This is a genomic window from Bartonella sp. SL317 (assembly GCF_059687655.1).
Window position 1 is genome coordinate 1470757 of record NZ_CM185144.1, and the last position, 115343, is coordinate 1586099.

At 38.2% G+C, this 115343-nt stretch carries 69 protein-coding genes and 6 pseudogenes (2 of these 75 only partly in view); 42 read left to right on the forward strand and 33 right to left on the reverse strand.

Features of this window, described 5'->3' with window-relative positions:
* On the forward strand, nucleotides 1-66 hold the 3' end of the coding sequence (locus tag AC6ER9_RS06145; RefSeq protein ID WP_497073912.1) for an outer membrane protein. Its footprint begins 765 nt before the window's first position; 66 of the gene's 831 nt are visible here — the last part of the coding sequence; its start codon lies off the left edge, out of view; it ends in the stop codon at nucleotides 64-66.
* A gap of 1439 nt (nucleotides 67-1505) precedes the next feature.
* Here the strand turns inward: AC6ER9_RS06145 and AC6ER9_RS06150 are convergent.
* From AC6ER9_RS06150 to AC6ER9_RS06170, 5 genes are all read right to left on the reverse strand, one after another.
* Entirely contained in the window at nucleotides 1506-2396 is an 891-nt protein-coding gene (locus tag AC6ER9_RS06150; RefSeq protein WP_497073913.1) for a metallophosphoesterase family protein, read from the reverse strand.
* Nucleotides 2397-3303: 907 nt separating this feature from the next.
* Complete coding sequence (locus AC6ER9_RS06155) at nucleotides 3304-5400, reverse strand: glutamine amidotransferase (RefSeq protein ID WP_497073914.1); 2097 nt, start codon at nucleotides 5398-5400, stop codon at nucleotides 3304-3306.
* Entirely contained in the window at nucleotides 5397-8195 is a 2799-nt protein-coding gene (locus AC6ER9_RS06160) for a DUF4159 domain-containing protein (RefSeq protein WP_497073915.1), read from the reverse strand. Before AC6ER9_RS06160 ends, AC6ER9_RS06155 begins: the two co-directional genes overlap by 4 nt.
* On the reverse strand, nucleotides 8192-9103 hold the full coding sequence (locus AC6ER9_RS06165; protein WP_497073916.1) for a DUF58 domain-containing protein: 912 nt from the start codon (nucleotides 9101-9103) through the stop codon (nucleotides 8192-8194). Before AC6ER9_RS06165 ends, AC6ER9_RS06160 begins: the two co-directional genes overlap by 4 nt.
* Nucleotides 9104-10135: an AAA family ATPase gene (locus AC6ER9_RS06170; protein ID WP_497073917.1), complete on the reverse strand. Its 1032-nt coding sequence runs from the start codon at nucleotides 10133-10135 to the stop codon at nucleotides 9104-9106.
* A gap of 247 nt (nucleotides 10136-10382) precedes the next feature.
* On the opposite strand from AC6ER9_RS06170, the gene AC6ER9_RS06175 reads away from it, so the two are divergent.
* Nucleotides 10383-11633, forward strand: coding sequence for a CCA tRNA nucleotidyltransferase (locus AC6ER9_RS06175; RefSeq protein WP_497073918.1), 1251 nt, complete (start codon nucleotides 10383-10385; stop codon nucleotides 11631-11633).
* Nucleotides 11634-12358: 725 nt separating this feature from the next.
* Here the strand turns inward: AC6ER9_RS06175 and AC6ER9_RS06180 are convergent.
* The gene (locus tag AC6ER9_RS06180) at nucleotides 12359-12835 is read right to left on the reverse strand and encodes a tRNA (cytidine(34)-2'-O)-methyltransferase (protein WP_497073919.1); all 477 of its coding nucleotides are present in this window, start codon (nucleotides 12833-12835) and stop codon (nucleotides 12359-12361) included.
* 768 nt (nucleotides 12836-13603) lie between these two features.
* Here AC6ER9_RS06180 and petA point away from each other — a divergent pair.
* The 4 genes from petA (at nucleotide 13604) to AC6ER9_RS06200 (ending at nucleotide 16863) form a co-directional block, all read left to right on the forward strand.
* A complete protein-coding gene (gene petA, locus AC6ER9_RS06185; protein WP_497073920.1) occupies nucleotides 13604-14152 on the forward strand; it encodes a ubiquinol-cytochrome c reductase iron-sulfur subunit in 549 nt (182 codons plus the stop codon).
* A 4-nt stretch (nucleotides 14153-14156) separates the two neighbouring features.
* Nucleotides 14157-15413 carry a cytochrome b gene (locus AC6ER9_RS06190; protein ID WP_497073921.1) on the forward strand — a complete coding sequence of 419 codons (1257 nt, stop codon included), beginning with the start codon at nucleotides 14157-14159 and terminating at the stop codon, nucleotides 15411-15413.
* Entirely contained in the window at nucleotides 15407-16312 is a 906-nt protein-coding gene (locus AC6ER9_RS06195) for a cytochrome c1 (protein WP_497073922.1), read from the forward strand. Before AC6ER9_RS06190 ends, AC6ER9_RS06195 begins: the two co-directional genes overlap by 7 nt.
* A gap of 110 nt (nucleotides 16313-16422) precedes the next feature.
* Nucleotides 16423-16863 (forward strand): PRC-barrel domain-containing protein, encoded by a 441-nt coding sequence (locus AC6ER9_RS06200; protein WP_497073923.1) that lies wholly within the window; start codon nucleotides 16423-16425, stop codon nucleotides 16861-16863.
* 157 nt (nucleotides 16864-17020) lie between these two features.
* Here the strand turns inward: AC6ER9_RS06200 and ychF are convergent, their stop codons facing one another.
* On the reverse strand, nucleotides 17021-18124 hold the full coding sequence (gene ychF, locus AC6ER9_RS06205; RefSeq protein ID WP_497073924.1) for a redox-regulated ATPase YchF: 1104 nt from the start codon (nucleotides 18122-18124) through the stop codon (nucleotides 17021-17023).
* A gap of 256 nt (nucleotides 18125-18380) precedes the next feature.
* Between ychF and AC6ER9_RS06210 the strand changes: the two genes are divergently transcribed.
* Nucleotides 18381-19124 carry a L,D-transpeptidase gene (locus AC6ER9_RS06210; RefSeq protein ID WP_497073925.1) on the forward strand — a complete coding sequence of 248 codons (744 nt, stop codon included), beginning with the start codon at nucleotides 18381-18383 and terminating at the stop codon, nucleotides 19122-19124.
* Nucleotides 19125-19521: 397 nt separating this feature from the next.
* Here the strand turns inward: AC6ER9_RS06210 and pth are convergent, their stop codons facing one another.
* Entirely contained in the window at nucleotides 19522-20103 is a 582-nt protein-coding gene (pth, locus tag AC6ER9_RS06215; protein ID WP_497073926.1) for an aminoacyl-tRNA hydrolase, read from the reverse strand.
* A gap of 76 nt (nucleotides 20104-20179) precedes the next feature.
* Complete coding sequence (locus tag AC6ER9_RS06220) at nucleotides 20180-20809, reverse strand: 50S ribosomal protein L25/general stress protein Ctc (protein WP_497073927.1); 630 nt, start codon at nucleotides 20807-20809, stop codon at nucleotides 20180-20182.
* Between the two features lie 287 nt (nucleotides 20810-21096).
* Here AC6ER9_RS06220 and AC6ER9_RS06225 point away from each other — a divergent pair, with 287 nt between their 5' ends.
* Nucleotides 21097-22602, forward strand: coding sequence for a helicase HerA domain-containing protein (locus tag AC6ER9_RS06225; RefSeq protein WP_497073928.1), 1506 nt, complete (start codon nucleotides 21097-21099; stop codon nucleotides 22600-22602).
* Here the strand turns inward: AC6ER9_RS06225 and AC6ER9_RS06230 are convergent.
* The 4 genes from AC6ER9_RS06230 to lgt all read right to left on the reverse strand — a co-directional run bounded on the left by AC6ER9_RS06230 (nucleotide 22599) and on the right by lgt (nucleotide 26967).
* Nucleotides 22599-23531 (reverse strand): ribose-phosphate pyrophosphokinase, encoded by a 933-nt coding sequence (locus AC6ER9_RS06230; RefSeq protein ID WP_497073929.1) that lies wholly within the window; start codon nucleotides 23529-23531, stop codon nucleotides 22599-22601. The genes AC6ER9_RS06225 and AC6ER9_RS06230 overlap by 4 nt on opposite strands.
* 616 nt (nucleotides 23532-24147) lie before the next feature.
* Entirely contained in the window at nucleotides 24148-24930 is a 783-nt protein-coding gene (gene pgeF / locus AC6ER9_RS06235) for a peptidoglycan editing factor PgeF (RefSeq protein ID WP_497073930.1), read from the reverse strand.
* Between the two features lie 104 nt (nucleotides 24931-25034).
* The gene (locus AC6ER9_RS06240; protein ID WP_497073931.1) at nucleotides 25035-26114 is read right to left on the reverse strand and encodes a class I SAM-dependent methyltransferase; all 1080 of its coding nucleotides are present in this window, start codon (nucleotides 26112-26114) and stop codon (nucleotides 25035-25037) included.
* Entirely contained in the window at nucleotides 26089-26967 is an 879-nt protein-coding gene (gene lgt, locus AC6ER9_RS06245; protein WP_497073932.1) for a prolipoprotein diacylglyceryl transferase, read from the reverse strand. Before lgt ends, AC6ER9_RS06240 begins: the two co-directional genes overlap by 26 nt.
* A 295-nt stretch (nucleotides 26968-27262) precedes the next feature.
* Here lgt and AC6ER9_RS06250 point away from each other — a divergent pair, with 295 nt between their 5' ends.
* Nucleotides 27263-27535 carry an accessory factor UbiK family protein gene (locus tag AC6ER9_RS06250; protein ID WP_497073933.1) on the forward strand — a complete coding sequence of 91 codons (273 nt, stop codon included), beginning with the start codon at nucleotides 27263-27265 and terminating at the stop codon, nucleotides 27533-27535.
* Nucleotides 27536-27918: 383 nt separating this feature from the next.
* Complete coding sequence (locus AC6ER9_RS06255; protein WP_497075293.1) at nucleotides 27919-28419, forward strand: type III secretion system chaperone family protein; 501 nt, start codon at nucleotides 27919-27921, stop codon at nucleotides 28417-28419.
* Between the two features lie 46 nt (nucleotides 28420-28465).
* On the opposite strand, the gene AC6ER9_RS06260 is transcribed toward AC6ER9_RS06255, so the two are convergent.
* Both AC6ER9_RS06260 and AC6ER9_RS06265 read right to left on the reverse strand, forming a co-directional pair.
* Nucleotides 28466-29806 carry an ATP-binding protein gene (locus tag AC6ER9_RS06260; RefSeq protein ID WP_497073934.1) on the reverse strand — a complete coding sequence of 447 codons (1341 nt, stop codon included), beginning with the start codon at nucleotides 29804-29806 and terminating at the stop codon, nucleotides 28466-28468.
* Nucleotides 29807-29814: 8 nt separating this feature from the next.
* Nucleotides 29815-30519, reverse strand: coding sequence for a response regulator (locus AC6ER9_RS06265; RefSeq protein ID WP_497073935.1), 705 nt, complete (start codon nucleotides 30517-30519; stop codon nucleotides 29815-29817).
* Between the two features lie 127 nt (nucleotides 30520-30646).
* On the opposite strand from AC6ER9_RS06265, the gene AC6ER9_RS06270 reads away from it, so the two are divergent.
* Nucleotides 30647-31297, forward strand: a complete 651-nt coding sequence (locus AC6ER9_RS06270) for an MBL fold metallo-hydrolase (protein WP_497073936.1) — start codon at nucleotides 30647-30649, stop codon at nucleotides 31295-31297.
* A 60-nt stretch (nucleotides 31298-31357) separates the two neighbouring features.
* Here the strand turns inward: AC6ER9_RS06270 and AC6ER9_RS06275 are convergent, their stop codons facing one another.
* The 3 genes from AC6ER9_RS06275 to AC6ER9_RS06285 all read right to left on the reverse strand — a co-directional run bounded on the left by AC6ER9_RS06275 (nucleotide 31358) and on the right by AC6ER9_RS06285 (nucleotide 35911).
* The gene (locus AC6ER9_RS06275) at nucleotides 31358-32077 is read right to left on the reverse strand and encodes a BA14K family protein (protein WP_497073937.1); all 720 of its coding nucleotides are present in this window, start codon (nucleotides 32075-32077) and stop codon (nucleotides 31358-31360) included.
* A gap of 1128 nt (nucleotides 32078-33205) precedes the next feature.
* A complete protein-coding gene (gene uvrB / locus AC6ER9_RS06280) occupies nucleotides 33206-35341 on the reverse strand; it encodes an excinuclease ABC subunit UvrB (RefSeq protein ID WP_497073938.1) in 2136 nt (711 codons plus the stop codon).
* A 276-nt stretch (nucleotides 35342-35617) separates the two neighbouring features.
* Nucleotides 35618-35911 carry an SH3 domain-containing protein gene (locus AC6ER9_RS06285; protein WP_497073939.1) on the reverse strand — a complete coding sequence of 98 codons (294 nt, stop codon included), beginning with the start codon at nucleotides 35909-35911 and terminating at the stop codon, nucleotides 35618-35620.
* A 334-nt stretch (nucleotides 35912-36245) separates the two neighbouring features.
* On the opposite strand from AC6ER9_RS06285, the gene greA reads away from it, so the two are divergent.
* Nucleotides 36246-36719: a transcription elongation factor GreA gene (greA, locus tag AC6ER9_RS06290; protein ID WP_007347010.1), complete on the forward strand. Its 474-nt coding sequence runs from the start codon at nucleotides 36246-36248 to the stop codon at nucleotides 36717-36719.
* A gap of 6 nt (nucleotides 36720-36725) precedes the next feature.
* The gene (locus tag AC6ER9_RS06295; protein ID WP_497073940.1) at nucleotides 36726-37784 is read left to right on the forward strand and encodes a glycosyltransferase family 4 protein; all 1059 of its coding nucleotides are present in this window, start codon (nucleotides 36726-36728) and stop codon (nucleotides 37782-37784) included.
* A 1226-nt stretch (nucleotides 37785-39010) separates the two neighbouring features.
* Here AC6ER9_RS06295 and AC6ER9_RS06300 read toward each other — a convergent pair.
* Entirely contained in the window at nucleotides 39011-40399 is a 1389-nt protein-coding gene (locus tag AC6ER9_RS06300; RefSeq protein ID WP_497073941.1) for a TrkH family potassium uptake protein, read from the reverse strand.
* A 312-nt stretch (nucleotides 40400-40711) separates the two neighbouring features.
* On the opposite strand from AC6ER9_RS06300, the gene trxB reads away from it, so the two are divergent.
* On the forward strand, nucleotides 40712-41671 hold the full coding sequence (gene trxB / locus AC6ER9_RS06305) for a thioredoxin-disulfide reductase (RefSeq protein ID WP_497073942.1): 960 nt from the start codon (nucleotides 40712-40714) through the stop codon (nucleotides 41669-41671).
* A gap of 39 nt (nucleotides 41672-41710) precedes the next feature.
* On the forward strand, nucleotides 41711-42616 hold the full coding sequence (locus AC6ER9_RS06310) for a LysR family transcriptional regulator (protein WP_497073943.1): 906 nt from the start codon (nucleotides 41711-41713) through the stop codon (nucleotides 42614-42616).
* Between the two features lie 440 nt (nucleotides 42617-43056).
* Here the strand turns inward: AC6ER9_RS06310 and AC6ER9_RS06315 are convergent.
* Together AC6ER9_RS06315 and AC6ER9_RS06320 are read right to left on the reverse strand one after the other, a co-directional pair.
* A pseudogene (locus tag AC6ER9_RS06315) lies at nucleotides 43057-44210 on the reverse strand (damage-inducible protein); the annotation flags it as partial.
* A gap of 44 nt (nucleotides 44211-44254) precedes the next feature.
* A complete protein-coding gene (locus tag AC6ER9_RS06320; RefSeq protein ID WP_497073944.1) occupies nucleotides 44255-44503 on the reverse strand; it encodes a restriction endonuclease in 249 nt (82 codons plus the stop codon).
* 1017 nt (nucleotides 44504-45520) lie between these two features.
* On the opposite strand from AC6ER9_RS06320, the gene AC6ER9_RS06325 reads away from it, so the two are divergent.
* From AC6ER9_RS06325 to ilvC, 12 genes are all read left to right on the forward strand, one after another.
* The gene (locus AC6ER9_RS06325; protein ID WP_497073945.1) at nucleotides 45521-47323 is read left to right on the forward strand and encodes a ShlB/FhaC/HecB family hemolysin secretion/activation protein; all 1803 of its coding nucleotides are present in this window, start codon (nucleotides 45521-45523) and stop codon (nucleotides 47321-47323) included.
* 39 nt (nucleotides 47324-47362) lie between these two features.
* Nucleotides 47363-55381: a hemagglutinin repeat-containing protein gene (locus AC6ER9_RS06330; protein ID WP_497073946.1), complete on the forward strand. Its 8019-nt coding sequence runs from the start codon at nucleotides 47363-47365 to the stop codon at nucleotides 55379-55381.
* On the forward strand, nucleotides 55378-55779 hold the full coding sequence (locus AC6ER9_RS06335) for a hypothetical protein (protein WP_497073947.1): 402 nt from the start codon (nucleotides 55378-55380) through the stop codon (nucleotides 55777-55779). Before AC6ER9_RS06330 ends, AC6ER9_RS06335 begins: the two co-directional genes overlap by 4 nt.
* 9 nt (nucleotides 55780-55788) lie before the next feature.
* Nucleotides 55789-56556 (forward strand): filamentous hemagglutinin, encoded by a 768-nt coding sequence (locus AC6ER9_RS06340; protein WP_497073948.1) that lies wholly within the window; start codon nucleotides 55789-55791, stop codon nucleotides 56554-56556.
* Entirely contained in the window at nucleotides 56553-56960 is a 408-nt protein-coding gene (locus AC6ER9_RS06345) for a hypothetical protein (RefSeq protein WP_497073949.1), read from the forward strand. The genes AC6ER9_RS06340 and AC6ER9_RS06345 overlap by 4 nt, the downstream gene beginning before the upstream one ends.
* Before the next feature lie 12 nt (nucleotides 56961-56972).
* The gene (locus tag AC6ER9_RS06350; protein WP_497073950.1) at nucleotides 56973-57737 is read left to right on the forward strand and encodes a filamentous hemagglutinin; all 765 of its coding nucleotides are present in this window, start codon (nucleotides 56973-56975) and stop codon (nucleotides 57735-57737) included.
* Nucleotides 57734-58138 carry a hypothetical protein gene (locus AC6ER9_RS06355; RefSeq protein ID WP_497073951.1) on the forward strand — a complete coding sequence of 135 codons (405 nt, stop codon included), beginning with the start codon at nucleotides 57734-57736 and terminating at the stop codon, nucleotides 58136-58138. The genes AC6ER9_RS06350 and AC6ER9_RS06355 overlap by 4 nt, the downstream gene beginning before the upstream one ends.
* 12 nt (nucleotides 58139-58150) lie before the next feature.
* Nucleotides 58151-58942, forward strand: a complete 792-nt coding sequence (locus AC6ER9_RS06360) for a hypothetical protein (protein WP_497073952.1) — start codon at nucleotides 58151-58153, stop codon at nucleotides 58940-58942.
* Nucleotides 58939-59346, forward strand: a complete 408-nt coding sequence (locus AC6ER9_RS06365; protein WP_497073953.1) for a hypothetical protein — start codon at nucleotides 58939-58941, stop codon at nucleotides 59344-59346. The genes AC6ER9_RS06360 and AC6ER9_RS06365 overlap by 4 nt, the downstream gene beginning before the upstream one ends.
* Before the next feature lie 171 nt (nucleotides 59347-59517).
* Nucleotides 59518-61716, forward strand: coding sequence for a hemagglutinin repeat-containing protein (locus AC6ER9_RS06370; RefSeq protein ID WP_497073954.1), 2199 nt, complete (start codon nucleotides 59518-59520; stop codon nucleotides 61714-61716).
* 15 nt (nucleotides 61717-61731) lie between these two features.
* Nucleotides 61732-62133, forward strand: a complete 402-nt coding sequence (locus AC6ER9_RS06375) for a hypothetical protein (RefSeq protein ID WP_497073955.1) — start codon at nucleotides 61732-61734, stop codon at nucleotides 62131-62133.
* Nucleotides 62134-62592: 459 nt separating this feature from the next.
* The gene (gene ilvC, locus AC6ER9_RS06380; protein WP_497073956.1) at nucleotides 62593-63612 is read left to right on the forward strand and encodes a ketol-acid reductoisomerase; all 1020 of its coding nucleotides are present in this window, start codon (nucleotides 62593-62595) and stop codon (nucleotides 63610-63612) included.
* A gap of 129 nt (nucleotides 63613-63741) precedes the next feature.
* On the opposite strand, the gene AC6ER9_RS06385 is transcribed toward ilvC, so the two are convergent.
* From AC6ER9_RS06385 to AC6ER9_RS06405, 5 genes and pseudogenes are all read right to left on the reverse strand, one after another.
* Nucleotides 63742-65133 (reverse strand): amino acid permease, encoded by a 1392-nt coding sequence (locus AC6ER9_RS06385; protein WP_497073957.1) that lies wholly within the window; start codon nucleotides 65131-65133, stop codon nucleotides 63742-63744.
* Nucleotides 65134-65909: 776 nt separating this feature from the next.
* A complete protein-coding gene (locus AC6ER9_RS06390) occupies nucleotides 65910-67310 on the reverse strand; it encodes an amino acid permease (protein ID WP_497073958.1) in 1401 nt (466 codons plus the stop codon).
* 1271 nt (nucleotides 67311-68581) lie between these two features.
* Nucleotides 68582-69190, reverse strand: coding sequence for a fumarylacetoacetate hydrolase family protein (locus AC6ER9_RS06395; RefSeq protein ID WP_497073959.1), 609 nt, complete (start codon nucleotides 69188-69190; stop codon nucleotides 68582-68584).
* A 3525-nt stretch (nucleotides 69191-72715) separates the two neighbouring features.
* Nucleotides 72716-77583, reverse strand: a pseudogene (locus tag AC6ER9_RS06400) (type ISP restriction/modification enzyme).
* Between the two features lie 453 nt (nucleotides 77584-78036).
* Nucleotides 78037-79163, reverse strand: a pseudogene (locus tag AC6ER9_RS06405) (DUF3987 domain-containing protein); the annotation flags it as partial.
* A 448-nt stretch (nucleotides 79164-79611) separates the two neighbouring features.
* Between AC6ER9_RS06405 and AC6ER9_RS06410 the strand changes: the two are divergent.
* The 4 genes from AC6ER9_RS06410 to AC6ER9_RS06425 are packed head-to-tail and all read left to right on the forward strand — an operon-like array spanning nucleotide 79612 to nucleotide 83675.
* Nucleotides 79612-79905: an NAD(P)H-dependent flavin oxidoreductase gene (locus tag AC6ER9_RS06410; RefSeq protein WP_497073960.1), complete on the forward strand. Its 294-nt coding sequence runs from the start codon at nucleotides 79612-79614 to the stop codon at nucleotides 79903-79905.
* Nucleotides 79902-80675 carry an NAD(P)H-dependent flavin oxidoreductase gene (locus AC6ER9_RS06415; protein ID WP_497073961.1) on the forward strand — a complete coding sequence of 258 codons (774 nt, stop codon included), beginning with the start codon at nucleotides 79902-79904 and terminating at the stop codon, nucleotides 80673-80675. The genes AC6ER9_RS06410 and AC6ER9_RS06415 overlap by 4 nt, the downstream gene beginning before the upstream one ends.
* A gap of 29 nt (nucleotides 80676-80704) precedes the next feature.
* Nucleotides 80705-81868: a YbfB/YjiJ family MFS transporter gene (locus AC6ER9_RS06420; protein ID WP_497073962.1), complete on the forward strand. Its 1164-nt coding sequence runs from the start codon at nucleotides 80705-80707 to the stop codon at nucleotides 81866-81868.
* Nucleotides 81840-83675 (forward strand): FAD/NAD(P)-binding protein, encoded by a 1836-nt coding sequence (locus tag AC6ER9_RS06425; RefSeq protein WP_497073963.1) that lies wholly within the window; start codon nucleotides 81840-81842, stop codon nucleotides 83673-83675. Before AC6ER9_RS06420 ends, AC6ER9_RS06425 begins: the two co-directional genes overlap by 29 nt.
* A gap of 666 nt (nucleotides 83676-84341) precedes the next feature.
* Here the strand turns inward: AC6ER9_RS06425 and AC6ER9_RS06430 are convergent.
* Nucleotides 84342-84761 (reverse strand): annotated as a pseudogene (locus tag AC6ER9_RS06430) (DUF3987 domain-containing protein); the annotation flags it as partial.
* Between the two features lie 332 nt (nucleotides 84762-85093).
* Nucleotides 85094-85518 (reverse strand): annotated as a pseudogene (locus AC6ER9_RS06435) (restriction endonuclease); the annotation flags it as partial.
* A gap of 899 nt (nucleotides 85519-86417) precedes the next feature.
* Here AC6ER9_RS06435 and AC6ER9_RS06440 point away from each other — a divergent pair.
* From AC6ER9_RS06440 to AC6ER9_RS06485, 10 genes and pseudogenes are all read left to right on the forward strand, one after another.
* Nucleotides 86418-88220 (forward strand): ShlB/FhaC/HecB family hemolysin secretion/activation protein, encoded by a 1803-nt coding sequence (locus AC6ER9_RS06440; RefSeq protein ID WP_497073945.1) that lies wholly within the window; start codon nucleotides 86418-86420, stop codon nucleotides 88218-88220.
* A 39-nt stretch (nucleotides 88221-88259) separates the two neighbouring features.
* On the forward strand, nucleotides 88260-96278 hold the full coding sequence (locus AC6ER9_RS06445; protein WP_497073964.1) for a hemagglutinin repeat-containing protein: 8019 nt from the start codon (nucleotides 88260-88262) through the stop codon (nucleotides 96276-96278).
* Nucleotides 96275-96675, forward strand: a pseudogene (locus AC6ER9_RS06450) (hypothetical protein). Before AC6ER9_RS06445 ends, AC6ER9_RS06450 begins: the two are co-directional and overlap by 4 nt.
* 12 nt (nucleotides 96676-96687) lie before the next feature.
* Nucleotides 96688-97452 (forward strand): filamentous hemagglutinin, encoded by a 765-nt coding sequence (locus AC6ER9_RS06455; RefSeq protein WP_497073965.1) that lies wholly within the window; start codon nucleotides 96688-96690, stop codon nucleotides 97450-97452.
* On the forward strand, nucleotides 97449-97856 hold the full coding sequence (locus tag AC6ER9_RS06460) for a hypothetical protein (RefSeq protein WP_497073966.1): 408 nt from the start codon (nucleotides 97449-97451) through the stop codon (nucleotides 97854-97856). Before AC6ER9_RS06455 ends, AC6ER9_RS06460 begins: the two co-directional genes overlap by 4 nt.
* Nucleotides 97857-97988: 132 nt before the next feature.
* Entirely contained in the window at nucleotides 97989-98633 is a 645-nt protein-coding gene (locus tag AC6ER9_RS06465) for a filamentous hemagglutinin (protein WP_497073967.1), read from the forward strand.
* A complete protein-coding gene (locus tag AC6ER9_RS06470) occupies nucleotides 98630-99034 on the forward strand; it encodes a hypothetical protein (RefSeq protein WP_497073968.1) in 405 nt (134 codons plus the stop codon). Before AC6ER9_RS06465 ends, AC6ER9_RS06470 begins: the two co-directional genes overlap by 4 nt.
* Before the next feature lie 12 nt (nucleotides 99035-99046).
* On the forward strand, nucleotides 99047-99811 hold the full coding sequence (locus AC6ER9_RS06475) for a filamentous hemagglutinin (protein WP_497073969.1): 765 nt from the start codon (nucleotides 99047-99049) through the stop codon (nucleotides 99809-99811).
* On the forward strand, nucleotides 99808-100221 hold the full coding sequence (locus tag AC6ER9_RS06480) for a hypothetical protein (RefSeq protein ID WP_497073970.1): 414 nt from the start codon (nucleotides 99808-99810) through the stop codon (nucleotides 100219-100221). Before AC6ER9_RS06475 ends, AC6ER9_RS06480 begins: the two co-directional genes overlap by 4 nt.
* Nucleotides 100222-100233: 12 nt before the next feature.
* Complete coding sequence (locus tag AC6ER9_RS06485) at nucleotides 100234-101025, forward strand: filamentous hemagglutinin (RefSeq protein WP_497073971.1); 792 nt, start codon at nucleotides 100234-100236, stop codon at nucleotides 101023-101025.
* A gap of 2292 nt (nucleotides 101026-103317) precedes the next feature.
* Here AC6ER9_RS06485 and AC6ER9_RS06490 read toward each other — a convergent pair.
* The 3 genes from AC6ER9_RS06490 to carB all read right to left on the reverse strand — a co-directional run bounded on the left by AC6ER9_RS06490 (nucleotide 103318) and on the right by carB (nucleotide 108790).
* A complete protein-coding gene (locus AC6ER9_RS06490; protein WP_497073972.1) occupies nucleotides 103318-104520 on the reverse strand; it encodes a pyridoxal phosphate-dependent aminotransferase in 1203 nt (400 codons plus the stop codon).
* A gap of 321 nt (nucleotides 104521-104841) precedes the next feature.
* The gene (locus AC6ER9_RS06495) at nucleotides 104842-105051 is read right to left on the reverse strand and encodes a cold-shock protein (RefSeq protein WP_100128310.1); all 210 of its coding nucleotides are present in this window, start codon (nucleotides 105049-105051) and stop codon (nucleotides 104842-104844) included.
* A 253-nt stretch (nucleotides 105052-105304) separates the two neighbouring features.
* Nucleotides 105305-108790, reverse strand: coding sequence for a carbamoyl-phosphate synthase large subunit (gene carB, locus AC6ER9_RS06500; RefSeq protein WP_497073973.1), 3486 nt, complete (start codon nucleotides 108788-108790; stop codon nucleotides 105305-105307).
* 1153 nt (nucleotides 108791-109943) lie between these two features.
* Between carB and AC6ER9_RS06505 the strand changes: the two genes are divergently transcribed.
* Nucleotides 109944-110486: a methylated-DNA--[protein]-cysteine S-methyltransferase gene (locus AC6ER9_RS06505; protein WP_497073974.1), complete on the forward strand. Its 543-nt coding sequence runs from the start codon at nucleotides 109944-109946 to the stop codon at nucleotides 110484-110486.
* Here AC6ER9_RS06505 and AC6ER9_RS06510 read toward each other — a convergent pair.
* Nucleotides 110473-112794 (reverse strand): sensor histidine kinase, encoded by a 2322-nt coding sequence (locus AC6ER9_RS06510; protein ID WP_497073975.1) that lies wholly within the window; start codon nucleotides 112792-112794, stop codon nucleotides 110473-110475. The two genes, AC6ER9_RS06505 and AC6ER9_RS06510, sit on opposite strands and share 14 nt — an antisense overlap.
* A 286-nt stretch (nucleotides 112795-113080) precedes the next feature.
* Nucleotides 113081-115343 carry the 3' portion of an aminopeptidase N gene (pepN, locus tag AC6ER9_RS06515; RefSeq protein ID WP_497073976.1) on the reverse strand. It continues 365 nt past the right edge of the window, so 2263 of the gene's 2628 nt are visible here — the last part of the coding sequence; its start codon lies off the right edge, out of view; it ends in the stop codon at nucleotides 113081-113083.

Consider the following 115343-nt stretch of genomic DNA (forward strand, 5'->3'; position numbering starts at 1 on the left):
CATGATAAATTTGAAATGGACTACAAGACAAACGATTTTCGCGTGGGTGTCGCTTATAAATTTTAATTTTTTGCAAAATTAAACAATTTAAAAGTCTTATTTTCAAATAAGGCTTTTATTTTTCAAATAGGTGTTAAAAAATATTATTTTACTTAAAAGAGATACTGTTTTATTCGAGCAATAGTTGGATTTATAAAGATAATTCACTGTTTTGCATGTGAAATGAGAATTCCGAATATCGTGGAATTTCTTCATTTCAGACCTATCCCAAGTTGAATCAATTAAAATGATTTTCTTGTAAATTACAGGCGGGGGGCGCGTGAGTATTATAAAAACATTAAAGAAAAAATAAAAATGCTTCTTGCGAACTATTCTAAATGCCAAAGGCAATTGGTCACATTAGGGATTGGCAAAGTGTATAATGATACTGATTTGCTTTTTCATAAACGTAAAAATACGATGTTCTATAGATTTTATCATTAAATCATTCATGGGAGCCGCCATGAAATGGGTTTGGGTAGCAAAGATGCTTTTTAAAAACAAACGTGTGAATTGGCAATCTAATGGTATTCTGTTTTATTTGAAAGACTTCTCATACAATTAACTTTTTCATTTTATGTTATCATAAAGTATTTCATTTAATAACAACAAAATTTGCAAAAAAAAAATTAAAAAGCACATAAAAATACACCCACACCATAACGCGATAATAACAAAAAAATATAATATAACTTTTTATTATTATTGGATATTTTATGCTCTATTATAGCTAAAAAATTATCGCAATATAATAATTATAAAGAATATTATAAAGTAATTTATAGGAAAAAATAGATAGAAAACTAGGAACTTATTAAGATATAAAAAACATTATTATCTATGCCTATTATTGAAATAGAAACTGTTATTTTTCAAATATGATATAATAACTATCGAGTGATAGAGGAGGATTATTTTACCTCTATTTAACATAAATTAATCAACATCATTTGTTTATGAGTTACAAGGAGAGGTAGTTATTGAAATTATATGTTTTAGTTTTCATTAGGTTTTTTATCGTCATTGATATTTAGGTATAGAAACTGAATGAGCTTCTCTATATGTTCTGTAAAATATCGTTACGATAGGGGTATAAGGATTTTACACAAGAGATGCTTTGAGGGGGGAGCCGATGAAATGCAAAGCAAGATTTGTAGAATTTTATCAAATAAATTACAGGCGTAATCGGCAGGTGGAATCTGTACAAAAAGAATCCAGATTATTTATAGATCAAATAGGGTAGAAATCTTCATCCTTAAGAATGAGAAGGCAGTAAACCAATGAATTTGTAAAGTTAGTCACATAATTAGGGTTAGCCAATGGAGCTTTCTGAGAGAAATTTATTGATCAACAAAGAAAGTACAATTTTGTTTTGTTAAGAAGAAGAGAGAAATAAAATTATGACTGAAAGGGATATGAAGTGAAAATATTGTTTGGGGGGAGAAACTTTAGATGTGTCTAAGCATTTAAAGATTAATTGTTTCAGTACAGGCAATCTCATTTTGAGGGTTAATAATGCTATAACGTTGTAATTGGCAGTGCCATTGATTTTGTAAGTGTTCAATAGAAAATAAGTTAAAGCCTGCGGGTGGTTTTTTATCACCAAAAGCTTGTGATGCGGAAGGAACACCAACAACAGGAATTTTCTTCATTGGTCCTTCAATGTACTTCAATGTAGGTAAATGAGTATGTCCATGAAGAATAAGTTCACAACCGTGATGCTTGATAACGTCTAGAAAGCGCTTTGTATCCCGTAATTTTTTATACCAAGAAGTTGCTTTGGGAAAGGGGGGATGGTGGATCATGACGACACGAAAAAGGTTGCGCTGTGCTGCTTCATTCAAAAGATGTGGTAACGTTTGCGCTTGCATTTTACCAAAATAACCAGAAGCTTGAAAAGGAGGGGTGGCGATGGCTGAAGAAGCTGCTATGATGGCAATATCTTTGCGAATGCGCATATAAGGAAAAGGAAAGGCGCTGGCTTGAGGCACGTCCCCTGTGATCCAAGGTTTAAAGAGAGTACATGCTTTTTGCAGGGCTCCACGGACATAAGCATCATGATTTCCAAATGTCAAAGAAATATCTTGAGGGTGTCCTAAAGTAAGGAGCCAACGATGCGCTTGTTCAAATTCCTTATCGAGAGCAAGGTTTACAAGATCGCCAGAGATCACCAGATGATCAGGTTTTGTTGTGTTCAAGGCATCTATTAAAGTTTCGAGGACATTTGTTGCCATTTGGTTCTTACGTTTTTTTTGCCAATTTAAGTAACCAGTAAGGCGTTTTCCAGAAAGTTCTAAAAGAGAAGGTTTTGGGAGAGGGGAAAGATGAATATCCGATATATGGGCAAGATAAAACATAAAAGCTCGCAGAATATTAAAAATATTTTAAAGGATAAACATAAGATAAGTTGCTGCTTAAAGGCAAGAAGGATTGTAAAATGAAAAATAGCTTGTTAAAAGTATGAGAAAATTCTTTGGAAAATTGATGCTGAATTGTATTCTTTATAAAAAAGGATAGCGTAATACACCAGATCATTCTTGGCAATCGATATATCTTTTGTATGATGGGATGAACCGTAAAACGATGATCATAAAGTTTTAAAACTTTTAAAACAGCTTTTATACGACCTATATTATCATAAAAAATCTAATCACTCAGTGAAAATGCAAAAGGATCTATTGTATTTATCAGAAGTTTTTACAATTTTGCGCTGTCATATATTGCTTTTAATGAGTGAATGTTTTTCATGCAAAACGGAACGCCTTAAGCGGAATATTTCAAATAAAATATCCCAAATAAAATATCATTGCGTTGTACATTCACATATTTGTTTTAAAGAAATATTTTTCAGTGCGCTTGATTTCATTTCACGAAAATTCTTCATTGCTATGAAAAGTTTCGTTTATAAGACTTATTTATGCACCACCACCTTTACACTTAACAAGGTGCTCACCAAAACCATTATACTATCCCATCTCAATCTTATAAAATTCTCGCTTTAAGAGGATTCATAAGAGATATTTCATTGTCTTCTTCAATGGTTTTTATCCATAGAGCTCCCCTTTCTCATGATATGTAAGGGAGCGATTTTTATTGATTTAATAGGGAAAAGATCTGAAATAAGAAAAACTTATTGTATGTGCAGTTATTATTCAATATAAAAACTATCATTTAAAATCAAATGGTTCTTTAATTAAAAAAACAAATAAACACACAAAAAGATAAGCTTAATTTTAAAATTACGCGACAAAATCTCAAGACTTTTTAACGGCCTTCACGATACCACATGCTGCTCAACAATAATAGGCAAGCAAGAAGTGCAAAAAAACCAGAAAATATCGAAAAATAAAAGCTATTGATTAAACGCGTTTCTGTTGCTTCTTTCAAAACAATTGAATGCGCTGGAGAAGATAAAGGTTTTGTTTGTGATTGAATGAGTTTGAGTGGAGGAAGATAAATGTTTTCTTTTCCCTCAAGGTGTAAACGTCCAATGTAACCACCGGTGTGTTTAACAATGGAGGCTAGTTTTTCCTGTGTTGAAATTAAGTCAAACAATTCAAGATTATCCAACATCCCGACAGAAGAAAGAGTTGTTAGATGCCCATTTTTAATAGTAAAAATCCCTGTTTCATCCGTGGCTACAGTTGCACTGAAGAGCCCTTCTTGCTCTTTAGTAAGAACGATCCTTTGTTTTTTTCCAGAAGGAAAAGTTATTTCAGCAGGTTCTGGATGGTCTTTGAGGGTTTGACGGCGAATTGTTAAATGATGATGGCTGCTGGTCGCGCTTAATTTTTCTTCCTCAAGTTCTGGTTCCTTCATGAGCCAATGGGCAATTCGGCGATAAAGAGCTGCATAAGGACCACCACCTTCAAAACCTCGTGCCCAAAGCCAACTTTCATCGGAAAGCAACATGCCTACACGGCCTTTATCAACATGGGAGAGAAGTAAAAGCGGTTGTTCATCGGCTCCTTTCATGAGGGCGATCCCGTTGTTTATGTTTTGAATAGCAATTTGTCGCAGCCATCGACCCCACTGAGAAGCTGGATAAGCAGGGGTTGCAAGATCCCTTGTAACAGGATGGCGTTCACCTTCTTTGGTTAATGCGGGGCGAAAAGGTTTTTCAATAATAGTTCCATTAGGCAATGCCGGTAGAATGCTTATTAAAGGTGTTTTCGCAAGTGAGTTTTTTTGAGTAAATTCAGGTCCTGTTACCATCAATAACGCACCACCCTTTTGTACATATTGGGCAATATAATCATAATAGATTAAGGGCAGAACATCAGAGTGTTGGTAGCCATCAAGAATAATGAGATCAAAGTTATTAATCTCTTCAACAAAGAGCTTTCTTGTGGGAAAGACCACCAGTGATAATTGGCTTAAGGGCGTATTATCTGCTTTGGTGGGGGGACGCAAAATAGTAAAATGAACAAGATCAATATTGGAGTCACCTTTCAAAAGATCACGCCATGTCCGTTCTCCATTATAAGGGGCGCCTGAAATAAGAAGAACGCGTAAATTTTCTCTGACTCCCTCAATCGTTGTTATGGCGCGGTTATTTTCAAAGCTTAGTTCACCTTTGTAAGGTTTAGTGGTCGCTTGGATAATATTTTTTTCAGCATGAGGCAGAGTAATTTCAGTTTGAAAAATAATGCCAGAAGTTACAGAATAATGGCCAACTTCTTGTCCATTAACACTGAGTATAATATTGGCTTTTTGTGGTATCGTTTTTTGAGAGGCTCCTTTATCTTCTACCAAAATGGAGAGCCTTTGTGGTTTATTGACAAGAGCAAAGCGTGGAGGAGAAATAAACTTGATTTGACGATCAAATTCATCTGAGCGTCCTGTGATCAGAGCATTGAGAGGTGCTTCATGATGAAGCTCTGATAGGTTAGGAATGTCATGCACTTGCCCATCAGTGACAAAAATGGTGCCTGCATAACGAGAGGGTGGGATATCAGAGAGTGCTTGTGTTAAAGCATCAAACAAATTTGTTGAGGGGGCATATTGATTATCAGCTAGTTTTCCAGCTTCAATAAAACGTGGTTCAAATTGTGGATAATGTGCCAATGCTTCGGTTAATTGTGCACGCGCTTCATCCGTATCCTTTGTGCGTGTTCCCAATGTTTGACTTTTGCTGTGGTCAATGACAATCCCTACCGTGCTTTTCAGCGGTTCGCGCTGTTCTTTTATAATCATTGGATTGAGCAAAGCAAGAATAAGGCAACTCAATGCCATTAGACGCAATAAAGATCCTTGACGCTTTGTAACAAGACCAACAACGACAAAAAGAATGGATATTCCGCTTAACAGCAGAATCCAAAAGAGGGGTAAAAAAGGCTGAAAAGTTAAAAATGGTATCATTGCCTTCTTTCTCTTTTAAAGCGTTCCAAGAGCGCTGGAACATGAACTTGGTCCGCTTTATAGTTTCCAGTAAGGATGTAAAGGACAATATTTAAGCCTGCACGAAATGCCCATAGACGTTGCATCGGATCATTGGGAACGAGGGGATATTTCCATGTTCCTTTTTCATCAAGCGCCCAAGCCCCAGCAAAGTTATTTGCGGTGATGAGCAGGGAACTTACATTATCGCCAGAGCTAAGAGAATTTTTATTTTTTTTGTTCGTTGATGAGGATTCAACCCATAAAGGTGAACCACGGTAGAGACCAGGAAAATCAGGCATAATATAAAAAGAACGTGCAACAACATGATCTTTTGAAGCTGGCTCAATGGAGGGAATGTTTAACCCTTTTAAGATGGTTCGTAATCTTTGCGTTTCTGGAGTGGTATCTCCTTCAAGATTAAGATTGCTATTCATTTGATCGCGCGTATCAAATAAAATTGTTCCTCCATGTTTCATAAAGTTATTTATTTTTTCAAGGGCTTTAGGGGTTGGTATAGGACTCTTAGCATCAATTGGCCAGTAAATAAGAGGATAAAAGGAAAGTTCATCTTTATCGAGATCAAGAGCTGTAACAGAGCCAGGGGTAAGCATTGTACGTTCTGCGATAAATTGGCTTAAAGCTTCCAGACCACTTTTACTCGTTGTATCAATTTCATGATTGTTGGTTATAACGTAGGCAAGGTGTGTTGCACCAGCGGCTTGCACACTATCATGATGATTTTCTGTCGTTTGTGCATGCAAAGTCGGGTCATATGAAAACAAGACAATAAAAATGATGAGAGGGAGGAGAAACATATTACGCCGTTTATTAAAAGAAAAAATACCTCCCATCCATAAAATGAGAAAATTATCAAAGGCGAATAATAAGAGAGCTAATCCTAAAAGAGGACCGATAAGATTTTTTTCTTTTGTATCGTAAGATAAAGGGCTTTTGTTAAGAGAAGTTGGCAATGATGATTGTTTCATCAAGCGCGATGAATAATTTAAGAGATTAAGCGCATAAAAATTGTTTTTGATACCATAAAGTCCTGGGGGCGTATGATAAGAAGGGTGGGGCGGATTTTGAGCATCAAGGACCAGAGGAATAACATCAGAGGGCGGTACTTGTAATTGTCCGTCAGACGCTATGGTTCGCCAAGGGTTTTGTACCATTGTACTTTTTTCTCGATATGCTGAATTTGTGTTTTCAAAAGACCCTAATGTGATCAGTTTTGGCAACATTTGTGCAAAAAAGCCAGAAAGAGGAAGATTAGACCATGTAGGATCAGGAGCAACATGAATGAGAATGAGGGTTCCTTTACCACGCTTTGCTGCGGTAATAAGAGGGGTTCCATCTGAAAGGCTAAGCCATGTTTTTTCAAAAAGATCTGGGGTTGGTTCTGCGAGGATTTGGCGCGAAACAGTAACTTCTTCTGGAAAAGGAAGATCAAAGAAAAAACTATTTTTTGTAAAAGGTGCAAGTTTTTGCGGCTTTGTCCAAGACATAATACTTCCAAGGGAACGTTGACCTTGACGCAGTGGTACTGGAAGAAGGCTATCGTAATGTTCTGCGCTACTGAGTTTTTCTCCTGCAAAGCGGATGAGTGTCCCTCCTTTATTCACAAAATCAGAAAGCTTTTTTTCTGCTTTTTCAGGGATATTAACCATGTCACCCATAATGAAAACAGATGGATTTTGTTTAAGCAAATGATCAATATCCGTTGAAAGCTCTCTTCCACCGGCTGTAATAAGCTGTGTATGACCTTGTAAGGCTTTGATAATATAATAAAATGGCGCCAGTAAAGGTTGTGCCATTTCATTGGTATCGGGGGAGAGAAGAGCAACACGGCTTATTCTGCTATGACTGTCTACTAAAAAGGTTGCAGCAGCATGGTTTTGGTTATTGATTTTTATCCAAGCAATATCATTGCGCAGTTCAAGGGGAACATCAAAAGGAACAAGTGCTGTTGTTTCACCTTCAGAGAAATTTTTCGTGAATTGACCGAGCAGTTGATTATTTGAATCGTAAAGGCTGAGTGTCGCGGGCGTTGTACCACGTGTTGTTGAGCGGATAATACGCGCGACCATATTTCCATCGTTATTTTCTATGGATGTTATGCCAACTAAATCAGAAATATCAGCCAAATACCATAAAAACTTTCCAAGTTTTAATTCTTCAAGAAGTGCAAAAGCTTGCTCATCTTCATTTGTTTGTAATCCATCACTTAAATAAACAATATCAAGAGGTTGTCCGTTAGTTGTTTCCTTGAGTTTTTGTAAGGCATGCAAACGGTTGACAGGCCAAGGACGTGGCTGCAAATGCATTAAATGCTTCTTTATAATCTTTGCTGGTTGAGGCTCCACATTGGAGATATCATTTTCAGCTGTAGCAACAAGATAAATATTTTTTTGCTGTTTTTCTGCCTGAGCAAGGATCGTTTCAGCGATAGAGATGCGTTTTTTCCATTCTTTTACAGATGCCCAACCATTATCAATAATAAGTGCAAGGGATTGAGATTCAGAAAAGCTTATTGGTTTTTGATTCAAAGTGGGGCGGGCCAAAGCTATGATAACAAATGCCGCTATGATTAAACGCAACAAAAGTAACCACCAAGGCGTATGTTTTGCTGTTTCCTGCTGATGTGTTGATTTAGGTAAGAACCGTAGAGGAGGGAAAAGCTCTTTACGCGCAGATGGAGGGGTTATCCGCAACAGCCACCAAATGACCGGTAGAACCAAGAGTCCTAATAACAGAAAAGGAGCAGCAAAACTCAAAGTGCTCTCCTTTTTTGCAAGGGAAAGTTACCCATTGTATTTGCAAGATGCAAAATGGTTTCTGTTAAAGGTTGATCTGTTCTGCTAACGTGATAAGACCAGCCTTGACGTGCGCAAAAATTTGCTAATTCTTGTCGCCGTGCTTGATAGAGCTTACAATAGTTTTTACGAAGATTTTCTGCTTTTCCACAAATGAGTTTTTCTTTCGTTTCAGGATCAAAAAACTCTGTACGACCTGCGTAGGGAAAGTTTTCTTCTGCGGGATCAGCAATTTCAATTAAATGAGCTGTCACTTGTTTTGTCGATAAAGCCGTTAAATGTTGGATGATTTTTTCAGGATGGTCGAGAAAATCACTCATTATAATGGTATGTGAAAAGCGCGTAATCGTTGAAAAATCAGGAAATGAATTTTCATCTGAATGATTTTCTAAAGCAAAAGCTATTCGCTCTACAACATTAGATGTCATTGTGGGGGGCATTAAATTGGGAATAGCAATATGTTCGCCACTGCGTGCAAGAAGTGATGCTAAGGCAAGGGTCAGAATAATGGCATGATTACCTTTAGAGATTTTAGAAAAACGCGAACAGTAATGCATTGATGGGCTCTGATCGGGCCAAAGCCAAATAGTTTGTGTCACTTGCCATTCGTGTTCACGCAGATACGTATTTTCATCACGGGCTGAGCGACGCCAATCAATACGGGTAATGGATTCTCCTTCCATATAAGGACGAAATTGCCAAAAATTTTCCCCATTACCACGTTTACGTTGACCATGCCATCCGGTTATCAGTGTATTGGCGATATGACGCGCTTGTAACAAGAAATATGGCATTTTGCCAATATCCTTATGCAGCTTTTTTGCCAGCGACAATGGAGGTTTTTGTAAAACTTTTTTGCCAATAGCCATTTAAAGAGCATCTTTCACAAGCTTATTGATAATATCTTTGACAGTTATATCTTCAGCACGGGCAGAAAAATTAAGCGCCATACGGTGTTGTAAGACAGGATAGGCCAGTGCTTCAACATCATCAAGTGAGGGGGCTAAACGCCCATAATAAAGAGCACGGGCACGAACACAAAGTGAAAGGGCTTGTGATGCGCGTGGACCAGGCCCCCAAGAAACATAAGTACTGGCAAGACTATTGTCTTTATGAGGACGGGCTGAGCGGACAATTTTTAAAATAGCTTCGACCACATTTTCTGAAATAGGCATTTTACGAACGATATTTTGAATCTTTTGCAATTTTTTGGCGGATAAAATTGCTTTTGCATTTGATTTTTTTTCTTTTGTTGTTTCTAAAATGATCCGCCGCTCTGTTGTAAGGTCAGGATAGTCAATATCAATTTGCATCAAAAAGCGATCGAGTTGTGCTTCAGGAAGTGGGTAGGTTCCTTCCTGCTCAAGAGGATTTTGCGTTGCAAGAACATGAAACGGTTGAGGCAAGTCATAACGGGTTCCTGCAACGGTTACATGATATTCTTGCATAGCTTGTAAAAGAGCCGACTGGGTGCGTGGAGAAGCACGATTGATTTCATCAGCCATGAGAAGTTGCGTAAAAATAGGACCTTGAACGTAGCGAAAAGAACGTTTTCCTTCTTTATCGGAATCCATAATTTCAGAACCAATAATGTCGGATGGCATTAAGTCGGGGGTAAATTGGATCCGTTTTTCATCAAGCCCTAAGACGGTTCCCAATGTTTCAACAAGACGTGTTTTAGCAAGTCCTGGAGCCCCAACAAGAAGAGCATGACCACCAGCAAAAATAGCGATTAAGGCATATTCGATGACATGACTTTGTCCAAAAATAACTTTGTCAATTTCTTGTTGTAGGATATCTAATTCTTTGTGTGCTGTATCAATATCTCCAATAATGACTTGGGCATCATGATTGGTATTGACCTTTTTTACAGAATTAGATGACGGATCACGGTGACTCATATTTCTTCCTTAAGGCGTTTGGCGCAAAAATGGTAATTTTCTCTGTATGATAATGGATATTTTATTGTTTGTAACAGAAAATAAGAAGAAAAGAAGCATCATATGTCGTTTTTTTTCATATTTGTCTATAAAGGGAAAAGTTTCTTTGGAGAAAATAGGCGCGTTTTATAAGGGGTGTCTTAAAAATTTTATTTTATGAAGAGAGTTTTTTAAGACAAGGTAAACAACTTTTTTGAAAGGTTAAAGGGTGAATATAAGGCAGAACTTCAAACAGGTTGCGTGGTTACAAAAAAATGATATCCAAACACTTCTTCGTATCTTATCTTTAGAGGGGGAAGAGGCGCGTATTGTAGGGGGAGCGGTACGCAATCAACTGCTAGGTCAGCCTATTAGTGATATTGATATTGCGACAACCTGCTTGCCGCAACAAGTTATAACGCGTGTAGAAAACGCAGGATTTAAAGCTATTCCTACAGGGATTGCTTTTGGTACCATAACAGTAGTTACGCATTCATGTTCTTATGAGGTCACAACGCTTCGCAGCGATATTGAGACGGATGGTCGTCATGCAAAAGTAGCTTTTGGTCGTGATTGGAAAAAAGATGCTGAACGGCGGGATTTTACGATAAACGCGCTTTATTGTGATGCGGATGGCAACCTTTATGATGACGTGGGAGGTTTGAATGATATTGCGAGCCGAACAGTTCGTTTTATCGGTGTTGCAGAAAATCGTATTAGCGAAGATTATTTGCGTATTCTACGGTTTTTTCGCTTTTTTGCGTGGTATGGAGCAGGGCGACCTGATGGGCAAGGATTGAAGGCATGTGTTCGTTTAAAACACGGTTTAAAAAAACTTTCTTCTGAGCGTATTTGGGCAGAAATGAAAAAGCTTCTTTTGGCTTGTGATCCAACACGTGCTCTTTTATGGATGCGACAAAGCAGAATTTTGTCACTCATTTTTCCTGAAACAGAAAAATGGGGCATTGATGCAATTCACGCATTGGTAAAAACAGAACAGATGCTTGGTTGGAAAGTTGATCCACTTTTACGACTAGAAAGTCTTCTTCCTCCTGACTCTATACGTCTTCATGACATGGCACAGCGCTTGCGTTTTTCCCATAAAGAAACAACGCGGTTAAAGGAATGGGTAGAATTAGAAATAATAAGCCCAAACTGTTCTGATCATTTTGTACAAAAACTGCTTTATTTTCATGGGAAACAGCCGGTTTTAGATCAATTATCTTTGTCTGTTGCTGCATCACATGTCTATACTCTAGAAAAAAAGGATGTTGTGCAAAAAAGAGAAGATTATCTCAAGCTTTATCAACTGGCTCAAAAATGGCAAATTCCAACTTTTCCCATTAATGGTAATGATTTAATAAAAAAGGGTTTTTCAAAAGGTGTCCTTTTAGGAAAAAAGCTTAAAGAGCTAGAAATGATATGGGTTGAAAGCGGATTTTTAATGGATCGCCATACATTATTAGAAAAAATTGATTGATAATATTGTTTGTTTATAAATGCATGAGTTTTTACCTGTTAAGTTAACATATTCATTGATAATAATTTGTCATTATTCACATGAAATAAGAGTGCCGAATATCAGGTTATCTTATAGTCTGTTCATATTAAATTAATCACAATGACAGTCTTAATGTGTCATAAGCGGGGAAGTCGTGTGAAAAAAACGATTATAGGGAGGAAAAATGCCTCTTATGACTCAACTCAAAATAGGGGAAAAACTTTTGAGCGATCACAGATTGTGAAGAAGCTGACTTGCATATTTATTAAGTATGAGAGAGGAGGATGCTCAACGGGTTTTTGACTATGCACGAGGGATATTTATATCATTGATAGGCGTGGTACGAAATGGATGTGATGGATCTAAGAAAAGTTTATTTTAACAAGTGTATGAATGAGCAATACAATGGCGTTTTGTACTTTGTGATAAAGTGACTTTAGTTAAGTTTTTTTCTTATTTTTGAGCATTATAAGCTTATCGCTGTTTATTTTTCAGCACTTGATTATTGGAAAATAGCAGATATTATATGCTTTAACTGTTATTTATATGATAGCTTGTAGGCTTTATTCCAAGAATATTATTGAAAAGTATGTGCTTTTAAGATTTATAAAATTCTTGAAAGGTGAATTTTTTCTACTTATTTGAAAACCAGAGTTCATGCATTTTGATCATTCTATTCAAGCTTTGATAGAATGATTATGTTTTTACAGATGACAGTTTCCTTCATAATAACCAATTTGGCGCAGTGCTTCTCCTGTTGTTATGGCTACGCTCATAGCAAGATTGAGAGAGCGTGCCTGTGGTTGCATGGGAATTTTCAATGTGTAATCGGCAGATTCATGAACATAGTCGGGGACTCCAGCTGATTCACGACCAAAAAGTAAAACATCATTTTTCTGGTAGCTTATCTGCGTATAGCATGTTTTTGCTTTTGTACTTAAAAGCAAAATACGGCGGTTAAAGTGTTTCATGGAGCTTAAAAAATGTTGCCAATCAATATGTCGTTCTAAGGAAGCATATTCGAGATAATCCAATCCTGCACGTTTGAGATTACGATCCGACAGATTAAAGCCTGCGGGTTCAATAATGTGTACATGTAAACCAAAACAAGCACTAAGACGCAAAATCGTTCCGGTATTACCAGCAATATCAGGTTGGAAAAGAGCAATATGAAGTGTCATGTTCTCTGTAGTACGATTTTTTTTTCGACTTTGTAAAGAAGCACTATAATTTATTCGAAAAAATATAGTTGAGAAATATATAGCTTTCGCATTTAGCTTTTATGCACGTTTTAAATTTCAGGAAAAAAGTTACGGTCAAAGATTTTTTTGAGATGAGAGAGAAGCTTCTATTATGAACTTCCTTTGATTGAGCGATCCATAAAATAGATTAGCTCACTATAGTGAAAAGTACGATATTCAATTTATGGTAAAAAGTAGGATATTTAATAGAATATTTAAAGAGGTTGGATCATTCGTTCTAGTTAAAATCGACAAAAGATGCTGTTTATGTATCAAGAGGAAACAGAAAAAGTACTCATGCTACAACGAGTTGAGTTTGGGAGATGGAGAGATAGTATCAGTTTATTAAAGAGTTAGCCAATAAATTTAAACTTATTGGTTGAGATTTGATGATAACAAGACAAATTTTTGAAGAGTGTTTGTTTACACACTCTTTCCATTTTTATCACATCAGAGAAGGGGGATGATTGATTGAATATGAATAGGTTTGAAATAAAAGAAAATAAAGGTATTTAGGGATTATACTTGTTCTTTAAAATGAAAAATTATCATTATAAATCAGTTTCTTTTATAACTCGTATAAATGGTACGTTTGTTTGACGGAGATATTTTCATGGGGGAAGGCAACGAAGTAATCTAAGCATTGTACAATAGAAGAGGGTATGATAAAAAAATAGTTTAGCAAAGTATCTCTTTAAAGTTAAGGCAATGGGTGAGCAGACGAGACGGGATTTTCTGTTTTTGGTAACGGCTGTTGCAGGAGCCGTTGGGATGGGGGTGGTTGCGTGGCCTTTTATTCGTCAGTTGCGTCCAGATGAAGCTGTTCTGGCATCCTCTTCCGTTGAGGTTGATCTTTCAGGTATTGAAGAGGGGATGTCGGTGACGGTAAAATGGCGAGGACAGCCTGTTGTTATTCGAAACCGTACGGCAAAAGAAATTGCTGATGCACGTGCTACGAATTTAAATCTTCTAAAAGATCGTCAAGCCCGCAATCCTAATCTTGGAGGAGAAAAAGAAGCGACAGATTTTGCACGTTCAGCAGGTAAAGGGCGTGAAAATTGGCTTATTGTCATTAATCTTTGTACGCATCTAGGTTGTGTAACACTTGGGAAATCGGGTAAATTTGGAGGGTGGTTGTGCCCGTGTCACGGGTCTGTTTATGATACCGCCGGAAGAGTGCGATCAGGTCCAGCAAACTATAATTTAGCTATACCACCTTACCAATTTCTTTCTGATACTTTGCTCAAAATAGGATAAGGTTATGACAAGGTTTCCTCCCTATTGTCCTAAAAATGCTCTTTCCCGTTGGTTGGATAAGCGTTTGCCTCTTCCCCGTTTTTTTTATAATGCATTTGTGATTTTCCCTATTCCGCGTAATCTTAATTACTTTTATACATTTGGCGGTATTTTGACCATTATGCTTTTATCACAGCTTTTGACTGGTCTTGTCCTGTCATTGCATTATGTTCCAGATATTCATTTGGCTTTTGAAACGGGTGAACGATTTCGACGTGAAGGGCAGTTTGGTTGGCTTTTTCGTCCATGGCATAGTGTAGGCTCTTCGTTTTTTTTTATTGCCGTTTATATCCATTTGGCACGCGGACTTTATTATGGTTCTTATAAAAATATGCGAGAAATGGTGTGGGTCACAGGAATTTTTATTTATATCATCATGATGGCAATCGCATTTTTTGGTTATGTGCTTGTTTGGGGGATGATGTCTATTTCAGCAGCTTCGGTGATGGCAGGGCTCTTAAAAACAATCCCTTTGGTGGGGACATGGTTGCATGAAATACTCCTTGGTGGTTATGGTGTAGGACAACCAACATTGAATCGTTTTTATGTTTTCCATTATGTTTTATCCTTTGTTTTGCTTCTTTTTGTGGGGCTTCATATTTGGGCAATCCACTGTGTTGGGCAAGGAAATCCAACGGGTCTTGCTGTGCAATCAGATAAAGAAACAGTTCCGTTTTCACCCTATGCGCTTATCAAAGATATTTTTGCCATTACTGTTTTTTTGATCTTTTTTGCTTGGTTTTTGTTTTATATGCCCGATTATATGGGACAGGCTGAAAATTATAATGTGGCCGATCCTTTAAAGGCACCGCTTCGTGTGGTCCCAGAATGGTATTTCTTGCCTTTTTATGCAATACTGCGTGCTATAACTTTTGATATTGGTATTTTTTCTTCAACTTTTGTAGGTTTTGTTCTCTTCATCAGTTCGATTTGTGTTTTAATTTTTGTTCCATGGTTAGATCGCTCTAAAATATGTTCAGCAAGGTATCGGCCTGTTTATAAAATTTTCTTTTGGGCGTTGGTTTTTGATGTTGTTTTTCTTGGTTGGCTGGGGTCAAGAGAAATAAGTGACGCAATTCTTTTATGGACGCAATTGGCTACGGTTTATTATTTTATATTCTTTTTGGTTATTCTGCCGACTTTGCCAGCATTTGAAAAAAGTCCTCCTCTTCCATCGTCAATTATGCAAGATCTAAAACAGAAAAAAAAGAGACTATGGTAAATGTTTTTGTAGGATTGATTGTTATTATTGCTATGAACTTTTCTGTTCAGAGTTTAGCGAGTGATGTCTCTGATCGATCCGATCAAGAAGAGGAATTTATTTCTTTTCCTCTACAGATTCCTAAAAAACAAGAATGGAGTTTTTCAGGTCCATTTGGATTCTATGATAAGGCGCAATTGCGACGTGGATTAAAGGTTTATAAACAAGTTTGCTCCAGCTGCCATGGGCTAAAATATGTGTCTTTTCGTCATTTAAAGGCTCTTGGCTATGATCAAGAACAGATTAAAGCTTTGGCGGCACAATATGAAGTGCGCGATGGTCCTAATCGAGAAGGAAAATTTTTTAAACGTCCTGGGGGTGCAACGGATTATTTTCCTTCTCCCTTTTTGCGTGAAGAAGAAGCAAGATTTGCTTTAAATGGTGCTTATCCTCCAGATTTATCATTGATGGCACGTGCACGAGGCATATCTTTGCCATTTCCTGCTTTAATTACCGATGTATTGACTCATTATGATACGGCTGGTCCAGATTATATTACAGCTCTTTTAACAGGATATCAGGAGGCGCCAAAGAATATAAAAATTGCGGATGGTTATTGGTATAATCCTTATTTTATTGCCAGTAACGCTTTAACTATGGCACCTCCTTTAAGTGATGGTGAGGTTGCTTATGAAGATGGAACCCCAGAAACTGTTGAACATTACGCGCGCGATGTTTCTGCTTTTTTGATGTGGGCTGCTGATCCTCATATGGAAATTCGTAAAAAAACCGGTTTTCGTGTTATTTTATTTTTAATCATTTTTGCAGGGCTCGTTTATAGCTTAAAAAATCGTATTTGGTGTGATTTAGAGGAAGAGTTTGAGAAAAAAACAAAAGACGGAATAGAGAAAAAAGGATAAAGTGACTGTTCTTGAAAGATGAGAGAGTATGAAGGGTATAAGGAACAAATCTATTTATGATGCATTGAGCTTTTGTAAAGTAAAAGCAAAGTAAAAACGGAGATGTTAAAATGAAAAAAACTGTATGTACTACTCTTATGTCAATTTTGATGGTTTCTAGTACTTATGCTCAGTCTTTTGAAATGCCTTCTAAACCTGAAGTGATTTCTTCGACGGGTATTGTGCAGGTGGCGATCGATAAGTCTGTACGTTATGTGACACCATTAGCAACGGATTTTGTTGCTTCCAGCCTTATAGGTGCCGAGGTTTATAATATAGAAGATGAAAATATTGGTGAAGTAAAAGATATTATTTTACGTGAAAATAATATTGCGGGGTTTGTGATTGCTGTTGGCGGTTTCCTTGGCATAGGGAAGAGTTATGTGGTTGTTTCTCCAGAAACAATACAGATGACAAATGATTATGGTAAGTGGAAACTTATTACAAACGCAACAAAGGATTCCCTAAAGAATGCTCCAACATTTAAATACGAAGGTCGTTGGGCACGCTAACCTTATCTTTCTATTTTTTAATGAATAAAGAGGTTGCTATCATCATAATATGATAGCAACTATTCTTTGTTCACGAGCAGTTTAGGAGTTCTTACAACAATTGTCTATCGACTTACGACAAAATCTTCAAGATAAAATATTCAGGAAGAGTGAAGATTTAAGTATTATGTTTAAATAACATGATATCGCCATCTTGCACAATGTATTCTTTTCCTTCATCACGGGCTTTGCCTGCCTCTTTTGCGCCGCTTTCTCCCCCTAGAGTAATATAATCATTGTAGCTGATGGTTTGGGCACGAATGAAGCCGCGCTCAAAATCTGAGTGAATAACGCCGGCGGCTTGGGGAGCTTTTGTGCCACGTGTAATTGTCCAAGCTCGTGTTTCTTTAGGTCCACAGGTGAAGTAAGTGATAAGATCAAGCAAATGATAACCAGCGCGAATGAGGCGATTTAAACTTGGTTCAAAGAGTCCTAGAGCATCGAGATATTCTGATGCTTCAGCTTCACTCAATTGTGTGATTTCCGCTTCGATAGAAGCAGAAATGATAATGCTTTGCGCATTTTGCTTTGTTGCCATTTTTTCAACGGTTTGGGTAAAGTTATTTCCATGAGCAGCATCATTTTCGCTTACATTGCAAACATAAAGCACAGGCTTGGAGGTTAAAAGATTTAAACTCTTCAGAATGTGGTGTTCATCTAAAGAGATATCTTTGAGTAATAACCGGACAGGATTTCCCTTTTGCAAGATATTTAATGCTTTTTCCATAACGGGTAAAATTGTAAGAGCTTCTTTGTCTTTTCCAGTTGCTCGTTTACGGATTTGTACGATTCGTCTCTCTAGACTTTCCAGATCTGCCAGCATGAGTTCAGTTTCAACCGTTGTGGCATCAGAAATAGGATCAATACGTCCTTCCACATGGGTAATATCGTCATCTTGAAAACAGCGCAAAACGTGGATAATGGCATCGACTTCGCGAATATTGGCTAAAAATTTGTTCCCTAAACCTTCACCTTTTGAAGCACCTCTTACAAGCCCTGCAATATCAACAAAGTTAATACGTGTAGGAATCAATTCTTTCGAACCAGCAATTGATGCAATTTTTTCCATTCGCACATCTGGAACAGCAACTTCACCGGTATTCGGTTCAATAGTACAAAAAGGATAATTAGCAGCCTGTGCAGTGGCTGTTTTTGTTAATGCATTAAAAAGAGTTGATTTCCCAACATTAGGTAATCCGACAATACCGCATTTAAAGCCCATGAGAGTCTTTCTTTTCTGTTGATTTTATGGACGAAAATAAAACTTCGTTTTTATAGCATATTTTCAAAAGAGTTATAGTCTTGTATTACGATAAGTGAGAAAAAAGTCTACAGCAATGAATAATCTGCTTTTTTAACTTTTAAAGTTTTTCTTAATCTTAGATAATTTAAGAAAACTTCGAGTTAATGTTAATAGTGTGCTAAGTTTTTCATGGTAGGCAAATTTGCATAAACAATGAATCGGAGAAAATAGAAGAGTGTTATCTCGTTGTGCCTTTTTAATTGCAGCACTTTTAGCTTTGTCTGGATGTGCTACACATCAATTAGATCTGTCATCGGCTTCTGTTCAACAAGCTCGATACATTCCACCAGAAATACAGGCTTTGTACGGTCCTGTGACCAATGAAACTTATCCGTTACCTGCTATTGATCTTGCGACAATTGATCCAAAGTTTTGGCGACAAGAAGTGATTTATTATACATCTTATCCCCCTGGAACATTGGTTATTGATACACAAGAATGTTTTCTTTACCTTATTGGTGAAAATGGAAAAGCTTTACGCTATGGGATTGGAGTGGGTAAAGAAGGTTTAGCATTTGAAGGAGAGGGGGTTGTACAGCGCAAGCGTCAGTGGCCAAGTTGGGTTCCTACTGCAGCCATGATGGCTCGAGAGCCAGAACGTTATGGTCATTTGGGGAAAGGAATGCCACCAGGACCTGATAATCCATTGGGTGCGCGAGCACTTTATCTTTTCAAAAATGGAAAAGACACACTTTTCCGTATTCATGGTTCACACGAATCTTGGTCCATTGGGCAAGCTATTTCAAGCGGATGTATTCGTTTGCTTAATCAAGATATTATCGATCTTTATGATCGTGTTCCCATTGGTTCGCGTGTTGTAGTCTTGCAAAAAAATGAGAGGACGCCTAGAGTTTACAGTCAACAATCAAAAGGGTACGATCCGCTGCAGTCAACCATTCAACCAAATGATTTTTATTAACTTTAGAGAGAAGATTGGAGCAAGCCACTTGAATGCTTTGGTTTGCTGTTCAATCTTCTTTTTCTTCCAAAAGAGAGAATAAACCTCTCTTTTTTAAAAATGTATACAAGTATCATTATTCCATTTATCAGCTTCCCATGTTGTCAAAAGCTTTTTCCTTTGAGAAGATTCATTAAGAGATGTTTTCTTTCTCTTTTCGAGAGTTTTTATCAATGATGTCTTCCAACTTGTAAGGTGTAAATCAAAGGGCTTGATTTTTCTATGATTAATAGATTTGTATAAATCTTATGATATTCGATTTTTTATTCAATTTATAAAAATAGTGTTTATAAATCAATACATTATATAAATTCTATAGAAAAGAGCTTATTTTCTACCGATGAGAGAAAATAAGCGATTAGGGTAAATTCTTGTTTTTTATTATTTGTAAAATTTCATGCATAAAGAAGGATTGATCACCTTTTATGAGAAGAGCAATATTTTTTGCAATTGCTTCTAAGAGAGGGGACAACCATTCTTGATCGGATTTGGTAAAATTTCCTAAAACATGTTGATGAACGAGTTCTTTTCTTCTCGGATGACCAATTCCTATACGTAGACGACAATAATCAGTGCCACAATGGGCATCAATAGACTTAATACCATTATGTCCATTACTTCCACCTCCGATTTTTACACGAACTTTTCCCGGAGACAGATCTAATTCGTCATAAATAACGATTAAATTTTTCAAATCTAATTTATAAAATCGCAAAGCTTCACCAATAGCTTGACCAGAAAGATTCATGAAAGTTTGCGGTTTTATAAGAAAAACTTTCTCATTATTTATGAAACCATTGGAGATCTCTGCTTGAAACTTCTTTGACCATTGAGAAAAAGGAAAAGACTGATAAATGGCATCGACAGCCATAAAACCGATATTATGGCGGTTATTTTGATATTGTAAACTAGGATTGCCAAGACCAGCAATAAGCCACATGTGTACCTTTATTCAAAGTATGAGGGAGGGAAATATCTCATAAATAAAGGCGGGAAATATTCCCGCCTGTTGATTTTTATGAAGTTTGTGTATCGTCTTCATCATTTTCTTGTTCAGGAGTTTCATCACTGATCTCCAAGGTAGCAGGAGCTGCAATGGTTGCAATGGTAAAATCTCGATCTTGAATGATAGGCGTCACATCTTTTGGTAGTTGTACGGCTGAAATGTGAATAGAATCACCAATAGAGTAGCTGGAGAGATCAATTTCAATGGCTTCAGGAATAGCATTTGCTGGAGCTGTACATTCAATTTCGTGCCGAACAATATTGAGGACACCACCCTTTTTAATTCCAGGTGCTGTATCTTCATTGAGGAAGTGTACAGGAATATTGACTTCCACAACCGATTTTGCTGAAATGCGCAAGAAATCGACATGGAGGGGAAAGTCACGCACAGGGTCTAATTGATAATCTTTTGGCAAGACCATAATTTTTTGCTTATCTAGGATAATTGTTGCAACAGTAGTACGAAAACCACCGGCGTGAATTTTATAAAAAATTTCCTTATAGGGAACTGTTATTGCCAAAGGAGGTTGTTTTTCACCATAAATGACAGCAGGAATAAGACCGTTGCGGCGAAGTTCACGGGAGGACCCCTTACCAACCCGCTCGCGTTTTTCGGCCTTAAGAGTGTAGCTTTTACTCATAATTTAAGTCCTTATTTACATGATTGGAGATCCTTCAAAAACAATAACAGTTTTTGCATGGATATGAAGATATTTACTGATAAACAGCAATTGCTCCATTCTGCGTTGCCTCCAAGGGTGTCTACGCAGAAGTCTGTTCTATAATTCAAACTATTCATAGATGCAAGAGTTGTGGGAAAAATCGATGATTTCTACCGTTAAAAAGGAGGAAATGTTACAAATTGCGGTGCGGATGGAGAATCAACCAATAGGCGCTGATATGTTTAAAATTAAACACTGGAGATGTTATGAAGGTTGATATTGCCTTGGGTGAGATGTCAGAAAGTCGTGCTTTGCATAAATCGATGCCAGCACTTCTTGATCTGGAAGAATTATTGGCGACACGTCTTCTTGTACAAGGAAATTCCGGTTCAGGAAAATCACATCTTTTACGCCGTCTTTTAGAGCAAAGTGCTCAGTGGGTACAGCATTGTGTGATTGATCCAGAAGGCGATTTTGTAACTTTGGCAGATAAGTTTGGTCATGTTATTGTAGAGGCTCAACGCAGCGAATTAGAGTTAACGCGTATTGCACATCGCATTCGACAACATCGGGTTTCGGTGGTGTTTAATCTTGAAGGGTTGGATACTGAACAACAGATGCGTGCTGTGGGGGCTTTTCTTGGAGCACTTTTTGATGTGGAACGTGATTATTGGTATCCTATGCTTGTTGTTGTTGATGAAGCACAATTGTTTGCTCCAACTGCGGCAGGAGAAGTTTCTGATGAAGCACGTAAAATTTCTCTGAGTGCTATGACCAATCTTATGTGTCGAGGACGGAAACGGGGGCTTGCTGGTGTTATTGCAACACAACGTTTAGCTAAGCTTGCCAAAAATGTTGCTGCTGAAGCTTCAAATTTTTTAATAGGGCGGACTTTTCTAGATATCGACATGGTGCGTGCCGCTGATCTTTTGGGAATGGAGCGTCGTCAAGCGGAAATATTTAGAGACCTTGAGCGGGGACATTTTATTGCTTTAGGCCCTGCTTTATCACGGCGCCCCTTACCAATTATCATTGGTTCGGTTGAAACTTTGGCACGCTCTTCTAGTCCTAAATTAATGCCACTTCCAACAGAGCGGGATGATATAGATGTACAAGAACTCGTTTTTACGGCTTCACCAGAGGAAATTTTAACGCCATTTAAACAAACACGAGAGCCGGTGAGAGAAAAATCAATGCACGAGATGTTAGAAGAAGTCGTGCATAAAAAACAAGAAATATTGGAAGAAAACCCAAGCTTATTTCCTGAACTTTCTGATGTTGAGCGTGACAGTCAAGCAGAACAAGTTATTCGGGAAATTCTGGAGGATCCTGAGGCTTTTTATCGTTCAACAGCGGTACTTTATCAAGATTTTTCAGTTCGTTGCCGTATCCATGGTATGTCAAAGGTTCCTTTTAATCTTTCACAATTTCGGCGTAAATTGGCTATTGCGCAAGCTTTTGTTGATGAACAAACCGCTGTCAGTGAACATTGGAAACATATTTTGCAGATATCAGAAAGCTTGGAAGATGATGTTCAAGGAGTTTTCTTGAATGTGGCACAGGCTGCATTAGGCGGAAAGCCGTGCCCATCCGATGCATTTTTGGCCCGTCTTTATGGGACACATTCTTTAAGCCGTGCACGTCGACTTTTAACCTATTTCGAAGAGCGTGGACTCATTGTTATTCATACGCATTTTAGTGGACAACGTATTGTTGCATTTCCCAACCTTGGTGTCGAAACAGCACCGGGAGATCCTAAGGAACCACTTTAACCAAATAAGCTGGAAACGGATTGCTCTGCTGCTGTTCTGGCGATTGCTTCTCCAATGAGATCAGCAATGGGCAAAACGCGAATATTATGGGCTTTCTCAATGGCCCCTGTTGGCATAATTGAATCTGTAATAACCAGTTCTTTCATTTCTGAATGGGTAATGCGCTCAATAGCATTACCAGAAAGAACACCGTGGGTGATATAGGCTGTAACACTATTGGCACCATGTTTAAGCAAAGCACTTGCTGCATTGCATAAAGTTCCCCCTGAATCAACAATATCATCCAGCAAAAGACAATCTTTTCCCGATACATCTCCAATAATATTCATAACTTCTGATTCACCAGGGCGTTCGCGACGTTTATCAACAATAGCAAGTAAACTGTTCAAGCGCTTAGCGAGCGCGCGCGCGCGGACCACCCCTCCCACATCCGGTGAAACAACAATAACATTTTCAAGAGAATAATGCACTTTGACATCGCGAGCAATGACAGGAACAGCATAAAGATTATCTGTGGGGATATCGAAAAAACCTTGAATTTGTCCTGCATGAAGATCCAATGTTAGAACCCGATGGGCGCCTGCTTCAGTAATGAGGTTAGCAACAAGTTTTGCAGAAATAGGAGTCCGTGGTCCAGGTTTTCTATCTTGGCGGGCATAGCCAAAATAAGGAATAACCGCTGTAATACGACGCGCAGAAGAACGACGAAGGGCATCAATCATGATAAGCAGTTCCATCAAATGATCATTTGCCGGATAAGATGTGGATTGCAAAACAAAAACATCTTGTCCACGTACATTTTCATGTAACTCTACGAAAATTTCTTGATCAGCAAAACGCTTTACAGTTGCTCTTCCTAGGGGAATATTTAAATAATTTGTAACATCTTCGGCTAGGCGTGGATTAGAATTTCCGCAGAAAAGTTTCATAGTAGGACCTCTGAATAATCATGGTGAGAATGCGACACGGTTTTTAATTTCTTTTTACTAAATTGCAAGAAAACAATTACAAAAGCCTTACAATTTTATTGATTACTATTAAAGAACTATGCGGTGTGCTTTCTCTTTTTCCAAAATTTTTGTTCTTTGTAGAGTTAATTCTTGAAATTGTAACAAAAAACAAAGGATGTGATTTAATTGGTACGGATGAGAATGTGCGATAGAGAATGATTTATTTATTTTATTTTTTGGTTGTAGGTTTCTGGAACATATATTTGTTGTAAAAAGAGGGAGAGGTTGTGAGGATTTTTTTTATTTTAAAATGTTCATTCAATATTGATTGGCTTTTTCTAGAGTTGTTTATAAAAAACAGTTCTTAAATGAACAATATCTCATGTTTAAGGCAAAGGACAGGGCATATCCAGATAATTATTTTGTTAGAAATCATGATAATCAAATAGTAAAAAGGGGGTAATTATTTTATAATAGCTACAGTTTTCGTACTTTATGAAGCCGATGAGAGTTTTGTGAAAGAGCCATAATACACAGGAACTTACTTATTTCTTTGCTGTTTTGATCTTTTTATGAATGAAGAAATATTTATCTTTTATTGCAGCATAATAGCAGACATTTGCCGTCCATAATCAGGCTCATCGCGGTGTGTTGCACGTCGATAAGAAAAAAAACGCTGTTCATCTTGGTAGGTACAAAGCTCTACACAAGAAGCATTAACCCCTGCTTCTTTAAGTTGATTGATAATAAATGCCCACAGATTAAAGTAAAAATGATTGACTTTTTCTGTTTTTAAAAAGTATTTGTAAAATTTGCTATGAGAATCAATAAATTGGTTGTAAAATTCACCTGTTACTTCATAGTGACAAGGGCCAATACAAGGTCCAAGCACTGCTGTTATTGATTGTCTTTTAGCGCCTTGTTGTTCCATAACAGCAAGTGTTTTCTCGATAATTCCATTTAAGCTTCCGCGCCAGCCAGCATGCGTTGCAGCGATGACTCCAGCTTGTGGATCAGCAAATAGAATGGGGCCACAATCTGCTGTAAGAACCCCAATAGCAAGTTTTGGGGTGGTCGTAACAAGAGCATCTGCTTGAGGAAGATCTCCGACAATTGCTTGATCAACGACGACAACGTTACAGGAATGTATTTGATTAACTGTGACAAGATTGTGTGCCTCAATAGCAAAATAATCAGCGATCAAAAGACGGTTGTGCGCAATATGGTCAGGATGATCATTTGAACTTTTTCCAACATTAAGACTATGATAAAGTTTTTTTGAAATACCACCTTGACGTGTAAAAAATCCATGTTTTATTCCATAAAGGCGTAAAGTAGAAAGATCTTTTGCAAGGATAGGATGAAGGACAGGTTTCATAAAAGTTCCTTGATGGGGATTATTAGAAGTAGGGGAGGGAGACACTCATCTTTGTCAATAAATATTCCAAATAATAATGAATTTATTACCACAATTGCCGATCATCAAAATTGAGGAGGTATCGATATATTTTTATCGCTGACATGTAAAACTTTAAATAATGTGCCCATTTGATCTGGACCAGTGAGCCGTTCGATATCTTGGCAGATTTTTTCTTGCAAGGGAGTACTTTTGCCCATTCCAAGCTGTTTTGCACGTTCTAAAATTCCCATTTTAAAAAGAAAGTCTCTTTGGTCTAAGATTTCAGAAAAACAGCCTTTTTCAAGAGCTATGTTTTTTAAAAAAGAAAAATCAACATGGGATGTTAAATCATGTTCACCAGGAGCATCAAAAATATTGCGAAATTGATGTTTTGAGAGTGCTTGCAGGGTATCGCCAAAAGCAAGGTCACAAGCACCATAGTCGATGAGCAAAGCAGAACCTGACATTTGTATTAAATGTTGGCTGATTTGTTGCATGAATTGATGTCGTAAGGGGGCATGTTCAAAAATTGTTCCATCAGGAACTTTAGAACAATGGATTTGTAAACAAGAAGAGGGAAGTTTATGTGGAGCAGCAATAAAGATAAGATCTCCATCTTGATTGACAGTAATGCAGCGTTCTTTCCATTCTCCATTGACTTTAATATATTGGTTTATGGGGAGGGCATCAAGGAATTCATTAGCAATAAGAAAGAGAGGTTTTAAAGGAATTTGATTAAAATTTTCAATGTGATGGATTTTTTTTTGATAAGAGCAAAGGCGCTTTTTTTGTTCTTTTGCAAGTTGTTGGCTTATTTCAACCAGAAAAATTTCAGCCGCATTAAATGCTGTTATAGAGAGTTTTTGGATGGTTCGCAAAATGTCATCCATCAAAGTTCCACGTCCTGGGCCTATTTCAGCAAGAATAAAAGGATTAGGACACCCTTGGGCTTTCCAGCTTGCAAGAGTCCAAATGCCAATCATCTCTCCGAATAATTGGCTTACTTCAGGGGCTGTAATGAAATCACCAGCACGCCCAAAAGGTGTTTGTGTTTTATAATAACCATATTGAGGGTCGCTAAGTGCTAACGTCATATATCGGCTAACAGTGATTGGTCCATTAAGGGCAATAATTTCTTTAATTTTTTCTTTGAGATTGGCCATTTTCTGTCGATTTATATTTAAAGGCGTAGAGAAGAAGATAAAATCCTAAAAGAAGCATAGGAAGAGATAAAGCCATGCCATAGGTAAAACCAGTAGAATGAAAAAGCGTCGAAAACCATTCTGGATCTTCTTGAGGTGCACGGTAAACTTCAGCAATACTGCGTGCTATTGCATAGCCTATAATAAATATTCCTGCTACAGTCCCAGGGCGTTTTAATGATTTGAAAACAAAAATAAAAAGACATAAAATGATGAAGAGAAGGAATCCCTCCATGAAGGCTTCGTAAAGTTGGCTTGGATGGCGTGGTAGATAATAAGGATCAAGAGGAAAACAAACAGCCCAAGAATGTGTGGTAATATTGCCCCATAACTCTTGGTTGATAAAGTTGCAGATTCGTACAATGCCAATACCAATAGGAGCCCCTGCAGCAATGATATCAAACATGGATCGTATGTTGATATGATTTTTACGGGCAAACCAGATCATTGCAATGGTAATGCCAATGAGCCCGCCATGAAAGGACATTCCCCCATCCCATACGGCGATAATGGCACTTGGATGATTAAAATAGTAAATTGGATCCCATACAAGGACTTGTCCTAAACGCCCTCCGACAACAACACTTATAGCAGACCACACAACAAAATCTCCAATCTTCTCTTTATCCATAGGAGGATGATTTTTATCCCATAGAGATGTTTTGTTTAATAACTTCTGTGCATACCACCAAGCAAAAAGAATACCCACGACGTAACCAAGTCCATACCAATGGAGAGCTATAGGACCTAGCTGGACAATGACAGGATCAAGAAAAGACGGAAAAGCAATGGCAGGACAAGACAGATTATTCATGAATTAAGCACTTTACATGATATGAAATGGATATGAAGTGACTCTGATGATCAGAAATGACAGATGAAGGCATAATGGTCAAGTCAAGAGAGAGGCAAGTCAGAAAGGTAAAGAGGTTTCCACTGGTTTATCATTGTAAAAAAATTACAAATAATAAAAGGGATAAAGTTTTAAACAAAATCATCATGAAAAGTCCGCACAGCAAAAATAGGATAAAAGGAACAAATTACAGTATCTTAATGTTATGAAAATACGCTATAATGCGTGTGTCAATAATTATTTAAGGAAGATTTTTATGCGTAATGGATCAAACCGTATTCTTGATGAATTAGCCAAATTAGCAACGGATGCTGCTGACGTTGCGCAAGGTATACGACGTGAAGCTGGAACAGCTTTTCGTGGGCAGGCCGAAAAGATAGCAAACAAACTTGATCTTGTTTCTCGCGAAGAATTTGAAGCCTTTAAGGAGTTAGTGCTGAAAGTTCATGCTGATAATGTTGATTTGAAAAGGCGCCTTGATGATTTGGAAAAAGATGATTTAAAAAAAACGCAGATACGAAAAAAGTAAAATAGTTTCTTTAAAAAGGGGTTCTCAAAAAATATCCCCAATTTTTCAATATGAGGCGTGAAACTAAAAAATGCTTAATCTTGAGTCTGTTAGAGGTGAGCATTTGTTTATTCTTGGTAAAAATACATTTTTTGAATCAAGGGGGGCTGGCGCTATAAAATTGTATCAATACACTGAAAAGGCTTGGTGATTCGTTTTATGATTATCAGGTTGCCCTCAAAGCACGCGCTTCCAAGAGTGTGGTGGTTTCTAGGTGTTTGTGTATTGTCGATGTCTTTAATGTGTATTTGTTTGGTGTAAAAGTTTTGATTGTAGCAAAATATTGTTACAGTTCAGGTATTTTATATTTTGTTGACGATGTTTTAAGATGATTGAGGATTATGATGAGGCTTGCATTTTGCGCCACAGAGAGAAAAGAGCATCCCGTTGACTTTATTGAACAGATTGCTTGCGAATATGATTGGTCGTTTGAGCGGGATGCGCAAGATGAAATTAGCGTTTGTGTGGAAGGAAAACGAGCAAATTATCGTCTTGCTTTTTCATGGATGGAAGAGCAGGAGGCGCTTCATTTGGCATGTTCATTTGATCTTTCTATTGAAAATGCTCGAACAACTGAAATACAGCGTTTATTGCTCGCGATTAATGAAAAATTGTTGTTGGGACATTTTGATTACTGGCAAAGGAATAATTCGGTTATTTATCGACAAGGTCTTCTTTTGGCTGGTGGGGTGCATCCATCTCATATACAGGTTGAAACCTTGTTGATACACGCACTTAAAGTCTGTGAAAGCCATTATGTTGCCTTTCAAATGGTCGCTTTATCAGGAGAAAGCGCTTACAATGCACTGCAATACACTTTATTTGAAACTGTAGGGAATGCCTAAAAGATCAAATCTGTTATTTTTTACAGATAGGTTGCTGAAATATTGCTCATAGGGGGATATCGAGAATGGCGCGTAAGCCCCCCAGAGGGCTCTCATCTAGTTGTATATTACCACCATGGCTGCGTGCTATGTCTTGAGCAATAGAAAGGCCAAGTCCTGTTCCACTTTCATCTTGATTTCGTGCTGTATCAATTCTGAAGAATGGTTTAAAAACTTCTGCTCGCATGTCTTTATGAATTCCAGGTCCATCATCATCGATGATCAATATAAAGGATTCTTGTTGAGAGTGAGCTGTTAGTTTAACGGTTGTACCGTAACAAAATGCATTGGAGACAAGATTGCTGACCAAGCGTGTAAAAGCCCAAGGGCGTACTTGTATCTCTGTAGGGCCTTCAATGATGTAGGAAAATTGACGTTTGTGAAGATGAGCATCGGCAGAAAATTTTTGCATAAGAGCATTGAGGTCAAAGGTTTTGACATTTTCACTTCCTTCACCACGGGCAAAAGCAAGATAACCTTCTAACATATTTTGCATATCACTTACATCTTGCTCAAGTGGTTTAATATCAAAATCAGTATTTGCTAATGCTAATTGAAGTTTAAAACGTGTAAGAATAGTTCTTAAATCATGGCTTACACCTGAGAGCATCATGGTGCGTTGTTCTATCTGGCGTTCAATCCGTTCGCGCATGCGTAAAAAAGCAATGCCAGCACGACGAACTTCATCAGCTCCTTGTGGTTGAAATCCTTTTGGTAAGGGACGTCCACGTCCAAAACTTTCAGCCGCTTCAGCAAGTTGTTGAATGGGTTTTATTTGGTTGCGCAAGAAATAAATTGCTATCAGTAATAAAACAAGAGCAGTTCCTACCATCCAGCTTAAAAAAATAGCAGTATTGGAAGCATAAGCTTGACTACGTGGTGCAAAGACGCGCAAGATGCTGTGACCAAGGTGAATACGAATTTCAACAAGATCAGAATCCCCTACGGTATCAATCCAGAAGGGACGATTGATTTGGCGGGTGATCTCTTCACTGAGAAAATAATCAAGAATTGCAAAAAATGGCTTAGGTCCTGGAAGAGGAAGAGGGGCAGGGGAGAGAATAGAAATATTGAGTCCCATACGTTTTTGTGCAATACGTTTGATATCTTCATAGTTATCTTTCTGCGGATATGTTTCAATAATATCAATAATGGCAGCAATATCATGTACAATAGCTATTGAAAGACGCTCAGTTACCATTTGCCAATGACGTTCCATAAAGACATAAGCAATGACCGTTTGCAGAAGCACCATGGGAGCGATAATAATGATCAAAGAGCGAGCATAAAGCCGTTTAGGCATTTTTTTCGTTAACCATCGAAAAAAAAATCTTAAAGGTTTGATCATTCTGGCGCCTATTCAATTGAGAGTTTATACCCTATTCCTCGCACAGTTTGGAGCCATATAGGCAGTGCTGGATTTTTTTCGATCTTACGACGAAGGCGGTTGATTTGTACATCAATGGCACGTTCACTGATCGTATTTTCATCCATTGCAAATTGATGACGCGGAATAATGTCACCAGCATTTTCAGCAAAAATGACCATCATTTTTTGTTCTTTATCGGTTAATTTAATAATTTCTCCTCCCCTTTTAAGTTCACGCCGTGAAATTGAAAAGATATAAGGACCAAAAACGATTTGCTCGATTTTAGGTTGGGAAAGGGAAAAACCGCGTCGTAAAATGGCGTTGATGCGAAGGAGAAGTTCACGAGGATCAAACGGTTTGGCAAGATAATCGTCTGCGCCGGCCTCTAATCCACAGATACGACTGTCTGTTTCTGATAAAGCTGTTAGCATGAGGATAGGAACATCTTTTGTTTGGCGGAGAAAGTGGGTAAGACTAATACCATTTTCACCGGGCATCATGACATCAACGATAAGAAGATCAAAATCTAAACTTGCCAATAGTCGTCTTGCTTGATTGGCATTAGCTGAAATGGTAACACGAAATCCACTTTTAATGAGAAACTGAAATAAAAGATTGCGAATACGTGTATCGTCATCAATCACAAGAAGGTGAGGGGCATCATCACACAAAACTTGAACGTGATTGGTCATTCTTCAAAACCCTTAAACTATTTTTTCAAAAGATTTAACTTTACATAAGTTGCATAAAACTGTCGAGCAGGCTATCCTATAGAATGTTTCTTGTAATCTTGAAAAATTTATTTTTGAAAAGGGTTTCATGAGTCATTTTAGTACATATATTATTCCGGTTACATCTTTTCAGCAAAATTGCACTTTGCTTTTTGATGAGGAACAAAAAGGTGGCGTTTTAGTGGATCCTGGTGGGGATTGGCTTCGAATTCAAGAAGCCATTAAAGAAAAGGGTGTTACCGTTGAAGCGATTTGGATAACACATGGTCATTTTGATCATGTGGGGGCAGCGATGCAAGCAAAAGAGGCTCTTGGCGTTAAAATTATCGGTTCACATTGTGATGATAAGCCTGTGATGGATGCTGTGGTTGAGAGTGCAAGAAGCTATGGTATCACGGATGTTTCTGTTTGTATTCCTGATCAATGGTTAGAAGATGGCGATAGCGTTCATTTTGCTGAACATGTATTCCAAGTTTTTCATACACCAGGGCATTCTCCTGGTCATGTGATTTATTTTAATGAAAAGGAACGTTTTGCCTTATTGGGTGATGTTCTCTTTCGTGGTTCTATCGGACGTACCGACTTTCCTTTTTGTTCTCACGAAAAATTGATGCAATCACTTCGAGAAAAAGTTTTGCCCTTAGGGGATGATGTTCGTTTTATCTGTGGGCATGGTCCTAGAAGTCATATAGGCTATGAGCGTCAGTGGAATCCTTTCCTTCAAGAGTTCAACATATAACCCAAAAACGCTTTCAAGCGTTTTTGGGATTATTTAATTTTTTTCAGCAAAACAAAGATATTAGTTCACTGGAGCATAACAAAAGTGGTCTTGTCCATCATAGCCTCTAAAAGTACCTGTTTTAGGATTGAATGAACGGTATTTTTTCTTGCAATATTGAAGCCATCCACGAGTCCATGGTTGTTGGAGTGGTTGATATGTGGCTGTTGACTGGGATTCATAAATAATTTGGGTTGGTGGAACTTGTTGATATACGACTTGCGGAACTTCTTGATACACAACCTGTCTTTGTGGCATGGGTTGGTAGATAACTTGCGGCTGTTCTGGTTTTTTCAAAACATTGCCAAGAATTGCACCGGCGGCGAGACCAAGAACACCTGCTGCTAAAGCATCTCCTGAGTTATCACGCGTCACGTGATGGTGATGTGTTGTATGGTGATGTATTGTTTTTTTGCGTTCAACATAATTATATGTTTTGCGTTCAACATGATGATGATGATGTTCGCGTCTTTTATGGTCCACATGATGGTGGGGATGAGTATGAGAAGAATGATGTCTTTCAACAACAGAACGGCTGCTAGAGCTATGAGAAGGGAAATAGGAATTCGTAGCTCTCCTCATATCGTTCATTTGCTTATCCATATTTCTTCTCATCTCATTCATTTGCCGATCAATATCACTATGCATCCATTTCATATCCGCAAGCGCTGTACTGAGTGGAATCAAAATGGTTGCTGCTGATACCGCTGATAATACCACTTGTTTGGTAGATTTTCTCATAGCGACACTCCTTAAACTTAACTTCATATTTTTTCATATCATACACGTGACAAACTGAATATAATCTGAACGACTTTTGACTTTATTTTGACAAAACGAATAAAGAGCTATTTGGTTGACAAAAAACGATAAAATAAAAATCTCTTTTCATGAAAAACACATCTATTAATGTTAATTGATAAGAATTATATCTATAAAATCTCGTTTTTTACAAGAGTAACAAAGCTTTTTAATTTAATAGATAAATCTCGAGTCATAGGATACCCTATAACTTAAAATACCAACGTTATCATAGACATATGACTTTATAACAAGGAGATATTTGGGGGGAGAGCCTATTGTTTGTTTTATGGATGTATCCTCCAACTCTCTTTTAAAATGCATTAAAGCAACACATTTTTATTGATCAATAGAAAATAGTATCATATGAGGGCGTAAAGATAAAAAAAATAGCTCTCATCTTGAGTGTATTTTTAAAAATAGTTTTGCGCTTTTCAAAAGCATTCGTTTGCAGCGTTTGTTAGTAAAATATTATGTATTGTTTTAAGCTATTGTTGATGAGACCATCTTCAAGGATACGCTCTTTATGTAAATAAAACGCTATTATATTGTGAATTCATGTGCTTATTAAAAAATCTTGTCACCTTCAACTTCATTTCAGCATATTGCTCGTGAATAATATGAAATGTTATCTTTACACTTATAAAATACAAGGGTGATGACAGCATTATATTTATGAATAACATGTATAAGCCCTTTATTTTGCAATCGGTTTTAATACTGAGAGAGTTTGGAAGAGATGGCCATCTTTTTCTTAAATGGGTTTTAGTTAAATGCGCATTGCTTTTGATCTGGTGTAAGTCGAACGTTTTTTGTCTCATCATGAATAGGTTTGAAATAAGAAAGTCTCACAGTATTTTAAGTTCTTCTGTACTCTGAAAAACGATAAATTATATTTATAAATCAATTTTGTGGTTATATTTTTTTGTTTTTTAGCATTTATTTTTATGAGATCTTTTTCTTTATTACTTTGATTTTGCGAAATGTTGATATCTATGGGTGAATCTTTGTGATTAAGATTTGTAACACCTAAGAGTTAATGAAATTATAGGTAGGGTATTTGCTGCACTATTTTAAGGGCTCATCCGCAATTACGAGTTCTATTCTCTGGAGTTGTTTTATTTCATCACGCAGTCGTGCAGCTTCTTCAAAATTAAGATCTGCTGCTGCTTTACGCATTCGTTTTTCCAGTGATTGAATATGGCTTGCCAAATTGTTACGATCCATATTATTTTGCGTAATAAAATTAGAAATATTTGAGGGAGTTTGGTAGTTTTCACTTCCTGCATTAAGAATGTCATCGATATTTTTTTTGATACTGGTTGGTGTGATATGGTGCTCTTTATTGTAAGCTATCTGTTTTTGTCGACGTCTTTGCGTTTCTTGTAAAGCACGTTCTATAGAGCCGGTAATGGTATCCGCATAAAGAATAACGTGACCATCTACGTTGCGTGCGGCACGTCCGATGGTTTGGATGAGCGAGGTTTCTGAACGCAAAAAACCCTCTTTGTCGGCGTCTAATATGGCAACAAAACCGCATTCTGGAATATCCAAACCTTCTCGAAGGAGGTTGATCCCAATAAGGACATCAAAGGTGCCAAGTCGCAGGTCACGAAGAATTTCAATACGTTCTAATGTATCAATGTCAGAATGCATATAGCGTACCCGAATTCCTTGTTCGTGGAGATATTCTGTCAAATCTTCGGCCATACGCTTGGTTAGTACAGTGACCAATGTACGGTAGCCTTTTTGAATTGTTTTACGAATTTCGCTCACAACATCATCGACTTGAGTGCTTGCTGGGCGAACTTCTGTTTCTGGATCAACAAGTCCTGTTGGACGAATGATTTGTTCAGCAAAAATGCCATGGGATTGTTCTATTTCCCAGTGTCCAGGCGTTGCAGAGACAGCAATTGTTTGTGGGCGCATAGCATCCCATTCTTCAAAGCGCAAAGGACGGTTATCCATACAGGAGGGAAGGCGAAAACCATATTCCGCTAGGGTTGCTTTTCTGCGAAAGTCACCGCGATACATGCCACCAATTTGGGGAATAGTTACATGACTTTCATCGATAAAAACAAGAGCATTGAGTGGAATATATTCGAATAAGGTTGGTGGTGGTTCACCAGGATTTCGTCCAGTTAAATAACGTGAATAATTTTCAATTCCCGGACATGAGCCCGTTGTTTCTAACATTTCTAAATCAAAAATTGTCCGCTGTTCTAAGCGTTGTGCTTCTAAAAGACGTCCAGCAGCATTTAATTCATCGAGACGTTGAACGAGCTCTTTTTTGATCGATTTCATTGCTTGATTTAAGGTTGGACGGGGTATTACGTAGTGTGAATTGGCATAAATTTTAATAGATTGAAGGTCATCTGTTTTTTTTCCTGTTAGGGGATCAAATTCGGTAATTTTTTCTACTTCATCACCAAAAAGTGAGATACGCCAAGCACGATCTTCAAGGTGAGCAGGAAAAATTTCAATGGTATCTCCTCGCACACGAAAGGAACCACGAACGAAATTAATATCTTGTCGATAATACTGTTGAGAAACTAAATCAGCCAAGAATTTTCGTTGATTGAGTTTTTCCCCTTTTTCTATTTGGAAGGTCATAGCTGTATAGGTTTCTACGGAACCAATTCCGTAGATACAAGAGACAGATGCGACTATGATAACGTCATCGCGCTCTAAGACGGCACGTGTGGCAGCATGGCGCATCCGGTCAATTTGTTCATTAATAGAGGATTCTTTTTCAATATAAGTATCAGAGCGTGCAACGTAGGCTTCTGGTTGATAATAGTCATAGTAAGAAACAAAATATTCTACAGAATTGTGAGGAAAAAAGCTTTTAAATTCTCCATAAAGTTGCGCTGCTAAAGTTTTATTAGGGGCTAAGATGAGAGCTGGACGTTGTGTTTTTTCAATAACTTTCGCCATTGTATAGGTCTTTCCCGAGCCAGTAACCCCTAAAAGAACTTGTGTCCGTTCATCTTTTTCAATTCCTTCAACTAGAGTTTGAATGGCTTGAGGTTGATCTCCTGCCGGTTTAAAGGATGTTTCGAGTTGAAATGGAATACCGCCTTCAGACTTTTCAGGACGAATAGGGCGGTGAGGTGTCCATAATGCACCATTCTTAAAAAGAGGATTACCTGAAGCAATGAGAGCAGAAAGAGCTTCTACGGTTGCAGTAACACCATTTTTCATTGTTGGTTCCTTTGATAGGAAAGCACTAATAATTTTAAAGGAAATACGAATTTTTACAATTTTATTATAATAACAGTAAAACGTTATTGAGCAGATTTATTTCAGTTTGGTGAATATTGCATGGGATATTGTTCAAGTTTTTTCTATGAGAAGAATTCTTTGAAAGGGGATATTTGTGGTTGTTCGTGGACACTATTGTATTTCGGCCATGATGATCATGTTCAAGAGAACGTAGAGTATTGTTGCTGTTATGGAGAATAATCATATCGAGTATATTTAAGGAACTAAAGAGGTCGTGTATGTGTGATAAAGATCATTTCCATCTTTAAATGAAAGATAACGCGATGACACCCAACCTGTTTGGGTGTTATATCGGATATGGCACCAATTTCCTTCACAATTTTTAACAAAGACCAATTCTCCAGCAGAAATAAAGCCACAAACTGCGTATTGAGTGCTGGGTCCTGTTCTAAAATTAAGATTCGTTGTCACAAAGGCCTCAGCTGCCTTAGATATTGTTGTAGTTAAAAAGAAAGGGCCAAACATAAAAAAAATGATGAAAATTTTCATTTTTCTGTAAAGAACTTCTTTAAAAATTATCCTTCTCGCTTCATATCTCATATGATCTCTTTTACTAGATTATGATAAAATAAAAAAAATTACAATTCTTTCTTCTTTATGAGATTTTAAAGAAGAGAGTGAAGTTTAACGCTTTAAACACCGAAATGAGATGTTTTAAACACTATGAGTACATGTTTTGTTTTCTTTATTTATTTTTATATGGAAAATAGGGATACTGTACTATATAATAAGAAAGATCGTAGTTTTCGGATTCCAAAAGTAATTTTGGAAGCCGTTTTTTGTATTTTTATTAAACCTTCCGTGTAATAGAAAGGGACGGATTATGGAAAAAGTTCCGATGACTACAGCTGGCTTTGAAAGTCTTAAAGAAGAGTTGCGTTGGCGTCAACAACAGGAACGTCCACGAATTATTGAAGCAATTTCTGAGGCGCGTGCTCATGGTGACTTGTCAGAAAACGCCGAGTATCATGCTGCTAAAGAAGCACAAAGTCATAATGAGGGGCGTATTAATGAGCTTGAAGATTATATTGCTCGGGCAGAAGTTATAGATGTCTCTCGTCTTTCAGGCGACAAAATCAAATTTGGAGCGACTATTAAACTCTTGGATGAGGATACTGAAGAAAAAAAGGTGTACCAGATTGTAGGGGATCAAGAAGCGGATGTAAAGGTTGGTAAAATCTCTATTTCTTCACCGATTGCACGTGCACTCATTGGTAAGCAAGAGGGTGATGTGATTGAAGTGAATGCGCCCGGTGGTGCACATAATTACGAAATCATTAAGGTTCAGTACATCTAAATTGGTATGCGTGTGTCTTTAGAAAAAACTGAGGTTATTGCGCCTCACTTTAAAAAGCGTTTATCGGGAGTAACATCTACGATTATTCAGCTTGTTCCACTGCAGCGCGAACAGGGGGTGCGTATATCCACTCTGGGGTTTGGACTTCCAGAGAATTTGCCGGCTCTCGCCTTTAAGGACCTTTTCGGACTTTGGAAAAGTCCGAAAGGGAAGTCGTTTCGTATTTGGCATGCAAGGCGTAATATTGAGATGCTTTGTGGGATCTTTTTGCGTGATGTCTTGCGCATGAAGCTTAAACTTGTATTTACATCCGCTTCACGACGTCATCATAAGTCTTTTACCAAATGGTTGCTTCGACGTATGGATAGGGTGATTGCTACAAGTACATATACGGGCGCTTATTTAGAAGTGCCTCATAAGGTTATTATGCATGGGGTGGATGTGAAGCGTTTTACGCCACCACAAACTCTTGATGATCATTTTTCTTCGACAGGATTTCCAGGAAAATATGCGGTAGGATGTTTTGGCCGTGTGCGCAGCTCAAAGGGAACAGATTTATTTGTTGATGCCATGATAGCATTATTGCCACGTTACCCAGAGTGGACAGCACTTATCGCTGGTCGTACGACAGAGCAACATTATCATTTTGAAAAAGAATTACGCAAAAAAGTTGCTAAAGCAGGTTTGGATGATCGCATTATTTTTCTTGGTGAGATTTTGGATATACCTTTGTGGTATCGTCGCCTGTCGCTTTATGTTGCACCTTCTCGTACAGAAGGTTTCGGTTTAACGCCTTTGGAGGCAATGGCATCAAAGGTTGTAGTTGTAACGAGTGATGCAGGAGCTTATAAAGAATTGGTGGTGGAGGGAACCGGAACAGTTGTTAAAGCAGGAGATGGTGGTGCTTTAACAGAAGCGATTGAACCTTATTTTGCGGATGTAGAAAAAACATTGGCAGCTGGACAAAAAGCTTTAACTCATGTACGTGCGCATTTTCCTTTGGAAAAAGAGGCAAGAGAGATTGGGAGAGTTTACGAAGAGTTGTTTGAGGAAAAGACAGTTTAATATTATATAAAAAAATTCTTTTGGGAGCGATAAAACGTGCTTCCCTGAAAGATTATTTTACAAAATTTATCTTGTCCTTAATAGAACGCTATAAGAAGCTCTCAAAATTTTGGATAAAAGACTAAAAATGTATACGTTTGAGAGTGAAATATGGCTTATGATAAAGCATAGATGAAGGGAGGAAAGCTATTCTCATAATATTTCAGAATAAGGCAATAATACTTTAGCTCAAGTCTAGGGATTTATACACTCTTTTAACGGTGTCGTTCTGATATTATTCGTTTTATAAGACTTAAATAGACAGCAAAAAATGTTTTCCCATCTTTAAAAGGATAATGATGGTGTTTTTTATGAGGAAAAATTTCTATCCCCAGTCTTTTCTTAGATACAACAATCGTACATATTTTAATAAATGCATAATAAGATAAATCTAAGGTCAATGTGACTTATACAGATAGTTTTTCTTGATAACTTAAATGAAGAACTTTGCATATAGTAAGGTTTTCTCCTGTCAAATCTATTGATATTAAATCAATGAGAGGAATCTCTTTCGTACATCACAATTGCAAGGTGGCGTGGGGTGGATAAAAATTATTGAAGAGAAGCAGTAAAGAGCTTTTTTATAAATTGTTTGAAATACAAGCTGTTACAACATTAATAGAAATAAAATAATATGGTGGGGCTAATTTATATATTGTTTTGTGGTACCAACTTGCATCTTATTATGTAAGTAAAGGTAATAGTTCCCACTTTATACCTTTCATGAGGGTTCTCGTGAAATAGGGCGATAGATATTATATTATGAGATGTTTTTTATAATTTTATAAATTCATCTTATAATAGCATGTTATTTTTTATCAAGGACTGTGACTCTATTAAAGAGAAAAAATGTTTTATCAGCAAGTATTCATATCATTTGTATAAGAAATTATTCGTAAAAAAGAATGTTCTATGGATCCATTTTATTTGATAAAGCAGCTCAATAATATAACGTAAATTGTTATATGTTATGGCTTTGAAAGCTGTTGACACTTGATTTTTTCGAAATATGTTTTTATGTCATCACTTATACAATGATTTATTTAAAGTTTGAGGGATTTATTTAAAATTTTAGGAAATTTTCCGTTGATTGATTGAAGATTGGATATTATTTTTTTATATTGTTCACGCCTTTTTATCTTGTTAATTTTTCATTATGGTAAAATAAAGTACTCTATGCATTAAAATTATTTACGCCAGAAAGCGGGGATAAAAAGGACGAATATTGTTATGATTTCAAGGCGTCCAGCTAACATTAAAAAACTTAAAATCCATAAAGCGTTATCATTGATTGTAGAGAAATTACCAACAGGGCCAATAATATCTCCAAAGCCTGGGCCGACATTTGAAAGTGCTGTTAAGACGCCCGTAAAAGCAGAGGTAAAGTCAAGACCCGTTGTAAGCAAAAGTGCAGTGCCGATAACAAGGCAAAACATATAAAGACAGACAAAAAACAAAACGGCTTGAGCAACATCGTTTGATATGTTTGAATTATCATAGCGCGCTTTTACAACAACATTAGGAGAAAGAAGTTTTTCTATATTTGTTTGTGTAATACGCCAAAGAATAATGAGGCGATTGATTTTCATCCCACCAGAAGTAGAACCAGCACATCCGCCTGTAAAAGAAACAATGAAGAAAATTCCAACCGCAAACGGTCCCCAAAGTTGATAATCTTCAGCGCTGTAACCTGTGGTGCTAATAATGGATGAAAGGTGAAAAATGGCATCAAGAAAAATCATGTGGAAAGCACGATCATCATGAAATCGTAGCCATGCTGCTAAAGCAAAGCTAAAAAGAAGAACAATATAGAGAAAAACAATCACTTGTGGATCAAGGAAGCGTTTGAAGTGTCCAGGAAGGACTAATTTAACATAAAGCACGAAGGGCAAAGCAGAAAGCAACATGAAAATTGTTGAAATAATTAAGATAGCTGGTGTATCAGAAAAATAGCCAAAAGAAGCATCGTGCGTTGAAAACCCAGCGGTTGCGACCGTACTCATTGCATGGTTAATAGCATCAAATAAACTCATGCCTGCAGCAAAATAAGAAAGCATACAAGCCAATGTCAGTCCAACATAAGCGATGATAATTCCGTTAGCAATTTGATTGATGCGAGGCAATATTTTTTCAGATTTATCAGATGATTCCATATGAAAAAGTCGTACGCCCCCCACACGCAGAGAAGGCAAAAGCAAGAGGGCTAAACCGATAAAACCAATGCCTCCAATCCAGCATATAATAGAGCGCCATAACAAAATGCTTCGCGATAAATTATCAAGACCAGAAAGGACTGTTGAACCTGTTGTTGTAATTCCAGAAACAGATTCAAAGACGGCTCCTGCTAGAGAAATAGGAAGAGGGGAAAGATAAAGAGGTAAGGCAGCCACAATGATTCCTGTCAACCAAAGACAGACTGTAAGCATAAAGCCAAGCCGTGCTGAAAAACGGCAAGTAGCTCCCTTCGTTGCTAAAAGAATCAGCGTTGCGAACATGGTGGTTATGGCACAAGAATAGAGAAAGATTATCCAATTAAGGTTGTTGTCGTGCAAATCCACAAAAATTGGTAAAAGCATTGCTCCTCCCATGATTAACGCAAAACGTGCACAAACATTGATAATAAACTGAAAAATGACCGTTCCCTATCTTTGTATCTCTTTTTATTGTGGTTTTGTGCTTATAAGAATTTATATTTTTCCCTTTATAGGATAAAGACTAATTCTTAAACATTAGCATGCCTCAATGAGTTGGTAATCATACCTTTGCATGAAACTCGAAAAGAAGTATACATATAACATAATTGAGCCTATTGAAAAATATTTTTTTAAAAGACTGTATTCCGTTATAATTTATAAAATAATTAAGTTGTAAAAAGTGAAGAGGATTTAATGGTACAATCGCATATTCGTCTGCTGATTATTGGCTCAGGTCCGGCTGGTTATGCCGCGGCGATCTATGCGGCAAGAGCAATGCTCCAACCGGTTTTAGTGACAGGTTGGCAGCAGGGAGGGCAATTAACAATTACAACAGATGTCGAAAATTATCCAGGTTTTGCTGATCCCATTCAAGGTCCATGGCTAATGGAACAGATGGTAAAACAAGCTGAGAATATGGGGACAAAAATTGTTTATGATACGATTACAAAAGCAGATTTATTGAAGTATCCTTTTGTCTTATATGGGGATTCAGGAACACAATATTCTTGTGATGCCCTGATCATTGCTACAGGAGCTCAAGCGCGCTGGCTTGGTTTAGAAAGTGAACAGACTTTTATGGGTGGTGGTGTTTCTGCTTGTGCGACATGTGATGGTTTTTTTTATCGGGGTAAGGATGTTATTGTTGTAGGAGGAGGCAATACCGCCGTTGAAGAAGCCCTTTATTTATCGCATATAGCAAAAAGTGTAACTGTTGCTCATCGGCGAGAACAATTTAGAGCAGAAAAAATTTTGCAAGATAGGTTGTTTGCTTGTAATAATGTACGTGTTCTATGGGATCATGTGGTCGAAGAAATTGTAGGGCTACCAGCTCAGGGAGCAAAGGGAGCTATTGTAACTGGGGCACGTTTGAAAAATGTTAAAACAGGTCACGAGATGAAGCTAGAAGCAGAGGGAATATTTATCGCCATTGGGCATGATCCTGCTGTGTCTCTATTTGAAGGACAACTGAAACAAAAACGAGGTGGCTATTTATGGACAGCACCGGATTCAACCGCAACAAGCATTGCTGGTGTTTTTGCTGCAGGGGATGTAACAGATGACACATTTCGTCAAGCTGTCACAGCTGCGGGAAGGGGATGTATGGCAGCATTGGAAGCAGAGCGTTTTTTAGATAGATCTAAGCATTCATAATTCATTGAAAACATAGAGAATCTAGAGGTAAAATTAATTGTGGCGCCACCGTTAGATTGGGATAAGTTAAGGGTTTTTCACGCTGCTGCAGAAGCGGGATCTTTTACGCATGCTGCTCAAAAGCTTCATTTATCCCAATCAGCAGTTTCACGACAGGTTGCGGCTTTAGAACAAGAGGTTGGGGTCTCTTTATTCCAGCGTCATGCGCGTGGTTTGATTCTTACAGAACAGGGAGAAACTCTTTATCGTACAGCTCATGATGTTTTGATGAAGCTTGAAAATGTACGTTTGCAATTAAGTGAAAGCTATGCAAAACCAACAGGGCATTTGCGTGTGACTTCGACCTTTGGAATGGGGGCAGGATGGATTGCAGAGCGTATGCCAGAGTTTCTTAGTCTTTATCCTGACATGCAGGTTCAGCTTTTGCTTTCTGATGAAGAACTTGATTTGACAATGTGTCATGCAGATTGTGCTGTTCGCCTCCATCGCCCCCAACAACCTGATCTTATACAAAGAAAATTATTTACAATTCATATGCATGTTTATGCTTCGGAAAAGTATATTGCAAATTATGGAAAACCGGAAAAATTGTCTGAGCTTGATAAACATCGTATTATTTCATTTGGTGAACCTGTTCCTCCTTATTTGTCTGGTTTAAATTGGTTGGAAAAAGCTGGTAGAAATGATGGATCATTGCGCACTTCAATCCTACAAATCAACAATATTATTTCAATAAAGAATGCGCTTATGCGTGATCTTGGGATTGCAGTGCTGCCTGATTATATTGTCAATAATGATGAGCACTTGGTGCGTATTTTTCCTGATATGGTTGATATTCCTTCTTTTGATACTTTTTTTTGTTATCCTTATAATTTAAAAAATTTGGCAAGGTTGAATGCTTTTCGGGATTATATTTTTTTGAAAGCACGTCAGTGGTCTTTTTAATATTCATGCCTTAATTTATAAGGAATAATTATTTTTTGTACTTTGAAACTCTTGTAATATTCTTACATTTCAAATTTTTTCCATATTGAAATGATAAAAATAACTTTCTTGCTCATCATAATTGGGGTAGCCATGTGGGTAAAATTGTATAAGAGGCATGCTTTTTTATGAACTGTCTCAAGGGCTATCGCAAAATTGGGGGCGGGGAAATTAGTGTGATGGTTCCAGCTTTTTCCTTCATAAGCTTAAAGATTAGGGGGGGGCAATAGATTTTATATTATTTCATGGAGGCTTTATCGTTAGACCATTCACGGGTGCCACTGCAAAATAGGTGTGGCTACTTTAAGAAATGCTTCTTTAAAGAAAGCGTGTGAATTAGCAACGAGAGTATATTCCATTTAGGGTGGTCTATTTTACATGAAAGTTGTGACTCCATTAAAAAATTGGCTGTTTTCTTTAAATAATTCTTGCAACAAATTCTTCTTTTCAAGCATCCGGAACGTATCGGTTAAACCAATATGCTTGAATGGGATATACTCTCCTTTCATAAGACCATGATAGGTTGATTCAATATTAATGGCTGCTATGTAATAGGTGAGTAAAACAATTTCATTGGCATGGATACCATGACGGAACTTATATTCCATGTGCTCTGGTTTTATGAGATTGGATTGTAAAAGCCGTTTGATAAATGTATCAGTACCTGTAACAGGGTCAAGTATATAAACACCCCGTGATCCCAAGCTTTTTCCAAACTCATTGCGTAAGACATCATCAACAGAGTGACTAATAAAATACACAACCTCAACGGGGGTATAAACAATTCCAAGCCTATCGGTGGTTTTCTTAAATGCCTTGGTAAAAAAGTCTTCATAAAGCTTGATAATAAGGTTCTGTCTTGCTTGGGGGTGGTAATTCCAGAGGCACGGAATTTTACGCTGTCATAAAACTCTTGTAATTCTTGAGAGACTTGTTTGATATTAGTTTTATCCAACACAGTTAAGATTTTTTCCATCGCTTATGAAATGGTATTGTTTTGGACAAATTCATTGCCGTAAAATAAGACTTCAAACACGGGGCGCGTTACAAGATGTTGTCCTAACATCTCAACGGCTTTCTCTTGTTTGATTTCACTGTTTACGTTGTTTTGTAATTCCTTATAAAACGTATCAAAAGCATGAAAAGTTTCACTCTTTTCATCCACAAGCATATCTTTAAGATGATTGATATGGTTTTGAGCAATCTCAGCAACATTGCCAGCCCATATGCCCCAGTAATCCGCAAGAGTAAATTTCTTCGCCAAAAGGGTTTTAAGGATATTAGGATACTCTTTATAAAAGGGTAATTTTCCTGTTAAGCTATGAATATAGCGTTGTGGTTCATGAGTGGCTTTTCCAATATCAAGCCCCGTGCTTTCTGGTTTCTCATAAACATGGATTTTATCTTCAACTGTCGTCATATTTTTTAAGGCAACAATTTCTAAGACATGATTGACGTCTTGATTTAGGATTATCTTGTTAAGGGTTACCTCAAAATTCTCATCATTAGAAAGCAAAGTATTGATCACTTTCCAGACAACACTGTATCGCCTGTCCTTTAATCATTGCATTTACATTGTCACTTAATTCACCTTCAATGCTATCCACCAGAATACGAGGGGTGAAGATTTTTTTTGCCAGAGGCCGCGATAAAACTATCAATATCTTCTTTTTTAATGATGAGAGAGGCATCATAGCATTTACATTGAATAGCCGCCAAATCTCCTTTATCACGGATTTTCGCCACCAGATCAATACCGATATCACGTCCATCTTTATCATGTTCTTGCGCCCAGTCAAAATAGCTTTTAACCTTTTCATACCGTCCATAATGCAATGGGTCTTGCATAAGATAAGCCATAAGAAGATTTTCAAACAGAGTTCCCAATTCACGGGGTGATTTTTCTTGTTTTACGACAATATTCCAACAGAGAGCTTAGTGAGACTTGTTTATTATCAGACTTAATAGATTACAACAGAGCTCCATTTCATAACGGCATGGTCAACTCCTACCAAAATGAAGCTTATTAAATACGTTTTGAATGACGATAAAAATGGAAAAAAAGTGCTAAAAAGCTGCTATTTTTTTCAAAAGAGTTTTTTTTAAGACTGCTTATCAACAGCCTATGACACATGGTTAGATCAGCAAAATAGTAAAATTTTCTACTATTTCACGTGTTCATTTAAGACAAATGCACCATGTTCTTTTAAAAGATCATAATGATTATTGTGAAGCATTTTATCACACATTTTACAGAGAAGTTTTGACGGTTCAAAAAAAGTTACCCCCCCCCTTAAAAATTATATCATTGCTTAAATTTCAAGGTTGTATTGTTGATATGGGGATATATTTTATAAAGATTGTCTTATTAAGATGATAATATATTGAACTCTCATAGAGGGGCTAGAGTTAACTGACAAAACTTTTTTACAAAGTCACACAGATCATTTTGGGGGAGAAAGGTTCCTTGATGAGAATACCATAATAAAGAGTTTTGCGTGATTATTTTAAAGACTTCAAAAGAGATTTTTTGTTTTTTATTGTGATTTTTCATCAAAGGATGTGCTTGATAGCATGATGTACAGTCTCTTTATGCAAAGCTATAGTATAAGAACTGGAAAGAGTGTTTCTTCTCTATGATTTATGGAGATATTGAGGCATTGAACATTGACTTGTTAAACAGTTTTGGTTAAAAAAACTATCGTATATGTGTGCGGGGAGAGGTCTTCAGAAATAAACATTAGAATTTTGACGCAATTTTTACTTGGATGCAGCGATGTGCTCTGTTGTTAGAAATCGTCATAGAATAATGAGTGTTTTGAATGGCATGCTCAGAGGATTATGAAGCGATATAATGCTTCATAAATGATAAAAGCGGGGGGAAATCTATTGTTATTTATCTTTTTACGTCGAGAGCGTTTTTTAAGGCTTTTTCTAGCCATTTTAGTGTTGTTTAGCATGTTTCCTAGCGTCATTGTTTATGCGCGATCACCGGCTATTTTTCATTCTCCAGCAGATAATTTTTCTCGTCAACAATCTGAGAAGCAGCAATTAGAAAGAATTGATAATTTACGTGCCTTAACGCCCAAAGGCATTCCAACGCCTTTTGAAGAAAAGCAGGGAGCACTTTGGGGCAGTGGATACTGTTTTCCAATTCATGATATTATTGTTGATGGGGTCTATCATATTAAAAAGCGTGCTATAGCCGCGGTAACAGATCCTTATGTTGGAAGATGTATCGGTCTTGCTGATATTCAGCTTTTAATCAAGCAGTTAACTAAGGTTTATTTAGATAAAGGCTATGTTACGGCGCGTTTTTATATCCCCGATCAGGATATCAAAAACAGCAAGATGCTCAAATTTGTTGTTATTGAGGGCAAGCTGTCAGAGATTTATTACAATGGTTTACCGGCTTTACCGCATAATCATGTTGTATGGAGTGCTTTTCCGGGGTTGAAAGGGCACATTCTCAATATGCGCGATATTGAGCAGGGACTTGATCAAATCAACAGGCTTTTTTCAGCACACGCTAAAAGTGAACTTCTTCCAGGGGGTGAAGAGGGGAGCACAATAGTGAATATTAACAATAAACCGGATAAAGCTTTCAAGGTTACAGTTTCCCATGATAATTTAGGACAATCCTCAACGGGTTATGCGCGTTATAATGCGGGCTTAAAGTTAGAAAATATTTTAGGGTTCAATGATGCGTGGGATTTTAGCTATCAACGCAGTCAATCAGATTCTTTGGCAGATTACTGGGGTGGAAGCGAGCAAGAAGGCCATAGCAATAACATTTCAGCAAGTGTGAGTATTCCCTATGGTTATTGGACTTTTGGTTTAAATGGCTATGCTTATAATTATCAAAGTATTATCAAGGGCAATTTTTCGGATATTGAAACGACGGGGGATTCCAGTGAGTTACACGCCAGTATAAGCAGGGTACTCCACCGTGATAGTGTTTCACTGACGACTTTGAATTTAGGTCTTTCCTATAAAAGAACCAACAACTACCTTCTTGGCAATAAGATTGAAGTGGGGAGTCGTCAATATAGTGTTGCCAATTTTGGGGTATCGCATTCTCGCCAAATGTTAGGGGGGACTTGGACTTTTGATATCAGTTATTTGCAAGGACTTCCTCTTTTTCATGCAGTTAAGAAATATGCTCCAGGAGCAGGAGATGCAGAGCCCGAATTTGCCAAATTTACTGGTACGATCAATGTTATGACTCCCTTTAAAGTGAACGGGTGGAATTTTGTCTTAAGTAATCTTTTGAGTGGGCAATATTCACCGCATAATTTATTGGCTGCAGAGCAGATTTCTGTGGGGGGCTTTTCAAATGTTCGTGGCACGCGTGAGAGTTTGATTTTTGGCAATAATGGTTTTTTTACCCGTAATGACTTGATGCTGCGCACCATTCCGTGGCGCAACAACGCGACACTCAAAAAGGTTTTGGGTGAGTTTCGTCCCTATATTGGTTTGGATTATGGTCGTGTTTTTGCACAACCTTTGTACGGTTTTAAGAGTGAAGAACTTGCTGGTTGGACAGCGGGTGTCAAGCTTGCGGGGGGTATGGTTTCTCTTGATGCCAGTTACTCCAATATTTTGTGGAGCACAGTTGAGCATAAAAAGTCAGGTACATTTTTGATGACATTAACAATGGATCTTTAAAACAACAGATCTTGAAGGATAGCGATGGGGAGATAAAAGATGAGAGATGAGAAGAGAGAACAAAGAGCAGCTTTATTAGGTATTTTAGTTTCTAGTACGATGCTCAAAAAGGTTTTGTTTGGGGGAATTGGTTTTTCTAGTTTGTTAGCACCTTCAGCCTTACAGGCGCAAATTTCGGTTGACTCTCACGCCAATGCAGCTCATCGTCCAGATATTGTGGCAGCGCCCAATGGGGTTCCTTCCATTGATATTGTAACCCCCAACAGCTCTGGTTTATCGCACAATAAATATTATGATTTTAATATTGGTCATTCTGGGGTTATTTGGAACAATCACGCGCAGGAAGTTGGGCAATCGCAATTGGGAGGCATTATGCCGGGTAATCCCCACTTGCGTGTTACGGGTTCAGCGAAAGTGATTTTAAATGAAGTCACCAGTGGTAAGCGCAGTGCGTTGAATGGTCCAGGAGAGGTTTTTGGGCGCCCTGCCGATGTGATTATAGCCAATCCCAATGGGATAACTTGTGATGGTTGTGGGTTTATCAATACGCCTCATGCAACATTAACCACCGGTGTTCCTGAAGTTGATGCTTCTGGTTTTCTGAAAGGTTTTGCGGTCAGGAGTGGGGATATCACTTTTGGTCCACACGGAGCGAATTTTTTCTCAGGCCGAGGGGCTGTTGATATTGTTGATATTGTTTCACGTACAGTGCATTTTGAAGGTCCTGTTGCGGGAAAGGATATTGGGGTTTTTGCTGGAACGGGAAGTTATGATTATATTTCACGGGAGATGAAAGAGCTGACCGATATTACTGGTAAACCAGAATATGCGATAGATGGGTCTGCTTTGGGGGCGCTACAGGCGGATCAGATTAAACTTGTGGCAACAGAAAAAGGTGTTGGGGTTCGTATGCGCCATGATATGGCGGCCAATGCTGGGCAGTTACATCTTTCTGCGGATGGAAAAATCTCTCTACAGAGTGCCTTTGGTCATGGGGGTGTTTCCATAAAATCGAAAAACAAGAGCGTTTTGGCAAAGAATATCGCCTCTAAAAAGCATGTTGATATTGCGGCTCACCAGGATGTGACGTTAGAAACCGTTGGGGCTGAGGGGCATTTGACAGCAGAGGCAGAGGAAGGGCTTTTGACCATTGCAGGGCAAGCAACCTCTGGGGGCACTATGAAACTGTCTTCACGCCATGCTATCAAAGTCTCTGGGCTAGGATCAGGGGCCGATATGGCATTTGAAACGGGTGGTGATCTAACCATTGGGGGCACTGTTTTAGCTGGAGGCACTTTAAAGGCGCAGGCTGGTGGTGATATACAGGGGCACTTTTTAGCCGGTGGGGTGGATATGGCAGCGACCCAAGAGGCTGGGAGCCTTGTTTTGGGCAGCCAAAGGGGTGTTGATCTCCAAAGTGTCAGGGGTGTTATAAATGCAGAAAACATTTATGGCGCAGGGGATATTACTTTAGGCTCTCATAAGGGGATATTTGTTTCTCAAACTCTTCTCTCACATCACGATGTGGCTCTTCATACGCAATCTGATGCAGTGATAAATTTTGATCAATTGATTGCTTATGGCAAGGCGGATATCCGTGGTGGAGCGGTTGGCTTTTCTTCGCTGATGACAGGCAGCGATGCAATTTTAACGGTTGGGAATTTGGATGCTGGCACCTTGATGACCGGTGTTGATTTTGCACTGAGTAGCTCAGAGAATATTGTTTTGCATGAGCAAGGCTCTCTTTCTATTACAGCGGACAAAGGTATCAAGGTTGGGCAGATTGCCAGTGGGGGTAATATTGAACTTTTTGCCGGCAACGATATTTATTATGACAAGGTTATCGGGTACGGCACAGCAACATTAACATCGCTGTCAGGGGGGATTAGTGTTGAGAATGTACTGTCTGTCATGGGGGATGTGCGTTTGAAAGCAATAACACTGGATTTAAGCAATAATCGGTCTCATATTTACACGCCTCAAACGCTGTATTTAACGGCAGATCATATTGATGTCTCGGGTAGCCAGTTGACGTATGGTGGGTTAGATTTTAACAGCACAAACGCGCTTGATATTCACCATGCATTACTCAGAGCCATTACGGATGAAGGCGGGACGGGAGATATTCTGTTTACGGCTCCAAGCGTTATGGCTGATGAGGCAACATCAGTTTTAGCGGCAAAAGATTTTACCATCAAAACAGGGGAGCTTAAGAATAGCGGTCAATTGGCAGCGGGGCAGAATTTAGCCTTTCGCGTGACAGGGGATGTGATCAACAACAAAACGGGGCTAATCTATGTGGGGGGCAATGGGGCTTTACAAGTTGATGGGGCTTTGTTGAATGATTTTGGTGCCATGATGGCAGAAGGTGATTTATATTTCACCAATGCAGCAGGCACAGGAAAAAGCATTTCTCTTGTCAATAAAGCAGGCTTGATTCAGGCAGGGGGAAAGTTATTAATCCAAACCAATACTTTGAAAAACGAAGCCGATAGCAAGCCTGAAAAGAAGGAAAAAACGGAAAATAGCGATATTTCTTTCCAAAGACCAGAGGGGGCTGATAGGCTCAGCGATGGAATGTTATATCAGGCTGGACCCAATCTTTGGGGCAAGGGGCATGAATATCAATACGATAATGGGCTTTGGAAAGGACACTTAGAACTTTATTTAGATAATCCACTTTGGAATAATAAAGAAGGAACCTATGGCACAATAACTTTGCAAGATGGAACAGTCTATAAGGCTTTTACGTGGAAACATAATGAGACAAGAGAAAACATAAAACAGTATCGATGGAATGGTAATAGCTGGGGATCATGGTTCTTTCCAAACAACAACTGGTCTCATATGACAGAAAAAATTGTCACGCAGAGTTTTTCGCATAAACCAGCGGTTCAGGGGATGATTCAATCTCACGGTAATCTTATCATTAACGCTGAGAATATTGAGAATCACTACAGCATTATAAAAGCAGGGGGCAATGCGGATATCCAAGCCAAGACGCTGACCAATTTGGGGACGACAGCTTATAAAAATACCTATCTCGGCTGTCAGGCTCATACGGATGCCTATTGTTATGCCTATAACGCTGATGGTAGTCGTAATACGAGTCTCGACATAGCAAATGGCAAGAATCGCCAAACTGGCTCAGAAGTTCTCGATACAGTTTCTGGTCTTGTTCAGGCAGCAGGTATGTTGAATCTGGTGGTTGATCAACTCAACAACACGGCTGTTGAGGGGTCCATTACGGGGGATGCACATTTTGAGGCGAAGGCTGTTTCGGGCAATCCGCTAGAGGCATTGAACGGTTTGACCGCAGGAGGGGCTCTTTTTACCCCCAAAGTGGACATCAATGGGGCAGGGGAATTGGCTGATGGGTTGCCTTTGCCAAAGCCCCAATCGGGGGGTGTTGGGGGGACTTTGCCTCAACAGAATTTCATTTATGAAACCAGGGCAGATTTCCTTGATGTTGGTAAGTTTTATGGATCGGCTTATTTTTTAAACAGAATTGGGTATAAACCAGATCGGGAGATTTTTTTCTTAGGGGATGCTTATTTTGAAAAGCAACTGATTGAAAAACAAATGCGTGATCTTGTGGGGCAAGGTTTAGGCAAAGGCTCATTTATTCCAGGAAGTGACGCCATTGAACAAGTCAAGAGCCTGCTGGATAGAGGGGCAGACTATGCCAAAGCCCACAATCTTGCCTTTGGTGAGCCTTTAAGTAAAGAACAATTGGCAAATCTAGAAGCGCCGATGGTGATTTATGTTCGTCAACAAGTAAAGGGCATGGAGGTCTATGCACCGGTGCTTTACATTCCAGAAAAGGATAGAGCTTCTTTTGTTTCTGCTGGTGCTTTGATCATGGGTGAAGATGTCAATATGACCAGCAAAGATGTGGTCAATTCAGGGCGGATCAGTGCGACCCACAATTTATCTGTAAAGGGTGAGAATATTTTAGGGCAAGGGGGGCATTTTGCCGCCGGAAATGATGCTGTTTTGCTTGCAGAGAACACTATTCGTTTGGAGGCAGGGCGCACAAGCGTTGATGGTGTGGAGACAGTGTTAAACACCAATGCCTTGTCTGCTGGGGGCAATGGGGCCGTGATAGCCAAACAAGATATCACAACCTCAGGGGTGAAGATCACCACAGGGGGTGATCTTGCCATGTCGACAGAACAAGGAAACTTGACCATAGGGTCAGCAGCCACGCATCATGATGATGCACAGGGTGATGCGATAATGCATCATCAATCAGAAATTCATTCAGGGGGCTCAACAACACTCCTCTCCGGAAAAGATTTGAATATTCTAGGCTCTGAAGTTCAAGCTCATGATGATTTGCACTTACAAGCAAAAGAAAATGTGTCGATTGATGCGACGCGCAACAGTGCGAATCAGCATCGGAGAGATCAAAACTCTCATGTTGCGGTGCACAATGGCTCTCATTTAAGTTCTGGTAAAGATACCACGGTCATATCCGGAAAAGATATCCATGTTTCTGCGTCCAGTATAGATGCGAAAGGCAATGTGGATCTTGGTGCCCAAGGGAATATCACGATAGGGGTGAGAAAAGATGAAAGAGACATGCACCTTCAAAATAAAAACACCAAAGTTGACAGTTCTCTGTCCGTTGCGGTTGGCTCTTCGATCAATGCTGGCGGAGATATTACCGCTGTAGCAGGGCAGGATGGCAAAGCGCATGATCTCACCATCACGGGCAGTGCTGTTACGGCTGATGGCAAAGTGGGCTTGAAAGCCAGCCAAGATGTTCTGCTCAACAATGCGGAAAATAGTCTCAATTACGAGATGTCGTACCATAAAAAGGGTGGCGTGTTCAGCAGCAGCAAATCTGGGCATAGCAAGATTGATGCGACCCAAGTGGTAGGTTCACTCGTATCGGGGGGCAATGGTGTTGCCATTGACTCAGGACGCAACACGGAAATTGTTGCCTCGACGCTTACAGCCGGCAAGACAGAGAAAACGCGAGATCAGAAACAAGCGGATATTACGATTCACGCTGGGGAAAAGATGATCATCAAAGGCGTACAAGAAAACTATGATCAGCAAGCACAATCGTCTAAAAGTGGACTTTTCAGCAGTAAATCTTCCAATACAGCTGAATCCCATACCACAACGGTTTCCTCTATTCTTGGGGCAACGGGCAATATTGTGTTGGATGCAAAAAAAGACGCCACGATTACAGCTTCTCATATGATTGCCAATGAAGACATCAATGTTACAGCAGAAAATGTGACAATTGATGGCATGACAGACCATCATAAGAGCCATTCAGAAACCCATAAAACGGGTTTTGGTGTGGGGTCAGGTAAGGGCTTTGTCTCAATTTATGGGAGTGAGGGAAAGACAAAGAATGAAGAAAGTTTTGAGCATCAAGGCTCTTCGCTCAATGGAAAAAATATCACCATTACCGCTAAAAAGGACGATGTGACAATCGTGGGTTCTGATTTTACCGCACAGGAAAATATTAATGTTTCAGCAGCCCATGATATTAATGTATTACCGGGGCAGAATAGCCATAGCACAAACTCAAAAGAAGAGCGCTCAGGCTTTGGCATTCAGTTTGACAAAAGCCGCACCGGTGTTTCTGTCGGGCTTGGTGTTGCGGGTGCGAAGGATAAAGGTGATCAATGGGAAAAGACCAATACACCCTCCAGTTTCCACGCCGGCAATGATGCAAATTTTAAAGCCGGCAATGATGCAAATTTAAAAGCGACAAATGTTTTGGCAGAGCATGATGTGAATATTGATGCGGGCAATAACGTGAAGCTTTCAGCAGTGCATGATGTTGCCAAGGGCAATGAAAAACATGAAAAGTTTTTTGCTGGTGTGACAGGATCTGTCAATGTAGGGATATTAGGTGATATACAAGACGTGAAGGATGCAGGCACACGTTTTGGTCATGGGGATATAAAACACAAAATCGGCAATGGTTTGATTGCTGGCTTGAAAGGCTATGATCTCTATAATAAAGGCAAAGGTCTCTATAGTGGGATAAAGGGGGGCGCAACCCCAAAAGACATTCGCAATGCTCTTGATGTCTCAGCCAGCATTACGGCAGGGTTTCAATCAAATAAGGCAGAGGCATCGTATCAAACTTCCAATGCGCTCACAAATAACATACAAGGGGGGCATGCTATTAACATAAACGCTGACAAAGGCAACATCTATGGTGAAGGGGTTAATATTATTGCAGGCACAAACCCTCTGATCAATGATGAACAGAGCGGCAATATTAATCTGACAGCGGGGCAAGATATCATTCTTGAAAGTGCACAAAACACACAAAGCACACAAAACAACAATGAAAACGCTTCCATGAATGTTGGCTATACCTATGGCACCAGTGGTCATGGCTGGATGGGCAATGCTTCCTTTGGGAAAGGCAAGGGCTCTAGTGATGAAGTACAGCACAAGAACAGCCATGTTGTGGGCACAGGCACGGTTCATACTAGCAGTGGAAAAAACACCACACTGAATGGGGCCGTGGTTTCTGGAAACCATGTAGAGATGGGTGTTGGGGGCGATTTAACCATTACCAGCCAGAGTGACACGATGCAAAGTTCCAGCAAGCAGAATTCCTTTTCTGTTGGCTATAATGGTGGAAAAAAGGATGATAAAGCTTCAACCAATATTGCCTTGAATAAGGATAAATCCTCTAGCAATTATCACAGTGTTGTAGAACAATCAGGCATTAAAGCGGGGGCGGGCGGCTACGATATCAATGTTAAAGACAAAACAACACTGACCGGAGGCATTATTGACAGCAGCGCATCGGCAGATAAAAATAGTCTGACAACAGGCACCATTACAACCAGTGATATTATCAACAGTTCTGAAGCGACAGCCAGCAGCAAAGGCCTTAGCATTTCAACGGGGGGGCCGATGAATCAAGGCAAATATAGCGTTGCAAAAAACATTACCAAAAATATCTTAGATCATTCCAAAGTCAAGGATTCTGAGGACGGCTATACCAAATCGGCCATCAGCAATGGCACCATTGTGCTCACCGATGAAGCAGGGCAGAAAGCATTAACGGGGCAAAATGACGAACAAGCCATTGCTTCCCTTAATCGCGATACCGTTAACGCCCATCAGGGTGTTCAACAGCTCGATGTTGCCAAGCTGGAACAACTCGTCCACGAAAACCGTGAGATGGCTACGCAATTGCTGGAGGAAGGGTTTAAATACAGTGATAACTCCTATAAAACCATGTTTCTTAAAGAACACCCCATCGCTGTGGTGGATCGTGATGAAAATGGCAACACAATCTATAAAACAGATGAAAATGGGGTACCTCTAAGAGATGCCCGTGGACAACCAATTCCTGAGTTTCATTATTTAACGGAGGAAGAAAAACAGCATTTACAGGAAGGGGCTGATGGCAAGGTCCATGTGTCCCTCAATGGTATCTTTACACCACCCTATGAAGCTGCTGTTTATGCAGAACAACATGCGAAAGATAAAAATGCACCGCTTTATTTTGTTGTGTTTCCCCAAGCCGATTCTGCCATTTCAGAACTGCTGATTGCAGGCTATCAGAAGTTTTTTGAAAATAACTTTTGGGGTCTGACCAATTCCACACAAGAAGCAAAAGATCTGATGTCTCGCTATGGGAACACAGGATTACATTTTGATGCCCACAGTCGTGGCAGTTTGACAAATTCTAACATGATGAATTCTTTCAAACAAGAAGGTGTCCACGGGATAGCCAATAATACGACGATCAGTTTCCATGGACCGGCAGCAAATGTTTTGGCAGCAGCCAATCTGTTAAGGTATTTGAGTAATGGCCAACAAACCACTATTGGTTTTGATGGGCATAAATATGACTTTGTAAGCCGATGGATTGGTGGCAATGACTATACTTACGAGACAGCACCTGCTGACAGCAACTGGTGGAAAGAAGCATGGAAAATGTTCTCAGATCCCGTCAGTGTCCATACATGTCTTGGAAATGCGAGTCCAGAATGCCAAAAGTTTTATGGCACATCCCATTTAGAACAATTTCCTTTAAAAAAATCATGGAGTAAAAAATGAAACAAACTTTAAAATTATTAAGCACTGTAATTTTGTTGATTATGGCTGGATGCCAGTTTAATAAAACTCCTCCAGGGGAAGTATACATGTGGGTAAAGCCAGGAGCAGATTTTACTGAAGTAGCAAAAGCCTTGTTAGAATGTGGCATGCCAACCCCTTATTATGTCGATCCAGAAAACAGAAAGCTTAGCTACAATGCATGGGCAACTATTGAAGCTTGCATGCTTCAAGCTGGTTTTCGTAACAGATATGGTCATCCAACTTGGTGTGAAATTCATAAAGCCGAAAACTTGCCGATTTGTCGTCCAGGTGCTGTCATCCCACAGCGAAGTGTCAAGAAGCGCTTAAACAGCCCGTTTTGTAAAAAATATAAAAATGCACCTGAATGCAAACCTTAAGCATTGCTTATGATGGAAACAATCCCCACCTTCATGTGTTCCCATGCCAGTGCGGGATTGTTCCTCCCATTTCATTATTTAACGGAGGAAGAAAAGCAGCATTTGCAGGAAGGGGCTGATGGTAAGGTCCATGTGTCCCTCAATGGCATCTTTACTTCACCAGAGGGGGCAGCAGGGTATGCTGTGGAACATGCGAAGGATAAAAATGCACCGCTTTATTTTGTTGTGTTCCCCCAAGCCGATTCTGCCATTTCAGAACTGCTGATAGCAGGCTACCAGAAGTTTTTTGAAAATAACTTTTGGGGTCTGACCAATTCCACACAAGAAGCAAAAGATCTGATGTCTCGCTATGGGAACACAGGATTACATTTTGATGCCCATAGTCGTGGCAGTTTGACAGACTTTAATGCAATGAATTCTTTCAAACAAGAAGGCGTGCATGGGATAGCGAAAAAAACAACAATCAAATTTTTTGGTCCAGCGGCGAATGCTTGGGCTACAGCCGGTCTGTTATCTCATTTGAGTGATGGCCAACAAACCTCTATTGAGTTGGAAAACCATGCATATGACTTTGTTGGTGTTGGGATTGGTGGCAATCCTGCTACTTTTTACAAGGTTCCCTCTGACAGTAATTTGTGGAAAGAGGGATGGAAAATGATGACAAGCTATCCCAATGTCCATGCGTGTTATGGTCATGCAAGTAAAGAGTGCCAAAGCGATTATGGGATGCCTCACAGTATACAAATTGATGTAAGTAAATCATGGAGTAAAAAATGAAACAAATTTTAAAACTATTAAGTGGGCTCATTCTGTTAAGCATGACTGCATGTAATTTAGGTAAGCCTGCTCCAGGGTACATAGCCATGTGGAAGAAGCCAGGAGCAGATCGGATTGAGATAAAAAAAGCCTTGTTAGAATGTGGTATGCCAACACCTTATGATGTCGATCCAGAGACTCAAAAGCTCACTCCTAATGATATGGTTGCCATTGATGCTTGCATGGTTCAATCAGGTTTTCGCAATAAAAATAGAGTTGAGGGGGGGGGGTGGTGTTATACTTTTAAAGAAGACAACCTTCCCAATTGTCGTCTAGGCGTTGTCTTCCCACAGCGAAGTGTCAAGAGGCGCTTAAACAGCCCGTTTTGTAAAAAACATCCAGAACAATATGAATGCTATCCTTAAGTTTTGCTGTTGATGGAAACAATCCCCACCTTCATATATTCCCATGCCAGTGCGGGATTGTTCCTCCCATTTCATTATTTAACGGAGGAAGAAAAGCAGCATTTACAGGAAGGGGCTGATGGCAGGGTGCATGTGTCCTTTAACGGCATCTTTACACCACCAGAGGAAGCTGCTGTTTATGCAGAACAACATGCGAAGGATAAAAATGCACCGCTCTATTTTGTTGTATTCCCCCAAGCCGATTCTGCCATTTCAGAACTGCTGATAGCAGGTTACCAGAAGTTTTTTGAAAATAACTTTTGGGGTCTGACCAATTCCACACAAGAAGCAAAAGATCTAATGTCTCGCTATGGGAACACAGGATTACATTTTGATGCCCATAGTCGTGGCAGTCTGACAAATTCTAACATGATGAATTCTTTCAAACAAGAAGGTGTGCATGGAATAGCCAATAATACGACGATCAGTTTCCATGGACCAGCGGCGAATGTTTTGGCAGCAGCCAATTTGTTAAGGTATTTGAGTAATGGCCAACAAACCACTATTGGTTTTGATGGACATAGATATGACTTTGTAAGCCGATGGATTGGTGGCAATGGCTATACTTACGAGACAGCACCTGCTGACAGCAACTGGTGGAAAGAAGCATGGAAAATGTTCTCAGATCCCAACAACGTCCATACTTGCCTTGGAAATGCGAGTGATAAGTGTAGATATGACTATGGTTCATCTCATCTAGAACAATTTCCTTTAAAGAAATCATGGAGTAAAAAATGAAACAAACTTTAAAGCTATTAGGTACTGTAGCTCTGTTGAGCATAGCTGGATGTCAATTTAACAAACCTCCTCTAGGAGAGCTGGCTACATGGGAGAAACTGGGAGCAGATTTTACGGAGATAGGAAAAGCTTTATTAGAATGTGGCATGCCAACCCCTTATGATGTCTTTCCAGAAAACAGAAAGCTGAGTACTAATGCAATAGCAACAATTCATGCTTGCATGGTTCAATCAGGATTCCGCTATAAATATGAAAGGGGGGGGGGATGGTGTGTAAATCATAAAGCCGAAAACTTGCCGATTTGTCGTCCAGGTGCTGTCATCCCACAGCCAAGTGTCAAGAGGCGCTTAAACAGCCCGTTTTGTAAAAAATATAAAAATGCACCTGAATGCCAACCTTAAACATTGCTTGTGATGGAAACAATCCCCACTTTCATATATTCCCATGATTGTGCGGGATTGTTCCTCCCATTTCATTATTTAACGGAGGAAGAAAAGCAGCATTTACAGGAAGGCGCTGATGGCAAGGTCCATATGTTTTATAATGGCATTTTTAATTCACCCGATGAAGCAGCGGCTAATGCTGTCCAAATGGCAGTTAATAACAATGGACACCTTTATTTTACATATTTCCCACAGTCTAAAGATGCGCTGGTAGAGTTAGGGATAGCATTTTATCAAAAGTTTTTTGAAGGTGATACTTGGGGATTGAGTAATTCGACGAAGAAGTTCCAAGACTTTATCTACCGTTATGGCAATGAGGGGGCTATTGTTAGTATGCATAGCCGTGGTACCTTGACAGGGGGTAATGGACTGCGTGACTTTGAAGAGCGTGGTATCCATGGTATAGCCAAGAAAACAGATTTCTATCTTTTTGGAGCGCCTGCTCATACGCAATCGGTAGCCAATACAGTAGATTACCTAAGCGATGGCGAAAAGAAATACGTCTATACACAAGGTCATATATTTGACCCCGTTAGTACGGTGATTGGTTACAATTGGCCTACAGCTTATAAGGTACCCTTGAAGCTCCCCTATGTATTATTTCCACCAGCAATTGCAATAAGAGAGCAAGGAAAAGCGGTCTTGGGCTATAACCCTAGTCCCCATAATTGTTACGCTGATGCAAGTCCTAAGTGTCAAACTAATTACGGTTCATTTGGTTTTGAAAAACTTTATTCAACGAGAACAGGGAACAAAAAATGAAAATACGATTTAACTTATTAAGCCTGCTCATTTTGTTAAGTGTTGCTGGATGTGATATTGAAAATATTGACAAACCTCCTCCAGGAGAAGTGGCAGGGTGGAAAAAGCCAGGAGCAGACTTTACTGAGGTAGGAAAAGCCTTGCTAGAATGTGGAATGCCGCACCTTGACTATCTTGATGATGAAGTTAGAAAACTAAGCGACAATGAAATAGCAACCATTGATGCTTGTATGATTCAAGCAGGTTTTCGTGATAAAGGGAGAGCTAGCTGGTGTTCCCCTTTTAACAGGAAAGATCTCCCGATTTGTCAACGTGGTGCTGTTATTCCGAAGCGCAGTGTTGAGAAGCGCTTAAACAGCCCTTATTGTAAAAGAAGTCCAGTACAACCTGAATGCAAACCTTAAACATTGCTTGTGATGGAAACAATCCCCACCTTCATGTATTCTCATGCTAGTGTGGGATTATTTCCTCAACCGCAACACCGCTGCAGCCCACCAGTCTGTCGCATCAATAGATGCCACACAGCTTGAGGGTATATTGCGTAATCGTTTAGGTATGAAAAGTTTTTTGCTGGTGTGACAGGATCTGTCAATGTAGGGATATTAGGTGATATACAAGACGTGAAGGATGCAGGCACACGTTTTGGTCATGGGGATATAAAACACAAAATCGGCAATGGTTTGATTGCTGGCTTGAAAGGCTATGATCTCTATAATAAAGGCAAAGGTCTCTATAGTGGGATAAAGGGGGGCGCAACCCCAAAAGACATTCGCAATGCTCTTGATGTCTCAGCCAGCATTACGGCAGGGTTTCAATCAAATAAGGCAGAGGCATCGTATCAAACTTCCAATGCGCTCACAAATAACATACAAGGGGGGCATGCTATTAACATAAACGCTGACAAAGGCAACATCTATGGTGAAGGGGTTAATATTATTGCAGGCACAAACCCTCTGATCAATGATGAACAGAGCGGCAATATTAATCTGACAGCGGGGCAAGATATCATTCTTGAAAGTGCACAAAACACACAAAGCACACAAAACAACAATGAAAACGCTTCCATGAATGTTGGCTATACCTATGGCACCAGTGGTCATGGCTGGATGGGCAATGCTTCCTTTGGGAAAGGCAAGGGCTCTAGTGATGAAGTACAGCACAAGAACAGCCATGTTGTGGGCACAGGCACGGTTCATACTAGCAGTGGAAAAAACACCACACTGAATGGGGCCGTGGTTTCTGGAAACCATGTAGAGATGGGTGTTGGGGGCGATTTAACCATTACCAGCCAGAGTGACACGATGCAAAGTTCCAGCAAGCAGAATTCCTTTTCTGTTGGCTATAATGGTGGAAAAAAGGATGATAAAGCTTCAACCAATATTGCCTTGAATAAGGATAAATCCTCTAGCAATTATCACAGTGTTGTAGAACAATCAGGCATTAAAGCGGGGGCGGGCGGCTACGATATCAATGTTAAAGACAAAACAACACTGACCGGAGGCATTATTGACAGCAGCGCATCGGCAGATAAAAATAGTCTGACAACAGGCACCATTACAACCAGTGATATTATCAACAGTTCTGAAGCGACAGCCAGCAGCAAAGGCCTTAGCATTTCAACGGGGGGGCCGATGAATCAAGGCAAATATAGCGTTGCAAAAAACATTACCAAAAATATCTTAGATCATTCCAAAGTCAAGGATTCTGAGGACGGCTATACCAAATCGGCCATCAGCAATGGCACCATTGTGCTCACCGATGAAGCAGGGCAGAAAGCATTAACGGGGCAAAATGACGAACAAGCCATTGCTTCCCTTAATCGCGATACCGTTAACGCCCATCAGGGTGTTCAACAGCTCGATGTTGCCAAGCTGGAACAACTCGTCCACGAAAACCGTGAGATGGCTACGCAATTGCTGGAGGAAGGGTTTAAATACAGTGATAACTCCTATAAAACCATGTTTCTTAAAGAACACCCCATCGCTGTGGTGGATCGTGATGAAAATGGCAACACAATCTATAAAACAGATGAAAATGGACAATATATCAGAGACGGTCGTGGACAAAAAATTCCTGAGTTTCATTATTTAACAGAGGAAGAAAAACAGCATTTACAGGAAGGGGCTGATGGCAAGGTCCATGTGTCCCTTAATGGCATCTTTACCTCAGCAGAAGCGGCAGCGGGATATGCTGTGCAACATGCGAATGATCAAAATGTACCGCTTTATTTTGTTGTGTTTCCCCAAGCCGATTCTGCCATTTCAGAACTGCTGATTGCAGGCTATCAGAAGTTTTTTGAAAATAACTTTTGGGGTCTGACCAATTCCACACAAGAAGCAAAAGATCTGATGTCTCGCTATGGGAACACAGGATTACATTTTGATGCCCACAGTCGTGGCAGTTTGACAAATTCTAATATGATGAATTCTTTCAAACAAGAAGGTGTGCATGGGATAGCTAAAAAAACAACAATCAAATTTGTTGGTCCAGCGGCGAATGCTTGGGCTACAGCCGGTCTGTTATCTCATTTGAGTGATGGCCAACAAACCTCTATTGAGTTAGAAAACCATGCATATGACTTTGTTGGTGTTGGGATTGGTGGCAATCCTGCTACTTTTTACGAGGTTCCCTCTGACAGTAATTGGTGGAAAGAGGGATGGAAAATGATGACAAGCTATCCCAATGTCCATGCGTGTTATGGTCATGCGGATCCAGCATGTCGACATGCTTATGGGGATTCTTATGCTCACCGCATAAAAATTAAGTTCAATTAAACTAGGAAGCAAGAAATGAAACAAATTTTAAAATTATTAAGCGGACTCATTTTGTTGACTATAACAGGATGTAACATTGATAAGCCTTCTCCAGGGTACATATACATGTGGGAAAGACCGGGAGCAGATTTTACCGAAGTAGGAAAAGCCCTGTTAGAATGTGGCATGCCGAGCCCTTATGATGCTGATCCAGAAACTAGAAACTTAAGTATTAATGCAATAGAAACAATACATGGTTGCATGCTTCAATCAGGATTCCATTATAAAGATAAATGGGGGGGGTGGTGTGGAAATCATAAAGCCGAAAACTTGCCGATTTGTCGTCTTGGTGCTGTCATTCCACAGAGAAGTGTCAAGAGGCGCTTAAACAGCCCGTTTTGTAAAAAACATCCAGAACAATATGAATGCTATCCTTAAACATCATTTGTGATGGAAACAATCCCCACTTTCATGTATTCCCATGCTTATACTACGATAATCTTTGTTGTTTTGTAATTGTTCTTGCTATCCGTATTGATTTAGTTCATGTTAGAGTCTGTATGTTATATCTTAATTTTTAGACTATAATGCTTTGTTTCGCGACAGAAGAATAGAATCTTAGCAGATATATTTTCTTTAGAAATATTAGTTTGTGTAATTATCGTTTTTGTAGAACAGCAGTTAAATTTTATTTGGGGATCCATATATGTTTTGGGAATGTTTGGGGACTACGGTTTTTCCTATGCAGTATGTAAACTTTAAAGACTATTCAACTGCTGTGTTCTTACAAGCAGCATTTTTGTCTTTATGGTTGTATGATGCACTGAAGATAATGTTTCTTATTTAATAAAAATAGTCTGAAATCCAGTTAAAGTAGAAAAAGAAGGAAGTGTTTTTATGCGTGTTTATTATGATCGTGATGCGGATGTTAATCTCCTTAAAGGGAAAAAAGTAGCCATTGTTGGTTATGGTTCTCAAGGACGTGCACACGCTTTAAATTTGAAGGATTCCGGTGTCCAAAATGTACAAATAGCTTTACGTTTAGGATCGGAAACAGTTAAAAAGGCTATGGCTGATGGTTTTGAAGTGGTGAGTGTTGCTGAAGCAGCAAAATGGGCTGATCTCATCATGATGGCAACACCAGATGAATTGCAAGCTGATATTTACAAAGAGCATATTCATGACCATTTACGTGATGGGGCAGCGATTGCTTTTGCGCATGGTTTGAGCATTCATTTTGGCTTGATTGAGCCTAAAAAAACTATTGATATTGTGATGATTGCTCCTAAAGGTCCAGGACATACAGTGCGTCATGAATACCAGCGAGGGTGTGGTGTGCCTTGCTTAATAGCGGTAGCACAAGATGCTTCTGGGAACGCTCATAATGTAGCTTTATCTTATGCATGTGGACTTGGTGGTGGACGTGCTGGAGTGATTGAAACAACATTTAAAGAAGAGTGTGAAACGGATCTTTTTGGTGAACAAGCGGTTTTGTGTGGTGGTCTTGTTGAACTGATTAGAGCAGGTTATGAAACACTAACACAGGCAGGGTATGCACCGGAAATGGCTTATTTTGAGTGTTTACATGAAGTTAAATTGATTGTTGATCTCATGTATGAAGGGGGCATTGCGAATATGAATTATTCGATTTCTAATACAGCTGAATGGGGTGAATATATGTCTGGTCCACGTGTGATTACGGATGAAACCAGAGCAGAAATGAAACGTATATTGAAAGATATCCAAACGGGTAAATTTACATCGAATTGGATTCAGGAATATAAAGCTGGTGCGGCTCATTTTAAAAGTATGCGGCGTTTAAATGATAATCATCCTATTGAAGAAGTTGGTAAAAAACTTCGTTCTATGATGCCTTGGATAAAATCTAACGCTTTGGTTGATAAAGAACGTAATTGAAGCCTCTACAGAGATATTTCGTCACATTTATAACTTTATAGATAAATATTTTAAAAGGGTAACTTGAGTTACCCTTTTTAATATGATTTTTTTGAAATATAAGATTCAACTTTTTAGGAGAAGTTGTTTTTAAGTTTTTGCATAATTCTTTCTTCCGAAAAGAAAATATACAATGCCTAAAAATATAAACCATGCTGGAGTGTATTTTAAAGCTATGGCAGTATCCGCTTCTAATGACAATAAATAAATAATAAATGCAAAGAAAACAAGAAGCGCCCAGCACATGACAACACCTCCTGGCATTTTATAAGGAGAGACAGTATGTTGGAGAGGACGATTGCGACGATAGACGATATAGCTGATCAAAATGACAGACCATACAAATATAAACAACGTTGCGGCAATTGTCGTAACAATCGTAAAGGCCTCTATGAGGGTTGGAGATAATGATACAGCTGCATAACCTAATAAGATGCATAAACATGAAAAGAATAATGCGTTGGCTGGAACGTGATTACGAGAAAGTTTTCCTAAAAATTTAGGAGCTCCTTTTTGTGTTGCTAACCCATATACCATACGGCTGGTAGAAAAAATTCCACTATTTGCTGAAGAGGCGGCTGCTGTGAGGACAACAAAATTCATTAAACCAGCTGCAGTTGGAATACCGATAAGTGCATACATTGTTACAAAAGGACTTTTGTCTGGGCTTATTTGATTCCAAGGTGTTACAGACATAATTACAAGAATAGAGAAAATATAAAAGAATACAATACGGACAGGTATTGAATTGACAGCTTGTGGTAAGGCTTTGTTAGGCTCTTTTACTTCAGCAGCAGCTGTTCCTGCCAGTTCAATGCCAACAAAAGCAAAAATAACAATTTGAAATCCAGCAAAAAAACCGCTAATCCCTCGAGGGAAAATATTTCCATCGTTCCATATATTTCTCAGGGAAGCAACTGTGCCGTTTGGAGATACAAAACCAGTAAAGATCATGTAAAATCCTACAACAATTAAGACTAAAATAGCTGCGATTTTGATAAAACCAAACCAAAACTCAAGTTCACCAAAGAGTTTTACGGCAACTAGGTTAAGAATTAAAAAGGACATAAGGCCAATGATAACAGGAATCCATGGATTAAGTTCAGGCCACCAAAAGTGTGCATAAGTAACAATAGCAATAATTTCAGCAGTTCCAGTGACAATCCAACATAACCAATATGTCCAGCCAATAAAGAATCCGGCAGATGGGCCTAGAAGATCGGTTGAGAAGTCAATAAAAGATCGGTATTGTGTATTAGAAAGCAATAATTCTCCCATAGCACGCATGACAAAGTATAGAGCACAACCAATAATCGCATACACGAGTAAAATTGAGGGGCCTGCTACGCTAATTGTTTTTCCTGATCCCATAAAGAGACCTGTTCCAATTGCTCCACCAAGGGCTATAAGCTGTATATGGCGGTTATGTAGTCCACGTTGCAATTTCTTCTTAGGTTTTTTTTCTAAATTTTTTTTGTTCATTTTTGGGAAATTCCCCTTAGTTATTTTAAGATAAAAATTACCTTAAAAAGGTAATCCCTGCTATCGGAACATGATATGGCTGTGGAGTAAAGGAATTTTTTTCTACGATCATATAATAATAAAGAAAAAATTATTGGTTAATGTGTTAATTATTTTATATGTTATTAATATAATAAAATTTTTATTATGCTTTTTAAACTTAATACATAATTATATACAAGATATATTATAAATATTTATAATAAGCATTCTTTAAATAACTATATATGTTTATATATAGTTATACACAATAGAAAAAATATTTTCATAAATTTTGTATTGTAGATGGCTGTTAGGAATATTCTGTTGAGAGTTGTATGTTTAAGTTTAAGAAAAGCTTGAATATAAACTTTGTTTTTTGGCTTTTTTAGGTGAAACTTAAATGTTTTGTTACATCAATGATGTAAGTGAAGTTTATAGAAAACTCTTTATAGAATTTCTCATGTTTTATTCTATTATACCGTAAAATATCATTGTTTAATGCAGTGATCAGGCAAAATTTTACACATTAGGCATTTTTAGAATATATAGTGAGTATTCGGGGCGGGTTTTATCCGTAGAGCACTTATGTAGGCAAATCGTATGAGTTTTTAGAAGTATCTTCCCTTAACAAGCCGGCTTATTTGTAAACGGACTATTTTAGGAATCCATATCCTTTTAGATGTGGGGAGGAGATCAAAGAGAAAAAGGGTACTTTTAGTACCCTTTTTTGAGATGTTTTTTTTATGTATGTGGCTTTATTTATTATTTTGAGAAGTATGTTTTCTTACGAACATAAAGTACGTTACGCCTAACATAATAAACCAGACTATACCATATTTTAAAGCTGTTAGAGTATCAGGTTCTAATGTTAACAAATAAAGCATGAAAGCAAAGAAAATTAAAATCAGCCCACACATAACAACACCCCCTGGCATTTTATAGACGGATTCAGCATGCAGATGAGGATGATTGCGACGATAGACAATATAGCTAATCAAAATGACAGACCATACGAATAAAAATGCAATAGCTGAAATGCTGGTCACAATTGTAAAAGCACTTATGAGGCTTGGTGAGAGTGAAGCAACTATATATACTACTAAAATACATAAGCAAGAAAAAAGTAGAGCATTAGCTGGAACATGGTATTTGGAAAGCTTTCCTAAAGTTTTAGGAGCACCTTTTTGTGTTGCAAGTCCATATATCATACGGCTGGTAGAAAAAATACCACTGTTTGCTGAAGATGCAGCAGAGGTGAGAACGACAAAATTTACCAAACCAGCCGCTATCGGAATGCCTGCAAGCAAAAACATCGAAACAAAGGGACTTTTATCTGGAACAATTTGATTCCAAGGTGTGACAGACATAATGACAGCGAGAGAAAAGATGTAAAAGAGTACAATACGCACTGGTATTGCATTAATTGCTCTGGGAAGAACTTTTTTAGGCTCTTTTACTTCAGCAGCCGTTGTTCCAGCAATCTCTATACCAACGAAAGAAAAAATAGCAATTTGAAATCCAGCAAAAAAGCCTGTAATTCCTCGCGGGAAAATATTTCCATCATTCCATACGTTATTGAGAGAAGCAACCGTACCATTGGGGGAAGTAAAGCCTGTAGCGATCATATAAAATCCAACAACGATTAATGCTATAATTGCGACGACTTTGATAAGACCAAACCAGAATTCAAGTTCACCGAAAAATTTTACGGCAAGGAGGTTAAGGATTAAAAAGAAACCAATGCAAGCAAAAACAATAATCCATGGATTGAGGGTTGGCCACCAAAAGTGCATATAAGTAATGATAGCAATAATATCAGCTGCGCCAGTTACAACCCAGCTCAACCAATAGCTCCAGCCGACAAAGAAAGCGATTCCTGGTCCTAGCATATCGGTTGAAAAATCAATGAGAGATCGATATTGTGAATTAGAAAGCAGTAATTCTCCCATAGCACGCATGACAAAGTATAGAGCAAAACCAATAATTGCATAAACGAGTATGATGGAAGGACCTGCTACACTAATTGTCTTTCCAGATCCCATGAAGAGACCTGTTCCAATAGCACCGCCAATGGCTATCAGTTGTACATGACGGTTGTGTAGTCCACGTTGCAGCTTATCCTGAGGATTCTCTTTTAAATTTTGTTTAGAGCTCATTTTTTGAGGGTTCCCTTTAATTGTTTTGACATTAAATTACACTAAAAAAAGCATTATTTTGTATCGAAGCATGATATAAATGAGGTGTAAAGGAAAAAAACGTTTTTTATGATTTAGTGTGGATAAATATAGTTTTAGAAAAGAGAATGTTTCCTCCTTAAATAACGTAACAGATATTTGAATATGAAGTTTATTTGTTATTTTGATAACAAATAAATGGCCAAAAAAAGACCTCGTATTATAGGAGGTCTTTAAAAATTATCAGAAAAAAATTATGATTTTCTGATCTTATTTTTTTGCATAATGAAGAGGGGTTTTATTTTGCTCAATAAGAATTAGAAATTTGTTATCTTAATTTAAAGATACCCCCCCTAATGTTAGCAAAATCAAATGATTTCTAAAATCATTTTTTTATTTTACGATGTTATCATAAGTGAAAAGGAGGAACACCATAGTTTTTGTATTTTAAAGAGGTTAATTTAGATATTGAAAAATTTGGTTAAATGTTGCGATAAGTTCATATTATTTATACAAAAGGTCTTTAGACTATGATTAAAGAAATGCAACATTATTCAATTATACAAAAAAATAAGAAAGAACGGGTAGTTATAGAAGCTCTGTTAGAGGTTGAACTATTCACAATGATAGATAGAAGCATGAAAAGATTGCTTTGTTAGCCTTTTGTTATTGAAAGATAAAGTTATTCAAAGATAATGAAAAAAGAAAATAAAGACAAAACTGTTCCTGTCGTTCTATTAATATAGTCTTTTATTCTTTATTTGTTAAATGACGTTATAAAATAATCATCAAAGTGAATCATGCAAATATATTAAAAGGATGTATTGTTACAAGTTCAAATCTCTTTTTAATGCTACCGCTAGAAGATAAGAGTTTTGGAAAGGTTGCGATATAGAATATTGATACTTTAGGGTTTAGTATTATGTGCCATAAGGTCATTCATGAAGCTGGTTAAAAGCTTCATTTTGCTCTTAGCACTTTAGTACGAGTTTTTTTTGAATTTAGCTATTGATGCCAGATTTAAGGTATATAATAAATAGCAGCTACTTATAAATTTAAAAAAAAAGAACATTTTACTGTTGAGGATAATCGCTGATACACGCTAGTATGGAAAGCGTTTCACGGGTATATGTTGAATATGAGTGAGCAGATTCTTTTTTTCCAGTTTCGTAGCATTATCGATGATAAGAGTTATGTTTTACCAAGGGATATGTTAAAAAATGAGACTATGAAAAAGAGGAGTATTTGATGATTCACTTTACCTTTATTTCTGAAATTAATTTATCTTCAAGATATAATTCTATTTCATCAAATGGGGAAAGTTTACCCACACCTTGTGGCGTTCCTGTATATATGATATCTCCACTCTTTAATTGAATGTAGCTGCTCAAAAAAGAAATTATTTTCTCAAAGCTAAAGATCATATTTCTCGTATTACCAAGTTGCCTTGTTTCACCATTCAGCTTCATTTCGAAGGTTATAGGATCATTTATTTTTTCCTTGTTTATGAAGTTAGAAACGTATGCGGCTCCTTTAAATCCTTTAGACAAAAGCCAAGGAAGCTTTTTTTCTTTTAATTTTGTTTGTAAATCTCTGGCAGTTAGATCAAGACCTATTGCTACGGCATCGTAGCATTTTTCAGCATCTATCTCATCAACCATAAAAGTATCCTTTGAGATTCTGAGTACAATTTCAGTTTCGAAATGGATTTCTTTAGAAAAATTAGGGAGCTCAATTTGATTTCCTAAGATGAGTGAACTATAGGGTTTGCTAAAGATAACGGGCTCATCTTCGACGACATTGCCAAGTTCATAAGCATGTTCTAAATAATTGCGTCCAACACAGTAAATAGTATTAATCATAGGAAATCTCCAAATTGTCCCTTTATATAGAAAAAATACAATTCTGAAAATGATATCTTTTCTCATATCGATATGAGATCTTTGTAAAAAGTATGCATTGTGTGGATTAATTAAGAAATCTTGAGAATAACCACTCTCTTAATTATTTTTCTAAGTTTTAATGAGAAGGGAACTATTGGGGTATTTGTGACGACAACATATTTTGCATAAAAACTAATAAAGTCAATATGTTGAGTGAAATTATTTTATATAAATTCACTTAAGAACCCACACTTTTATACGTGTTTTATTTGATCATTTTTTATAAACAGTTGCCATGTATGAATAGAGCATAAAAAGCAAATCATGATGTAAATATTATAACGCATGTGTCATTTAAATAAAAAGCAGCTATCATTCATAACGGTTCATAAATTTTATGATACGTTTTTATCATTCAAAATCGCATTGTTAAAAACGCAATCGTTTGAAACTTTTATAAGCTTATAGATTTTTATTCATTAAGGGCGCATAAAAGGATTTTAAAAATAATGATTTTATAACTACGGTATTTTTTTACCGAGGTACGAAATAGTAGGTATAAAGTTCAAAAAGTTATAGTTTAAAAATACAAAACCAAATGGGGTCAATCCAAATTTGGAGAAACCTATTGAGACAAAGATAAGCAAGCAAAGTTCAAAACCATTGTAAAATCATAAAAGCATGGGATTTTTCTAAATTTTTAAAAAAAGCGACAATGTTTAAAGAGTACTCTATTCTAAAGATAACGCGCCCAAAAATGGACCGGCTAATTTGTAAAAAAGTTATGTTTGAGTGCAAAATGAAAGGATGCTTAATAATAACTTCTCTAAATGCACGTTTAAACATTTGAAACGTAAAATAAAATCTTTATAAGAAACGTTTAAATCCTCTTTTTATAACAATTATAACTTAGTTATCATTTGCTCTTAAGAACGTTTCATTTACAAAAAAAACAAAGATCTAGCTTTCATAGTAGAACCAATCTTAAAAGTCTTTATATTTTATAAAAGCGTTTGTTTATTTATCTTATGAAAATCTTTTTAAAAAAACAACGCTTGTAAATATAAAAAACGGATTTTGTTACAAACATTCATTTCATATACACTTGCTTTTGATTTTTAGAAAATGCGTTACTTGAATTCACTCAACTCAATTTCGAGGTCATTTATTTAAAACGTTTTTAAGAAGCGTTTTGATAATGGATTTTGTTTCAAATGAATCTCTTTAAAGAAAAGGGCATTATTCTTAATACATTTGATAGCCATAAAAGCGTTTATAGTTTCTCTCATTCAAATGAATGCTATCAAAATCATACCCATCATTTACGGTTCTTTTTATAAGTTTTCATAAAAACAATAGAGCGCTAGAAATATGATAAGTTTTGTATATAGGTATCCATTACTCTATTGTGGGTGATGCATTTTAATCATTAGAATCGTTATGAGCAAGCTGCGTCATATCAATTGGCACGGCTTTCTTTTTGAATTCTCTCTTTTATGCTGTGTTTTAACCAATGTATCTTATAAGGCGTTTATAGCCTTAAAGGTGCCCTCCACACCGTTTTTTATTCTGTTTTAATAATATTGACAACATGATCGCTTTCATAAATTTCACAGTTTTTTGGTACCAACCTTACTTTGCTTTTTTTATTGATTTTTGCATTCCCATAGACAGAATCATAAACTTTGCATGATGATAAACCCAAACTTTATAAGAAAGATGCGCATTGCCATAAATAAAGCCCATTATAATCGCTTTATCAGAAATTTTTGCATTTTCATAAATATAGGCAGCATTTAAAACAAGAGCATTATCATAAACCCAACAATTGCCATCATGAGATAGGTTACTTTCATTTTCAATAAAGCTACCTAGAGCCTCCGCTTTTACATTAGCAAAGTCTCTTAATGCTTTAATTCGAGTTAAGAAATAACCATCTATATATTCACTATCATTAATAAATTCGTATTTTTTGCAGGCTCTTGTTTGTTAACAGAGGCGGTTTCATTTGAAATATTAGAGATAACGGGGGGCTTTTTGAGATATTTCTCATAATCAAAACCTAACTGTAAAAAGTTTTCAATTGACAACCTATAAAGGCGCTGGGTATTGAAAACACGGCAGTTAGTCCGTTGCTGCATTTTTCCCATAAGGGTATTGTATAACGTAACTACACCCGACAAAATCACTATATGCCAATCACAGCACAAAAGACAGTCAATATTTTAAAGACTTTGGAAAAGTTGCATCGTAACCTAGCCGCTTACCAAAAAGTGTTTGTTAAGAACTTCATTATTTATATAGTAAAATACGTATTTATTGTCAATTAATATTTTATCTTTTTTGATATTTTCATGCTTTTTAAATTCATTTTGTGTATATATTTATCATATGCTTATTAATTTCTTCTTTTGTATTATGTTATTTTTAATATATACTATTTTATTTATTAAACAATTGCGTTATATTTTTAATCTATACATTTAAAATATTTAAAAACGCTCTCATCATGTATATTTTTAACTTTATAGCGTATTAGTTTTTTACTAAATGAATTTTAATTTTTTGTGAATTTTGTTTATAAGGGTCTTTAATTTAAACAACCTTAATAAACCTGCGCTCTTATAACGAATGCATTCATTTGCATTTTGATTATGAATAACCTGCTTTTTTATGTATTCACTATAGCTGTTATCTTTTTTATAACCACCGCATCATTTTTTATTTTCATAAGAGAAATGATAATTGTGATTTATAGTCTGTTATGAAAACATCTAAAGAGAGCTTATAATTATAGAGATTATCAAAGTCCCTTTAACGAATTTTTATCAGTCCACTTTAATAGATCAGTTTATGATTTTAGTGAGTGATTAAAACATGTCTTATGAAAGCATGTGATTTTTACAAGCCTTTCAAAAGACAGTTTATAATCATAAGAAATGTTATCAAGATTGTTACGATTATGAGTTTTGAAGAGGTTTTGAGTTTTGACGGTTGCTGCTTTTATATAAAAATAAAAACATTATATTTCAAGTAGTTAATGTTTTACAAATCTTCAAAAAACAAACTATATTGATAATACAACCATTAAATTCAATCAATACTATATGTTTCGAGGGGGTTTTGACAATTTTTGCATCGTCAAAACCTATAAGTAAAATGAATATACATATTTTTCTTTAAGCAAAGCTTTAAAAAAGAATAAAGCTATCATTTTAGATTGCGGTATTAATCTTTTAAAGGCAATCCAAAGTAGAGTGTTTAAAAATGCAAATGTTCTTTTTTAGAATAACGCATATAAACACTCCTTTTAAGATTGTATGTGATCAAGTTACAAGATAATACGTTTATAGAATTTACAAAAGTCTATAAGGTATTTTGATAACGTAATTATTTCCTATCTTTGTTATTTCATAACAGATGATAAAATAAACCGTCATTTAAACCAATACATAAGAGACCTTAATAAGACTAGCATACCTATTATGTGAGTATGCCAAGAGTCTATTCAGTATCTTTAATTTCTAATTTTGCTAGGTTTTTCACGATTTTTATTGTCTCTAAACTTACGGTAATAACTTTTTGAAAAAATTCTAGAGGGTAGGCAGGGTTACCAACGGTCTCAACAGCATAGCGATTGGCATCATTCACAATACCACTCTTTTTATCAGTCTTAACGCATTGACGCCCCATAACTCATTCAAGAGCAGGTTTGCCATTGACGATATATTTATAAGCTTCAAGAGGAATATCTGTCATCGTGATGTTGCTATTATAAATAACAGTCGATTTATCCTTTTCCTTACTATTCTTAACTTTTGCGAATTTCATTTCTGTCACGTAATAAAACTTCTCTGGATTAGAGATATCAGTCTGTTTTGGATTACCTTTTTAAAAGGTTACTGGATAAGGTTCTACAGTTTCATAATTGATGTGCAAATGCTCTAGGTCACGTCCTGCTGTCACAAATTTCCAAAAGTCCTCAGCAGTTTTTACACAAGGGATACGAGGCAATTCTTTAGAGAGGTTATCAGCATAGCGAGTACGATAATCTTTTGAATGTAAAATTCCATAAACATAATAAAACAAATCATCTTTCGTAATTTTTTCATTCGGATAAGCCGCTTTAAAATGGTCTAGTCCTTCATTCGTAATGGCATCACGCCGTTGTAAACCAGCTGGTTTGTTTTCCTCTGTAATATTTGCAAATAAATGGGATTGCTTTTCATTTTTATTTTTTAAGACTATAGCGTCTTCGTAAAAATATCGTGGAAAGCATAGACCTTTTTCTATTGAATCCAAGTTAGGTAAATTCTTATTCATCAACGCAGAAAATTCCCCTATTGCTGCTACACCTGTAACTTGAATCACTCTATTTTCAACCGCTTTTCCTATAGGGAATATGCGCGGCATTTGATAAACTCTCTCATTGAAAGTGCGATTATAATAAAGCCACTGTTGTGTAAAAGGACGATATAAACTTTGCGTAAGGCATGTATTTTAAAATTCACAAATCTTTCTTCTTACCAATTCTTCTTTTAAACTACTACTCCAACTTATCTTTCTCTCACTTGTATAGACAAAATCATTTACAACCTTTACATGTGACTTACGGTCATCATGTCGATAGGCTTTATTAAAACGCTTCACTTCGCTGTTATAGAAGGCAATCATATTGCTCATGTTCTTCACTAAGGATTCACGACTTGAATTATATGTCCAAACGTTACGATTGGTTTTTAGTCCACAAGAATGAATCTCAAAAAGCCTTTTATCATGACTTTTCTTATCACCTATGATCTTATCCCCTAACACTAAAAATGATTTGAAACTATCATCACGTTGAGGTATCCAATCTCCATGCTCGTCTGGTGTAATCGTTTGCCAGCTTGATTTATTTGTAATTCCAGTAATACTACCAAAATACTCGAGGGCTGTAAGTTTATCTTTTGTCGTGAGATTATTACCGATATCATGATAGTAAATTTTACATTCTCCAGAAGCTTTGGGGTTTTTGATAAATAGTGTTACGGCGATACCGGTCATACTTCCATTATCAAAAATATTTTCCCCTTCTTTGGCTAAAGATTTTCGTAAACTGTTCATTGTTGATTTTTCTACGTAACCCGAACCAGAAACAAAGCCGATTACCCCAGCATTATCAATACGGTCACTAGCTCAGCGAATGGCACGAATATAATTGTCATAAAGCGCTCGTATATTCGTAATTTTCGATTGAGCCGCGTAAGTTTCACGGATACGCTTGTTTAATGCTGGATAAGGGGTATTCTTCGCATTATCATCTTTGTTTTTTTGTCCTACCGAATAAGGGAGATTCCCAAAGATAACTTCGATATTCAGATTTTTCTGATGTTCTAAATATTCACTGTTTTCTTTAAACAATTCGTGTAGCAGACTTTTCTCTTCAAGCATCCGAAACGTATCGGTTAAACAAATATGTTTGAAAGGAATATATTCACCTTTCATGAGACTATGATAGGTCTACACAATGTTAATCGCTGCTATGTAATAGGCGAGTAAGACAATTTCATTAGCGTGAATATCATGACGGAATTTATATTCCATGTGCTCTGGTTTTATGAGATTGGATTGTAAAAGCCGTGTGATAAAGGTACCGGTTCCTGTAAAATGGTCTAAAATAGAAACACCACGTGACCCCAAGCTTTTCCTAAACTCATTTCGTAAAACATCCAACAGAGTGACTAATAAAATCCACAACCTCAACGGGGGTATAAACAATTCCTAATGTTTCTACTGTACGTGGAAAAGCATAACGGAAAAATTCATTATACAATACAGCTCTACAATTAAGCTTTGTTGTACTTCAAGAGTGGTAATTCCACGCGTGTAAAATTGTACACTTTTAGAAATATTTTTGAGATCTTGAGATTCTTCTTTAAGAATAAACTTATCAAGGGTATTGAGTACACGTTGTAAAGCACAAGATATGGGATTTTCTTGAACAAATTGATGCTCCTCAAATAAAGCATTAAAGACTGAACGTGTTACAAAATGTTGCGCAAGCATTTCAATTGCATTTTGTTCAGAAATATTCATATTTAAATTGCTACGCAATTCGGTCATAAAATCGTTAAATACCCGTCGTGTTTCAGTTTCTGATTTTGCCAAAACCTCAGTTAAGCGTGTGATATGAGTTTGAGCAAGATCACCAACATTTATTGCCCATCTTTTCCAATAGCTAGGGTCGTAAAATCTATTAACAATAGCAGCTCTAATGGCATCTTTGCATTTAGAAAAAAAGCGGAGTTCTCCTTGTTCTCCACCTGTGTGAGAGGGTTCATAAGTTGCTAACCCAATATTAAGTCCTGAATACTCTAATTTTGAGCGTATAGGTAAAATCATCAATAACCGTGGTCGTATCTTCTAACGCAAGTTCTTGAGAAGCAGCAACGATTTCAAGAATATCGCTTACGTCTTGTTTTTTGTGCATATGGTGAATTATTTTATTAAAGTTGTCATCATGGCACGTAAAGCATTAAGCACTTGCCAGATGACATTATACTTTTTGTTGTTTTCTAAGGCTATTTCTGGCGAAATGTCAGCGAATATCCCAATGGGTAGAATGATATAGCCTCTTTTTTACCTTCTGCTCGACGCATTACACGTCCTATTGCTTGAATAATCTCAATTTGACTTTTTCGCGGGTGTAAAAATAGAACGGCATCAAGAGCGGGAACATCAACACCTTCAGAAAGACAGCGTACATTGGTAAGTAAACAACACGCTTTTTCCCCCGCGTCTTCCTTTAACCAATCAAGTTGTTTTGTACGCTCTTTAGCACTAAAGGTTCCATCAATATGGGCAAGGGTACAGTTAAGAGGGTGAGTATCTTTATAGTTTTTATGAAGAGCGCGCAAAGATTCTTACATTTTTTCTTTTTTAAATCTTTTGCATATGCGTTTAGAAGTATCAATATCCTTGCAAAAAGCTAAAGCTCTACGCATAGGCTTGGGGTCATCTTCAAGATCAAGTTTCAGATCCATTTTGGTAAGGGCTCTATAACAGCCATTAATCTTGATCCTATCGTCAAGAATAAGTTCATAATTCTTATCGGTAATAAGATGTTGAATGGATTGGCTTACGTCTTCTTCGTTGACAACTAATATGATAACTTTACAAGGTAATAACAGCTTATCCTCTAAAGCACGTGAAAAGTGTATGTAAAGTTGTTTTTCATTATCCATGGACACCAAAACGTTATTGGATAAGACAGCATTACTTTTCAGCTTGTCATTAAAGATTTTTTGAGTTGCTGTCATGTAGAGGTGTTTTTTGCCTCGAATAATGCTATTGTCATGAACCTTGATAAATTCAGATTCATGCTTGTCCGCTCCCAATACAACTCCAGTCGTTCTATGGGCTTCATCACAAATAATCAGATCAAATTCGGGTAACCCATGCTCTTTTTGTGCACCGGAAATCACTTGAATGGAATGGTAAGTGGAAAAGACTACAGTCATCACATCAAAAGAAGTCTTATTAGCTTTACGTGCAAGCTCTTTCGCATCCGTTGTCGCCGGTAAAACAAGATCAGAAGCATCGAGACCAGATTCATCATCATGTTTCCCTTTACGACGCTTGCCTACTTTTGTATCAGAACATACCGCAAAGGAACGTAAGGGCACCTCTGTATCAAGGGGCCACTCACGGATTGTTTGTGACATCAAAGCAAGAGAAGGCACTAGAAACAACACACGCTTGCCTTTTCCGGCGAGAGTTTCTGCTATCTTAAGGCTAGTAAACGTCTTACCCGTTCCACATGCCATAATCAGCTTGCCACAGTCTGCTTTTTAAACCTTCACAGACATCTTTCAGTAGTGCATCTTTCTAATGATCTAAAAGCTTTTTTTCGGTTGTTCTTTAAGGACGGCTTGTCCTTTTTCTTTATAAGCCCCCCAATCAATTTGACTGTTTTCTAAATCAAACAGATTAATCTGTTGAATGCGAACTTTTTGACCATCACACGTGTTATTAGCATTATCACTCCAATTGCTTTCGGTATTATCAACCAGAATACGACGCGTAAAAATCCTTTTGCCAGAGGCAGCGATAAAACTATCAATATCTTCGTTTTTTAATGACGTGAGAAGCATCATAACATTTACATTGAATAGCCGCATAACCTCCTTGATCACGGATTGTAGCCACCAGATCAATGCCAATATCACGTCCATCTTCATCATGCTCTTGCGCCCATTCCAAATAAGTCTGAACCTTTTCGTATTCTTGCTTTTGCAATGGGTCTTGCATAAGATAATCCTTTAAAAATTTTCAAACAGAGTTCCCAATTCACGGGGTGATTTTGCTTGTTGACGATAATATTCCAACAAAGAGCGTAGTGTGACGTATTAATGATCATACTTAATAGATTGCAGCATATTGCAATAGAGCTATATTTTTATATAAGAGATTTGGTTATTTCATATGTTAATCAAGACAAATTCATTATGTGTTTTTAAAACATCATAATGATTATTTTGAAGCATTTTATCGCACATTTTACAGAGAAGTTTTGAAAGTTTCTAACATTCTCAAAATACCTTCGAAATATATTATGAGTTGTGTTTATAGCTTTGTAATATCACTATAGGCTGTTATTTTTAAACTTGATAAAAAGTAACGCATTGAAATATAATAACTTTTATTTTTTAATTTTTAAAAATATATAAAGGGGGGCGTAAAAAACTTCAAAATACTCAAAACTAAGAGATAGAAAGAATTTAAAGTTTCATGACATAAATAAAGGTTATAAAGTTTAGTGTTTTATAAGATTTTCTGATTGCCTATTGTGATGTCTTATTACTTTTCACTTAAAGGATGCCATCCATAGCGTATGCTAGGTCGACCGCTTTTAGAGCTATTATCGCTTGCTATTTCACGAATATAGTTACAACGACATGAAAGCTCTAAAGACTGTTTTATAATGGCATGGTCTTTTAAATGCGTCCAACTTCTTTGATGAATATCACGTAAAGTAAAAACATCGGGTAAGTGATCACAACGTTCGATAATCAATTTTGCACAATCTTCTATAGAGGCATTCCCCGCCGCATAAAGTCTTTTGACATGGCTTAACAGATATTTTTCGCAACGCAATGCTGTTGTGATGGCGTAGAGCCCAATTTCAAAACACCCGCCTTCACTCAATTCAAAAATTAACGCAAGGGTTGGTATGGTTTTATTCATTTTCAAAAGATGCGATTGTAAACTTGCAGAGAAAGGACCTCCTTTTGTTGTTTTTTGAAAATTTTCCACTATTCACGAAATATCTCTTGAGCTTCAGCAGGAAAACGTATGGTAGGGTATTTGGGTGATCCTAAAGGTTTATCATAAAGAGAACGAAAGACCTCTTGATAGTTTTCCCATGCCTTTTGATTGGGAGCTCTATCAATCCAGTCACACTCTTTTTATTCATCGGGAAAGACCAGCATTTGAAATCATTGCAATAAGCCGTCATTGTTTATTCCACGGTGCATTGCTTGAATAATGGGAATAATCCGTGAAGGGGCTGAATGCCCCCAATGACAGAGATGGTTGCACTGGGAATAAAAATGGTTCTACGCTCTATACGGTCATAGGTGTATGGCTTATTGCCATTAAGAGCTGTTAGATAGAAAGAACGGTCTGATTGATATTCCTTTCTCTCCAAATTGGCTAAAAAACCAGATAATTCATCACGAACTAACAACAGACCACGGGGATTTTCTTTTAAGAGTTTCCCAAGCTTTTCTACGCTTGTATCATTGACAATAAACGAGAGCATATCATCATATGCATTGTCTTTAGAGGGGGCTTCAGACAAAAGAGCACGGGCTGTTTCACACTCACCTTTTTTAAGCGCTTTATTGGCTTGTCTTTCCTTTTTCTCTCTTGTCTCTATTTTCTGCTTTAATGATTCTTTTGTTGATTGATTTTAATATTATAAAGTTTTGCAGGTTAAGATGAGATACAAAATATCATTTACAGAACTTAAGGGCGGGGTGATCTTTACAGTGATTTGGTTCTCTTTGTTTTTCTTGAAATTATAATGCTTTTATCAAAAAAACTGCTCATAGTTTTCCATCTACTGTGCTGAACAAATAAGTATATCACGACAAGCCTAATGAAGTAGATTTAAGGTTATAGAAAAACTGTATATATCACAATTTATCAGGATAGTGGATTGTTGCAATCGTAGATTTTTTTATATATATCACCGCCGAATATGAAAATGAACGAAGCTTTAATTTTCTTGCTGCTAACTTGATGCTAAGCGGTGTGGAGCAAGAGTAAGTGTTGTTGTTGTTCGTATTTCCCATCTATAGTCTCAAAAGCATTATAGATGATGAATTTTCAAACCATCAATTTTGAGGGCTACTGTGTTAGCTACATTACCTAAAAATATACGCTCTTTAATAATACAAGCGCCTATGGCGGGTGTATCGACGCCTGAGATGGTGGCTGCCGTATCTAATTCTGGTGCGGTTGGTTCGATAGCTATTGGTGGATTATGGCCGGATGAAGCGGTTTTGTTAATTCAAAAAACGAAAGCACTAACTGATCGGCCATTTAATGTTAATCTTTTCTGTCATGATCCTTTTTTGCGTGTGGATACAGCAAAAGATTCTCATTGGCGAACTAAACTAAACGATCATTTTTTAGGGGGGAAATGATTCTAAATACTCCTCTTAAGAATATATACGCCTCTATTAAAAATAATAAGGCTTTAGCTATCGCTGTCGCTGCACAATCCCCTGATATTATTAGCTTTCATTTTGGTGTTCCTGATGATGATATCATTGATATCTTTCGACAGACCGGTGCCAAACTTATGGCTACTGCAACTTGTCTTGAAGAGGGGAAAGAAATTGCAGACAAGGGTTTGGATGCAATAATTGCTCAAGGCTTTGAGGCAGGAGGACACCGAGGACAATTTAATCTTTCACAATTTGACGAGAAGTTATCAACGCACGTTTTAACTCGGCTTTTGGCTCAGAACTTGTCTCTTCCTATAATTGCTGCAGGCGGTATAATGACTGGGGCTGATATAGCGAGTGTTATGCTTATGGGTGCTCAGGGAGTACAATTAGGGAGTGCCTTTATAGGGTGTAGCGAAAGCGGTGCGAGTCATTGTCATAAAAATCTTTTGAAGTCTGATAAATCCATACCAACCGTTTTGACGCGAGCCATTTCTGGGCGGCCTGCGCGGTCAATAATGACGTCGTTTGTCCAGTGGGCGATGAGTATTACTGATAAGGATATTCCGGGGTATCCTTACGGTTATGATGCCTTCAAGCAGCTGCAAAAAAGTATGCTCTCACGAGGAGATCTTGATATAGGTCCTTTTTGGGCGGGGCAAAATGCTTTCTTGGCGCGTTTTACTCCGGCAGCACAAATTATCTCAGAATTAGAAAATGAGTATGCTCACTCTATACAGGGCTAAGAAAACGTAAATCTAAAGCTAATATAACAATGAATAAAACGGTCAAGTACGTATTGAGTGGATTTGCGGCATCCTTGGTTGGTATAGGTTTATCACGCTTTGCTTATACGCCTGCAACTCCTTATCTTATAAGTCAAGGTTGGCTTGATGAAAATCATATTTTTTGGGTAGGTTCTGCAAACTTTTTAGGTTACTTCATCGGTGCTTTTTCATCCCCTTATATTTTACGCCTCATTTCTCCAAGATATGCATTGAGATTAGCATTCTTCATGAGTGCGCTGTCTTTTTTATGCTGTTGCTATCCATATGGAAGCTTATGGTTCATGATATGGCGTTTTATTGTAGGCTTGTCGGGTGGGGTTTTAACAGCTGTGGCTGCTCCGACTTTGTTACCGGCTATAGGTCCAAAAGATCGCGCTCGTTCTGGTGGTATAATGTTCTCAGGAGTGGGGTTAGGCTTGCTATTGTCTGCTTTGTTTACACCTATGATAGCAAGTATTAAAGTATATTATTATTGGGGTGCACTCTTTTTGATCACTCTTATATTTTTTATAATAACCTACCAGTTTATTCCCAACACGAATTTTAAGCACATTAAAAAGTCGTATAAGTCTAAGCGAATAGATTATTTCATATATCTAACATATGGCATAAATGCTGCAGCGTTGATGCCATATATATTATTTCTTGTGAATTTTGTTTTGCTTCGCACAATACCATCGGCCTATTTTTCTTCTATCATTTGGCTAGTTTATGCCTTTGGTGCGTTTTTAGGAGCCATAATATTGGGCATAGCAGCCAAGAAAACATCGTATTGCTCAATGATCTTGTTGATGAATTTTGTGCAATTATTTGCTTCGCTTTTATTGCTATTATTCCCTGATTTAAAGATCACGTTGTTACTATCGGCTCTTATTATGGGTGCCGCTACCCCTGGCATTGTACCTTTATATCTTGGTTTAATAGGAGAATTGTCTTCGTCTGATCTACAAATTCAGCAAATTATCTGGAGCAGAGCAGTGTCAGCATTCGCCTTATCACAAGCAATAGCTGCGTATATATTTACTTGGCTTTTCTATATAATAGAGGATTATATCCTAATATTCTCTATTTCATCATTTCTTTTTTTTATTCTATGCGTGTGGTTTATACAGGAAAGACACTATGGCTACAAACAGAAAAAAAATCATTAATTGTGCTATCATTGGTTTTGGAGCCCGTGGCATTAGTTTTTATGAGAGGATAAATGCCTATGCTCGTCGTTATATAAGTAGTGTGCATATAAACCTGACAATATTTGATCCCAATGAACATGGTTGTGGATCTCATTCGCCAAGACAAGCAGATTATCTATTAGTCAATACAGTTGCATCGCAAATGACTATGTTCTTAGATAAAACTTGTGAAGTTTCTGGCCCATATACCAACGGACCATCATTTGCTCAATGGGCTAAAGATACAGGTATCCGTAAAATAGGTTCTAACTTCTATCATATGGCTGAAGACTCAGATGTTGGAACACCTATAGACGATAATGACTATCTATCACGTGCTGAATTAGGGAATTATTTACAATTCGTTGTAGATCAATTGACAGCAAACAGACCGCGTAATGTAGATGTGTCTATTATAAGATCTCATGTGATTGATATTAAGCCATTATCAGAGCGTGAATTTATTGTTGTGGTAGATGGGGATTATAAGCAGTCCTTTGAATTTATATTTATGACTACTGGGCATGGTACGAATATACTTACAGAAAATGAGCAACAAAAAATAGATTTTGTTTCTTCAAATAAGCATAAAAATCCCAACTTAGGATTTATAAGATCTCCTTATCCTTTATCCATGATAGAAAGTATTAGCCCTGATGCTCGAGTGCTGGTGCAGGGTATGGGACTAACGGCGCATGATGTTATAGCTGAGCTAACTGTTGGAAGAGGAGGCCGATATAAAGAGAACAGAGGCCGCTTGGAATATATACCATCAGGGCGAGAGCCTGTTATCAGTCTCTTTTCAAGACAAGGGCTTCCATTTTCTTCTAGAGCCATAAATGAGAAAGGGACCTCTGAGGCTTATACAGCTGAATTCTTTACATTAGATTACTTCAAATCTCTGCGACAGGAAAAAAAGAAATTTGATTTTTTTGAAGATGTTCTTCCAGTCTTGAAAAAGGAGATGTTGAGAGCATACTATCATGCCGTGGGTAAGACTACGTGCATTGATTATGAAGATTTTAGGAAAATTGACGAAATATTATATCCTTTACAAGGCGTTGTATTCAAAAATTCTGTTGATTACAAACGATATATCTATGAATTTTTGGAAGACGATCTCAAAAATGCTTACGCAGGAAATGTTTCTGGCAGTGTCAAAGCAGCAGCTGATGTCTTGAGAGATGTGCGTGATACCATGCGCTATTGCGTTGAATGGAGTGGTTTGACACCAGACTCGCATGCTCGTTTTGTAAGTGACTTTGTCCCTATTATGAATCGTATAGCTGTCGGTCCGCCTTTAGTGCGGAACAGGCAGTTACTCGCTTTAATCGATAGTGGTTTACTTCGCGTAGATCTTGGTCCTTCACCTATTTTAGGAATTGACGAGAAAAATTCTGTTTTCCGTATTGTTGGTACTTTCTCAGAAGAAACAACGACTCAGGTCGCAGATGTTGTTATCCAAGCAAGGATAGATCCATTTGACATAAATCTTGAGCGCTCACCATTAATCAGAAATCTCTATAGTAAGGGTTTTATCACAGAATATGCAAATGGAGACTATCATACTGGTGGCTTGAATATTGACAGAAATTATAACATTATTGATCTCAATGGAGGTGCGAGAAAAAATGTGTGGTCGTTGGGTAATCCAGTTGAAGGTCCTTGTTTTTTTACCTTTGTTCTGCCACGACCAGGTGTGAACTCTCGCTTTCTGTTAGATTCGGATAAATGTATCCAGCAGATGTTTAATGAAATAGAAGTGAATTATATCACATCTATGTAAATTTAATCCCTCAAAAAGTGTCTGGAGGCGCTAAGTAAACAGTTAAGCGTGATAAGGATATTCGGCAGCGTTTTATGGGTAACTCTTATGTTGGTGATTGGTAAAAGGAAGTAAATTGTCAATAAATTTAAGAAACCGTTACAAGAACGGGTAACTGTTTGTGTGTGGGGATATCCTGATTGAGGTGAAAAGGATAGAAGTTTCGCTCCTGTATTCATGCTTATGGATATGGGAGCGATTCTTGAAATAAAACCATATGTGAAAAGCGCTGAATGTTGGTTAAACTAAGAGAAACTACATGAGGTTAATATTCATGTAATGAGTTGATTTATAATGATAAATCATCACTGCACACCTTGAATCATAATCTCGAATATTGTAAAATACTCTTATTTAAAATTTCTTAAAATGAATTTTATAAATTATGCTTATTAACAGCAGAATAGTGGAATTTACTTTTTATTTTACACATCGTTTAAGACAAATGCACTATGTGTTTTAAAAACATTAGAATGAGTATTTTGATAAGTTTTCATTACTTTCTTTGTAAGAAAAGTAAAAAGTATAAAACGCCCCCTAAACCTTAAAAATCAATGGATGGAGAATGTTTTGAAGACTTCATTTTATGAATACAAGGTTATATGATTTATCGGAATTTAAAATTGTTCATTGTGGTGTCTTATTACTTTTCACGCAGGGATTCCATTCATAGCGGATGGTAGTTCGACCGCTTTTAGAGTTATTATCGTTTGCTATTTCACGAATATAATTACAACGACAGAAGAGCTCTAAAGTTTGTTTAACGGCTTGATTGTCTTTTAAACATTTCCAATTACGTTTATAAACATCACGTGCCGTAAAAACATCGGGTAAACAATCACAGCATTTGACAATTAATTTTGCACGCTCTGCTATCAATGTATCTCTCGCCGCATAAAGACGTTTGATATGATTTAACAGATATTTTTCCCAACTCAACGCTGTTTGAAGGGCTCCTTTACTGATTTCAAAACCTCCCCCTTCGGACAATGCAAAAATCAACGCAAGGGTTGTTATGGTCTTTGGCATTTTCAAAACATGCGATTGTAAACTTTCTGAGAAATGACCACCTTTTGCTTCTCTATGAAGATTTTCTAGCCATTCATATGTGTTTAAGCAGAAAAACGCATGGTCATGGGGTGTTTTGGTTAACCAATAAGTTTATCATAAATAGAACGAAAGGTCCCTTGATATTTCCCCATGCCTTTTGATTGGGAGCTCTATCAACAGTTGTAGTGAGTTCTTTTAATTCATTGGCACGCTTAATCTCTATAATCTCAATCGTATGACTTATGTCTTGATTTAGGATTATCTTGTTAAGGGTTACCTCAAAATTCTCATCATTAGAAAGCAAAGTATTGATCACTTGCCAGACAACACTGTATCGCCTGTTCCTTAATCATTGCATTTACATTGTCACTTAATTCACCTTCAATGCTATCCACCAGAATACGAGGGGTGAAGATTTTTTTTGCCAGAGGCCGCGATAAAACTATCAATATCTTCTTTTTTAATGATGAGAGAGGCATCATAGCATTTACATTGAATAGCCGCCAAATCTCCTTTATCACGGATTTTCGCCACCAGATCAATACCGATATCACGTCCATCTTTATCATGTTCTTGCGCCCAGTCAAAATAGCTTTTAACCTTTTCATACCGTCCATAATGCAATGGGTCTTGCATAAGATAAGCCATAAGAAGATTTTCAAACAGAGTTCCCAATTCACGGGGTGATTTTTCTTGTTTTACGACAATATTCCAACAGAGAGCTTAGTGAGACTTGTTTATTATCAGACTTAATAGATTACAACAGAGCTCCATTTCATAACGGCATGGTCAACTCCTACCAAAATGAAGCTTATTAAATACGTTTTGAATGACGATAAAAATGGAAAAAAAGTGCTAAAAAGCTGCTATTTTTTTCAAAAGAGTTTTTTTTAAGACTGCTTATCAACAGCCTATGACACATGGTTAGATCAGCAAAATAGTAAAATTTTCTACTATTTCACGTGTTCATTTAAGACAAATGCACCATGTTCTTTTAAAAGATCATAATGATTATTGTGAAGCATTTTATCACACATTTTACAGAGAAGTTTTGACGGTTCAAAAAAAGTTACCCCCCCCCTTAAAAATTATATCATTGCTTAAATTTCAAGGTTGTATTGTTGATATGGGGATATATTTTATAAAGATTGTCTTATTAAGATGATAATATATTGAACTCTCATAGAGGGGCTAGAGTTAACTGACAAAACTTTTTTACAAAGTCACACAGATCATTTTGGGGGAGAAAGGTTCCTTGATGAGAATACCATAATAAAGAGTTTTGCGTGATTATTTTAAAGACTTCAAAAGAGATTTTTTGTTTTTTATTGTGATTTTTCATCAAAGGATGTGCTTGATAGCATGATGTACAGTCTCTTTATGCAAAGCTATAGTATAAGAACTGGAAAGAGTGTTTCTTCTCTATGATTTATGGAGATATTGAGGCATTGAACATTGACTTGTTAAACAGTTTTGGTTAAAAAAACTATCGTATATGTGTGCGGGGAGAGGTCTTCAGAAATAAACATTAGAATTTTGACGCAATTTTTACTTGGATGCAGCGATGTGCTCTGTTGTTAGAAATCGTCATAGAATAATGAGTGTTTTGAATGGCATGCTCAGAGGATTATGAAGCGATATAATGCTTCATAAATGATAAAAGCGGGGGGAAATCTATTGTTATTTATCTTTTTACGTCGAGAGCGTTTTTTAAGGCTTTTTCTAGCCATTTTAGTGTTGTTTAGCATGTTTCCTAGCGTCATTGTTTATGCGCGATCACCGGCTATTTTTCATTCTCCAGCAGATAATTTTTCTCGTCAACAATCTGAGAAGCAGCAATTAGAAAGAATTGATAATTTACGTGCCTTAACGCCCAAAGGCATTCCAACGCCTTTTGAAGAAAAGCAGGGAGCACTTTGGGGCAGTGGATACTGTTTTCCAATTCATGATATTATTGTTGATGGGGTCTATCATATTAAAAAGCGTGCTATAGCCGCGGTAACAGATCCTTATGTTGGAAGATGTATCGGTCTTGCTGATATTCAGCTTTTAATCAAGCAGTTAACTAAGGTTTATTTAGATAAAGGCTATGTTACGGCGCGTTTTTATATCCCCGATCAGGATATCAAAAACAGCAAGATGCTCAAATTTGTTGTTATTGAGGGCAAGCTGTCAGAGATTTATTACAATGGTTTACCGGCTTTACCGCATAATCATGTTGTATGGAGTGCTTTTCCGGGGTTGAAAGGGCATATTCTCAATATGCGCGATATTGAGCAGGGACTTGATCAAATCAACAGGCTTTTTTCAGCACACGCTAAAAGTGAACTTCTTCCAGGGGGTGAAGAGGGGAGCACAATAGTGAATATTAACAATAAACCGGATAAAGCTTTCAAGGTTACAGTTTCCCATGATAATTTAGGACAATCCTCAACGGGTTATGCGCGTTATAATGCGGGCTTAAAGTTAGAAAATATTTTAGGGTTCAATGATGCGTGGGATTTTAGCTATCAACGCAGTCAATCAGATTCTTTGGCAGATTACTGGGGTGGAAGCGAGCAAGAAGGCCATAGCAATAACATTTCAGCAAGTGTGAGTATTCCCTATGGTTATTGGACTTTTGGTTTAAATGGCTATGCTTATAATTATCAAAGTATTATCAAGGGCAATTTTTCGGATATTGAAACGACGGGGGATTCCAGTGAGTTACACGCCAGTATAAGCAGGGTACTCCACCGTGATAGTGTTTCACTGACGACTTTGAATTTAGGTCTTTCCTATAAAAGAACCAACAACTACCTTCTTGGCAATAAGATTGAAGTGGGGAGTCGTCAATATAGTGTTGCCAATTTTGGGGTATCGCATTCTCGCCAAATGTTAGGGGGGACTTGGACTTTTGATATCAGTTATTTGCAAGGACTTCCTCTTTTTCATGCAGTTAAGAAATATGCTCCAGGAGCAGGAGATGCAGAGCCCGAATTTGCCAAATTTACTGGTACGATCAATGTTATGACTCCCTTTAAAGTGAACGGGTGGAATTTTGTCTTAAGTAATCTTTTGAGTGGGCAATATTCACCGCATAATTTATTGGCTGCAGAGCAGATTTCTGTGGGGGGCTTTTCAAATGTTCGTGGCACGCGTGAGAGTTTGATTTTTGGCAATAATGGTTTTTTTACCCGTAATGACTTGATGCTGCGCACCATTCCGTGGCGCAACAACGCGACACTCAAAAAGGTTTTGGGTGAGTTTCGTCCCTATATTGGTTTGGATTATGGTCGTGTTTTTGCACAACCTTTGTACGGTTTTAAGAGTGAAGAACTTGCTGGTTGGACAGCGGGTGTCAAGCTTGCGGGGGGTATGGTTTCTCTTGATGCCAGTTACTCCAATATTTTGTGGAGCACAGTTGAGCATAAAAAGTCAGGTACATTTTTGATGACATTAACAATGGATCTTTAAAACAACAGATCTTGAAGGATAGCGATGGGGAGATAAAAGATGAGAGATGAGAAGAGAGAACAAAGAGCAGCTTTATTAGGTATTTTAGTTTCTAGTACGATGCTCAAAAAGGTTTTGTTTGGGGGAATTGGTTTTTCTAGTTTGTTAGCACCTTCAGCCTTACAGGCGCAAATTTCGGTTGACTCTCACGCCAATGCAGCTCATCGTCCAGATATTGTGGCAGCGCCCAATGGGGTTCCTTCCATTGATATTGTAACCCCCAACAGCTCTGGTTTATCGCACAATAAATATTATGATTTTAATATTGGTCATTCTGGGGTTATTTGGAACAATCACGCGCAGGAAGTTGGGCAATCGCAATTGGGAGGCATTATGCCGGGTAATCCCCACTTGCGTGTTACGGGTTCAGCGAAAGTGATTTTAAATGAAGTCACCAGTGGTAAGCGCAGTGCGTTGAATGGTCCAGGAGAGGTTTTTGGGCGCCCTGCCGATGTGATTATAGCCAATCCCAATGGGATAACTTGTGATGGTTGTGGGTTTATCAATACGCCTCATGCAACATTAACCACCGGTGTTCCTGAAGTTGATGCTTCTGGTTTTCTGAAAGGTTTTGCGGTCAGGAGTGGGGATATCACTTTTGGTCCACACGGAGCGAATTTTTTCTCAGGCCGAGGGGCTGTTGATATTGTTGATATTGTTTCACGTACAGTGCATTTTGAAGGTCCTGTTGCGGGAAAGGATATTGGGGTTTTTGCTGGAACGGGAAGTTATGATTATATTTCACGGGAGATGAAAGAGCTGACCGATATTACTGGTAAACCAGAATATGCGATAGATGGGTCTGCTTTGGGGGCGCTACAGGCGGATCAGATTAAACTTGTGGCAACAGAAAAAGGTGTTGGGGTTCGTATGCGCCATGATATGGCGGCCAATGCTGGGCAGTTACATCTTTCTGCGGATGGAAAAATCTCTCTACAGAGTGCCTTTGGTCATGGGGGTGTTTCCATAAAATCGAAAAACAAGAGCGTTTTGGCAAAGAATATCGCCTCTAAAAAGCATGTTGATATTGCGGCTCACCAGGATGTGACGTTAGAAACCGTTGGGGCTGAGGGGCATTTGACAGCAGAGGCAGAGGAAGGGCTTTTGACCATTGCAGGGCAAGCAACCTCTGGGGGCACTATGAAACTGTCTTCACGCCATGCTATCAAAGTCTCTGGGCTAGGATCAGGGGCCGATATGGCATTTGAAACGGGTGGTGATCTAACCATTGGGGGCACTGTTTTAGCTGGAGGCACTTTAAAGGCGCAGGCTGGTGGTGATATACAGGGGCACTTTTTAGCCGGTGGGGTGGATATGGCAGCGACCCAAGAGGCTGGGAGCCTTGTTTTGGGCAGCCAAAGGGGTGTTGATCTCCAAAGTGTCAGGGGTGTTATAAATGCAGAAAACATTTATGGCGCAGGGGATATTACTTTAGGCTCTCATAAGGGGATATTTGTTTCTCAAACTCTTCTCTCACATCACGATGTGGCTCTTCATACGCAATCTGATGCAGTGATAAATTTTGATCAATTGATTGCTTATGGCAAGGCGGATATCCGTGGTGGAGCGGTTGGCTTTTCTTCGCTGATGACAGGCAGCGATGCAATTTTAACGGTTGGGAATTTGGATGCTGGCACCTTGATGACCGGTGTTGATTTTGCACTGAGTAGCTCAGAGAATATTGTTTTGCATGAGCAAGGCTCTCTTTCTATTACAGCGGACAAAGGTATCAAGGTTGGGCAGATTGCCAGTGGGGGTAATATTGAACTTTTTGCCGGCAACGATATTTATTATGACAAGGTTATCGGGTACGGCACAGCAACATTAACATCGCTGTCAGGGGGGATTAGTGTTGAGAATGTACTGTCTGTCATGGGGGATGTGCGTTTGAAAGCAATAACACTGGATTTAAGCAATAATCGGTCTCATATTTACACGCCTCAAACGCTGTATTTAACGGCAGATCATATTGATGTCTCGGGTAGCCAGTTGACGTATGGTGGGTTAGATTTTAACAGCACAAACGCGCTTGATATTCACCATGCATTACTCAGAGCCATTACGGATGAAGGCGGGACGGGAGATATTCTGTTTACGGCTCCAAGCGTTATGGCTGATGAGGCAACATCAGTTTTAGCGGCAAAAGATTTTACCATCAAAACAGGGGAGCTTAAGAATAGCGGTCAATTGGCAGCGGGGCAGAATTTAGCCTTTCGCGTGACAGGGGATGTGATCAACAACAAAACGGGGCTAATCTATGTGGGGGGCAATGGGGCTTTACAAGTTGATGGGGCTTTGTTGAATGATTTTGGTGCCATGATGGCAGAAGGTGATTTATATTTCACCAATGCAGCAGGCACAGGAAAAAGCATTTCTCTTGTCAATAAAGCAGGCTTGATTCAGGCAGGGGGAAAGTTATTAATCCAAACCAATACTTTGAAAAACGAAGCCGATAGCAAGCCTGAAAAGAAGGAAAAAACGGAAAATAGCGATATTTCTTTCCAAAGACCAGAGGGGGCTGATAGGCTCAGCGATGGAATGTTATATCAGGCTGGACCCAATCTTTGGGGCAAGGGGCATGAATATCAATACGATAATGGGCTTTGGAAAGGACACTTAGAACTTTATTTAGATAATCCACTTTGGAATAATAAAGAAGGAACCTATGGCACAATAACTTTGCAAGATGGAACAGTCTATAAGGCTTTTACGTGGAAACATAATGAGACAAGAGAAAACATAAAACAGTATCGATGGAATGGTAATAGCTGGGGATCATGGTTCTTTCCAAACAACAACTGGTCTCATATGACAGAAAAAATTGTCACGCAGAGTTTTTCGCATAAACCAGCGGTTCAGGGGATGATTCAATCTCACGGTAATCTTATCATTAACGCTGAGAATATTGAGAATCACTACAGCATTATAAAAGCAGGGGGCAATGCGGATATCCAAGCCAAGACGCTGACCAATTTGGGGACGACAGCTTATAAAAATACCTATCTCGGCTGTCAGGCTCATACGGATGCCTATTGTTATGCCTATAACGCTGATGGTAGTCGTAATACGAGTCTCGACATAGCAAATGGCAAGAATCGCCAAACTGGCTCAGAAGTTCTCGATACAGTTTCTGGTCTTGTTCAGGCAGCAGGTATGTTGAATCTGGTGGTTGATCAACTCAACAACACGGCTGTTGAGGGGTCCATTACGGGGGATGCACATTTTGAGGCGAAGGCTGTTTCGGGCAATCCGCTAGAGGCATTGAACGGTTTGACCGCAGGAGGGGCTCTTTTTACCCCCAAAGTGGACATCAATGGGGCAGGGGAATTGGCTGATGGGTTGCCTTTGCCAAAGCCCCAATCGGGGGGTGTTGGGGGGACTTTGCCTCAACAGAATTTCATTTATGAAACCAGGGCAGATTTCCTTGATGTTGGTAAGTTTTATGGATCGGCTTATTTTTTAAACAGAATTGGGTATAAACCAGATCGGGAGATTTTTTTCTTAGGGGATGCTTATTTTGAAAAGCAACTGATTGAAAAACAAATGCGTGATCTTGTGGGGCAAGGTTTAGGCAAAGGCTCATTTATTCCAGGAAGTGACGCCATTGAACAAGTCAAGAGCCTGCTGGATAGAGGGGCAGACTATGCCAAAGCCCACAATCTTGCCTTTGGTGAGCCTTTAAGTAAAGAACAATTGGCAAATCTAGAAGCGCCGATGGTGATTTATGTTCGTCAACAAGTAAAGGGCATGGAGGTCTATGCACCGGTGCTTTACATTCCAGAAAAGGATAGAGCTTCTTTTGTTTCTGCTGGTGCTTTGATCATGGGTGAAGATGTCAATATGACCAGCAAAGATGTGGTCAATTCAGGGCGGATCAGTGCGACCCACAATTTATCTGTAAAGGGTGAGAATATTTTAGGGCAAGGGGGGCATTTTGCCGCCGGAAATGATGCTGTTTTGCTTGCAGAGAACACTATTCGTTTGGAGGCAGGGCGCACAAGCGTTGATGGTGTGGAGACAGTGTTAAACACCAATGCCTTGTCTGCTGGGGGCAATGGGGCCGTGATAGCCAAACAAGATATCACAACCTCAGGGGTGAAGATCACCACAGGGGGTGATCTTGCCATGTCGACAGAACAAGGAAACTTGACCATAGGGTCAGCAGCCACGCATCATGATGATGCACAGGGTGATGCGATAATGCATCATCAATCAGAAATTCATTCAGGGGGCTCAACAACACTCCTCTCCGGAAAAGATTTGAATATTCTAGGCTCTGAAGTTCAAGCTCATGATGATTTGCACTTACAAGCAAAAGAAAATGTGTCGATTGATGCGACGCGCAACAGTGCGAATCAGCATCGGAGAGATCAAAACTCTCATGTTGCGGTGCACAATGGCTCTCATTTAAGTTCTGGTAAAGATACCACGGTCATATCCGGAAAAGATATCCATGTTTCTGCGTCCAGTATAGATGCGAAAGGCAATGTGGATCTTGGTGCCCAAGGGAATATCACGATAGGGGTGAGAAAAGATGAAAGAGACATGCACCTTCAAAATAAAAACACCAAAGTTGACAGTTCTCTGTCCGTTGCGGTTGGCTCTTCGATCAATGCTGGCGGAGATATTACCGCTGTAGCAGGGCAGGATGGCAAAGCGCATGATCTCACCATCACGGGCAGTGCTGTTACGGCTGATGGCAAAGTGGGCTTGAAAGCCAGCCAAGATGTTCTGCTCAACAATGCGGAAAATAGTCTCAATTACGAGATGTCGTACCATAAAAAGGGTGGCGTGTTCAGCAGCAGCAAATCTGGGCATAGCAAGATTGATGCGACCCAAGTGGTAGGTTCACTCGTATCGGGGGGCAATGGTGTTGCCATTGACTCAGGACGCAACACGGAAATTGTTGCCTCGACGCTTACAGCCGGCAAGACAGAGAAAACGCGAGATCAGAAACAAGCGGATATTACGATTCACGCTGGGGAAAAGATGATCATCAAAGGCGTACAAGAAAACTATGATCAGCAAGCACAATCGTCTAAAAGTGGACTTTTCAGCAGTAAATCTTCCAATACAGCTGAATCCCATACCACAACGGTTTCCTCTATTCTTGGGGCAACGGGCAATATTGTGTTGGATGCAAAAAAAGACGCCACGATTACAGCTTCTCATATGATTGCCAATGAAGACATCAATGTTACAGCAGAAAATGTGACAATTGATGGCATGACAGACCATCATAAGAGCCATTCAGAAACCCATAAAACGGGTTTTGGTGTGGGGTCAGGTAAGGGCTTTGTCTCAATTTATGGGAGTGAGGGAAAGACAAAGAATGAAGAAAGTTTTGAGCATCAAGGCTCTTCGCTCAATGGAAAAAATATCACCATTACCGCTAAAAAGGACGATGTGACAATCGTGGGTTCTGATTTTACCGCACAGGAAAATATTAATGTTTCAGCAGCCCATGATATTAATGTATTACCGGGGCAGAATAGCCATAGCACAAACTCAAAAGAAGAGCGCTCAGGCTTTGGCATTCAGTTTGACAAAAGCCGCACCGGTGTTTCTGTCGGGCTTGGTGTTGCGGGTGCGAAGGATAAAGGTGATCAATGGGAAAAGACCAATACACCCTCCAGTTTCCACGCCGGCAATGATGCAAATTTTAAAGCCGGCAATGATGCAAATTTAAAAGCGACAAATGTTTTGGCAGAGCATGATGTGAATATTGATGCGGGCAATAACGTGAAGCTTTCAGCAGTGCATGATGTTGCCAAGGGCAATGAAAAACATGAAAAGTTTTTTGCTGGTGTGACAGGATCTGTCAATGTAGGGATATTAGGTGATATACAAGACGTGAAGGATGCAGGCACACGTTTTGGTCATGGGGATATAAAACACAAAATCGGCAATGGTTTGATTGCTGGCTTGAAAGGCTATGATCTCTATAATAAAGGCAAAGGTCTCTATAGTGGGATAAAGGGGGGCGCAACCCCAAAAGACATTCGCAATGCTCTTGATGTCTCAGCCAGCATTACGGCAGGGTTTCAATCAAATAAGGCAGAGGCATCGTATCAAACTTCCAATGCGCTCACAAATAACATACAAGGGGGGCATGCTATTAACATAAACGCTGACAAAGGCAACATCTATGGTGAAGGGGTTAATATTATTGCAGGCACAAACCCTCTGATCAATGATGAACAGAGCGGCAATATTAATCTGACAGCGGGGCAAGATATCATTCTTGAAAGTGCACAAAACACACAAAGCACACAAAACAACAATGAAAACGCTTCCATGAATGTTGGCTATACCTATGGCACCAGTGGTCATGGCTGGATGGGCAATGCTTCCTTTGGGAAAGGCAAGGGCTCTAGTGATGAAGTACAGCACAAGAACAGCCATGTTGTGGGCACAGGCACGGTTCATACTAGCAGTGGAAAAAACACCACACTGAATGGGGCCGTGGTTTCTGGAAACCATGTAGAGATGGGTGTTGGGGGCGATTTAACCATTACCAGCCAGAGTGACACGATGCAAAGTTCCAGCAAGCAGAATTCCTTTTCTGTTGGCTATAATGGTGGAAAAAAGGATGATAAAGCTTCAACCAATATTGCCTTGAATAAGGATAAATCCTCTAGCAATTATCACAGTGTTGTAGAACAATCAGGCATTAAAGCGGGGGCGGGCGGCTACGATATCAATGTTAAAGACAAAACAACACTGACCGGAGGCATTATTGACAGCAGCGCATCGGCAGATAAAAATAGTCTGACAACAGGCACCATTACAACCAGTGATATTATCAACAGTTCTGAAGCGACAGCCAGCAGCAAAGGCCTTAGCATTTCAACGGGGGGGCCGATGAATCAAGGCAAATATAGCGTTGCAAAAAACATTACCAAAAATATCTTAGATCATTCCAAAGTCAAGGATTCTGAGGACGGCTATACCAAATCGGCCATCAGCAATGGCACCATTGTGCTCACCGATGAAGCAGGGCAGAAAGCATTAACGGGGCAAAATGACGAACAAGCCATTGCTTCCCTTAATCGCGATACCGTTAACGCCCATCAGGGTGTTCAACAGCTCGATGTTGCCAAGCTGGAACAACTCGTCCACGAAAACCGTGAGATGGCTACGCAATTGCTGGAGGAAGGGTTTAAATACAGTGATAACTCCTATAAAACCATGTTTCTTAAAGAACACCCCATCGCTGTGGTGGATCGTGATGAAAATGGCAACACAATCTATAAAACAGATGAAAATGGGGTACCTCTAAGAGATGCCCGTGGACAACCAATTCCTGAGTTTCATTATTTAACGGAGGAAGAAAAACAGCATTTACAGGAAGGGGCTGATGGCAAGGTCCATGTGTCCCTCAATGGTATCTTTACACCACCCTATGAAGCTGCTGTTTATGCAGAACAACATGCGAAAGATAAAAATGCACCGCTTTATTTTGTTGTGTTTCCCCAAGCCGATTCTGCCATTTCAGAACTGCTGATTGCAGGCTATCAGAAGTTTTTTGAAAATAACTTTTGGGGTCTGACCAATTCCACACAAGAAGCAAAAGATCTGATGTCTCGCTATGGGAACACAGGATTACATTTTGATGCCCACAGTCGTGGCAGTTTGACAAATTCTAACATGATGAATTCTTTCAAACAAGAAGGTGTCCACGGGATAGCCAATAATACGACGATCAGTTTCCATGGACCGGCAGCAAATGTTTTGGCAGCAGCCAATCTGTTAAGGTATTTGAGTAATGGCCAACAAACCACTATTGGTTTTGATGGGCATAAATATGACTTTGTAAGCCGATGGATTGGTGGCAATGACTATACTTACGAGACAGCACCTGCTGACAGCAACTGGTGGAAAGAAGCATGGAAAATGTTCTCAGATCCCGTCAGTGTCCATACATGTCTTGGAAATGCGAGTCCAGAATGCCAAAAGTTTTATGGCACATCTCATTTAGAACAATTTCCTTTAAAGAAATCAGGGAGTAAAAAATGAAACAAACTTTAAGGCTATTAAGCACTATAATTTTATTGATCATAACTGGATGTCAATTTAACAAGCCTCCTCCAGGAGAGGTGGCTACGTGGGAGAAGTCAGGAGCAGGTTTTACAGAGGTAGGAAAAGCCTTGTTAGAATGTGGCATGCCAAGCCTTATTGATGCCGATTCAGAAAACAGAAAACTCAGTTACAATGCATGGGCAACTATTGATGCCTGTATGGTTCAAGCAGGTTTTCGTGATAAAGTGGGGGGGGGACTTGGTGTGAAAATCATAAAGCTGAAAACTTGCCGATTTGTCGTCCAAGTGCTGTCATCCCCCAGCCAAGTGTCAAGAGGCGCTTAAACAGCCCTTATTGTAAAAAATATAAAAATGCACCTGAGTGCAAACCTTAAGCATTGCTTGTGATGGAAACAATCCCCACTTTCATGTGTTCGCATGATTGTGCGGGATTGTTCCTCCCATTTCATTATTTAACGGAGGAAGAAAAGCAACATTTACAAGAAGGGGCTGATGGCAAAGTGCATGTCTCCCTCAATGGTATCTTTACTTCACCAGAGGCGGCAGCCGGATATGCCGTGCAACATGCGAATGATCAAAATGTACCGCTTTATTTTGTGGTGTTTCCCCAAGCCGATTCTGCCATCTCAGAACTTCTGATAGCAGGCTATCAGAGGGTTTTTGAAAATAACTTTTGGGGGCTGACCAATTCAACACAAGAAGTAAAAGATCTGATGTCTCGCTATGGGAACACAGGATTACATTTTGATGCCCATAGTCGTGGCAGTTTGACAAATTCTAACATGATGAATTCTTTCAAACAAGAAGGTGTGCATGGAATAGCCAATAATACGACGATCAGTTTCCATGGACCAGCGGCGAATGTTTTGGCAGCAGCCAATCTGTTAAGGTATTTGAGTAATGGCCAACAAACCACTATTGGTTTTGATGGACATAAATATGACTTTGTAAGCCGATGGATTGGTGGCAATGGCTATACTTACGAGACAGCACCTGCTGACAGCAACTGGTGGAGAGAAACATGGAAAATGTTCACAGATCCCAACAGTGTTCACACATGTCTTGGAGATGCGAGTGATATGTGCCACAAGCTTTATGGCACATCTCATTTAGAACAATTTCCTTTAAGTAAATCATGGAGTAAAAAATGAAACAAACTTTAAAGCTATTATGTGCTGTAACTCTGTTGAGTACATCTGGATGTAATCTTTTCGATACGCAATTGGCTTTGGATATGTGGGCAAAGCCAGGAGCAGATCAACTTGAGGTAAAAAAAGCCCTGTTAGAATGTGGCATGCCAAGCCCTTACAATGATAGTATGGACTCAGAAGGCTTAAGCATGAATGCAAATGCTGCGGTTCGTATGTGTCTTGTGAAGTCAGGCTTTTATCATAAACTTTTTAATGTTGGATTGAGAGACCGGTGTCATAATTATAATGCTGAAGATCTTCCTATCTGTGTTCCTGGTGCTGTTATCCCAAAGCGCAGTGTCGAGAGACGTTTAAAGAGCGCTTATTGTCAAAAATATAAAAATGCACCTGAATGCCAACCTTAAACATTGCTTGTGATGGAAACAATCCCCACCTTCATATATTCCCATGCCAGTGCGGGATTGTTCCTCCCATTTCATTATTGAACGGAGGAAGAAAAGCAGCATTTACAGGAAGGGGCTGATGGCAAGGTCCATGTGTCCCTCAATGGTATCTTTACACCACCCTATGAAGCTGGTGTTTATGCAGAACAACATGCGAAGGATAAAAATGCACCGCTCTATTTTGTTGTATTCCCCCAAGCCGATTCTGCCATCTCAGAACTTCTGATAGCAGGCTATCAGAGGATTTTTGAAAATAATTTTTGGGGTCTGACCAATTCCACACAAGAAGCAAAAGATCTGATGTCTCGCTATGGGAATACAGGATTACATTTTGATGCCCATAGTCGTGGCAGTCTGACAAATTCTAACATGATGAATTCTTTCAAACAAGAAGGCGTGCATGGGATAGCTAATAATACGACGATCAGTTTCCATGGACCAGCGGCGAATGTTTTGGCAGCAGCCAATCTGTTAAGGTATTTGAGTAATGGCCAACAAACTACAGTTGGTTTTGATGGACATAAATATGACTTTGTAAGCCGATGGATTGGTGGCAATGGCTATACTTACGAGACAGCACCTGCTGACAGCAACTGGTGGAAAGAAGCATGGAAAATGTTCTCAGATCCTCGCAATGTTCATACTTGTTTGGGGAGTGCGGATGATGTGTGCCATAAGCTTTACGGCACATCTCATCTAGAACAATTTCCTTTAAAGAAATCATGGAGTAAAAAATGAAACAAACTCTAAAATTATTGAGTGTTGGTATATGGCTATTAAGTATGGCTGGATGTTATTTAGGTACACCTTCTACATCATCTTTGGATGCGTGGGAGAAGTCTGGTGCAGATTTTACAGAGGTAGGAAAAGCCTTGTTAGAATGCGGAAAGCCAACTCCTTATGATGTCGATCCAGAAAACAGAAAGCTAAGCATTAATGCAAAAGCAACAGTTTATGCCTGTATGGTTCAAGCTGGTTTTCGTGATAAAGTGGGGGGAGGAACTTGGTGTGAAAATTATAAAGCCGAAAACTTGCCGATTTGTCGTCCTGGTGCTGTCATTCCACAGCCAAGTGTCAAGAGGCGCTTAAACAGCCCGTTTTGTAAAAAATATAAAAATAGCCGTAAATGCCAACCTTAAACATTGCTTGTGATGGAAACAATCCCCACTTTCATGTATTCCCATGCTTGTGCAGGATTGTTCCTCCCATTTCATTATTTAACGGAGGAAGAAAAGCAACATTTACAAGAAGGGGCTGATGGCAAAGTGCATGTCTCCCTCAATGGTATCTTTACACCACCCTATGAAGCTGCTGTTTATGCAGAACAACATGCGAAGGATAAAAATGCACCGCTTTATTTTGTTGTATTCCCCCAAGCCGATTCTGCCATCTCAGAACTTCTGATAGCAGGCTATCAGAGGATTTTTGAAAATAACTTTTGGGGTCTGACCAATTCCACACAAGAAGCAAAAGATCTGATGTCTCGCTATGGGAACACAGGATTACATTTTGAAGCCCACAGTCGTGGCAGTTTGACAAATTCTAACATGATGAATTCTTTCAAACAAGAAGGTGTCCACGGGATAGCCAATAATACGACGATCAGTTTTCATGGACCAGCGGCGAATGTTTTGGCAGCAGCCAATCTGTTAAGGTATTTGAGTAATGGCCAACAAACTACTGTTGGTTTTGATGGACATAAATATGACTTTGTAAGCCGATGGATTGGTGGCAATGGCTATACTTACGAGACAGCACCTGCTGACAGCAACTGGTGGAGAGAAACATGGAGAATGTTCACAGATCCCGTCAGTGTCCATACTTGCCTTGGAAATGCGAGTGATAAGTGTACATGGCGCTATGGCACATCTCATCTAAAACAATTTCCTTTAAAGAAATCATGGAGTAAAAAATGAAACAAACTTTAAAGCTGTTAAGCACTATAATTTTATTGATCATAACAGGATGTCAATTTAATAAAACTCCTGGAGGTTATTTGAGTGCGTGGGAGAAGCTAGGAGCAGACTTTACAGAGATAGGAAAAGCCTTGTTAGAATGCGGCATGCCAACTCCTTATGATGTTGATCCAGAAAACAGAAAGAATAGCATCAATGCTAAGGCAGCAATCTATGCTTGCATGCTTCAATCAGGATTCCGCTATAAAGATGAAGAGGTAGCAAGAGCGGGTGGGCCATGTTATACTTTTAGAGCCGAAAACTTGCCGATTTGTCGTCCAGGTGCTGTCATCCCACAGCGCAGTGTCAAGAAGCGCTTAAACAGCCCGTTTTGTAAAAAATATAAAAATAGCCGTAAATGCCAACCTTAAACATTGCTTGTGATGGAAACAATCCCCACTTTCATGTGTTCGCATGATTGTGCGAGATTGTTCCTCCCATTTCATTATTTAACGGAGGAAGAAAAGCAACATTTACAGGAAGGGGCTGATGGCAAGGTCCATGTGTCCCTCAATGGCATTTTTACACCACCCTATGAAGCTGCTGTTTATGCAGAGCAACATGCGAAGGATAAAAATGCACCGCTTTATTTTGTTGTGTTCCCCCAAGCCGATTCTGCCATCTCAGAACTGCTGATTGCAGGCTACCAGAAGTTTTTTGAAAATAACTTTTGGGGTCTGACCAATTCCACACAAGAAGCAAAAGATCTGATGTCTCGCTATGGGAACACAGGATTACATTTTGATGCCCATAGTCGTGGCAGTTTGACAAATTCTAACATGATGAATTCTTTCAAACAAGAAGGTGTGCACGGGATAGCCAATAATACGACGATCAGTTTCCATGGACCAGCGGCGAATGTTTTGGCAGCAGCCAATCTGTTAAGGTATTTGAGTAATGGCCAACAAACCACTATTGGTTTTGATGGACATAAATATGACTTTGTAAGCCGATGGATTGGTGGCAATGACTATACTTACGAGACAGCACCTGCTGACAGCAACTGGTGGAAAGAAGCATGGAAAATGTTCTCAGATCCCGTCAGTGTCCATACATGTCTTGGAAATGCGAGTCCACAATGTAGATATGATTATGGCACATCTCATTTAGAACAATTTCCTTTAAGTAATGGAGATTACGCATTATTTCATACTTTTGTTTATCGCGTTCTTTAATGGGGGCACGACCCTCATGCAAAACAGAACGCTATTGGTTTGCACATTCACGGGCTTGTTTTAAAGAGACGTTTTTCAAAGCGCACGTCACACCCATTTCACGACGACACTCATGAATAGTATAACGATAAATCCATCTCTTTACAAAATGCTTTGCCAAACAATAACCATAACATAATTGACTTTGCACTTGCTTATTCTTGCTGGGAGGCGTACGTTTTCGGTTATGTCATATTAATAAATCAGATTGAGGGTGATATCTGGGCCATTCTTGGTTCGAGAATAATGAAAGGTCGATGGGTTATTATAATAGAGTTTCGTGTATTCTTATCATTTGAAGCATTAGACATTTTAAAACAAGCACGCTTGCTTTTTCGCAATGGTTTCCTTTTATCTCGAAACGGTTGTGGTCCCCTTGCTGATAACTGTAAGCCAAATTATATGAAAAAATAAATTTGGAGCCTGCCCCATGGTTTTTGTTCTAGTTTACATTGGGATTGATTTGCTAAACAACCGATAAATCTTATGAGATTGCTGAAATCATTTTAGGTCATACGGTAGAAAGTGTTCATATGGATAAATATTTTTTAGAAAGGCATAGAAAGAAATAACATGTCTTTTATAAATGCTCTTAAATAGTGAAGGCTTACGAATATTGACAACAGATAATTGTATAAGGGTAACCTCTTTCTATTTAATTAAAGAGAGTGGAATATAATTGAGAGTAATTTAAAGCTATGTGTTTAATGCATAGCAGATACGCTTAAGTCTTTATTGTGCTTTTTCTTATAAAATGACATAGAATGTTATCTCTTGATTATGTTGCCTCCCATTGCATTTTCTTGAGTGTTCCCTTACGAAGGTCTATCAGATTAAGTTTATCTCTGAAGATTTTCCAAATTTGCCGGACATTTGTCCGGCTTTTTTTTAACTTCTGAGAGAATTCCCTGAAATTGCAATACATGTGAATATTGATAACAAAAAATTTCACAATTTATGGATATCCAGAAATTTTTTAGGAATACTAAAGTTCAATAAGGAATTTGAGAGAAATTTATTCTGTTGTACTACGAAAACTCTGTCTTTAGGGGTGTAATATAAAACATGTAAAAATTTTACATGAAGTGTCTTTTATGAGAGTACGAGGTAAGTATTAATGGATTTTTCGTAAATACTATGAAATAAATCAATTTATTAGTAGATATAACTTAAGAAAAATTGAAATATTTACACAGCTGAACAAGATAAGCTCTTCTTCAATTTAAGCCGAAGAGGAATTTAAGGAAAAGAAAAGGTTTAATTTAGGGGAATTTAACTGTAAGAGTGATAATGTTTAAAATTATAAGATATTTTTTAGTATTGTAAATGAATATAGAAAAAAATTATCACTTCTCGTGATTATTTAAGTAATATATTTTCAGTATGTTTAATGTTTACTTTATCAATGGATAGTATAGTGTAAAAAATTTAACAAATAATATAAGTTTTATTGTGTAAAACTATTTTTCTAATCATGAAGAAGCACGTTGTCCATGAGAATTCTTTTATCAGCTTTCAATCATTGTGTAATCTTTTCATTTGAGAGAGAAAGATATTTGGACTCTTTTTTTTAGTGTTTTGGTCCATAGATCTAGTCTTTTTTTGATGAGAAAAATAACGATTTTTATTAGTTTCAGATGAATAGATCTGAAAATATTGCAAGAGGGATAACGCAAGTTAAAAATCAATAAATATTTTCTATATATCGTTTATTATAATTTTGAGATATATGTTCAAAAATGATAAAAAACTAAATTTTTTAATGTATAAAGATATCTCTTTTCTAGAAATCTTTCTGTATATGGAAAAAACATTGATGATAATTCAATTAAAATTTGCGAGAAGAATGCTTTTGCCTGTAAATTAAAACAAAATATAGATATCGTGAGCTTTATCTGAAATTTTATTTTTTACCGTACATTTATAACAACAAACGCAATCATCACTTTCTAAGTGAGGAGAGGACAAACAAAATAATTTCTTAATTTGAATTTCCCCATTAATCTTGAAATTTATGTTTTCGATAGGGAAAGCTAAACAGTTTTTTTATCTCTCATGACGATAAACTGATCATTTATTTGATTGTTGGATTTTTTTAATCTTTATATGCAGCTTTTATTTTTATGTTATGTTTATTCATGCATATTTTTGCTAAATCGATAGGCTCTATCTTTAATAAATAGAGCTTTCGATATTTTCTTAGATAGATTGATATTCGGCAAAAAATGATCACAAGAGATGATGTTAAAAATTTCAAATTAAACTGTTGCAAAAGCGTTGGATACGTGTGCAAGCTTCTTCAAGTAATTCTTCTGATGCTGCATAAGAAATACGAAAAGCAGATCCAAGCCCAAAAGCCGATCCTTGGACAACAGCAACCGCTTCTGTTTCTAGAAGCGCTATAACAAAATCTTCATCATTCTTAATACATTGGCCGTTCGGTGTTTTCTTGCCAATAAGTTCTTCACAAGAGGGATAAACATAAAAAGCACCTTCGGGTGTTGGGCAATGAATTCCAGGAGTTTGGTTTAGCATGGAAACAACGAGATCACGACGTGCTTGAAAAATACTTTTATTTTTAACAATAAAGTCTTGCGGCCCATTGAGTGCCTCAACAGCAGCCCATTGTGAAATAACACTTGTACCAGATGTTTGCTGACCTTGAATGATATCCATCGCTTTAATGAGTTCTCGTGGTCCACCGGCATAACCGATCCTCCAGCCCGTCATCGCATAGGCTTTAGAAACACCATTCATTGTGAGTATACGCTCATAAAGTGCGGGCTCTATTTGAGCAGGCGTTACAAAGCTAAAACCTTCATAGGTGAGGTGTTCATAAATATCATCGGAAAGGATATAGACATGAGGATATTTTATTAAAACATCCGTGAGGCTTTTCAGTTCATCATATGTATAAGCGGCACCTGATGGATTTGAAGGAGAGTTAAAGATAAACCATTTTGTTTTGGGGGTAATGGCTGCTTCCAGCTCTTGTGGTTGGAGCTTATAAGAAAGTTCGGCTTTTGTTTCTAGAAAGACAGGTGTACCATCGTTAAGAGCAACCATTTCTGGATAACTTACCCAATAAGGGGACGGAATGATGACTTCATCTCCTTTATTCAAAGTTGCCATCAATGCATTAAAGAGAATTTGTTTCCCACCGGTCCCAACAATAATTTGTTCTGGTTGGTAAAGAAGGTTATTTTCTCTTTTAAACTTTGCAGAAATTGCTTGGCGCAATTCTGGAATTCCAGATATAGGAGGGTATTTTGTTTCTCCCCTTCGAATAGCTTCAATGGCCGCGTTTTTTATGTTATCTGGGGTATCAAAGTCTGGTTCTCCAGCACTTAAAGCAATAACATCGCGTCCTAATGTTTTTAAGTGACGGGCCTTTTGGGAAGCAGCAATTGTTGCAGAAGGTTTGATACGAGAGAGCTTGTCGGCAATAAAAGCCATAATTTAAAATCCTTATATTATATCAACAAATGGTCATTTGCTTTAAGGATATTCTATAAGAGATTATATTGTATGCAATAAAAAACTTCTAAAATACTTTGATACGTATTTTTGTAGTATTATTTTTTAAGAGTTTTAACTAGAAATCTTCACTTAAGGATTATAAAAGCTTTAGAAGAAGGATAGGCAAAGTGTTATAAATTTGACAGAGGAGATAAGAGGTTTTTATTTTAACAGGGTTAATTTTGTTTTATACAAATAAAAAAAATCTTCGTCACTACAGACGAAGATTTTTAAATAACATATTGCAGAATTTAAATTTTAAAGAGCTGCAAGGTTTCCAGCGGCAAATTTTCCTGAACGACGATCTTGAAGAACATCATAAGAAATTTTTTGCCCTTCATTAAGATTACTTAAACCAGAACGCTCAACAGCGGAAATGTGTACAAACACGTCTGCACTGCCATCACTAGGCTGAATGAATCCGAAACCTTTTGTTGTATTAAACCACTTAACTGTTCCTGTAGACATAGGAAACTCCTTAGATATATAATTATATTGCATACTGAAGTTATAACTCTCCAATACAGTTGTAGATCGAAATTAGGTGGGAGAGGTTTCGTCAAAAGTGCAGAACGCACAGGAAAGAAAATCACGTAACCGAAAATTCGATAGGACTCATATAAAAGTTTTTAGAATAAAAAGCAAGCTTTAATTGCCATTTTTATATAAAGAAAAAACCGAGAAAGAGTATCAAAAAGCGTATGTTTGCAGAGAAAGAAATTCAACTGAAATAACTTTGCAGGGAATGTACTTCAAGACGCTTTTTTTTGAGAGCTTTGATTGCTTTTGCGACGGCTTCGGCTCCTGCTATTGTTGTATAATAGGGAACATTTTGCATGAGTGCTGCATAACGTAATGATTTGGAGTCTGAGATAGCACTGGCCGTACTGGTTGTATTAAAAATCAATTGAATTTGGCGATTACGAATAGCATCTTCAATATGCGGATGTCCCTCTAGAACTTTGTTGATTTTTTTTGCCTCAACATGATGTTCGGTGAGAAACTTTTGTGTTCCACTTGTGGCAACAACAGAAAATCCAAGCTCTGTTAAACATTTTACAGGATTTAAGATGCGCTTTTTGTCTTCATCTCTTACAGAAACGAATACAGTTCCCTCCTTAGGGAGCTTTACACCAGCTCCAAGTTGTGCTTTAGCAAAAGCAAGCGCAAACTCATAGTCAAGACCCATAACTTCACCGGTTGAGCGCATTTCTGGACCAAGAAGCGTATCAACCCCTGAAAAACGAGCAAAAGGAAACACGGCTTCTTTAACGGCAATATGTTGTTTTTTCTGCGAAGAAGGTAATCCACCATAAGCTTGGAGGGCATTATGCAGCGTTTCTCCTGCCATAATACGTGCAGCCATTTTAGCAATAGGGCGACCAATTGTTTTTGCAACAAATGGAACTGTCCGTGAAGCACGAGGATTAACTTCTAAGACATAAATGGTGTTATCTTTAATGGCATATTGTACATTCATTAAGCCACGAACATAAAGTGCTTGGGCTAATGCTTTGGTCTGGCGCTCTAATTCAGCAACTATGCTTTGTGAAAGCGTATGGACGGGGAGGGAACATGCTGAATCACCAGAGTGGATCCCTGCTTCTTCAATATGTTCCATAATGCCCACAACCAGTGTTTCTTTGCCATCACACAGACAATCAACATCTACTTCAATAGCTTCTGTTAGATAGGTGTCAAAGAGAAGCGGATTTTTGCCAAGCAATATATTGATTTGTCCTGTTTTATCATTGGGATAACGAGCTTTGATATCTTCAGAAATTAATTCAGGAACAGTTTCAAGTAAATAATTTTGCAAGCTTCGCTCGTCACGGATAATTTGCATAGCACGTCCTCCTAAAACATAAGAGGGACGAACAACTAATGGGAAACCTAGTTCATGGGCAATAAGACGTGCTTGTTCGACAGAGTGGGCAATGCCATTCTTAGGTTGTGTTAAGTTAAGTTTAAAGAGTAGTTTTTGAAAGCGATCTCTATCTTCTGCTAAATCAATGGCATCAGGTGAAGTACCGAGGATGGGAATGTTGTGTTTTTCCAGAGCGCTTGCTAATTTCAATGGCGTTTGTCCACCAAACTGGACGATAACTCCAACCAGTTCACCTTTTTCCTTTTCTGCTTCTAAAATAGCGATAACATCTTCTGTTGTTAAAGATTCAAAGTAAAGACGATCAGAGGTATCATAGTCAGTTGAAACGGTTTCAGGATTGCAGTTAATCATAATCGCTTCAAAGCCTGCATCACGCAGTGCAAAAGCCGCATGGCAGCAACAGTAATCAAATTCAATCCCTTGCCCAATGCGGTTTGGGCCACCCCCTAAGATAGCAATTTTTTTTCGTTCAGAAACGTGTGCTTCTGAGTGTTCTATACCTGCAAAGGGAACCTCATATGTTGAATACATATAGGCTGTAGGAGAAAAAAATTCAGCAGCACAAGTGTCAATCCGTTTGAAGACTTGTTTAACATTCAGTGATTTTCGCAACGTGGCGATATCATCGGGTTCTTGTCCGGTAAGGGTGGCTAATCGCGCATCTGAAAATCCCATAGCTTTTAACATACGTAAATTATCTGCATCTTGGGGTAATCCATGGATGCGGATACGCTGCTCCATTTCAATGATGGAAGCTATTTGCTCTAAAAACCACGGATCAATTTTGCTGATTTGGTGAATTTCATTTAAAGGTAAGCCTGCACGCATGGCTTGAGCAATATAGCGTAAACGATCAGGACTTGGTATGGCAATGGCTGAGCGTATAGAATTTTTTTCATCACCTTCAGCATGTTCTGGAATGACAATTTCATCAAGACCGGTAAGTCCTGTTTCAAGTCCACGGAGTGCTTTTTGTAATGATTCTTGAAAAGTACGTCCAATGGCCATGACCTCTCCTACAGATTTCATCGCTGTCGTGAGGATAGGTGATGATCCAGGAAACTTTTCGAAAGCAAAACGAGGAATTTTGGTCACAATATAGTCAATAGAAGGTTCAAATGATGCTGGTGTTTCTCCACCGGTGATATCATTTTTTAATTCATCAAGTGTATAACCAACAGCAAGTTTTGCTGCTACCTTGGCAATGGGAAAACCTGTTGCCTTTGAAGCGAGTGCTGAAGAGCGAGAAACACGTGGATTCATTTCAATAACAATAAGGCGTCCATTTTCAGGATTGACAGCAAACTGTACATTGGATCCACCCGTTTCAACACCAATTTCACGCAAGACAGCAATCGAAGCATTGCGCATACGTTGATATTCTTTATCGGTTAAGGTAAGGGCAGGGGCTACGGTGATCGAATCACCGGTATGAATCCCCATCGGATCAATGTTTTCAATAGAACAAATAATGATACAGTTGTCGTTTTTATCACGAACAACCTCCATTTCATATTCTTTCCACCCTAAAACACTTTCTTCAATTAAAACTTCTGTTGTAGGAGAAGCTTCAAGCCCACGTTCAATAATTTCGTAAAATTCAGAGCGATTATAAGCGATTCCACCACCGGTCCCACCAAGGGTAAATGAAGGACGAATAATCGCTGGAAGCCCAACAACATCAAGCGCTTGAACTGCTTTTGCTGTTGCATGAGCGATATAATGTTGTTTGCGATCAGCTTCAGTATGTCGCCAATTGCGTTCAAGTTCTTCAAGGGCTTTTTCAAGGGTTGCACCAGAAAGTTTTTCTTTAAGTTCAGCACGCGTTTTTGCATGTTGTTGGCGATTTTCTTCTTTTAATTCTGTTGCATTGGCTAACATAGACTTTGGTGTTTCCAAACCGATTTTTGCCATTGCTTGGCGGAATAAAGCACGATCTTCTGCTTTATCAATAGCTTCTGCATTGGCGCCTATCATTTCAACATGATAGCGGTCTAAAATCCCCATACGCTTTAATGATAAAGCGGTATTGAGAGCTGTTTGTCCTCCCATGGTGGGTAAAAGGGCATCGGGACGTTCGTGAGCAATAATTTTTGCAACAATTTCAGGTGTAATGGGTTCTATATAAGTTGCATCAGCGAGATCTGGATCTGTCATAATTGTGGCTGGATTAGAATTCACCAAAATAATGCGGTACCCTTCTTCTTTTAATGCTTTACAGGCTTGTGTGCCGGAATAGTCAAACTCACATGCTTGACCAATGATAATAGGTCCTGCTCCGATGATAAGAATAGATTTTATATCTGTGCGTTTGGGCATGGCTTTTTCCTATGACAAATATCCGTGCACGATTGTGGCAAGAAAAATATTGAAGTTTTGAGGCGACAGTTATTTTATAAGTTAAGTGACAAAGAAAGTAAGCACTAAAATACCTTTTCCATGCTTTTTTTCATAAAATCGAAGATATTTTTTTAAATTGGGGCACTTTATCAATATATCAAAAGGATAACCTTGGATAGAAAAATAAGAGTGCTCCAAAGAACGAAACTATTCAAGTATTTGTGCGGAATAAAACATAAACCATTATTGATAGTTCAATAGAGTTTCGTAAAACAGAACGCCCCAAATGGAATATAGGTATGTTGCACATTCACGGGCTTGTTTTAAAGAGACGTTTCTCAAGGCATTCAAGCCCATTTTACGGCGGCGTTCATGAATACTATAATAATAAAATCCTATAAATTATAAATATTGAGCCCCCATCTTGATGCTTATGAAGGAGAAAGCCGGCACCATCACACACTTGTTTCAGCCTTTGAGTATTGCCACAGCCCTTGGCACGTATGACGATTCATGAAAAGACATTTTATTATACAGTTCTTATCCAATAAGCCAGTCCAGCTTTGGATGTGCAAGGGAATGGTTTTGATTGATTCAACATGAGAGAGATTTTAAATGAAAGCATCTTATGATACTCGGGAGGAAATTCAATATAAATAACTCTATATTATAAAGATAAATCAATGCCTTGTTGTAAAAAAAATAGCAAGTTTATTGTGTTGTTTGGTAAAATAATACAGTTTAGAGCGATGTGATATAGAGCATAAAATGATACATGAGATATTTTAGATATTTTTTGTTAAAGTTTTTTAGGTGTGTGACAAAATCTAATTTAGGATTTTTTAGAAATCTTTATGAAGTAAACCATATTAAAGTGATTGGAGTTGGAAACGACTAGAGAAAAAGCTAGATGAGTTAAAGATTGGCTCTGGTTTCAGTCTTGGTGCTTGAAAATAGGAAGAAAGTTAATCTATGTATGATTTCATTCCATAAAATGATGAAAGTGTATTTTAGGATAATAACGAAGAAAATAATCTCAAAATGATCGTGTTTGGTTTTAAAAGCTAATCAATACCCTCCTTTCACTTTAGGGGTGATGTTCAGAACTTTTTTAAATATAGAGAAAATTAAAATGTTGAACATTTCTCAAAAGAGAATTTTCTGTCTGAAAGATGTATCCATAGGAAAACTTTTGGTCGCTAAATCTCAAAAAGGGATTTTTTATAGTGCGTTAGGCGATACCACAGAGCAATTATTACAGGAGTTTACGAAACGTTTTGGTGATGCACAACACATTGTGGGTGATGATACATTTAAAAGAGAAGTCGCTCATATTATAGCCATGATGGAAACACCTAAATTGGTTCAAAAATATGATTTTCCTTTAGATATAAAGGGTACAGTTTTTCAACGAAAAGTATGGGCACTATTATATGAAATCCCGTGTGGTGAAACAATTTCGTATGAGGAATTAGCTTGCCGTATGGGAATGCCAAAAGCTTTTCGTGCTGTTGCTCATGCGTGTGCCCGTAACGAATTGGCTGTCATCATTCCTTGTCATCGTGTCGTGCGTAAGAACGGTTCTATTTCAGGGTATCGTTGGGGAGCTAAACGAAAAAAAATTTTGCTCCAACGGGAACAAAGTGGAGATAAAAACAAATTTAACTTTGTATAATGGGCATGATAATTGTTACCGTTGTTCCTTTCATTTCTTTTGAAGTAATTTCAAGTTTTCCTTTATGGAGTTCTAACAGAGAGCGTGAAATAGCTAACCCAAGACCTGAGCCCGTATGAGATTTGGTAAGCTGATTTTCAACTTGTTCAAAAGGTTGCCCAAGTTTTTTGATGGCTGATTGGGGAATACCAACACCTGTATCGGTAATTTTAAAAATAAGATTATTTTTTTTCTTAAAAGCGCAGACATCAATATTTCCGCCAGAAGGCGTAAATTTAACGGCATTAGAGATAAGATTAAGGAAAATTTGTTTCATTGCACGACCATCAACTTCAGCATGAAGTTGTGGGGTAATATTTGTTGTAACAGCAATATTTTTTTCTTGAGCTTGAGGCGTTAGTGTTCGTACAGCTTCACTAATGATGGGTTCAAGATCGGTATTTTTACAATCAAGCGAAAATCTTCCAGCTTCGATTTTTGACATATCAAGGATATCGTTGATAAGAGTTAAAAGATGGGTTCCTGAATTATAAATATCATGCATATATTCCTTATAGCGTTGTGAACCAAGAGGGCCAAAAGTCGATTGCAACATGATATCTGAAAAGCCGAGAATAGCATTCAAAGGTGTACGCAATTCATGAGACATATTGGCTAAAAATTCTGATTTAGCCTTATTCGCACTTTCAGCACGTTCTTTTTCTTCTTTCAGACTTTTATTAAGTTTTTCAACTTCTGTTGCGCGTTGTTGGGCACTGCCTCGTGTACGTTTGAGTTCTTGAATAAAAGAAAAAAGACGCCTTTCACTGTCTTCAAATTTTTCCTGTTGTTGTTTAAGCTCAGAAATATCAGTACCAATACAAACCAGTCCTCCGTCTTGGGTCCGCCGTTCATTAATTTTAAGCCAACAACCATCGGCTGTTTGACGAATGCTGGTTAAGTTACCAGTACCATCATCTTTAAGGGGATATTCACTGAGTGCAGGGCGGGCCATGGCTTCGACGGTTTCTCGTTGGATCCCTGATTGTAGAATTTGTTTAGGAATAGCAGCATATTCGCAAAATTTACTGTTGGACATAACTAAACGCCCCTCAGCATCCCACAATACAAAGGATTCTGAAATGTTTTCAATCGCATCACGAATACGAAGGTCTGCTTGAGCTGTTTGTTCAGCCAATTGTTGCTGTTCACTAATGTCGAAAGAAATACCAACCAAATGGGGTTCTTCTTCTTCAGTAACTTCAGCGCGAAGTCGCATCCATACATAATGACCATCCGCATGACGCATGGGAATATTGATATCGATATGTTTTTTTTTGCCTCCCATTAATTCTTGAGCAAGGTCAAAAAAATTGGCATCATTGGGGTTGATAATGGCGCTAATTTGGGAAATTGAAAGCAAGGCATCTTGAGGGACATAGCCAAGCATTTCGTACATTGCTCGTGACCAGTAGACGCGTCCACTTGCCATATTCCAATCCCATAATCCACAGCGTCCACGCATCATAGCCATATCAATACGATTTTGAATTTTTTCTGAAATAAGATCTGTTTTACGTGCACGTAAAAGTTGATTATAATAAACATAAAGAAGAGCAAGGATAATACCGCTCGTTCCGATGAATAGCGTTATATTAAGCGAAAAAAATTTGCGCCATTCCATAGCGCTATCTTGCATCTTTTCGCTAATGAATACGCCATATTGTCCGTTTTGTGTTTGGTGGAATGAAGCAAGAGCAGGGATATCCTTGCCTATTGTGATTTTCATCACTCCAACGTGTTGCCCAAGAGCTTGTAAAGCAATGCTGTCAGAAATAAAATCTTGCAAAGGTTTTCCTAAGACAATCTGTGAACTGGATGAAGCTAAGACATTGCCTTTTTGATCAACAATGGCGATCAGGGTGCTGGGATTAATAAGATCCTGATTGCGCAAGGTGGTGAGGATATTTTGCAAATGATCATGGGAAATGGCAGAGACTTTTCCTTTCTGAGAAACAGCCAATAAATCACGATCAATTGTATTAGTAATATGAGAAGCTAAGAGAGCGAGGGTAGAACGCGTGCTTTTGTCAATTGTGTCGCGCCAATCATAGAGTGATACAAAACGAATTGCTGCAAGGACAATAAGAAATGTGACAATAACAAATGGAAGTGAGCGTCGTAACCAAGGTTCAATAAAGAGAAGCCTTTGATAGGCAGGGCCAGAAAAAAGATGAATACGCTTTGTTTGCGCTTTATGATTTTGAGCGCTCGATTTTGAATCAGCATACATTTCCGTTGGCGCATCATATGCGTCCAGTTTAGTCATCTCTTGTTCCTTTAATTCCGGAATAATGTGATTTAAAAACTGCTTCGATTTGCATGAGTAACCCCATCGAGTGCAGTGAATCAAAACAGGAGTCTTCTGTCCAGTCTTTTTTTTAAAAAAAAGTATTTTACTTTTATGAATGTGGAATACGAAGAAGAAAAGGCATTTAAAACATGACCGATAAACAGGTTTAGATTGCCTGTTTATCGGTTTAATGATGATCAAGGTATTGGTAGAATTTATTTAAAAAGTATTATAATATATTGATTTAAAATATTCTTTTGTTTCAAGAGAGCAGACGATTGATGATATCAGCAACATCGCTTGATAATTTTGGCGCAGCAGCAATAGTTTTTAATTCAGTTTCAAGTTTTTGTTGACGAACGGGTTCTAATTGTCGCCAAGAGCGCATCATTGTTAATAACCGTGAAGCTAGCTGTGGATTTTTTTTGTCAATTTCCAAAATGATTTGGCAAAGAAAATGATAAGATGCTCCATCCAGTCGGTTAAAGCTCGTGAGGTTATTAGAGGCAAAGACACCGATCAGGGATCGTACACGATTAGGATTATCTAGTGAAAACAGTGGATGTTGCATGAGCTTTTGAACATGTTCCAAAGTTGATGCACCAGCAACCATTGCTTGAATAGAGAACCATTTATCCATGACCAAAGGATCATGTTGATAGCGGTTTTCAAAGTCATTCAAAGCATTTTGTGCCTGCTCACTTTTGTTAAAACGCTTCACGAGAACAGCAATACTCGCCATACGGTCAGTCATATTGTTGGCTGTTGCATATTGTTTTGCAGCACGGTTTGGATTGTCCTCAGCAATGGAAAGGTAATCCAGTATGATATTCTTTAAGGCTCGCTTTCCAGCTTGTACAGTGTTTGGGGAGTAGGGTTCATTACTCTCCATTTGTGCATAAAACTTTGTTAAGAGCTCTTTGTGTGTTTGTGCAAGTGAAACGAGAAACTGATTACGAATTTGATGGATACGATCTGGATCAATATTTTTACCGATTGTATGGGCAAGCTCAACTTCACTAGGTAAATTTAAGCAGAAGGCACGAAATTCAGGCTCTAACTTTTCATCTGTTAGGATCGTTTCAATGAGATTGAGCAAAGCAGAGGGAAGTGTTGCTTTTTCTTGTGTTTTATCTTGAATGTTTTGAATTAAAGCTTGCGTCATTAACTGGTTAAGAGATTGCCAGCGATTGATGTGATTGTCATCATGTTGCGCAAGAAAAATAAGTTCGCTTTCATTGAATGGCGTCTGTAAAATGATTGGTGCAGAAAAATCTCGCAGCAGTGATAAAACAGGTTTTTCACGAAGACCCTTTAATGTAAATGTTTGGCTTTCCTTAGACAACAGCATAACATCTGATTGAATATCTGTATCCGCTTCATAAGCAAGTTTTTCTCCCTTAGATCCTAACAAACCAAATGCAATAGGGATAAGCATGGGCTTTTTTATATTTTGTTGTGGGGTTGCGGGAATATGTTGCTTGGCATGAATTGTTAAAACACCATCGCTATAGTGGCTGTTGATTTCTACATTGGGGGTGCCTGCTTGTTCATACCACAGCATGAATTGAGAGAAGTCTTGATGAGACACTTCAGCAAAACAAGCAATAAAATCTTCAATTGTACAGGCTTGTCCATCATGGCGTTGAAAATAAAGATCCGTGCCTTTACGAAACAGAGTAGGACCCAAAATCGTTCGTATCATGCGAACTACTTCAGCACCTTTTTCGTAAACAGTTGTGGTGTAAAAATTATTAATTTGGCTATATTGGCGAGGACGTACAGGATGAGCGAGAGGTCCAGCATCTTCGGCAAATTGCGTTGCTTTTAATATTTTTACATTTTCAATTCTCTGTAGGCTGCGGACATTTTGATCGGATGAAAACTCTTGATCACGATAAACAGTGAAACCTTCTTTTAAACAGAGTTGAAACCAATCGCGACAGGTAACACGATTACCACTCCAATTATGGAAATATTCATGGGCGATGACACGTTCAACATTTCTATAATCCTGATCGGTTGCTGTTTCAGGGTCAACAAGAACATATTTATCATTAAAAACGTTAAGCCCTTTGTTTTCCATTGCGCCCATGTTAAAGTCGGAAACAGCAACAATGTTAAAAATATCAAGGTCATATTCGCGTCCAAAACATTGTTCATCCCAACGCATGGAGCGTTTGAGTGCATCCATTGCATAAGCAGCGCGTTTTGTTTTTCCTTTTTCTACATAGATACCAAGCTCGATACGTCGTCCAGATACAGTTGTAAAATGATCTTCTAACTTATCAAGATCGCCACCTACTAAAGCAAAGAGATACGATGGTTTAGGATAAGGATCTTCCCAAATAGCAAAATGACGGTTATTCTCTAATGTTCCTGTTTCCACCAGATTACCGTTTGAAAGCAAGATTGGGCTTGTTTGAGAATTGGCTTCAATTTTCACTCTATAGGTAGAAAGAATATCTGGGCGGTCGTAAAAATACGTCATACGACGAAAACCTTCGGACTCGCATTGTGTGCAA

Bases quoted from the DNA above. Each gene is read 5' to 3' on its own strand.
- AC6ER9_RS06260 (WP_497073934.1), bottom strand. From the start codon at position 29,806: ATGATCAAACCTTTAAGATTTTTTTTTCGATGGTTAACGAAAAAAATG.
- pth (WP_497073926.1), bottom strand. From the start codon at position 20,103: ATGTGGCTTATTGCTGGTCTTGGCAATCCTAGTTTACAATATCAAAAT.
- AC6ER9_RS06440 (WP_497073945.1), top strand. From the start codon at position 86,418: ATGATAAAAGCGGGGGGAAATCTATTGTTATTTATCTTTTTACGTCGA.
- AC6ER9_RS06195 (WP_497073922.1), top strand. From the start codon at position 15,407: ATGGTAAATGTTTTTGTAGGATTGATTGTTATTATTGCTATGAACTTT.
- AC6ER9_RS06255 (WP_497075293.1), top strand. From the start codon at position 27,919: ATGAGGCTTGCATTTTGCGCCACAGAGAGAAAAGAGCATCCCGTTGAC.
- ilvC (WP_497073956.1), top strand. From the start codon at position 62,593: ATGCGTGTTTATTATGATCGTGATGCGGATGTTAATCTCCTTAAAGGG.
- AC6ER9_RS06355 (WP_497073951.1), top strand. From the start codon at position 57,734: ATGAAACAAACTTTAAAGCTATTAGGTACTGTAGCTCTGTTGAGCATA.
- AC6ER9_RS06265 (WP_497073935.1), bottom strand. From the start codon at position 30,519: ATGACCAATCACGTTCAAGTTTTGTGTGATGATGCCCCTCACCTTCTT.
- AC6ER9_RS06445 (WP_497073964.1), top strand. From the start codon at position 88,260: ATGAGAGATGAGAAGAGAGAACAAAGAGCAGCTTTATTAGGTATTTTA.
- AC6ER9_RS06350 (WP_497073950.1), top strand. From the start codon at position 56,973: ATGGAAACAATCCCCACCTTCATATATTCCCATGCCAGTGCGGGATTG.
- petA (WP_497073920.1), top strand. From the start codon at position 13,604: ATGGGTGAGCAGACGAGACGGGATTTTCTGTTTTTGGTAACGGCTGTT.
- AC6ER9_RS06385 (WP_497073957.1), bottom strand. From the start codon at position 65,133: ATGAACAAAAAAAATTTAGAAAAAAAACCTAAGAAGAAATTGCAACGT.
- AC6ER9_RS06220 (WP_497073927.1), bottom strand. From the start codon at position 20,809: ATGAGTAAAAGCTACACTCTTAAGGCCGAAAAACGCGAGCGGGTTGGT.
- AC6ER9_RS06330 (WP_497073946.1), top strand. From the start codon at position 47,363: ATGAGAGATGAGAAGAGAGAACAAAGAGCAGCTTTATTAGGTATTTTA.
- AC6ER9_RS06300 (WP_497073941.1), bottom strand. From the start codon at position 40,399: ATGCTTTTACCAATTTTTGTGGATTTGCACGACAACAACCTTAATTGG.
- AC6ER9_RS06480 (WP_497073970.1), top strand. From the start codon at position 99,808: ATGAAACAAACTTTAAAGCTGTTAAGCACTATAATTTTATTGATCATA.
- AC6ER9_RS06395 (WP_497073959.1), bottom strand. From the start codon at position 69,190: ATGATTAATACTATTTACTGTGTTGGACGCAATTATTTAGAACATGCT.
- AC6ER9_RS06335 (WP_497073947.1), top strand. From the start codon at position 55,378: ATGAAACAAACTTTAAAATTATTAAGCACTGTAATTTTGTTGATTATG.
- AC6ER9_RS06460 (WP_497073966.1), top strand. From the start codon at position 97,449: ATGAAACAAACTTTAAAGCTATTATGTGCTGTAACTCTGTTGAGTACA.
- AC6ER9_RS06170 (WP_497073917.1), bottom strand. From the start codon at position 10,135: ATGAGTCACCGTGATCCGTCATCTAATTCTGTAAAAAAGGTCAATACC.
- AC6ER9_RS06475 (WP_497073969.1), top strand. From the start codon at position 99,047: ATGGAAACAATCCCCACTTTCATGTATTCCCATGCTTGTGCAGGATTG.
- AC6ER9_RS06495 (WP_100128310.1), bottom strand. From the start codon at position 105,051: ATGTCTACAGGAACAGTTAAGTGGTTTAATACAACAAAAGGTTTCGGA.
- AC6ER9_RS06285 (WP_497073939.1), bottom strand. From the start codon at position 35,911: ATGAAAATTTTCATCATTTTTTTTATGTTTGGCCCTTTCTTTTTAACT.
- AC6ER9_RS06190 (WP_497073921.1), top strand. From the start codon at position 14,157: ATGACAAGGTTTCCTCCCTATTGTCCTAAAAATGCTCTTTCCCGTTGG.
- AC6ER9_RS06155 (WP_497073914.1), bottom strand. From the start codon at position 5,400: ATGATACCATTTTTAACTTTTCAGCCTTTTTTACCCCTCTTTTGGATT.
- ychF (WP_497073924.1), bottom strand. From the start codon at position 18,124: ATGGGCTTTAAATGCGGTATTGTCGGATTACCTAATGTTGGGAAATCA.
- carB (WP_497073973.1), bottom strand. From the start codon at position 108,790: ATGCCCAAACGCACAGATATAAAATCTATTCTTATCATCGGAGCAGGA.
- AC6ER9_RS06510 (WP_497073975.1), bottom strand. From the start codon at position 112,794: ATGACTAAACTGGACGCATATGATGCGCCAACGGAAATGTATGCTGAT.
- AC6ER9_RS06360 (WP_497073952.1), top strand. From the start codon at position 58,151: ATGGAAACAATCCCCACTTTCATATATTCCCATGATTGTGCGGGATTG.
- trxB (WP_497073942.1), top strand. From the start codon at position 40,712: ATGGTACAATCGCATATTCGTCTGCTGATTATTGGCTCAGGTCCGGCT.
- greA (WP_007347010.1), top strand. From the start codon at position 36,246: ATGGAAAAAGTTCCGATGACTACAGCTGGCTTTGAAAGTCTTAAAGAA.
- AC6ER9_RS06240 (WP_497073931.1), bottom strand. From the start codon at position 26,114: ATGGCCAATCTCAAAGAAAAAATTAAAGAAATTATTGCCCTTAATGGA.
- AC6ER9_RS06325 (WP_497073945.1), top strand. From the start codon at position 45,521: ATGATAAAAGCGGGGGGAAATCTATTGTTATTTATCTTTTTACGTCGA.
- AC6ER9_RS06200 (WP_497073923.1), top strand. From the start codon at position 16,423: ATGAAAAAAACTGTATGTACTACTCTTATGTCAATTTTGATGGTTTCT.
- AC6ER9_RS06345 (WP_497073949.1), top strand. From the start codon at position 56,553: ATGAAACAAATTTTAAAACTATTAAGTGGGCTCATTCTGTTAAGCATG.
- AC6ER9_RS06455 (WP_497073965.1), top strand. From the start codon at position 96,688: ATGGAAACAATCCCCACTTTCATGTGTTCGCATGATTGTGCGGGATTG.
- AC6ER9_RS06490 (WP_497073972.1), bottom strand. From the start codon at position 104,520: ATGGCTTTTATTGCCGACAAGCTCTCTCGTATCAAACCTTCTGCAACA.
- AC6ER9_RS06180 (WP_497073919.1), bottom strand. From the start codon at position 12,835: ATGACACTTCATATTGCTCTTTTCCAACCTGATATTGCTGGTAATACC.
- AC6ER9_RS06365 (WP_497073953.1), top strand. From the start codon at position 58,939: ATGAAAATACGATTTAACTTATTAAGCCTGCTCATTTTGTTAAGTGTT.
- AC6ER9_RS06470 (WP_497073968.1), top strand. From the start codon at position 98,630: ATGAAACAAACTCTAAAATTATTGAGTGTTGGTATATGGCTATTAAGT.
- AC6ER9_RS06295 (WP_497073940.1), top strand. From the start codon at position 36,726: ATGCGTGTGTCTTTAGAAAAAACTGAGGTTATTGCGCCTCACTTTAAA.
- AC6ER9_RS06485 (WP_497073971.1), top strand. From the start codon at position 100,234: ATGGAAACAATCCCCACTTTCATGTGTTCGCATGATTGTGCGAGATTG.
- AC6ER9_RS06425 (WP_497073963.1), top strand. From the start codon at position 81,840: ATGGCTACAAACAGAAAAAAAATCATTAATTGTGCTATCATTGGTTTT.
- AC6ER9_RS06340 (WP_497073948.1), top strand. From the start codon at position 55,789: ATGATGGAAACAATCCCCACCTTCATGTGTTCCCATGCCAGTGCGGGA.
- AC6ER9_RS06415 (WP_497073961.1), top strand. From the start codon at position 79,902: ATGATTCTAAATACTCCTCTTAAGAATATATACGCCTCTATTAAAAAT.
- AC6ER9_RS06230 (WP_497073929.1), bottom strand. From the start codon at position 23,531: ATGAAACTTTTCTGCGGAAATTCTAATCCACGCCTAGCCGAAGATGTT.
- AC6ER9_RS06275 (WP_497073937.1), bottom strand. From the start codon at position 32,077: ATGAGAAAATCTACCAAACAAGTGGTATTATCAGCGGTATCAGCAGCA.
- lgt (WP_497073932.1), bottom strand. From the start codon at position 26,967: ATGAATAATCTGTCTTGTCCTGCCATTGCTTTTCCGTCTTTTCTTGAT.
- AC6ER9_RS06165 (WP_497073916.1), bottom strand. From the start codon at position 9,103: ATGGCTATTGGCAAAAAAGTTTTACAAAAACCTCCATTGTCGCTGGCA.
- AC6ER9_RS06270 (WP_497073936.1), top strand. From the start codon at position 30,647: ATGAGTCATTTTAGTACATATATTATTCCGGTTACATCTTTTCAGCAA.
- AC6ER9_RS06390 (WP_497073958.1), bottom strand. From the start codon at position 67,310: ATGAGCTCTAAACAAAATTTAAAAGAGAATCCTCAGGATAAGCTGCAA.
- AC6ER9_RS06420 (WP_497073962.1), top strand. From the start codon at position 80,705: ATGAATAAAACGGTCAAGTACGTATTGAGTGGATTTGCGGCATCCTTG.
- AC6ER9_RS06225 (WP_497073928.1), top strand. From the start codon at position 21,097: ATGAAGGTTGATATTGCCTTGGGTGAGATGTCAGAAAGTCGTGCTTTG.
- AC6ER9_RS06150 (WP_497073913.1), bottom strand. From the start codon at position 2,396: ATGTTTTATCTTGCCCATATATCGGATATTCATCTTTCCCCTCTCCCA.
- pgeF (WP_497073930.1), bottom strand. From the start codon at position 24,930: ATGAAACCTGTCCTTCATCCTATCCTTGCAAAAGATCTTTCTACTTTA.
- uvrB (WP_497073938.1), bottom strand. From the start codon at position 35,341: ATGAAAAATGGTGTTACTGCAACCGTAGAAGCTCTTTCTGCTCTCATT.
- AC6ER9_RS06505 (WP_497073974.1), top strand. From the start codon at position 109,944: ATGTTGAACATTTCTCAAAAGAGAATTTTCTGTCTGAAAGATGTATCC.
- AC6ER9_RS06320 (WP_497073944.1), bottom strand. From the start codon at position 44,503: ATGCAAGACCCATTGCATTATGGACGGTATGAAAAGGTTAAAAGCTAT.
- AC6ER9_RS06250 (WP_497073933.1), top strand. From the start codon at position 27,263: ATGCGTAATGGATCAAACCGTATTCTTGATGAATTAGCCAAATTAGCA.
- AC6ER9_RS06375 (WP_497073955.1), top strand. From the start codon at position 61,732: ATGAAACAAATTTTAAAATTATTAAGCGGACTCATTTTGTTGACTATA.